The organism is Brevibacillus sp. MS2.2 (assembly GCF_013284345.1).
Taxonomy (GTDB): domain Bacteria; phylum Bacillota; class Bacilli; order Brevibacillales; family Brevibacillaceae; genus Brevibacillus; species Brevibacillus brevis_C.
In genome coordinates this window covers 1-115343 of the sequence record NZ_JABSUZ010000003.1, presented here as the reverse complement: position 1 = coordinate 115343, position 115343 = coordinate 1, and the positions used below count along the sequence as shown (strand labels likewise).

The 115343-nt window shown below is 46.2% G+C and carries 80 protein-coding genes and 1 pseudogene (1 of these 81 running past the window's edge); 73 read left to right on the top strand and 8 right to left on the bottom strand.

The window, feature by feature from the left end:
• On the top strand, positions 1-320 hold the 3' portion of the coding sequence (locus HP568_RS03585; RefSeq protein ID WP_173628357.1) for an aminotransferase-like domain-containing protein. It extends 1171 nt beyond the left edge of the window; 320 of the gene's 1491 nt are visible here — the last part of the coding sequence; its start codon lies off the left edge, out of view; it ends in the stop codon at positions 318-320.
• 43 nt (positions 321-363) lie between these two features.
• The gene (locus HP568_RS03580; RefSeq protein WP_173628356.1) at positions 364-1281 is read left to right on the top strand and encodes a D-alanine--D-alanine ligase; all 918 of its coding nucleotides are present in this window, start codon (positions 364-366) and stop codon (positions 1279-1281) included.
• Positions 1282-1339: 58 nt separating this feature from the next.
• On the opposite strand, the gene HP568_RS03575 is transcribed toward HP568_RS03580, so the two are convergent.
• Positions 1340-1897 (bottom strand): helix-turn-helix domain-containing protein, encoded by a 558-nt coding sequence (locus tag HP568_RS03575; protein ID WP_173628355.1) that lies wholly within the window; start codon positions 1895-1897, stop codon positions 1340-1342.
• 126 nt (positions 1898-2023) lie between these two features.
• On the opposite strand from HP568_RS03575, the gene HP568_RS03570 reads away from it, so the two are divergent.
• The 5 genes from HP568_RS03570 (at position 2024) to HP568_RS03550 (ending at position 8442) form a co-directional block, all read left to right on the top strand.
• Entirely contained in the window at positions 2024-2980 is a 957-nt protein-coding gene (locus tag HP568_RS03570; RefSeq protein ID WP_048033177.1) for a PLP-dependent cysteine synthase family protein, read from the top strand.
• A 198-nt stretch (positions 2981-3178) separates the two neighbouring features.
• Positions 3179-4168, top strand: coding sequence for a MerR family transcriptional regulator (locus HP568_RS03565; RefSeq protein WP_048033176.1), 990 nt, complete (start codon positions 3179-3181; stop codon positions 4166-4168).
• A 96-nt stretch (positions 4169-4264) separates the two neighbouring features.
• Positions 4265-5884 carry an ABC transporter substrate-binding protein gene (locus tag HP568_RS03560; protein WP_173628354.1) on the top strand — a complete coding sequence of 540 codons (1620 nt, stop codon included), beginning with the start codon at positions 4265-4267 and terminating at the stop codon, positions 5882-5884.
• Positions 5885-5911: 27 nt separating this feature from the next.
• Complete coding sequence (locus HP568_RS03555) at positions 5912-7360, top strand: serine hydrolase domain-containing protein (RefSeq protein WP_173628353.1); 1449 nt, start codon at positions 5912-5914, stop codon at positions 7358-7360.
• Complete coding sequence (locus HP568_RS03550) at positions 7357-8442, top strand: serine hydrolase domain-containing protein (protein WP_173628352.1); 1086 nt, start codon at positions 7357-7359, stop codon at positions 8440-8442. The genes HP568_RS03555 and HP568_RS03550 overlap by 4 nt, the downstream gene beginning before the upstream one ends.
• A 46-nt stretch (positions 8443-8488) precedes the next feature.
• Here HP568_RS03550 and HP568_RS03545 read toward each other — a convergent pair whose 3' ends face one another.
• The gene (locus HP568_RS03545) at positions 8489-10546 is read right to left on the bottom strand and encodes a LuxR C-terminal-related transcriptional regulator (RefSeq protein ID WP_173628351.1); all 2058 of its coding nucleotides are present in this window, start codon (positions 10544-10546) and stop codon (positions 8489-8491) included.
• Between the two features lie 188 nt (positions 10547-10734).
• Between HP568_RS03545 and HP568_RS03540 the strand changes: the two genes are divergently transcribed.
• The 17 genes from HP568_RS03540 to pepT all read left to right on the top strand — a co-directional run bounded on the left by HP568_RS03540 (position 10735) and on the right by pepT (position 31469).
• On the top strand, positions 10735-11160 hold the full coding sequence (locus HP568_RS03540; protein WP_048033171.1) for a VOC family protein: 426 nt from the start codon (positions 10735-10737) through the stop codon (positions 11158-11160).
• 59 nt (positions 11161-11219) lie between these two features.
• Positions 11220-13883 carry an IPT/TIG domain-containing protein gene (locus tag HP568_RS03535; protein WP_173628350.1) on the top strand — a complete coding sequence of 888 codons (2664 nt, stop codon included), beginning with the start codon at positions 11220-11222 and terminating at the stop codon, positions 13881-13883.
• Positions 13884-14009: 126 nt separating this feature from the next.
• A complete protein-coding gene (locus HP568_RS03530; protein WP_173628349.1) occupies positions 14010-16265 on the top strand; it encodes an ATP-binding cassette domain-containing protein in 2256 nt (751 codons plus the stop codon).
• Between the two features lie 247 nt (positions 16266-16512).
• Complete coding sequence (locus tag HP568_RS03525) at positions 16513-17175, top strand: TetR/AcrR family transcriptional regulator (protein ID WP_173628348.1); 663 nt, start codon at positions 16513-16515, stop codon at positions 17173-17175.
• Positions 17162-18046: an amidohydrolase family protein gene (locus HP568_RS03520; protein ID WP_173628347.1), complete on the top strand. Its 885-nt coding sequence runs from the start codon at positions 17162-17164 to the stop codon at positions 18044-18046. The genes HP568_RS03525 and HP568_RS03520 overlap by 14 nt, the downstream gene beginning before the upstream one ends.
• Positions 18033-18803 carry an enoyl-CoA hydratase/isomerase family protein gene (locus HP568_RS03515; protein ID WP_048033166.1) on the top strand — a complete coding sequence of 257 codons (771 nt, stop codon included), beginning with the start codon at positions 18033-18035 and terminating at the stop codon, positions 18801-18803. The genes HP568_RS03520 and HP568_RS03515 overlap by 14 nt, the downstream gene beginning before the upstream one ends.
• A 25-nt stretch (positions 18804-18828) precedes the next feature.
• Complete coding sequence (locus HP568_RS03510; RefSeq protein ID WP_254551027.1) at positions 18829-20394, top strand: AMP-binding protein; 1566 nt, start codon at positions 18829-18831, stop codon at positions 20392-20394.
• Positions 20395-20419: 25 nt separating this feature from the next.
• Positions 20420-21499 (top strand): M42 family metallopeptidase, encoded by a 1080-nt coding sequence (locus HP568_RS03505; RefSeq protein WP_173628345.1) that lies wholly within the window; start codon positions 20420-20422, stop codon positions 21497-21499.
• Between the two features lie 42 nt (positions 21500-21541).
• Positions 21542-23185, top strand: a complete 1644-nt coding sequence (locus tag HP568_RS03500; protein ID WP_173628344.1) for an ABC transporter substrate-binding protein — start codon at positions 21542-21544, stop codon at positions 23183-23185.
• Positions 23186-23216: 31 nt separating this feature from the next.
• Positions 23217-24518 carry a serine hydrolase domain-containing protein gene (locus HP568_RS03495; protein WP_173628343.1) on the top strand — a complete coding sequence of 434 codons (1302 nt, stop codon included), beginning with the start codon at positions 23217-23219 and terminating at the stop codon, positions 24516-24518.
• A 46-nt stretch (positions 24519-24564) separates the two neighbouring features.
• Positions 24565-25503, top strand: a complete 939-nt coding sequence (gene nikB, locus HP568_RS03490) for a nickel ABC transporter permease (RefSeq protein ID WP_173628342.1) — start codon at positions 24565-24567, stop codon at positions 25501-25503.
• A 1-nt stretch (position 25504) separates the two neighbouring features.
• Positions 25505-26398 carry an ABC transporter permease gene (locus HP568_RS03485; RefSeq protein ID WP_048033161.1) on the top strand — a complete coding sequence of 298 codons (894 nt, stop codon included), beginning with the start codon at positions 25505-25507 and terminating at the stop codon, positions 26396-26398.
• Between the two features lie 36 nt (positions 26399-26434).
• Positions 26435-27430, top strand: a complete 996-nt coding sequence (locus HP568_RS03480) for an ABC transporter ATP-binding protein (protein ID WP_173628341.1) — start codon at positions 26435-26437, stop codon at positions 27428-27430.
• On the top strand, positions 27427-28410 hold the full coding sequence (locus HP568_RS03475; RefSeq protein ID WP_173628340.1) for an ABC transporter ATP-binding protein: 984 nt from the start codon (positions 27427-27429) through the stop codon (positions 28408-28410). The genes HP568_RS03480 and HP568_RS03475 overlap by 4 nt, the downstream gene beginning before the upstream one ends.
• Positions 28411-28491: 81 nt before the next feature.
• Positions 28492-29373 (top strand): diaminopimelate epimerase, encoded by an 882-nt coding sequence (gene dapF, locus HP568_RS03470; RefSeq protein WP_048033158.1) that lies wholly within the window; start codon positions 28492-28494, stop codon positions 29371-29373.
• Positions 29374-29402: 29 nt separating this feature from the next.
• Complete coding sequence (locus tag HP568_RS03465; protein WP_048033157.1) at positions 29403-29969, top strand: dihydrofolate reductase family protein; 567 nt, start codon at positions 29403-29405, stop codon at positions 29967-29969.
• 264 nt (positions 29970-30233) lie between these two features.
• A complete protein-coding gene (gene pepT, locus HP568_RS03460; RefSeq protein ID WP_173628339.1) occupies positions 30234-31469 on the top strand; it encodes a peptidase T in 1236 nt (411 codons plus the stop codon).
• A gap of 77 nt (positions 31470-31546) precedes the next feature.
• Here the strand turns inward: pepT and HP568_RS03455 are convergent, their stop codons facing one another.
• Positions 31547-32167, bottom strand: coding sequence for a GNAT family N-acetyltransferase (locus HP568_RS03455; RefSeq protein WP_173628338.1), 621 nt, complete (start codon positions 32165-32167; stop codon positions 31547-31549).
• Positions 32164-32955 (bottom strand): MerR family transcriptional regulator, encoded by a 792-nt coding sequence (locus HP568_RS03450; protein ID WP_173628337.1) that lies wholly within the window; start codon positions 32953-32955, stop codon positions 32164-32166. The genes HP568_RS03455 and HP568_RS03450 overlap by 4 nt, the downstream gene beginning before the upstream one ends.
• A gap of 198 nt (positions 32956-33153) precedes the next feature.
• On the opposite strand from HP568_RS03450, the gene HP568_RS03445 reads away from it, so the two are divergent.
• Positions 33154-33750 carry a class I SAM-dependent methyltransferase gene (locus tag HP568_RS03445; protein ID WP_173628433.1) on the top strand — a complete coding sequence of 199 codons (597 nt, stop codon included), beginning with the start codon at positions 33154-33156 and terminating at the stop codon, positions 33748-33750.
• A 97-nt stretch (positions 33751-33847) separates the two neighbouring features.
• Here the strand turns inward: HP568_RS03445 and HP568_RS03440 are convergent, their stop codons facing one another.
• Positions 33848-34351 carry a hypothetical protein gene (locus HP568_RS03440; RefSeq protein WP_173628336.1) on the bottom strand — a complete coding sequence of 168 codons (504 nt, stop codon included), beginning with the start codon at positions 34349-34351 and terminating at the stop codon, positions 33848-33850.
• Between the two features lie 169 nt (positions 34352-34520).
• Here HP568_RS03440 and HP568_RS03435 point away from each other — a divergent pair, with 169 nt between their 5' ends.
• From HP568_RS03435 to HP568_RS03410, 6 genes are all read left to right on the top strand, one after another.
• Complete coding sequence (locus tag HP568_RS03435) at positions 34521-35534, top strand: alpha/beta hydrolase family protein (protein WP_173628335.1); 1014 nt, start codon at positions 34521-34523, stop codon at positions 35532-35534.
• A gap of 44 nt (positions 35535-35578) precedes the next feature.
• A complete protein-coding gene (locus tag HP568_RS03430) occupies positions 35579-36328 on the top strand; it encodes a GNAT family N-acetyltransferase (protein ID WP_048033151.1) in 750 nt (249 codons plus the stop codon).
• A 386-nt stretch (positions 36329-36714) separates the two neighbouring features.
• On the top strand, positions 36715-38904 hold the full coding sequence (gene katG, locus HP568_RS03425) for a catalase/peroxidase HPI (protein WP_173628334.1): 2190 nt from the start codon (positions 36715-36717) through the stop codon (positions 38902-38904).
• A 326-nt stretch (positions 38905-39230) separates the two neighbouring features.
• Positions 39231-40025 carry a hypothetical protein gene (locus HP568_RS03420; protein WP_173628333.1) on the top strand — a complete coding sequence of 265 codons (795 nt, stop codon included), beginning with the start codon at positions 39231-39233 and terminating at the stop codon, positions 40023-40025.
• Positions 40026-40112: 87 nt separating this feature from the next.
• Complete coding sequence (locus HP568_RS03415; RefSeq protein ID WP_048033148.1) at positions 40113-40766, top strand: response regulator transcription factor; 654 nt, start codon at positions 40113-40115, stop codon at positions 40764-40766.
• The gene (locus HP568_RS03410; protein WP_048033147.1) at positions 40767-42203 is read left to right on the top strand and encodes a sensor histidine kinase; all 1437 of its coding nucleotides are present in this window, start codon (positions 40767-40769) and stop codon (positions 42201-42203) included. It abuts the gene before it with no gap.
• Between the two features lie 202 nt (positions 42204-42405).
• On the opposite strand, the gene HP568_RS03405 is transcribed toward HP568_RS03410, so the two are convergent.
• The gene (locus HP568_RS03405) at positions 42406-42969 is read right to left on the bottom strand and encodes a PadR family transcriptional regulator (protein ID WP_173628332.1); all 564 of its coding nucleotides are present in this window, start codon (positions 42967-42969) and stop codon (positions 42406-42408) included.
• A gap of 338 nt (positions 42970-43307) precedes the next feature.
• Here HP568_RS03405 and epsC point away from each other — a divergent pair, with 338 nt between their 5' ends.
• From epsC to HP568_RS03305, 20 genes and pseudogenes are all read left to right on the top strand, one after another.
• Positions 43308-43901, top strand: coding sequence for a serine O-acetyltransferase EpsC (gene epsC, locus HP568_RS03400; protein ID WP_256434902.1), 594 nt, complete (start codon positions 43308-43310; stop codon positions 43899-43901).
• 37 nt (positions 43902-43938) lie between these two features.
• Positions 43939-44952, top strand: a complete 1014-nt coding sequence (locus tag HP568_RS03395; RefSeq protein ID WP_173628330.1) for a SagB/ThcOx family dehydrogenase — start codon at positions 43939-43941, stop codon at positions 44950-44952.
• Between the two features lie 485 nt (positions 44953-45437).
• Positions 45438-48728, top strand: coding sequence for a non-ribosomal peptide synthetase (locus tag HP568_RS03390; RefSeq protein ID WP_173628329.1), 3291 nt, complete (start codon positions 45438-45440; stop codon positions 48726-48728).
• Positions 48729-48744: 16 nt separating this feature from the next.
• Entirely contained in the window at positions 48745-66486 is a 17742-nt protein-coding gene (locus tag HP568_RS03385; RefSeq protein WP_173628328.1) for a non-ribosomal peptide synthetase, read from the top strand.
• A gap of 279 nt (positions 66487-66765) precedes the next feature.
• Positions 66766-66855 (top strand): annotated as a pseudogene (locus HP568_RS03380) (iron chaperone); the annotation flags it as partial.
• A 204-nt stretch (positions 66856-67059) separates the two neighbouring features.
• Entirely contained in the window at positions 67060-67518 is a 459-nt protein-coding gene (locus HP568_RS03375) for a ribosomal maturation YjgA family protein (RefSeq protein WP_173628327.1), read from the top strand.
• Between the two features lie 55 nt (positions 67519-67573).
• On the top strand, positions 67574-68185 hold the full coding sequence (locus HP568_RS03370; RefSeq protein WP_254551017.1) for a DUF4304 domain-containing protein: 612 nt from the start codon (positions 67574-67576) through the stop codon (positions 68183-68185).
• Positions 68186-68293: 108 nt separating this feature from the next.
• The gene (locus tag HP568_RS03365) at positions 68294-68764 is read left to right on the top strand and encodes a hypothetical protein (protein WP_048033143.1); all 471 of its coding nucleotides are present in this window, start codon (positions 68294-68296) and stop codon (positions 68762-68764) included.
• A gap of 353 nt (positions 68765-69117) precedes the next feature.
• Positions 69118-69375 (top strand): autorepressor SdpR family transcription factor, encoded by a 258-nt coding sequence (locus tag HP568_RS03360; protein WP_305852939.1) that lies wholly within the window; start codon positions 69118-69120, stop codon positions 69373-69375.
• An 86-nt stretch (positions 69376-69461) separates the two neighbouring features.
• Entirely contained in the window at positions 69462-69668 is a 207-nt protein-coding gene (locus HP568_RS03355; protein ID WP_254551016.1) for a hypothetical protein, read from the top strand.
• Between the two features lie 15 nt (positions 69669-69683).
• Positions 69684-70445 carry a CPBP family glutamic-type intramembrane protease gene (locus HP568_RS03350; RefSeq protein WP_173628325.1) on the top strand — a complete coding sequence of 254 codons (762 nt, stop codon included), beginning with the start codon at positions 69684-69686 and terminating at the stop codon, positions 70443-70445.
• A 9-nt stretch (positions 70446-70454) separates the two neighbouring features.
• On the top strand, positions 70455-70772 hold the full coding sequence (locus HP568_RS03345; RefSeq protein ID WP_007729137.1) for a heavy metal-binding domain-containing protein: 318 nt from the start codon (positions 70455-70457) through the stop codon (positions 70770-70772).
• A 27-nt stretch (positions 70773-70799) separates the two neighbouring features.
• Positions 70800-71000, top strand: a complete 201-nt coding sequence (locus HP568_RS03340; protein WP_235617483.1) for a hypothetical protein — start codon at positions 70800-70802, stop codon at positions 70998-71000.
• 209 nt (positions 71001-71209) lie between these two features.
• Positions 71210-71884: a response regulator transcription factor gene (locus tag HP568_RS03335; RefSeq protein WP_173628324.1), complete on the top strand. Its 675-nt coding sequence runs from the start codon at positions 71210-71212 to the stop codon at positions 71882-71884.
• On the top strand, positions 71881-73701 hold the full coding sequence (locus tag HP568_RS03330; protein WP_048033138.1) for a sensor histidine kinase: 1821 nt from the start codon (positions 71881-71883) through the stop codon (positions 73699-73701). The genes HP568_RS03335 and HP568_RS03330 overlap by 4 nt, the downstream gene beginning before the upstream one ends.
• Before the next feature lie 113 nt (positions 73702-73814).
• Entirely contained in the window at positions 73815-74501 is a 687-nt protein-coding gene (locus HP568_RS03325; RefSeq protein WP_173628323.1) for a GDSL-type esterase/lipase family protein, read from the top strand.
• Between the two features lie 21 nt (positions 74502-74522).
• Entirely contained in the window at positions 74523-75929 is a 1407-nt protein-coding gene (locus tag HP568_RS03320) for an MBOAT family O-acyltransferase (RefSeq protein ID WP_173628322.1), read from the top strand.
• A gap of 15 nt (positions 75930-75944) precedes the next feature.
• Positions 75945-77084: a DHHW family protein gene (locus HP568_RS03315; protein WP_173628321.1), complete on the top strand. Its 1140-nt coding sequence runs from the start codon at positions 75945-75947 to the stop codon at positions 77082-77084.
• A gap of 5 nt (positions 77085-77089) precedes the next feature.
• Positions 77090-77563 carry a DUF4358 domain-containing protein gene (locus tag HP568_RS03310; protein WP_048033134.1) on the top strand — a complete coding sequence of 158 codons (474 nt, stop codon included), beginning with the start codon at positions 77090-77092 and terminating at the stop codon, positions 77561-77563.
• A 659-nt stretch (positions 77564-78222) separates the two neighbouring features.
• Positions 78223-80178: a GTP-binding protein gene (locus tag HP568_RS03305; protein WP_173628320.1), complete on the top strand. Its 1956-nt coding sequence runs from the start codon at positions 78223-78225 to the stop codon at positions 80176-80178.
• 79 nt (positions 80179-80257) lie between these two features.
• On the opposite strand, the gene HP568_RS03300 is transcribed toward HP568_RS03305, so the two are convergent.
• Complete coding sequence (locus HP568_RS03300; RefSeq protein WP_048033132.1) at positions 80258-80890, bottom strand: Crp/Fnr family transcriptional regulator; 633 nt, start codon at positions 80888-80890, stop codon at positions 80258-80260.
• A 26-nt stretch (positions 80891-80916) separates the two neighbouring features.
• Complete coding sequence (locus HP568_RS03295) at positions 80917-81564, bottom strand: Crp/Fnr family transcriptional regulator (RefSeq protein WP_173628431.1); 648 nt, start codon at positions 81562-81564, stop codon at positions 80917-80919.
• A gap of 264 nt (positions 81565-81828) precedes the next feature.
• Between HP568_RS03295 and HP568_RS03290 the strand changes: the two genes are divergently transcribed.
• The 22 genes from HP568_RS03290 to HP568_RS03185 all read left to right on the top strand — a co-directional run.
• Positions 81829-83316 carry a 4-hydroxyphenylacetate 3-hydroxylase family protein gene (locus HP568_RS03290; RefSeq protein WP_173628319.1) on the top strand — a complete coding sequence of 496 codons (1488 nt, stop codon included), beginning with the start codon at positions 81829-81831 and terminating at the stop codon, positions 83314-83316.
• A 28-nt stretch (positions 83317-83344) separates the two neighbouring features.
• Positions 83345-83881 (top strand): 3-hydroxyanthranilate 3,4-dioxygenase, encoded by a 537-nt coding sequence (locus tag HP568_RS03285; protein ID WP_173628318.1) that lies wholly within the window; start codon positions 83345-83347, stop codon positions 83879-83881.
• Positions 83872-84876, top strand: a complete 1005-nt coding sequence (locus tag HP568_RS03280; RefSeq protein ID WP_173628430.1) for an amidohydrolase family protein — start codon at positions 83872-83874, stop codon at positions 84874-84876. Before HP568_RS03285 ends, HP568_RS03280 begins: the two co-directional genes overlap by 10 nt.
• A complete protein-coding gene (locus HP568_RS03275) occupies positions 84873-85334 on the top strand; it encodes a RidA family protein (RefSeq protein ID WP_048033129.1) in 462 nt (153 codons plus the stop codon). Before HP568_RS03280 ends, HP568_RS03275 begins: the two co-directional genes overlap by 4 nt.
• A 10-nt stretch (positions 85335-85344) precedes the next feature.
• On the top strand, positions 85345-86811 hold the full coding sequence (locus HP568_RS03270; protein WP_173628317.1) for an aldehyde dehydrogenase: 1467 nt from the start codon (positions 85345-85347) through the stop codon (positions 86809-86811).
• Positions 86812-86843: 32 nt separating this feature from the next.
• Positions 86844-87629, top strand: a complete 786-nt coding sequence (locus tag HP568_RS03265; RefSeq protein ID WP_173628316.1) for a 2-keto-4-pentenoate hydratase — start codon at positions 86844-86846, stop codon at positions 87627-87629.
• Positions 87630-87651: 22 nt separating this feature from the next.
• Positions 87652-88539 (top strand): acetaldehyde dehydrogenase (acetylating), encoded by an 888-nt coding sequence (locus HP568_RS03260; protein WP_173628315.1) that lies wholly within the window; start codon positions 87652-87654, stop codon positions 88537-88539.
• Positions 88540-88564: 25 nt separating this feature from the next.
• Positions 88565-89602: a 4-hydroxy-2-oxovalerate aldolase gene (dmpG, locus tag HP568_RS03255; RefSeq protein WP_173628314.1), complete on the top strand. Its 1038-nt coding sequence runs from the start codon at positions 88565-88567 to the stop codon at positions 89600-89602.
• 5 nt (positions 89603-89607) lie between these two features.
• Positions 89608-90396 (top strand): 2-keto-4-pentenoate hydratase, encoded by a 789-nt coding sequence (locus HP568_RS03250; RefSeq protein WP_173628313.1) that lies wholly within the window; start codon positions 89608-89610, stop codon positions 90394-90396.
• A gap of 687 nt (positions 90397-91083) precedes the next feature.
• On the top strand, positions 91084-92115 hold the full coding sequence (locus HP568_RS03245; protein WP_173628312.1) for a Cfr family 23S rRNA (adenine(2503)-C(8))-methyltransferase: 1032 nt from the start codon (positions 91084-91086) through the stop codon (positions 92113-92115).
• Positions 92116-92192: 77 nt separating this feature from the next.
• Positions 92193-92660 carry a DinB family protein gene (locus tag HP568_RS03240; RefSeq protein ID WP_048033122.1) on the top strand — a complete coding sequence of 156 codons (468 nt, stop codon included), beginning with the start codon at positions 92193-92195 and terminating at the stop codon, positions 92658-92660.
• A gap of 172 nt (positions 92661-92832) precedes the next feature.
• Positions 92833-93387: a GNAT family N-acetyltransferase gene (locus HP568_RS03235; protein WP_048033121.1), complete on the top strand. Its 555-nt coding sequence runs from the start codon at positions 92833-92835 to the stop codon at positions 93385-93387.
• 438 nt (positions 93388-93825) lie between these two features.
• The gene (locus HP568_RS03230) at positions 93826-94722 is read left to right on the top strand and encodes a proline dehydrogenase family protein (RefSeq protein WP_173628429.1); all 897 of its coding nucleotides are present in this window, start codon (positions 93826-93828) and stop codon (positions 94720-94722) included.
• 136 nt (positions 94723-94858) lie between these two features.
• A complete protein-coding gene (locus HP568_RS03225) occupies positions 94859-95719 on the top strand; it encodes a helix-turn-helix domain-containing protein (RefSeq protein ID WP_173628311.1) in 861 nt (286 codons plus the stop codon).
• A gap of 664 nt (positions 95720-96383) precedes the next feature.
• Positions 96384-100889: a non-ribosomal peptide synthetase gene (locus HP568_RS03220; RefSeq protein WP_173628310.1), complete on the top strand. Its 4506-nt coding sequence runs from the start codon at positions 96384-96386 to the stop codon at positions 100887-100889.
• A gap of 32 nt (positions 100890-100921) precedes the next feature.
• On the top strand, positions 100922-104008 hold the full coding sequence (locus HP568_RS03215; RefSeq protein WP_173628309.1) for a cyclic peptide export ABC transporter: 3087 nt from the start codon (positions 100922-100924) through the stop codon (positions 104006-104008).
• A 110-nt stretch (positions 104009-104118) separates the two neighbouring features.
• On the top strand, positions 104119-105000 hold the full coding sequence (locus HP568_RS03210; protein WP_056487513.1) for a 3-hydroxyacyl-CoA dehydrogenase family protein: 882 nt from the start codon (positions 104119-104121) through the stop codon (positions 104998-105000).
• Between the two features lie 43 nt (positions 105001-105043).
• Positions 105044-106078 carry an HAD-IIIC family phosphatase gene (locus HP568_RS03205; RefSeq protein ID WP_217366377.1) on the top strand — a complete coding sequence of 345 codons (1035 nt, stop codon included), beginning with the start codon at positions 105044-105046 and terminating at the stop codon, positions 106076-106078.
• A 38-nt stretch (positions 106079-106116) separates the two neighbouring features.
• Positions 106117-106368, top strand: coding sequence for a phosphopantetheine-binding protein (locus HP568_RS03200; RefSeq protein ID WP_047069454.1), 252 nt, complete (start codon positions 106117-106119; stop codon positions 106366-106368).
• 9 nt (positions 106369-106377) lie between these two features.
• Positions 106378-107070 (top strand): SAM-dependent methyltransferase, encoded by a 693-nt coding sequence (locus HP568_RS03195; RefSeq protein WP_048033115.1) that lies wholly within the window; start codon positions 106378-106380, stop codon positions 107068-107070.
• Between the two features lie 79 nt (positions 107071-107149).
• Positions 107150-108310, top strand: a complete 1161-nt coding sequence (locus tag HP568_RS03190) for an acyl-CoA dehydrogenase family protein (RefSeq protein WP_173628308.1) — start codon at positions 107150-107152, stop codon at positions 108308-108310.
• The coding region (locus HP568_RS03185; RefSeq protein WP_173628307.1) for a non-ribosomal peptide synthetase/type I polyketide synthase at positions 108307-115343 on the top strand (7037 nt) is incomplete at its 3' end. The genes HP568_RS03190 and HP568_RS03185, both read left to right, overlap by 4 nt.

The window sequence follows — 115343 nt, the reverse complement described above, 5'->3', positions numbered from 1 at the left end:
TAAAAAAGGCCCGCATGGAATATAAGCGCAAATATGAACTGACGAAGGCTTGCTGTGAAGCACATCTCCCCGAGGTGCAGCTAACTGGCGACGGGGGCTTGCATTTGTTTCTTACCTTTCCGTCAGACGTAAATACACGCCAGCTACTAGAAGCTTGCACAGAACACGGAGTCATTTTTACACCGGGGGACAGATTTTTTATTCAAGAAGGAATGGGGACGAATACCTTGCGACTTGGTTTTTCACGAGTAACGGATGAAAATATCGAGCGGGGTATTCAGATCATCGGCAAACAGGCACGTCGCTTTCTTGAGACATAACGATTCCAAACTGCACAACCATTTGAAAAAATGAGGTGTCATCATGAAGATAGGCGTCATTATGGGTGGAATTTCTTCAGAGCGTGAGGTTTCTCTGAAGACTGGTCAAGAGATGATCAATCATTTGGATCGCAGTCGCTATGAGGCAGTTCCCATTGTCGTTACGCAGCGAGCGGATTTAATCACACAGGTTCAGCAGGCAGACATTGACTTCGCGCTGTTGGCGCTGCATGGCCAATATGGTGAGGATGGCACAGTGCAGGGAGTGCTGGAGACACTTGGTATTCCCTATACAGGAAGCGGTGTCCTGGCAAGCAGCCTATGCATGAATAAGCAATTGTCTAAGATGCTGTTGAAGACGGCGGGCATTCAAATGCCTGCAGGTCTGTACTGGAAGGACGTTTATGATCCTCAAGCGGTAGAGCAATTGGGTTACCCGGTGATCGTGAAGCCAAATTTTGGGGGATCCAGCATCGGTGTCCAGCTCGTGCAAAATGAGAAAGAGCTGCTGACGGCTGTTCAGGAAGCCAGCCATTTGGATCAGGGGATCTTGATTGAGCCCTATTTGAAAGGGACGGAGCTAACCTGCGCGATTCTGGATGGTGAAGTACTACCGATTATCGGCATTCGCTCGGCGCATTCAGAGTGGTTCGACTACCGAGCAAAATATGAAGACGGCGGCGCGGAGGAGAATGTGATCGAGCTTCCACCGGTTATCCGGCAGCGTGTGCGCGAGGCGGCGCTCGCCAGCTACCAACTGCTACAGTGCAAGGTCTATGCAAGGGTCGATATGATTTTGTGTCAGGATATACCTTACGTACTAGAAGTGAACACCTTACCGGGGATGACCGCCAACAGCCTGTTTCCAAAGAGTGCAGCTGCAGCAGGTATGACCTTTACACAACTGCTGGACCGTATTATTGCGAGCTCGCTCCATGAGCGAAAACAGGAATGGGGGTAAATATGCTAGTGATCTAACGGAAGAGAAACCCTACATGTAGTGGGGTTTCTCTTTGTTTTCATTGACTCGAGTAGTGAATGACGACGGAACATTTTACAATACTGTCTCCGTTGTTTCGATAAATGTGAGGCCTGTCTGCTTTAAAAATAAGAGTATCCTCAGGTTCAACGATATAAACTTGTTCATTGACAACAACCTCTAGCGTGCCTTCATTTACGAGAATGAATTCCTCAACCCCTGTTGAATGCGGTTCTGCGATATGCTCGCATCCTGGTTCAAGGGTTACCAAGAAGATCTCAAACTGTTGTTCTGGATTATAGGGAACCAGTGGATATACTCGATACTGTCCGTTATTTTCAATAATCGGATTTACTTCCTTCTTTTTTACGATCGTAACATTCGGCTTGTACTGACTAACGAGTGAGGAAAAGGATAAACGCAACCCGCTCGCTATTTTCCAAAGGGTTGTGATAGTTGGAGCCGACTTACCTCTTTCGATTTGTCCTAACATTGTTTTGCTAACTCCTGTTATTTCAGAAGTTTTATCCAAGCTCAAGTTTCTTTCTTTCCGAATACGTTTTATGTTCTCTCCAATATTTGTGTGCAATTCTTCCATAAAATGCCCTCCATAGAGTTCGTGCGTTATCTTGTACGTGTGTACGTTACACATTACAATCGAGCTATATATAGTTTGAAGCAGACACTATATAGTCCAAAATATACGAAAAGAGGCGCTATGTCTATGGAGAACACGATTTTATCAGGCGTTCATCAAGCGATTGGTAACACTCCTATGGTTCGTCTTTCTAGGCTAACAGAAAATCTCGATGGAAATATTTTTGCCAAACTGGAATATGTAAATCCCGGCTTTAGCAAAAAGGATAGAATCGCCTTGCAGATCATTGAAGAGGCTGAGAAGGCTGGAATACTAAAACCAAATGATACTGTGGTGGAGTTAACGAGTGGCAATACAGGGACAGGGCTTGCGATTGTTTGCGGAGTCAAAGGGTATCAATTCGTTGCTGTCATGTCAAAAGGAAATTCAATGGAAAGAGCGAGGATGATGAAAGCTCTCGGAGCAGAAGTTGTTTTAGTAGACCAAGCGCCTGGTTCTCCTATCGGGCAAGTATCTGGTGAAGACCTTGTGAAAGTGGAAGAAGTTGCGCAGCAAATCACAAAAGAAAGAAATGCGTTCCGTGCAGACCAATTTCATCACATTGGCAATATTCATGCTCATGAATTTCACACGGGGGAAGAAATTTGGAAACAAACGAATGGAAAAGTAGACGTTTTCCTTGATTTTGCCGGTTCTGGTGGCACTTTTACAGGTTGTGCGAAAACGTTAAAAAAGTATAATCCCAACATTCGGTGTTATTTAGTTGAACCTTACACCGCACCGTTCTACTCTGGTAAAGCGGCTACTAACCTCAATCACAAAATCCAAGGTGGGGGATATTCCATGGATTTACCTCTTTTGGATAAGAGCTTCGTTACAGACTACATCCATGTTACAGATGAAGAAGCGACACAAGTTGCTAGAGAACTAGCAAGAAAAGAAGGAATATTCGCAGGGTTTTCTTCAGGAGCAAATGTTGCGGCTGCCTTACAGCTTTTGAAAGGGAAAGAAAAAGGGGCAAATATTGTGTTAACGATTAATGATTCAGGACTTAAATATCTCAGTACTGATCTCTATGAATAACTGCAAACTGTCCGATTATGTAAGCGTTATGAGTTTATGAAGTCAGGTGTCAACAACCACCTGACTTTTTCATGGTCAAATGACACTTCATTTTTTATGACGTTGACCAAAGAGATCCCCATGTAACCCCTTTATTCATAATGCCCCTTGAATCTCAAGTTACTTGAGGTTTTATAATTGATTAGGAGGTGTTGTAACGTGTACGGAAAGGCGAGTAACAGTTTAGACACCACACAAAAGTTCTCCATAGGACAAGTGGCGAAAATAACAGGATCTTCTGTACCCACTGTTCGTTATTATGACGAAATTGGCCTGCTTTCACCTTCTGAGATAACTCCTGGAGGCCATCGTATGTATACGGCAGAGGAAATATGGCGGTTAAAACTGATCCTAACCCTTCGCTATTTAAACTTTGGGATTGATGAGATTAAGAGAATGTTAGCTGGAGATACCCCTGTTGATGTGGCGATAGAATGGCAAATCGAAGCTTTGGACATCCAAATGCGTACGCTTGCCAGTATGAAGTCTATTTTGGAACAAACAAAGCAGAGTAAGGATGGCAATGACTCCCTGAGCTATATGCACGAGCTAATTGAATCCATTTCCGCAGATGCATTGGAACGAGAAAAGTTTATTTTAGAAAAAATGTTTTCGTCCGTTTTTCCTGAACAATTTCCGGTTGAATGGCGAGAGATATTTTTACTAGGGGTTAACGTATCTTCCTTGCTGGAAGGCAAGCTTTCGGCAGCGCAAACGGCTGCATTAGATGAGTTTGAGGAAATGTTTAATGATCCACAGATTGTCCGCGAGATGAAGCAGGATGTTATGACCTTCCTGGAAGTAGTTCACCTGCCTAAGATCAGTGTGGAGATGTGGAGCGCCAGATTGCTTAAAAACCATCAACAGTTGTTGAAAGCTGCGGAGCAACATGCAACTCCAGACAGTCCTGTCGTACAGGCGAATATTCAAGAGTATGTCTTACTGTTTGCCGATGTTGATGAACTCCCTGTCCCGCAGTCATTTTTCCGTCGATTTGCTGAAAGGTTGCTTTCAAACCAATCAGAGAATCTCGAACGTTTCAGAAGAATTTGCTCAATCCTGTATCCTAGTCTGCAACCGTATATGAAAACAAATGAATTATTCTACCAAGGATTACAGTGGAAGCTTCAACAACTGGATGAAGAGTAATGTACTCTTTGTTACTGCTTGCGAAGGAGGTGAAATCATCTGTCATCATCGGAAGCTCTTTCAAAAAGAAAAGGGTAGGAGGTGGCATGCTGACACATGAAGAAAAACAAGCGAAAAACGTACAGTGTCTTTTGGGGGGGATTCGTCACTCTATGTATGTTCTTGGTCGTTGGTTGCAGCACGCAAACAACTGTGCCAGCCGAGCAACAGGAGAGTGCTGAACCCAAAACGGGCGGAACCATAACAGTAGCGTACCCTTATGAACCGGATACGTTAGATGCTCACATGTCTGCTGGATCTGCTGGGGTCTATACCTGGTTGCTCGGTGGATCACTGCTATATAAGGATCCTGCCTCAAACGAATACAAGCCCTCTCTAGCAAGTGACTATAAAATTTCTGAGGATGGCAAAACGTGGACCTTCACCATTCGTTCCGGGATTACCTTTCACGATGGAACACCGCTGACTGCCAAAAGTTTTAAGGAAACCTTCGATCGTGCTCTTAATCCGCAGACAAAAGCAAAAACAGCCGCTGAAGTAATGGCTCCAATAAAAAGTGTGAAAGCGCCAGACGATCAGACCCTCGTTCTGGAACTACACGAACCTAATACTGCCTTCCTCGATTCGCTAGCGAATTATGTAACACAGCCGTTATCATTGAAAACAATTGAAAAGGCTGGGGAGGATTACGGCAGGAGTCCTGTAGGAGTAGGGCCGTGGAAGTTCGAGAGCTGGGATACGGGCGAAGGTGTCACGTATGTTAGAAATGAAGCTTTTCAGTGGGGAGAACCATATTATGAAAATCAAGGTCCTCCAAGAGCTGACAAGCTTGTCATAAAAGCGATTGCTGACAGCCAACTCAGATTGTCAGCGCTAGAGAGTGGTGCTATCGATGTAGCAACGGAAATACCTGTGAAAGACGCGATATATTATCGGAATAATTCGAAATATCAAGTGATAGAACGCTTACGTCCTGGATTGGGCTTATTGATGGAGATGAATTTGAAGAGACCACCGTTTCAAGATATTCAGGTGCGTAAAGCATTTCATATGCTTGTTAATAAAGAAGCTATTGTCCAGGCTGTTACGAAGGGAGAAGGCGAAGTAGCCCATACGCCATTATCTCCATCGACGCTAGGGTATGACAAATCCTTAGAAAAGTACGGGTACGCGTATAATGTGAACGAAGCCAAGAAATTGTTGGACGATGCTGGTTGGAAAGTAAATGGAAGTGGTGTGAGAGAAAAGGACGGAAAAACACTGAGTCTGAATTTACTCAGTACCGCAGATTTTGACAAAGAAGCCCAATTGCTCCAAGCCATGCTGGGAGAGGCAGGTATTAACATAATGATACAGAATCTGGAAATAGCAGGGTACATGCAGGAAGTCGTCAAAGGTAATTTTGATGTAACGTTGATATCGGGCGCCTATGATGATCCTGATATTTTATATTTTTATTTTCATTCCAGCGGTGCCTACAACCTGTCTGGTGTAAAAGATGACAAGCTGGACGCCCTCCTTTTGAAAGGGCGTACAACCATACAGACTAATGCCAGAAAGCAAGTGTATATGGATGTACAAAAGCAACTGATTGAGCATGCGTATGTTGTCCCTCTCTATTATGAAAAGGCGTTTACTGTCATAAATTCTCGAGTAAAAGGAGTAAAGTGGATATCTGTCATGCCGACGTATAATGACAGCTGGATCGAGAACTAACTACATGTCAACAAAGGAGAGAAACGCATGCAAAATAACGGGTGGATTGATTCTTTTGAACAATATGCTCAAAACATGATAACAGAGGGTCAAGTTCCTGGTGTTTGTATGGGATTAGCAAAAGATGGTCAAATCTTCTATAGTAACGGATTTGGCTTCCGTGATGTGGAACGGCAGTTAGGAGTTACAATCGATACGGTATTTGGAATTGGCTCCATAACAAAATCCTTTACCTGTGTGGCGGTCATGCAATTACAAGAAGCGGGTAAGTTATCCGTGCATGACCCTGTTGTCAAATATTTGCCGGAATTTCGTCTGAAAAATCTTGATGTGGGGCAAATCACGATTCATCATTTTATGACGAATACGAGTGGAATTCCTCCCTTGCCAACGTTTTTTGCGAGTGTGATGCGAAGCTTGGAAGAAAATGAGGCAGAAGACCATCCATTACTGCAAAACCAGACAGATGATACGGTGCCAATCGATACGTACGAAGATCTGATGCGTGTTATCGCTTCATTAGATGTAGAGCTTTTAGGGCCACCAGGTACAGAGTTCAGTTATTCTAATGATTGTTTTGCCTTGCTGGGAGCGATCATTGAACGCGTCAGCGGGAAGTCGTATGAGGCTTATATCAAGGAGCATATCATAGACCCAATCGGGATGGAGCACACGAGCTTTTTTCTGGAAGAGCTGAATGGCTATGAGAATATTACAAAGCTGTATATCATGCGAGACAGAGGCGATCACAAGGAAGTGGTCTCATCTCCGAATTGGTGGGATACTCCCGCTTCTCGTGCGGCAGGATTTATAAAATCAACGGTGCGGGATATGTTGCGATATACGGACATGTTCTGCAAAGGTGGCCTTACAGCAGGGGGAAATCGAATCCTGACACCGGAAAGTGTACAACAAATGATAACCCCTTACTTTCCGACTGACATGGTACCTGGTCAATTTTACGGGTACGGATTGGTAATCACTTCTGACTACTTTGGAAAAAAGTTGGTGGAACATAGTGGTGGTATTAAAGGGGTAACGGCTCAAATGTGCTTCTTTCCCGAAACAGGATTGGCCGGAGTGGCACTGTCCAATCTAGAAATGTCACCGGTTTTGGCTGTTATGTTGGGTGCGTTAAATAGTCTGGAAAACCGCCCTCCAAAATCCTCTCATCTGGTTAGCAAGATTGACTTCCTAGCAGAGGAAGCTATGAAACCATTCGTGGGGGATTATCAATCGAGCGAGTTTGGGACATTGCCGATCCGATTGGAAAATGGTCAACTGGTGCTCTCCTTTTTGGGAGAAAACTACGTAATGAGACCATTTGCTGAAGATCTCTTTGTAGTCCGGGCTTTTGGAACAGATTTCTCCGCACGGTTTATCAGATTGGGAAATAATGAAATTGTTCGAATGGCTTTTGCTGGAAGACAATTTACTATTCAAGATAAAAAAACGAGTGGGGGAAACGAAAAATGACCCAGCGAGCCAAGGTAAGTGATGCGAGATGCCGCCAGCTTGATGAGCTTTTTTCTACGATTGCCGAACAAAACAATTGGAGCGGCAACATCTTGATTTTGGAAGATGGAAAACCTTTTTATCAAAATTCCATAGGAATAGCCAATCTGGAGACGGCTGAGAGATTGTCACCGCATTCGGTATTTGAACTCGCATCGGTTTCCAAGGCGTTTACAGCAATGGGCATCATGATCTTGCAAGAGCAAGGCAAGCTCGACTATACAGATAAGATTGACAAGTTCTTTCCAGATTTCCCTTATGCCGATATTACTGTAGAAAATCTACTTGTGCACACATCCGGTTTGCCAGATTACATGGAATTGTTTTCGCAATCTTGGGACAAAAAACAAATAGCTACGAATCAAGACATACTCGAACAGCTAATCAAGCATCGACCCGACGTGTTGTTTCAACCCAATGAAAAGTATGAGTACAGTAATACCGGCTATGCTTTATTGGCTTCTATCGTAGAACACGTAGCTGATACACCATTTGCTGATTTCTTGCAGCAACACATTTTTCAACCACTAGGTATGCAGCACACGAAGGTGTACAACCGAAGATATTCTCCTGAGTTGACTCAGCATTACGCCTATGGATACGTGTATTCTCCTCAATCTGAAGCATTCGTGTTACCGGATGAATCAAGTGAGCATGATTTTGTCATTTATCTGGATGGCATTCAGGGAGACGGCGCGGTCAGTTCAACACTGGATGACTTGCGTATGTGGGACAGAGCTCTTTACACAGAAAAGCTGGTCAAAAAAGAGACACTAGAGAGAGCGTTTTCCCCAGTGCAGCTTACTGACAACAGTCTATCTGATTATGGATATGGCTGGCGGCTGCGTGAAGATCAGGTGACAGGAAAAGTCGTACATCACGGGGGTAGCTGGCCGGGGTATCGAAGCTGGATAAGACGATACATTCATACCGATAAAACGATTATTTATCTCACAAACGTGGATCAGGAACGTGAGTGGACGGAAAAAGTAGTAGAGGCAGTCGAGAATATTTTATTCGAACAGCCGTATGTCATGCCGTAGCCATATAAAAAGAGGAGCCGCCATTGACGGTTCCTCTTTTTTCGTCCTACACAAGCATTTTTTTCACCAACTGTGTCCGGTTGCTGACATCCATTTTTTCAAAAATCGATTTCAAATGCTTTTTTACCGTGACTTCGCTCAAATACAAGCGGGCAGCGATTTCCGCGTTCGTCAATCCCTCCAGAACAAGAGCGGCTACTTCTCGTTCTCGTGCAGTCAGCATGCTCATGTCCAGCGAGGTAACCGTGCCCTGTGAAGCTGGTAGAGCAGCAGTTGGAACCGCTTCTTCTTCCAGTCGTAAATCCGCATCCAATCCAGATCGTTTGAGTAGCTTTTGCAAGTAAGCGGGTAAATGTTCGCCTTGCGTATCACGAAAAAATACGAGCGTGGGTGTTACTCCGTCGTAGTTGGTGTGGGTGGCAAATTCGGCAATATCAAATCCCAAACTTTCATGGGCAGCCTTGAAAAAAGGAAATGGTGCAGGTGAACACAACAAAAATTCTCCGGTGAACATCAAGCCGTGCAGCATATGGCCAATGGCTGTATGTTGGGTAACATCCTCGTAATCGTCTTGATGAATGGTGTGAATGAACCAGCCAGCCCGTGTGTGTTCCGGCACGTTAAACCGTTCTAGCTCTTGTTTGGATAGAGCGGTGAAAAAGGAACGAGAGCCGGAATGCTCCATCAGGTAAGGAAGGGTTTTTTCGTTGATAGGAACAACTGCGGCAAGTGCCGAGATCGCTCCGTTTTCCTTGCGCAGAACGCGTAGCACGTCGTATCCCAGCGAGAATAGACGGTCATGATCAAGCCAATTCAATGGGTACAAGGTTTGCTCTGCTGTCAGGTGAAAATCAAAATGGCGGTTTGTATGCGGATCAAACAGCTTGATCGTTTTAGGGGAGGGGCAGTGCCGCTGATTGCGGATATACTCCAGCAGTTCTTCCCGATGACCAGTGTGGATCGATTCGAATGGTTTAGGTAATGGATCGAACCAATTTAAAAAGGCGCGAATAAGTGCGTCACCTAAAAAGAAAGTAAGCTCCAATGCCTCTGGTGTGCGGACCGAATGAGCTGACTTGGTAAACTTCTCATAATAGTAGTGAACGGCCCGCTTCTGCAAATCTGCAAAATGAAGCGGTGTCCGTCCCCGCATATCCTGGGCAATGGATTCTCTCATCAAGGAATGAATCGTCCAGCCGCTGTCCACCTTCCGTACAAACGAAAATCGAATCAGTTGGAAAAACTCGGACGCCGTGATTTCCCTTTTTAATAAAAAAGACAGATTATCCTGATTGAAGTGACGCAATACGGCAGCAGCTTCCACGAGCGGACGCAAATGGTCGCCGGGAACTTCGCGCAGCCATTGGCTTACGACAAATGGCAGCGTATCCATTTCCTCATGAAAAGCACCGTTTCCTTCTTGATCTTTCGGTTGCAAGGTAAAGGACAGCAATGAAAGGGTAAGGGGATGCCCTTTGGAGCGCCGCCACATTTCTTGGATGATAGGCGGTTCAAAAATGTGACAGTAATGCGCATACCGTTCGACAGCATCGTAAGGAAGATGGGACAAAGGGACCCTACTGATGAAGTGCCGCCAACCTGGAGATAGAAGCCAAGCTTCAGACAGCGGATGCCGCCCTGCGATCACGATCAGGATATTCGCGCTTAATCGCTTGAAAAAATATTCGCGCAGCCAATGGTCCAAGCCGTCCAAGTTCTCGTAAATGTCGAGAAAGAGGACGAGTCTCTGATCAGCCGCTTTTTCATTCAGCTTCGAAACACATTCCTCTAATAATTGGGACGGATGGTACTCTTCTCCCTTGTGATAAACGTGCAATGTCTGCAAAATATGCAGGCAAAAATCAGAAGGAGTGTGCCAAAATTGCTCGCTGTCCAAAGAGAGCGTAGCTGCTTGACGCAGATGAGCTTGCCGCTTAAGCTCGTCGAGCAAATAGCTTTTTCCTACGCCTGCGGTCCCGAAGAGATTCATGATTTTTTTGGAGCGCCGCTCATCCGCAAGCAACTTCAAAAAATGAAGGACTTCCTCGGTTCGTCCCACCAACAGACGACTTTCCAGCTCTTCAAGGCTATCCTGATAATTCATAGCATCACCTGCTCCATCACAAGGTTTTACCTTTTTCTTCCTACGATTTTACTACGCTTCTTTTATACTGGGTACTCCAATTTATCGCACGGGTATCCTTTTGGATGCATCCTTTCGAGTAATATCGAGACCCGTATTCTCGGTGTTAGGATGAAACAGGCGAGTCAATACGAAAGGATGGAGGGAACATGGCAAAGCTAAGCCGCTTGGGTCACATTTCCTTATATGCGCATGATGTTCGCAGATTGGCCTCTTTTTATGAAACCGCACTTGAACTGGCAGTGGTGAACCATAGCGACGAAACGGCATGCTTGGCGATTGATCCGCAATCGGGCCGGCACGATTTGCTCATCCTGAACAATCCGCATCATGTGCATCTGGCATTTTGGGTGGATACGTTGGATCACTTCAAGGAAGTGTGGAGGAGGCTGACGGATCACGGTGTTTTGGCACATGGTCCGTATGTGGAGAGCGAATATGCACGTTTTTCTTTTCTGGATCCGGAAGGCAATCATGTGGAGATCACATGGGCGCATGGAGGGGAGACACTCCCTCCACACAGGAGAAAAATCAGCTTTCGGGAGTTAGAGAAATTCGGCGTCAGTCAAGAATGATCGTCCTTGCAATGAAGACTGACTCGCGCAAACTATTTCATTAAGGAGAGGAAAAAAGAATGTCAACTTCTACAAACACGTTCAATGCAGGGGGAAATACGCTCGGAATTACGACTATGGCTGTGAATCCGGCTTCCTTCCAAGCAGCACCCCAAGTGGTTCAGGATCGAATGACGTATCACAAAGCGGTGCTGGAATCATTCGGGATTACTTCCCTGACCAGTCTGGGGTCGCTCAAGATCCGTGGGACAGTAGTACCTCAATCGGGGCTGACGAAACCAAGTCCCACGCTCGTCAGTGGGAATACCATGATTCAGTCTGCGTATCAAATCGACTCAGCCAAACCAACACCAACCTTGCAAATGTTGAGCGGAAAAGCGGAACTGTTGCAAGCAATCCCTTTTCCTAAAAAAATGACGGCTACATTAGCAGTACCGTCTCCTGCTTCGGCCTTGAATATTTCGGTAGACACTGCCTACTGGGCCGCATCGGAAATTTATATCGAGGATGGAACCAATGTCATTTTGAAATACCCGCAGCGTTACTTGATCATCATCGCCGAAAAGTTGACGGTCGGACAGAATGTTACGTTTACGTGGGAGCGTCCTTACCGCTATGTTCCAGCCAAACGACAAAAACCAATAACACCGCCAGATGCACCAATGTCTTCGACGCTCTCAGGTATTCCGGGGACACCTGGAACATCAGGATTGCCCGGAGACCGTGGATTCGACGGCGCTGCTGCTCCTGAACTCGAATTATGGGTTCTCGATATGGTGGGACGTCCTCATTTTGACTTGAAAGGGCAAGATGGCACACAAGGCGGACCTGGGCAAGACGGAGGAGATGGTGGCCGGGGAGGAAAAGGCAAACCAGCCGAATTGGATTGGGCAGGTTTCTGCAAAGCCGGAGCAGGAGCAGGTGGAAATGGTGGACGTGGCGGTGCTGCAGGCTACGGCGGTCCGGGAGGCAATGGGGGCGCTGGTGGGCGGTTGGCCTTGTACGCGCCACAAACCATCATCGAAAATTATTCAAAAGGTTTTGCGATCACAATTGACGGGGGCAGCCCAGGTGCAGGAGGAATCCCTGGCAATCCTGGAGCGGGCGGACCAGGTGGAGCTGTGGGTGACAGCAAGAATGCAAAATTCGGTACGGCATGCGGTCCCGGTCCGAGAACGGCAGGCCAACCGGGAGCACAGGGTTCATTCGCCGATGCGGGGCGTGTCGGATATGCAGGAGGCAGATTGTCTGATCCTGTCAGCTTTCGAGCCATTGACGCAGATGAATTCAGACGCAAGCTCTTGGAGCCGTCGATCAGCCATGTCTCTCCGCTTTATGCATTCGCTGGTGATACAGTGACGCTGGAAGGAAGTCGTTATACCAAAACCGATGTTGTACTGATCGATGGCACGGAAACGAAAACCCAGGTAGTAAGTGATACCATGCTTCATTTTGTCTTGCCTTTCGTGACAGGAGGCTCCCATACGCTCCAAGTACGGCAATCAGATATGACTCTTTCAAGCAAGGCATCCGTCTTCGTAAATCCACGAGTTATTTCCGCCCAGCAGGAAAATCAAGTGAAAACACGGGTGAGACCCGGACAAAAAGTGATCGTGAACGGAAGCGGCTTTTCCGAAGGGACACTCGTCTTGGTAAACAACCAAGAAATGCCCGAGGTTCGGATGGTAAGCTCGACGCAATTGGAATTTACCTTAATTCGACCAGCCGAGGTGGAGAGCAATCCAGCGGGTGAGCAGGTGACCCTGAAAGTACGGCTTTCCGATGGCACACCTTCCAATGAAATTCCACTGACCCTAGAAACCTTCCATATGCTCGTAATGGGTGATTCCGTGAGCTGGGGGCAAGGCTTGCAAGAGCATGAAAAGTTTTACTCCATCGTGGGTGCTGCCGTTCAGGCCAGAGAAGGAAATATCAAGCAATATACACAAGTACTCGCTCATTCCGGCGCCATCATTGGTGAGGGTAAGCATGACATAGTGGCCCCCGTAGACGGCGAGGTACCTAAATCATTCCCAACGATCCTGCAGCAATGTGCGTTCTTCAAAGGCGAGGCTGAACTGGTGGATCTGATTCTATTAGATGGAGGCATGAACGATGTCGATGTTCGGACAGTTCTGAATCTATTCCATCCAGCCGACTTGGGGAAATTACATTACGACTATTTTTATGTGAGTATGAAGCAATTGCTGGTCGATGTAACGAATAAATTTACACAAGCGAAAGTCATCGTTACCGGTTATTATCCCCCAGTGTCTGAAAAGAGCGATATGACTGCGGTAGAAGCGCTGTTGATCGGCGTAGGGGCCATTGTCGGAGGAGTCGGCGGCGGTGCAGCCGGAGGAATTCTCGGGCTGGCTGAGTTGGAAAAGGTATACAAGCGCTGTGCCCAGCTAGAAGCAGAGTCAAAGCTATACCTGCGAAAAGCCATCGATGAGAGAAATGCGGAGCTCGGTCAACAGCGTATCTTTTTCGCCGATCCGAATTTTGGTCCGGAGCATGCGGCCCTTACAGATGACCCCTATGTATTCGGCATCAATTTAGACCTGACTCCCCAAGACCTGATCGCAGCCGAACGACTCGTCTCCTGCACAGAAGCTGGGTGCACGGGCTTGGATTTCGAGATTTGCAAGCGTGCCTCCATCGGTCATCCTAATCAAAAAGGAGCCCAAGCGTACGCAAACGCAATTTTGCCTCTTCTATAAGCAAGAAAAAAAGCATGGGATGATTGACCCTGAAGGGCTGTTGGAGGAACTGATGTTCCCTAACAGCTTTTTCATGGTACAATGTAAATATAAGTAAAACTGAATGCTATCGGAAGGATGATGGGCATGATCGAATCAAATCAGGAGTATATCGTAATCTCCGGTGCGAGGGAAAACAATCTCAAGAACGTATCTTTGCGCATTCCCAAGCGGAAGATTACGATCTTCACCGGTGTATCTGGATCGGGCAAGTCATCGATCGTCTTCGATACGATCGCAGCAGAATCCACGCGATTGCTGAATGAGAACTTCAGCATGTTCGTGCGCAATTTCCTGCCACGCTATCCGCAGCCGGATACGGACGCGATCGAGAACCTGAGCATGGCGGTTATCGTGGACCAGAAGCGACTGGGCGGTGGTTCCCATTCCACGATGGGCACGATTACTGATATCTCTCCCATACTCCGTCTTCTCTTCTCTCGAGTGGGTCAGCCCTATGTTGGACAAGCGCATATGTTCTCATTTAACGATCCACAAGGCATGTGTCCCGAATGCAACGGGCTCGGTCGCAAATTAGGCGTCGACATCAGCAAGGCTGTTGACATGTCAAAGTCGTTGAATGAAGGGGCAATCATGCTGCCGGACTATAAGGTGGACAGCTGGGACTGGACGATCATCGTGCAGTCGGGTTCCTTCGATCCAGACAAGAAGCTGAACGATTATTCGGAAGAGGAACTGGAGCAGTTGCTCTATGGCAAGGCGAAGAAAGTGAAGATGGATTTTGCAGGGAAGGCAACGAATATTACAGTGGAAGGCGTCATTGAGAAGTTCACTAACAAATACATCAAGCAGGATGTAAAGACGAAGTCTGAACGTACACAAAAAGCTGTAGCGCCGTTCATCTCCGAGGGTACCTGCTCCAGTTGCCATGGGGCAAGACTCAGTCAAGCCGCACTCAACTGCAAGATCAATGGACTCAACATTGCGGAGATGTCCTCCATGGAGGTCGGTCAGCTTATCCGAGTTATTCGGGAGATTGACGATTCGGTCGCCGCTCCGATGATCAAGTCACTTACGGAGCGGTTGCAACATCTGGTGGATATCGGGCTAGACTATTTGACGCTGGACCGTGAGACGGATACATTGTCCGGTGGCGAGTCGCAGCGCGTCAAGATGGTGAAGCACCTGAGCGGCAGTCTGGTGGATGTCACTTACATTTTCGATGAGCCCAGCGTTGGCTTGCACCCCCGTGATGTACATAGACTAAATGAATTGCTTCAGAAGCTGCGCGACAAGGGCAATACCGTCATTGTCGTTGAGCATGATCCCGATGTGATCAAGGTGGCAGATCATATCGTCGACGTCGGACCTCACGCCGGCAGCCACGGCGGTACCATCGTGTATGAAGGCAGCTTTGATGGTCTGCTGGAGTCAGGGACACTGACAGGCACCCACATGAAGCGACCGGTCCAACTGAAGCAAGATTCCAGGAAGCCGTCCGGCAAGCTGTCCATTGAGAATGCCACACTCCACAACCTGCGGAACGTGAGTGTTGATATTCCAACAGGAGTCCTGACAGTAGTTACGGGTGTCGCAGGCTCAGGCAAGAGTACGCTGATTAACGAAGTATTCCTCAGCAAACATCCGGATGCGATTGTCATCGACCAGTCAGCGGTAGGAGTGTCAACACGCTCGAATCCCGCGACCTACACAGGGATCATGGATGATGTGCGCAAGGCGTTTGCTTCGGCGAACAAGGTCAACCAAGGTTTGTTCAGCTTCAACTCCAAGGGGGCTTGCGAGAACTGCCAAGGTCTAGGTGTTGTGTATACAGACCTTGCATTCCTCGAAAGCGTAAAGCTGCCGTGCGAAGTTTGTGGAGGTAGACGGTTCAAGGAAGAGGTGCTCGCGTACAAACTAAACGGCAAATCAATTGCAGAAGTGCTGGAGATGACTGTGGAGCACGCATTAGAATTTTTTGAGCTAAAAGAGGTTGTGCGCAAGCTCCAGGCGATGAGTGATGTGGGTCTGAACTATATTACACTCGGCCAACCGCTCAGCACGCTCTCGGGCGGGGAATGCCAACGCATCAAGCTGGCAAGCGAGCTGCACAAGAAAGGGAGCATCTACGTGATGGACGAGCCGACGACTGGTCTCCATATGTCAGATATCGGTCACCTTCTGGAGATAATGAACCGACTCGTGGATGCAGGTAATACAGTAATTGTCATCGAGCACAACCTCGATGTGATCAGCCAAGCGGATTGGATTATCGATATGGGACCGGACGGAGGCAGCAACGGCGGTCAGGTGGTCTTCGAGGGCACTCCTTCGCAGATCATCCGTGCGGAACAGTCGATCACGGGAAGATACTTGAAGTAAGGCAACATAACGTATTCAGATCTCCTCATGGGAAACCGGAGGAGATTTTTGTTATGTCCAAACAAATGTCAGAAAATAAAAAATAATCTTGACATTAAAACGGGTGATTAGTAAAGTGGTGATTACAAGCAACCTATCGATCGATCGATCGGCAAAATCCAAAAAGCAGATGATGTAACCGCCACAAGTAACTGGACATGATAGACTCTCGTTTCCTGCAATCATCAGTAGAAAGGAGCGCGCTTTTTTGACGAAAGAAAAAATATTTCAAGCAGCATTACGGCTATTCGCAAGAAAAGGTTTTGAAGCAACCAGCATACGTGATATCGCTCTAGAAGCAGAGGTAACCTCCTCCACCCTCTATCATTACATGAAAACCAAAGAGGATCTGCTCGTTGCCATCATGCAAGAAGGGTTACAGACCCTTCTTGGAAATGCAAAGGAAGTACTCGCTGAGCTTGAAGCGCCCGAACAACAATTGGCAGCGTTTGTACAGCTTCATGTTACCAGCCATGCCATTGACAAGCTAACAGCGCTAGTAGTAGATACCGAGTTCCGTGCGCTGACAGGAAATACGCGCGTAGAAATTGCCAGGTTGCGCAGTGAATATGAGTTGCTCTTGCAGCGTATTTTATCGGGTGGATTAGAGGGGGGAGTATTTACGATAGAAAATACCAAGCTTGCCGTCCTGGCTTTGCTTCAAATGTGCACGGGTGTCGCCCATTGGTACTCGCCCGATGGCCCAAATTCTTTGGAAGAAATCAGCTTGAATTTTTCCGATATGGCGCTTGCACTCGTTCAGGCAAAGCGAAACGGTCAGCAACTGACTGTCTCCGATTTGGATCTGCCTAAACCCGCTCGTTTTTTTATGAAACCATGGCTGGGGGCTGCTGCGCATGAACATTCTTGATGCCCGTGTCCGCTTGCCACAGCAGTTCCGTGAGGCACGCATAGGTGAAATGCGAGATGAGTACGTCGCTCAATATGATGCGGTATTACAAGTAAGATCGACTATCGCGAAAACGCTCGACGATTTGATTCAAGAAATGAAAGAATCAGGAGTAGACCACGCCATTATGCATGCAGAATACGAATTCGGCGAGGATGGGGATGCGCTGAATGAAGCATTGGCAAAAGTCATATCCGCTCACCCTGAGCTCTTCTCAGGATTCGGTACGATTTCAATGGAGCATTTCAGACCGATGCGCGCTGTCCAACAAGTGAGCCGCATCAGAGAGCTTGGCTTTCTGGGAGTAAACATCCAGCCTGCATTTTTTGAGATGCCGATTGATGATCGCAAATTATATCCCATATACGCAAAGGCTGCCGAGTTAGGCTTGGCAGTTGCCATTCATACGGGAATTAATTATTCGATGATTCATCCCATCCGAAATGAACACCCACTGTTGCTGGATCAAGTCGCCTGTGATTTCCCAGAATTAACCTTGATCGCGTGTCATGGGGGGTGGCCCTGGGTGCCTGAAATGGTTGCCGTATTGCGCAAGCACCCTAATGTTCTGATGGATTTGGGAGGGCTTTCTCCAAGGTATTTGGGGGTGCAAGGAGCAGGGTGGGAGATGATGTACAGGTTAGCAAACAACCTCTTGCAAGATCAAATCCTCTTTGCAACAGACTGGCCTGTATTTCCTCTGAAACGCGCGATTGCAGAATGGAAGGAATTAAGCATAAAGCCCGAGGTGCTAGAGAAGGTGCTCGGTTCGAATGCAAAAGCATTGTTTTCCAAAATAAAGGCGGAGGTAAAAAAGAATGACAACACGTAAGGCGGTGGTAGAGTGTGAGATCCATCAAGAGATAGGCTGGATTCATCTGAATCGCCCCGAGCGGTTAAATGCAGTGATTCCACAATTGGTAGAGGAGCTGTATGGATCGCTCGATAAGTTGGAACGGGAAGGAGTAAGGGCAGCAATACTGGCTGGCCGCGGGAATGCTTTTTGTGCAGGACATGATTTGCGTCATGAAGAAAAGCCTGCAAATGAGGCTGAGCTCCGTCTTAATATACAGAAAATTCAGGATATAACACGGAAGATCCAGCGTGTTCCTTTTCCGGTGATCGCTGCGGTCCATGGCTATGCACTAGGGGCGGGGTGTGAGTTTGCGCTCGGATGCGATTTGATCATCGCCGCTCAAGATGCCGAATTCGGCTTTCCGGAAGTGAGTGTGGGACTTAGTGTTACCGGAGGAATCTCGCATATCCTTCCCATCGCGATCGGACTGGTCAGGGCGAAAGAATTGCTGTTCTCGGGCGAAAGGTTCGGTGCATCACAAGCACTGCATCTAGGACTCATCAACAAGGTAGTGGATCATAAAGTGTTAGCTGAAGAAGCTGAGAAGTGGGCGAAGCGGTTAGCTGAGCTCCCGCAAGTAGCGCTGGCAAAAGCCAAATTTGCGCTAAATCGCGGGGCACAATGCGATCTGGAGGCAGCTTTTGAATTGGAGATCGAGCATGCGCTGGCAACCGTGCAAACGATCGAATCCAAGCAGGCGGCTGAAGAGTTCCGAAAAAAAGGATCGGTATAGAGAAGGAGGGCTGAACCTTTTGGACATGCAAGAAATCAAGTCTTTGACGGCACGGGCGGCCAAACGATGGGGAGAAAAAATCGGTCTTGTTTTTGATGAATGGAATGAACAACTGTCATTTCAGGAGATAGAAGACCGTTCCAACCAGATTGCCAACATGCTCCAAGTGCTGGGCGTAGGCTATGGGGATCGGGTAGCCGTCATGCTGAGGAACCAGCCGGAATTCCCGCTTACCTGGCTGGCGTTGGCAAAACTGGGCGCGACTATCGTGCCGATAAATGTAAATTACAAAGAGTACGATGCACAGTATATCCTCCACCACTCCGAAGCAATCGTTATCGTAACTTCACAGGAGTTTATATCCCTGCTACAGAAAATCAGACCTTCCTTACAAACCCTCAAAACCATCCTCTCAGTAGACCAATCAGACGATCCCAACATTGTCGATTTCAGAACGATGTGTGAAACAGCGCCCACGACTCCAACAGCGCTTACCGTTTTTCCTGAAACTTTAGTCAACATCCAATATACATCCGGCACGACAGGCTTACCCAAGGGGTGTATGCTTTCCCATGAATATTGGCTCACCATAGCCAAAAAGATGGTCGAGCAGCATCCCCATTTGACCAATTCCGATGTACTGTTAACCGCGCAGCCCTTTTACTATATGGACCCCCAATGGAATTTGCTGGGTGCGATCGCTGTGGGGGCAAAGCTTGTGGTTCTCGATCGATTTCATCCCTCTACATTTTGGCAGAAAGTACGGCAATATGGCGTTACCTTTTTCTACTGCCTGGGGATCATGCCCACGCTAATGGTCAAAGCACCACGCTCGCCATTAGACAGGGAAAATAACGTTCGCACCATCCTTTGCTCGGCCATTCCCCCGCATCTACACCGCGAATTGGAAGAGAGATGGGGAGCGCCATGGTATGAGGTTTTTGGCATGACAGAGACAGGTGGAGATATTTCGGTAAAACCACACGATCATGACCGATTGCTCGGAACAGGCTGCATCGGAAAACCGGATAAAGACCGGACTGTCCGCATTGTTGATATTCACAACCGTCCCGTTTCGAGGGGGGAGGTTGGCGAGCTCCTCCTGCGGGGCTTGGGGATGATGGATGGCTACTATAAAGATCCTGATGCGACTTGCGCTGCCTTTCAGGGCGGCTGGTTCCACACCGGAGATTTGGTGCGAATGGACGAAGACGGATACATCTATTATGTCGGCAGAAAAAAAGAGATGATTCGCCGGAGCGGGGAAAATATTTCGGCTACTGAGGTTGAGGAAGTCATGAAAATGCATCCGGCCGTGCAATATGCTGCCTGCCTTCCGGTGAAGGACGAAATACGCGGGGAAGAAATCAAGGCATACGTGGTAGTGAAAGCGGGCCAAGTGGTGCCTCCTCATGAGTTGATCACTTATTGCACCGAGCGCCTTGCTTACTACAAGGTTCCACGATATTGGGAATACCGCAGTGAATTGCCTCGTACCCCATCTGAGCGTATAGCCAAGCATGTACTGGCGAACGAAAAAGCAGATCTTCGCATCGGTTCCTATGATCGCATTGATGATAGCTGGAGATAACATGCAAATGGAGAGGAAGATATGGATGAATAGTTGGGTAAAAGTACTGAAAGAACTGACAGAGGCTTCCGGAGTTCCCGGACAGGAACAGGAAGTGCGAGAAATAATGCACACGTACTTGGAACCGCTTACAGACGAAGTGTTCACAGATAATCTGGGAAGCATAATCGGGCGGAAAACAGGCCTGGCCAATGGCCCAAAAATCATGATGATGGGCCATATGGATGAAGTGGGGTTCATGGTAACGCGTGTTATGAAGGATGGATTCATCGCCTTCCAGCCGCTTGGTGGCTGGTGGTCGCAGGTGATGTTGGCACAGCGTGTGAACATTAAAACAGGCAAAGGGGACATTGTCGGCGTAATCGGGTCAAAACCGCCACATCTGTTATCTTCGGAAGAACGAAAGAAAGTGGTTGAGATCGAACGGATGTACATCGATATCGGAGCATCCAGTGCAGAACAAGCAAAGGAGCTGGGGATTCGCCCAGGTGATCCGATTGTGCCGATTTGCCCTTTCACGGTGATGGCGAATGACAAGATGTATATGGCAAAAGCGCTCGATAATCGCGGCGGTTGCCTGACAGCCATTGAAGTAATGAAACAGTTGCAAGAAACGGATCACCCCAACATCGTATTCAGCGGCGCTACTGCACAGGAAGAAGTGGGATGCCGCGGCGCATTCACGAGCACGTATATGGTGCAGCCAGATCTATTCATTGCATTGGAGACGGGGATAACGTTTGACACACCGGGAAGCGCCGACGCTCCTAATTTGCCTGATATCAAGTGCGGTGGCGGGCCTACGATTGGTCTATTCGACGGCTCGCTCGTGCCCAATCGGAAATTGCGGGATCTGTTATTTGATACGGCTGAAGAGGAAGGCATCCCGTATCAATATGCTGCTATTGCAGGTGCGGGTACGGACGCCGGAGCTGCTCATATGGTTGGCAAAGGGGCTCCATCCATCGTCATTGCAATCCCTGCGCGTTACATTCACAGTCACGCTTCGATTCTCCATCATGATGATGTGGAAAATACGGTGAAATTGCTGACGGCTCTCGTCAAAAAGCTGGATCAAAAAACGGTTGATTGGCTCAGATCGTAGGTGGCAAGGAAATATCCCATACAAGGGAGAGTGGTGCCATTCATGGGGATAAGAAAGCGGGAACCCGCCACGTTTGTGAGCATTGTCCTTTTTTGTTTCGTACTTTTGGCAAGCGTGGTCGGCTGCGGGACGCATGCCACGAAACCAGATACTGATGACGGAAAAAAAGATGCCAATCTATCTGAGAAAAAGGGCGGAACGATCACTGTTGCGATCGGCAGTGAGCCAGATACACTGGATGTCCACAAATCGACAGCGTTAAGCACGGAGGGGGTCGCACTCAATTTAGGGGGGTCTCTCCTTTACAGAGATCCCCAAACAAATGAGGTCAAGCCCCATCTGGCCGAATCGTACTCCCTTTCGGAAGATGGGAAGACCTGGACATTTCGTATTCGCCAAGGCGTTACCTTTCATGATGGGACTCCGCTTACTGCACAGGCGTACAAGCAAACGTTTGAGCGAGCCATGTCTCCGGAAATCGCTCCGAAAGGCGTAGGGATGGTTCTTGGCATCATCAAATCGATCAAAACACCAGATGATCACACCCTTATTTTGGAATTGAATGAACCGTCTGCCACGCTTCTCACCTATTTCACTTCCGCGAGCTGGATGCAGCCGCTCTCGGTGGACGCGGTGCAAAAGTTTGGGGATCAATACGGAAGGAATCCGGTCGGTGTCGGTCCATGGAAGATGGAGAGCTGGAGATCAGGAGACTCTATCACGCTGATTCAAAATGATGCGTATCGCTGGGCTACGCCCTTCTTTAAAAATCAAGGACCACCGAGGCCGGACAAATTAGTTCTGAAATTGATTCGAAATCCGCAAACGGCTGTCGCTGCTTTGGAAAGCGGAACCATCGACATCGCTGATCTGCCTGCGAAAGACGCGAAGAAATTCAAGAACAACAATCGTTTTACGGTACTTGAGCAGACAAAGCGCGGCTTGGGGCTGTTTGTCGAGCTGAACTTGAAAAACGAGATTTTACAAGATAAAAACGTGCGCAAAGCGTTGCAAATGGCCATAAAGAAAGAGGCTATCGTGCAATCGCATCTGCAAGGCGAAGGAATTGTTGCAGATGGTCCGTTACCAGCAAATTTGTTCGGATACGATCAATCCATCGCCCAATATGCATACAAATACAACCCCGACGAAGCGGTGAAGCTCCTGGAAGAAGCCGGATGGAAACTAAATGCACAAGGGATAAGGGAGAAAGCAGGAAAACCGCTTCATCTCGAATTGTTGAGTATGGAAGTATGGTCTCAACCTGCCCAGTTGATGCAAGGAATGTTCAAAGCGATTGGGGTAGACGTGAAAATCATTACGTTGGAAGGTAGCGCAGTCGACGAATTAACTGCTGCCGGCACATTTGACTTGGCGCTGGATGGATACGTCGCTGATGATCCTGATATCTTGTTTCCGTTCATGCATTCCACTCAGATCGGTGGGATGAATCGTTCAGCCATCCACGATAAAACGATCGATTCCTTGCTGGAAAAGGGACAGGTGACGATGAATAGCGATGGTAGAGCAAAAATCTATGAAGATCTTCAGAAGCGTGCTGTGGAAGAGGCGTTTTGGATTCCTATTTACACGGAAAAACGGTTTGTCGTGGTAAACAACCGTGTTCAGGGGCTGATGCTTGATCCATCCGGACTGAAATTGTATCAGGACGTGTGGGTTAAGTAAGCGTGGAAACAAAAAACAAGGAGAACAGGTCATGAACAATCAGGAATGGATTGTGAGTTATGAGGAGTTTGTCCGCGAAACAATGATGGGAAGCAAGGTGCCTGGAGCTGCAATTGGAGTGGCCAAAGACGGACAGCTCGTTTATGCCAAAGGCTTCGGCTATCGTGATGCCGAGCAAGGTCAGGTAGTGACAGTTGATACTTTGTTCGGAATCGCTTCGATTACGAAATCGTTCACCGCTATTGCGATCATGCAGCTACAGGAAGCGGGAAAACTGACGGTTGCCGATCCTGTTTCCCGCTTTTTGCCAGAGTTTCATGTAAAAACGGGAAGTGGAACGCAAGCAATCACCATTCACAACTTTCTAACCCATTCCTCCGGTTTGCCGCCATTATCTTGCGTCGATGATGCACTCAAGCGTGGGATAAACACCTATGAGGAATTGATGACCGATATGGCACAACTGGAATTTACTTTATTGGGCGCACCAGGTACGGAGTTCAGTTATTCCAATGATTGCTATACGCTACTGGGAGCAATCGTTGAGCGAGCAAGCGGAAAGCCATATTCGACGTATGTGAAGGAGCATATTCTCCAACCAGCGGGAATGCAGCATAGTTGCTTTTCTTTGGTGGAGTTGCACGGGTACGAGGATAGAACACCGCTATTTGAGACACCGCCGTTTCAATCATCCGGCGGATTAAAATCAACGCTCACCGACATGATGAGATACACCGAGCTGTTTCGAACAAAAGGTTTGATTGGCAAGGAACGAATTCTTCGCACGGAAAGTGTGCAGCAGATGACCACCCCTTATTTCCGATGCGAACATAACCAATATTACGGGTATGGTATAGCGATTACACCCAATTTCTACGGTGCTGTGATGCTGGGCCATAGCGGCAGAGAGAAAGGGATCCAAGCCTACATGAGCATCATTCCCGAGAACGGATTGGCTGCTGTGGCACTCACCAATCTCAGCGGCTCGCCGGCTGCCGCATTGGCACATGGCACGTTTCACTGTATCGAGAATCGTCCTGTGAAATCAACGCATGTCACGTATAAGGAATATGACCTCCCGACAGATCGTCTGCTTGAATATGCGGGCGAGTACGGCTCTTTGGAAGGGATTCATCTTCAGGTAAGCGTGGATGCTGGCACGCTGATCGTAACGGTCGATCATTCGGACTCATTCTCTTTAAAAGCGATCGAAGAAGACGTTTTTCTTGCAAACATTGAAGGGTCGGATCAAACTGTACGTTTTATACGAGACGGAAGTCAAACGGTAATTCGCATGATGGGCTCCTATCGCCAAATTCCCAAGCGAGTTTAGCCGTAAGCAATGAAAACGCATTCTGGGAGAGAGGAGGGAGCGAATCATGAAACAGTATTTGTTGAATCGGATGCTATCAGGAGTGATTGTCCTCCTCGGGATTTCCATCTTTTCGTTTGCGCTTGTTCATTTTATTCCTGGAGATCCGGTACGGATCATGTTAGGGGAAAAGGCTACAAGAGCGCAAGTGGAACAGTTACGTGAACAAATGGGGCTAAATCAGCCCCTTCCTCATCAGTACCTGACCTACATGAAAAAAGTCATCCAAGGGGATTTTGGGACTTCCTTACAAACAGAGAGACCTGTCATCGTGGAAATCATGGAACGATTTCCGGCAACGGCCAAGCTAGCCTTTGCTGGGATTGGCATCGCGGTCGTGATTGGTTTAACGATGGGAATAATCGCTGCGAGATACAAAAATACCCTCTTGGACTTTATGCTGATGGCGGCAGCCTCGATCGGATTATCGCTGCCGAGCTTCTGGTTGGGGTTAATCGTCATATTGTTATTTTCCGTTCAATTAGGCTGGTTTCCAATCGCGGGTGGTACAGGATGGAAGGATCTTGTTTTGCCTGCTTGTACCTTGGGCGTTTTGTCTTCCGCGATGATCAGCCGACTGACGCGTTCAGGTATGGTCGAAGTGCTTTCCCATGATTACATTCGAACGGCACGGGCCAAGGGATTGAGGGAGTCGATCATCCTATTCCGACACGCCTTGAGCAATGTCATGATTCCTGTTGTTACGGTGGTAGGCTTGCAAATCGCGACTCTGCTGGGCGGGGCGGTGATCATCGAACAAGTCTTCAACTGGCCTGGGATCGGTACATTGGCTATCCGTGCGATTTCATCCCGTGATTTTCCAATGATTCAGGGCATTGTGCTGCTTATGGGCTTCGTCTATGTCGTGGTAAATATGATGGTCGACCTCCTCTATGGTTTGATTGATCCGCGTGTCGACCTCATTACGGAAAAGGAGGGGCGGTAACTTGAATGAGGGGAGCAAAACCGTCGCAGATGGGGCGATGTATGCCAAATTCCCGATTTTTCCCAAGCTTGCCTTTTGGGGAAAAATCAAGAAACAGCGAGCAGCAAAACTAAGCTTGATGGTGCTTTTACTCATTTCTGTGATCGGAATCGTCGGGCCTTGGATCGCTCCGTATGACCCTACTGAAAGTAACTACGAAGCCTTTTTGCAAGGCCCGTCTGCCAAGCATGTTCTCGGAACGGACGCGATCGGACGCGATTTGTTTTCCCGTATTTTATACGGAACACGCGTTACGCTTGTGGTTGCTGTCATGGCGGTCGGCATCACAGTAGCGGCAGGAACGGTGATTGGTGTTATCAGTGCGTATGTGGGAGGATTCATTGATCACCTGCTCATGCGGATGATGGATATTTTGCTTGCCTTGCCGGGGATCATTTTGGCCTTGGCCATTGTCGCGGCGCTTGGACCGAGTCAAACCAATGCGATGATCGCAATCGGTATTTCTTCGATTCCCAGCTTTGCGCGTCTGATCAGGGCAGCTACGCTCGTCATCATGTCGTCTGGATATGTGGAGGCCAGCAGATCGATCGGGACGCCGAGCTGGTGGATCATTCTCTTCCAGGTTCTCCCCAATATTACGAATGTATTGTTCGTTTACATGACATTGTTCGTCGGGGGAGCGATTCTCGATACGGCTGCATTGGGCTTTATCGGCTTGGGCGCGCAGCCGCCGACTCCCGAATGGGGGACCATGCTGAATGAAGGAAAAGATTATTTGTCCGATGCCTGGTGGCTTGCGACATACCCGGGATTGGCCATCACCATTGTCGTGTTGGCAGTAAACCGGCTGGGAGATGCCTTGCGTGATATTTTTGATCCTCGTACGCAAAAGTAAATGGGCAATAAGAGGATGGAGAGGAGACTTCCATTTATGGAGAATGTATTGGAAGTGACGGGGCTGACAACCCGGTTCTCGAAAGAGTCGGGTACGATTACGGTTGTTGATCAGCTTGATTTACATGTGAAAAAAGGGGAGACACTGGGAATTGTCGGAGAGTCGGGGTGCGGCAAGAGCGTCACTTCGCTCTCGCTCATGCGACTGTTGGACAATAATGCCACTTTGACTGGAAGCATTCGGTTCAACGGGAAAGAAGTACTTGCGCTGAGTGAAGCCGAGATGCGCAGTCTCAGAGGCAAGGAAATGGCGATGATTTTTCAAGAACCGATGCATTCGTTAAATCCGGTGTTGACAATCGGCCGACAAATCAGTGAGGTACTGCACGAGCATGAGGGTGAAAGCAAAGCGGCGGTAAAGCAACGGGTACTGGATTTGCTTACCGTGGTGGGCATCTCCCGGGCGGAAGAGATTTACAGGGATTACCCGCACCGTTTGTCAGGAGGAATGCGGCAGCGTGTGATGATTGCCATGGCGATCGCATGCAATCCGTCATTACTGATCGCTGATGAACCGACGACCGCATTGGATGTGACCATTCAAGCGCAAATCTTGAATCTGATCAAAAAAATCAGAAGGGATATCGGCATGTCAGTGATCATGATTACGCATGATTTAGGGGTGATCGCTGAAGTGTGCGACCGCGTCATGGTGATGTATGCGGGACAAGCGATTGAGACAGCGGACGTACGGTCGTTGCTGCGCAATCCGAAGCACCCGTACACGGTAGGTTTGCTCCAATCGACTCCCAGGCAACGCGCAAAAAGGCTTCACAGCATAAAAGGCAGTGTGCCGACACCGGAAAACAAACCCAAAGGGTGCCGGTTTGCTCCGCGATGCGATAGAGTGATGGCGATATGTTGGGAGCGGAATCCTGTGCTCCGTCCAGTGGATCAGTATTCTTCTTGTCGATGCTGGTTATTTACGCAAGACAAGGATCATGAACAGGAAGGCTCGGTGGTAGGTGGATGACGACTCCAATCCTGGAAGTGAAAGGGCTGCGCAAGCTGTTTCGCATGAAAAAAGGGTGGCTTCAACAACCGCATGATGTTCATGCTCTAAACGGGATTGATGTGAACGTCTATGAAGGTGAAACGCTGGGGATTGTCGGGGAGTCAGGCTGTGGAAAGTCTACATTGGGAAAATGTATTCTGCGTTTGTTGGAACCGGTCCAAGGCGAAATTCGTTTCCAAGGTAACGAAATAGGAAAAATGAACAAAAAAGAAATGCGTGCAGTAAGGCGAAATATGCAAATGGTTTTTCAAAATCCATTTGAAACATTGAACCCGAAACTAACGATCGGGCACATCTTGACGGAGCCGCTAATTTCGCACGGTATTCCCAGAGAGCAGCGACAAGCGCTACTGGAAGAAACGATTGACATTGTCGGCATGAGCAAGCAGCATCTATCTCGCTATCCTCACGAATTTTCCGGAGGGCAAAGACAACGAATTGGCATCGCCCGCGCCCTGATTCTTCGGCCAAAGCTGATTATCGCAGATGAGCCTGTCTCCGCACTGGATGTGTCGATTCAATCGCAAATCCTTAATTTGCTGCAGGATTTGCAAGAACAATTTTCCTTGACCTATGTCTTCATTTCGCATGATTTGAGCGTAGTTGAGCACATTGCCGATAAAGTGGCGGTCATGTATTTAGGTGAAATCATCGAGTATGCTGAGAAAGAGAAGCTGTTTGGACGACCGCTGCATCCCTATACACAAGCGTTGCTTTCAGCCAAGCCCATTACCGATCCTGATGATACGCGAGAGAAAATGGTATTGTCAGGAGATCTCCCGTCTGCGTCTAATCCGCCGAAAGGATGTAAATTCCATCCGCGCTGCCATACCAGCATGGAAATATGCAAAGTCGAGGTGCCAAAGCTCCGTGAAATAGAAGGGCAATCGCTCGCTTGTCATCTCTATCAATCATTTCCCGCAATTGATCCTTCTTAACGCATAGTGACTGCTCCCCAGTCCATCCTGTGGAGCAGTCGCTTGTTTTGCACGGTACATCGGATAAAAAGGGGGAGCGAAATGTTTGATCGTGGGGTTCCGTTTACAAAAATGAATGGCTGTGGCAACGACTTTATTGTAGTAGACAATCGCGATGGCCTGTTGAACGAGGTTGCGCTTTCAGCCTTTGTCCAAAATGTATGCAGGCGAGGCACTTCAATCGGTGCGGATGGGTTCATGCTGCTGGAGAACTCCAACATCGCCGATTTTAAGATGAGGTATTTTAACGCAGATGGCAGTGAAGGAGAAATGTGCGGAAACGGTGCAAGGTGCATGTCGCGCTTTGCTTACCACATCGGAGCAGCCAAGACGAAGATGAGTTTCGAAACGATGGCCGGCATCTATCAGGCAGAGCTCAATCAGAACGGCGTGAAAGTCAAGTTCCCCGACGTTCAATTGCAAGCGCTGAAGCTGAATCAACCATATGAGTGGGACGGACCGAGCGACCTCTACCACTACGGTGTTGTCGGAGTTCCCCACACGGTCTGGTTTGTCAAAAATGTTTTCGCAATAGCGGACGACCAGCTTAGAGAATGGGGACGAATGGTCAGAAATGATCAGCAGCAGTTTCCCAATGGTACGAATGTAAATTTTGTGGAACTGATTGATAGGCAAACGCTTCGCATCAGAACCTATGAGCGCGGAGTAGAGGCAGAGACCTACGCGTGCGGTTCCGGATCGACTGCTGCAGCAATCATTGCAGGTGTTTTAGGACATGTAGACACCTCTGTAAACCTGCTTACTCGAGGGGGACCACTTAAAATTTCTTACCATCTCACAGACGATGCTGCCGAATCCGTTTACTTGGAAGGCAACTCAAAGCTGGTAGCAGAAGGACATTTGTTGCCCGATGCATGGATTACGAATAAGACACAAGTTGACATATTTAAAGGTCTAGAATAGTGGTAAATCAACGAAAGGAGTAACCACTCATGACACGAAGAATCATATTAGATTTAGCTGTTACGTTAGATGGGTTTATTGAAGGGAAAAATGGAGAAGTTGATTGGTGCGTAATGGACGCTGAAATGGGGTTTGTTCCATTCTTACATCAAATCGACACGATTCTTTATGGAAGAAAAAGTTATGACTTATGGGGGCAATATACGCCGGAAATTGAACATTCTGATTCGGAAAAAGAGATTTGGGGATTGGTCCATAGTAAAGAAAAATATGTGTTTTCCAAGACGAAAAAAGGGACTGACAATAAAGCAACATTCATCAACGATCATATTCTTGAAGAAGTCAATCTACTAAAGAATAAGCCTGGTAAAGACATCTGGCTATATGGTGGAGCAAGTCTTATTACGACTTTTATCAATTTAGAGCTGGTAGATGAATTTCGCTTATCTGTTCACCCTGTTATTTTGGGAGAAGGAAAACCGTTGTTTATGGATATAAAACAGAGGTTGAATGTAACATTGGTGAATACAAGAACGTTCTCCTCTGGCGTTGTGCAACTCATTTATCATTTGAATGGCAAATCATATACGGAATAGAACCTTCCATTAAAAACAGCGGTGAGTCTAAGATTGTATTTTCTGATCTTGGGTCGCCGCTGTTTCATTTTTCAGAGTTAGTCCAAAACCAATTTTTATGAGGCTGGGAGCATTCAGATAACTGACTAAAAATGTAGTGGAACGGCATGTGAAAGCATCAGGCTCATTAATTGAAGAATCAGTGGGAACCGTGGTAGAATTTGTCACGAGATCATGTCTTTCTAAAATAAGTTTGACTAATTGTACTGGAGCTGAGATAAGAACATGAAAACGGAAATCATGAATAGATTCATCTCTTACGCGCAAGTTGATACACAATCCGATGAGAACAGCGAAACTTGCCCTTCAACACCAGGACAGCTCGTGCTTGCCCAAATGCTCATAGACGAGCTGAAAGCGATAGGTATGCAGGAAGTTACAATGGATGCAAACGGTTATGTCATGGCAACCTTACCGTCCAATACAGACCAAGAAATTCCAACAATCGGTTTTCTTGCTCATATGGATACGGCCACCGATTTTACCGGCGCTGGCGTGAAGCCGCAAGTCATTGAAAATTATAACGGACAAGACATTGTCTTGAATGAAGCGCTGAATATTGTCCTTTCACCGCGCGAGTTTCCAGAGCTGGCTGGCTATAAAGGCCACACCTTAATCACGACAGACGGTACCACATTACTTGGCGCTGATGATAAAGCCGGTATTGCCGAGATCATGACTGCCATGGATTATCTGATTCGCCATCCAGAACTGAAGCACGGGAAAGTAAGAGTAGCCTTCACCCCGGATGAAGAAATCGGCAGAGGCCCTGATAAATTTGATGTCTCCGCCTTCGATGCAGTATATGCCTATACGATGGATGGCGGGCCTCTTGGCGGGATCGAGTACGAGAGCTTTAATGCTGCATCAGCTATCATTACTTGCAGAGGGAAGAACGTTCACCCTGGCTCGGCCAAAGGTAAAATGGTCAACGCTTCAAAAATTGCCATGGAGCTGCATGGAAGGCTGCCGGTTAATGAAACTCCTGAGGAGACAGAAGGCTACGAAGGCTTTTATCATCTGTCTTCCATTCATGGAGACGTCGAGCAAACGCAGCTTCGTTATTTGATCCGGGATCACGATCGTAATCGGTTTCAGGCGAGAAAGTCAGAATTGGCTCTTATCGTAGAAGAATTACAGAAAAAATACGGAGAACAGCGAATTGAACTCGAAATCAAAGACGAATACTTCAACATGCGGGAAAAAATTGAGCCTGTAATGGAAGTAGTGGACATCGCTACACAAGCACTAGAAAACCTCGGAATCGTACCGATGATTCAACCGATTCGTGGTGGCACGGATGGCTCACAGCTATCATACATGGGGTTGCCAACACCGAATATTTTCACAGGCGGGGAAAACTACCACGGGCGGTTCGAGTATGTCTCCGTTGACAACATGCTGCACGCTGTGAATACCATCATCGAAATCGTTAAGTTGTATGAGCAAAGATCCAGATGACGGGGTATCCTTATTAAAACTTGGTTTACTATCAAAGGGCGGATGTCGAGTAGAGACGATTCGCCCTTTGTCATGAGTTATTTCAATCTCTTCACCATGTAACTCCATTTTTTCTCCTTGAATAAAATATGTGAGAGGAAGCTGCTTTCTCGCAATTGCGTATGGAACGATAATCTCTGATAAAGCTGCTCTGCCCGGGGGTTTTTGCCTGCGACGTACAAGCTTAACTTGTCTAGGCTTGGCTGTGTTTGTGCGAAATTCTGCGCCCACTGCAATAGCAGGTTTCCAATTCCTTTGCCTTGATGATCCGGATGGACAACAACGTCTGTAATATAACATTCTCCAGCCTCTGGTTTATGGTCTAAGAAAGATAATCCGATGAACATTTTCAGGAGATTCCATTTTCCAAAACGATGGAAGTTCTTCCATGCAGGAAATGTTGGCATGCTAGTAGATTCGGTCTTCCACTTGATGGATATCGTCCCGATAACTTCTCCCTCTTGTAGCGCGACCATTCGTTGACTCGCTGGATCTGAAGGGACATGATCAAATAACTTTTCGAAAAAGAGGGCGAGATCGCCATCATTGAGCCTCGTAAGGGTTTGGAATTTCCCACGAAACCCGTGAACAAGAAGTTGACCAATCTGTTGATTATACATAGAATGCATAGGTTCTATCGTAATTGGTGAAACAGTCACGAGCGGCTTCCCCTTTCGGAATGGGTAGTCAGTTCGATCAAAGCTTGTAGTTCATAATGCAGTTGGTTTTGACTAAATAGGGATAAGTAGGATCTTTCAATGAGGATCAAGGGTCCCTGTATAACATGAGACTGGGCTGCGGCATAGGCGTAAAACTGTTCAATCACTTGTTCAAGCTCATCCTCTTCATGGACCAGCCTTTGGGTAGAAAGATAGTTGCCGCTGGGTATTGAAAAATCGCCAGGCGCTTCTGTTTCCGTGTATAACGTAAGGGTACTGGAACCATCCTCGATAAAATGAATGTCCGATTCGAACAAGTTTGGGACAGACTTGGCCTGTTCAGCCAACAGTTTGGCGTTTAGCGTCATTTGGGAACTCATTTCTATCCACCGGGCCAAATAAGTGGTTTCGCGCCACTTTATTTCGTAGGGATTCGTGTGAGATTGAAAATTCTTTTGTTCATGCAAAACCTTTGTTATGAATTGCTGAAGCTCTTGAAGGCGAAGTATCTCTGCATGTATTCCTCTCAAAGAACGATTGAGTAGCTGCCCGTATTGATCAGCAGAATAGGAAGTCATGCATTCTTTAATTGACTGGACTGGCACTCCCAATTTGCGAAGCAACAGAATATGGGCTAGCTGGTAAACTTGATCCATGCTATACATTCGATACTGATTGTTATCTAAGTAAGCAGGTAGAAGAACCCCTTTCTCTTCAAAATAACGAATCTGATGAACAGACACATTCATAAGCGTAGCTAATTCGCTAATGGTGATTTCACTCTTCATAAACGTTACTCCCTTGGGATGAGGTAGAATATCATAACCATACACCTTAGGTCAGACCTAAGGTCAAGAGGTACGTTCAAAGAAAGGCTCTTATGTAGATGCTCTCGATACCATGCGATATTGACATATCATTGTCTTTGGAGATATTGTAGATATAATAAATCTACAATGGTTTTAAATGACAGGAGGATGGAGAATATGGGGAATATTTGGAATGAGCGCTTTCATTCGGAAGAATATTATTATGGGGAAGAACCTAACGTTTTTATTCAACAACAGGCTTTTCGGTTCGAACAAGGTCAAAAAGTGATCGCGTTTGCAGAGGGTGAAGGCCGGAATGCAGTCTTTTTAGCAAAAAGAAATCTTGAAGTGACAGCCATTGACTATGCGGAGAGTGGCTTGCAAAAAACGAAAAAACTGGCTCGAAAGCATTCCGTTGACGTACAAACCCAAAAAATTGACCTTTTGGAAGAGGATGTGCCAAGCGAAGAATATGATGCCGCGATTATGGTATATGGACATTTTCATAAAAATGCTCAGATGATGGTTCTGAATAAAATGAAAAAGGCAATAAAGCCCAAAGGAATTCTCATGCTTGAGGTATTCTCGGAGGAACAATTAACGTATGGTACAGGCGGCCCCCAGGAACTTGACATGCTTTATGATCCAAAAGAAATTCTTGCTTGGTGCAAAGGCCAAGAAGTGATCCATTTCTTCTATGGCGAACAAGAGCGTGTGGCAGGAAAGGCGCACACCGGACTAGCCCATGTCATTCAACTTGTCGTAAGAAAATGATGGGTATCTGCCCCAATTGACAGCCTTCACAATCAGAGGCAGTTCAGGACTTTATTTTCTCGTCCGTACTGCCTCTGCTGAAGTGAAAAATGTACGTTTATTCCTCACCTTCATCCAATAATTCATCCATTAATCTTTCTATTATCTTCGATTCATCCTTATAAATGATAAACATGACATACATCAAGCATGTTAACGAAAACAACAGAAAATGGCGGGAAGCCTCTTCTTCCATAAAAATCGTTGCCTCAAGAGAAAGAGTATTCGGTTTAATCAGCGCAACCTTTCGTCGATCCAGTTTCACTTCAATTTCTTTATCCCAATTTTCTTCGATCCGTAGCTTCTTACCAAGTACCGTACCGTCCACACAAAAATAAAGAAGGCTGTTGATAGGGTTATCCTTAAGAATAAATTCCTTAGTATTCATGTGAAACCTGTAATCCGCGAAGAAGAGACGCCTTTTTTTGATACCGAGAGTAGCGTGTTCTCCGTTTTGCTCTACGGCAAAGATTTTGCCAGCCTCATTTCCAGAGTTGGATGCCCTCATAACTTTCGCGATGATAGTTTGACCATTCAGGCGACAGCAAAGATAAATTATCACCCCCTTTAAAGAGTTGATATACCTAGAATAAACTCTCTTGAAAGTCCATTCAAGGTACCATCTATTTACACGATCTGCCTTTACCATTTCATTACTTGATCTTAGGTCTGACCTAAGGTGTATGGTTGGAGATATTCACTTTGCAATCTTTTCAAGAGGAGAAGGATAGATGAAAAAGAAAATAATGATTTCCATGATGATCATCGTCCTGCTATTTGGCGGTGCAGGACTATACATATTGGAGAAAAACAGCTTTAATATGGTTGAGGAAGCTGTTGAAATCCAGACATCGGAAGGCAAATTGACCGGTACGTTCGTACTGCCTAAAAACTACACGAACAAATTGGGCTTAGTCTTGTTTATACATGGTGATGGACCTATTGATGCCACGCATGATGATGGCTATAAGCCGCTATGGGAGCGGTTAGCCTCACTTGGTTACGCCTCCTTGTCCCTTAATAAGAGAGGAATGAACGGTTCCGAAGGCAATTGGTTACACCAGAGTATAGATGACCGCGTGGAAGAAGCGCGTCAGGCTATTGCTTGGGCAAAAGAGCAGCCGATGATTGACGAGAAACAGATTGGGGTTTGGGGAGCAAGCCAGGCAGGATGGGTCATTCCAAAGCTCGCCAAGAAGGAACCGCTCGCATTCAGCCTACTTCTATCGCCCGCCATTAATTGGGTAAGTCAAGGGCAATATCATACACGCAAAAAAATGGTGATAGACGGGTATTCAGAAGCGGAAATTCAAGACAAAGAGGCGTATGACCAGCAAGTACTCACGTTATTGGAAAAACAAGCTTCCTATGAGGAGTATGTGAAAATTGCTCGCGAAAATAATTTGATGGCAAAAGACAGATGGACATTTGTGAGCAAAAATTTCTTGTCAGATGCCACTAATGACCTTCCGAATTTCAATTCGCCTGTGCTTCTGATACTGGGGGAAGAAGATATACATGTCGATGTGAAGGAAACGGAGAGGGTATATCGTGACATCGTAAAACCTGAGCTGCTGACCGTAGCGGTCTTTCCTGACGCTGATCACTCTATGTTAAGCAAGCAAACGGCAAATTCAAATATGCAGGCAATAATCATCAGTCTTTTCGCTCCGCGACAAATTACGATACCAGGTTATATGGATGCAATCGAGCAATTTCTAAAGAAACTTCCGAAGCATACATAATGGCAGAAGAACTGTTCGACGAGTCTACAAGGGAAGTGAACATAATGACAAATCCAGTAAGAAGTACGCCTGTATTTTCACAAACGATCCCTGACTTTTGGAGGGAGCAATTTTTAAACGGTGAGGTCCTCTATAGCGATGAATCTTTTACTGTTGCCATAAACCCTGCACTTGACGAGGATAGCCGGGTTATGGTGCTGGAAACCTCCGACGGACGCGTGATGGCTGTCTTGACACCTGCGCTGGCCGATAAGGTAGGCCTCTCTCCACAACAATCCTTGTCTGAGTCGATCTTTCGCCAGAAATTGAATGAAGCGGGCGTCACGCTGCATGGCGCAGACTATCTTTTTTATTTTTCAAAAGCCGAGAAGAACGTATTGCTGCAAGAAAACCTCGAAGGTGACTTGCGCCGGTTAACCGTGCAAGATGAGTCGGTTTTCTCCGCGTTTGCTTCCTCCGCATCGGAACAAGACTTGGATGACGCTTATGTGGAATTGGATCATTGGGCAGTGTTCGGCTCTTTTGAGCAAAATCGCCTGGTTAGCGCTGCCAGTATGTATCCATGGAAGGATGCGTATATTGCGGATCTTGGCGTATTGACGCTGACGTCCTTTAGAGGAAAAGGCCACGCCCGCAAAGTAGTGCGTTCCATCTCCCAATATGCCTATGGTCAGGGATACGAACCGCAGTACCGATGCCAACTCGATAACCATACGTCTACAGCCTTGGCGAAAGCAGCAGGATTCACACTGTTTGGAAAATGGGAAGTGATTTCTCCCGACTGCATGGAATGAGAGTCCCGCGGTGTGTCTCATATTGATTGAACCATTCAATCAAGTAAGCCAGTTACGCACAAAAAGCCCACATATTCCGTTACGGGGAGATAGTGGGCTTTTGGTGATGGATCGATGTTCCGAATGGTGACAAGATCATAATCTACAGGGTCCATGCATACGTTAGAATCAGCCATTCGGAAATGAAAGAGTTCATATATTTTATCGCTCTTCTTACGATTCCCTCGTTATTTTGACTGCCTCGCAATACGATGCCAATCGTAACTTTCCATAAATCCTTACGATGAAAAGAGCAAAAAGATGTTGATTTCTATTGTTAACTGCTATATAAATTAATTAGAAGTATTATTATCTAATACTTAATTTAAATGACGGGAGAGGGACAAATGGACTCTATGGCAACTGCTAACACTGGAAAGTGCCCGTTTTCGCACGGTAGCACTACGAATCACAACCCTAGTGCTACATCGAATAAACATTGGTGGCCAAACCAGTTGAACTTGAACATCCTGCATCAGCATGACAGGAAATCTAACCCTATGGGCGAGGACTTCAATTATGCAGAAGAGTTCAAAAAGTTGGACTACCAGGCTCTCAAACAGGATCTTTATGATCTAATGACAAACAGCCAAGATTGGTGGCCTGCCGACTACGGACATTATGGGCCGTTATTTATCCGTATGGCTTGGCATTCCGCTGGTACATATCGTACAGGAGACGGACGTGGCGGTGCTGGAACCGGCACTCAGCGTTTTGCGCCACTTAACAGTTGGCCAGACAATGCCAACCTTGATAAAGCTCGTCGACTGCTATGGCCGATCAAGCAAAAATATGGCAACAAGATCTCTTGGGCGGACTTGTACATCCTAGCAGGTAATGCTGCTATTGAATCCATGGGCGGGAAGACAATTGGTTTTGGAGGCGGACGCGCGGACGTTTGGCATCCAGAAGAAGACATTTACTGGGGTGCTGAAAAAGAATGGCTAGGCGATAAGCGTTACACCGGCGATCGTGAGCTCGAGAATCCGCTTGCTGCTGTTCAAATGGGTCTGATTTATGTGAACCCAGAAGGGCCGAACGGGAATCCAGATCCTCTTGCAAGTGCCCGCGACATCCGCGAAACCTTCAAACGCATGGGAATGAACGATGAAGAAACCGTTGCACTCGTGGCAGGTGGTCATACATTTGGAAAGGCTCACGGCGCAGGAGATGCTGCTCTTGTTGGCCCAGAGCCGGAAGCTGCACCTTTGGAAGCAATGGGCTTAGGATGGCAGAGCACACACGGTTCCGGTATAGGTCGCGACGCCATCACCAGCGGTATTGAAGGTGCCTGGACCGCGAACCCGACACAATGGGATAATGGTTTCTTTGAACTACTGTTCGGATATGAATGGGAGCTGACCAAGAGTCCTGCAGGTGCACACCAATGGGTTGCTGTTAATCCTGCTGATGAGCATCTTGCACCAGATGCAGAAGATGCATCCGTGCGTGTTCCAACGATGATGACCACTGCGGATATGGCCTTGCGGATGGATCCAGTATACGAAAAGATATCTCGTCGTTACTATGAGAATCCAGAGGAGTTTGCAGATGCATTTGCAACTGCATGGTTCAAACTCACACACCGCGACATGGGGCCTCGCTCAAGATATTTAGGTCCAGAAGTTCCAGCAGAAGATTTTATTTGGCAAGATCCTATACCCGCTGCTGATTATGAACTAACAGATGCCGATGTAGCAGAACTGAAAACACGAATCTTAGACTCAGGTCTTACCGTCAGTGAGCTGGTAACAACGGCTTGGGCTTCCGCTTGTACCTTCCGTGGTTCGGATATGCGTGGTGGCGCCAATGGTGCTCGCATCCGACTAGCTCCACAAAAAGAGTGGGAAGTAAATGAGCCCAAAAAACTTGAGAAAGTACTTACGATCCTGGGAGTCATTCAAGAGGACTTTGGTAAAAAAGTCAGCATGGCCGATTTGATTGTACTCGGCGGTAGTGCCGCAGTAGAAAAAGCTGCACAAGACGCTGGCTTTGATGTATCGGTTCCATTTGCTCCTGGACGTGGGGATGCAACACAAGAGCAAACCGATGCAGAAAGCTTTGACGTGCTCGAGCCAATCGCAGATGGTTTCCGGAACTATCAGAAGAAGCAGTATCGTGTAAGTCCTGCAGAGCTCCTGATAGACAAGGCACAGCTATTAAACCTTACTGCTCCAGAAATGACTGCACTCGTTGGCGGGATGCGTGTTATCGGTACAAACCACGGCGGCACACAACACGGCGTATTCACGGATCGTGTAGGCATACTCACGAACGACTTCTTTGTTAACTTGCTAGACATGGGCGTACAGTGGAAGCCTGTAGACGGCGGCGTATTTGAAGGACGTGATCGCAAAACAGGTGAAGTGTTGCGTACAGCAACTGCTGTTGACCTCGTGTTCGGTTCAAACTCTGTTTTGCGTGCCATTGCAGAAGTTTATGCCCAAGACGATAACAAAGAAAAGTTTGTGCGTGACTTCATTGCTGCATGGGTGAAGGTAATGAATGCCGATCGTTTTGATCTTAAAGAAGCATAATTTGGAAATATAAAGCAAAGAACAGTATTTGTTGTTGGATACTGTTCTTTGCTTTTCTTTTCTATAGTAATATTAGTAATTGAATGGGTTACGATGTTCCCATCTCATTCAGTGGTAGGAATGCAAAACCCGCTTTTGAAAAACCACCTGAAGCAAGCCTCCAGGTGGTTTTCAATCTTCTCTATAACAACAAAAGAAATGGTTTTATAGAATTTACAACTTGGAGACAACTGAAAGATACTTTTTACATATTACCGCTATATTCTATACCTGTAACAAGGGTTTCGTGCACAAACCAAAAACAAAAAATTACAGGAGGCATTACTATGAACAAAAAAAATATTCTCGTTTTTTCAATGGCACTAACAATTGTAGGCGGTGCTACAGCAGCTGTATTTGCAAGCGAAAACGCGGTTCATTCTACTAAAAACAAGGTCGTAACAGTGGCAAGCAAAGTAGGAAATGGCACAAATCAAACCACTACAAACCATGTAGTCAAAGTAGCAAATGGAAAGATTAGTGATGAAGAAGCGGTAAAAATGGCAACCAAAGCTCTAAAAGACTATATGGGGCTTGATGCGAAATCTTTTGGTGAGGCGCGAGTTAATCGAACAAACGCGCAAGAAGACTTTAAGTTCTTTATGGATTTATATTCAAAAGAAGATGCAGCAGTACTAAAAGAAAACGCCAAAAAAGATACGGCAAATGTTATCGTTGTACAGTTTGTTCGTGCTGAAGACTTAAACCAGCCAATGCCCGCTTCTAATCGCATTGTCATAAATGAAAAAACAGGTGAAATTGTTTCTTTAACTGCTTTCACGAATGAAGATCGAAGCTCAGAGACAACAATCGATGATGCGAAAGTTAAATCTGCGGTTATCAACTTTTTTGATAAACAACAGAAAAATGTTAAGGAAAATACGATGAAAGTTAGTAAGAGTGCTAGTTCCGGAACCATACGTGTTCTTTGCGAACTGGAGGATGGAAGGGATGTAGATATGACAATTAGTCTGAAGAATTATTCAGTATCTAGCTATGAGATTAATTATGACAGATTAATCACTCTACCTTCCGTAGAAAAAGACTACCGTGAGAATTTCAGAGAACTGAAAGTAAATTAAAAATTGTAGGACCGATTAGATGGAGTAAGTGCCGGAAATGCTACTTACTCCATCAAACCGTTACAAAAGGAATGAGGTAAAAACAGAATGATAAAAATTTTAGTTGTGGAAGATGATATCGCAGTAGCAAATTTAATTAAATTGAATTTAAATACGGCAAATTATGAGAGTTCAATCGTTTTTAACGGAGAGGAAGCCCTAAATGTAATTGAAAAAGATCGTTTTGATCTGATACTACTGGATGTCATGCTTCCAAAAGTTGATGGATTTACTTTATTCGAAAAAATTAAACCCTTAGGGATACCTGTCATTTTTTTAACTGCGAAAAGTTCTGTCACAGATAAGGTGTATGGATTAAAAGCGGGAGTAGATGACTATATGACGAAACCCTTTGAAGGAATTGAATTGCTAGCCAGGATTGAAAATGTATTAAGGCATTACAATAAAAAAAGCAACATCATAAATTTTAAAGACACAGAAGTATACTTGCAAGAAATGAAGGTGAAAAAGAACGGTGAAATAATTGAGCTTACCTTGAAAGAGTTCGAATTATTGGTGTTTCTCGTACAAAATAAAAACATCGTATTAACGAGAGAAAAAATCATAGAAAAAATTTGGGGATATGACTACGTTGGCGAGACTCGGACGATCGACAACCATATCCAAAAGCTAAGAAAAAAGCTGGGATGGAAAGATGAAATTAAAACAGTATTTAAGTTGGGATATAGGCTGGAGGAATAAATGAAATTTTGGCAGAGGATATTTTTATGTACATTAATCATCTTTGAAATCTTTTTTGTACCAGCATCCATTTACCTTATTAATAGCAGCTTTGAACTCAATCTCAATATGGAGGTCCGTTCCGGGATAAGTGAACAGGATCGATTTGCTAACTCTTTAGAATCAAATCTATATCTGCTTAAAGTTCAAAAATCTTCAACCCCGGATGCTGAAGGAGTTGGCAAACCAAACATAGATTCCATGATTCGTACATACTTGGACAACCTCGGGGAACAGGAGGTGTATCTAGATGTAATAGATGAAAACAATAAGGTTATTTTCAGTCATTTTAAAAACAACAAGATAGTTCTTACTCAGCGAGAAGAATTAAACATACCGTCAGATAAAGTAAATTACATCATACGGGATCTAGGGGAAAAGACGTACTTATTTATCGCTAAGAATATTTATCTGGAAAATAATCACTATAAGCTTTCTTACGTGAAAGATATTTCGAGTGTTTATGAAAATAGAAAAGACTTATTAAGCCTTTTAATCAAGTTAAATGCTCTTGTTTCAGCAATTTTGGTTATCGTTACCATCATCATGAGCATGTTTATCGTAAAACCGATTAATAAACTGATCCAGTCAACAAGAATAATTGCAGCCGGGAATTTCAGCGAAAGAGTAAAGGTAAAATCGAATGATGAAATCGGGTTGTTAGCGGAAAATTTCAATTTGATGGCCGTTGATGTAGAAGATAAAGTAAACCAGCTTAAAAGATCTTCAGAAGACAAGCAAAGGTTTATCGATAACCTGGTACATGAACTTCGGACTCCTTTAACTTCGATCATAGGCTATGCGGATTATTTACGAACGAATAAATATGATGAAGAGACTTATATCAACTCATTAAGCTTTATCTATGAAGAAGGAAAGCGGCTAGAGAAACTGACATTTAAGCTTATGGAGCTCATTGTTTTGCGAAAAGAGGATTTTGAGTTAAAAAAGGGAGAACTTGACGAACTTTTTGTAGAAATCAAACATTCCTTTATTCCAAAGCTGAACATAAAGAATATGGATCTGGAAATATCGACAGAGCATCTTAGTGTTTTAATGGATAAGGATTTGATGAAAATTTTACTTGCAAACCTGATAGACAATGCAATTAAAGCATCGAAGAACAACGATAAAATACTTCTACGGTCATACAGAAATACGGAGTCAAAAATTATTCTTGAAGTGAAAGATACAGGGATCGGTATTCCTGATGAAGACATAACAAAAGTCTTTGAGCCCTTCTTTATGTCCGACAAATCGAGATCGAGAGCGAATGGAGGAGGCCTCGGGCTCGGACTATCATTATGTAAGGAGATTGCTAGCATTCATGACGCTGAAATGAGAATAGAAAGTAAGCTCGGTGAAGGTACAATTATACAAGTGGTTTTTCATTGTTAACAACCGGGAGCGAGAGGACAGAAAATGTTAAGTAAAAGCAAAAAGCAGTATGTACAACAAATACTGCTTTTTGTTATGCCATTTTCAATTATAGTGAAAGAAACAAGCTTCTGCGTTAGGGAGCTTGTTTCACCAAAGCCAAGCAGGCAGATTACTTTTTACTAGGAGAGCCAGTTCCATCTTAACTCCTTACTTGGCAATTTCAGACCGAATTTATAGGGGAAGCATTCTGTCTTTGGGCCAGAAAGTCTTCCTTTAATTTACTGATAAAGCTCAACTGAAGCTCACATTGATCATAGATATTTTGGAAAATGTACAGGACATTTTGTGGCATTTCCATAAATTTTGCCTTTTCTTCCTGATCTGCTTTCAAGTCCTCATAGACTTTCTGGATGGCCAGCTGCTGCTTTTCCAAAGCGAGGATAATGTCATCTAGCTCAGCTTCATCCATAAAAGTTAACGCCGTGTATAAATCGGTGGGAAACAAAACAGATGAGTTTTGAAAGGCGTTGACCAGCAACCGTTTTAACTCTTGCTTGCCTTCTGCTGTAATCGAATAGATTGCCTTGGAACGATTCCCGGTCTGCTCCAGCGTTTCCAAAGCTACAAATCCTTCTTGATCCAGCTTCTTTAATGCATGGTAAATCGAAGCAGGCTGGACATAAGCCCACTTGTCTGTTTTGGCCGATATCATTTTCTGCTGTATTTCATAGCCGGACATCGGTCCAGATTTTAACAAAAGTCCTAGCACCATAGCTCTCGTCATGTTTGCACCTCACCATCTTCCTAAACATTTAATATTAAATGTTTAGTATCGTTATTAATTGAATTCTAACATTTTCCATTACGGTATGTAAAGATCATAACTCTAGGTAGAAAATAGAGGATTATATGTAATTTTTTTACTGTTAAATATTTACATGCGAATAATTGCGTAGTAGAATAATCTTTGTGTTCAATACTATACGTTTAGTATTCGTGGTTTTATATTAAAATTTGAATTCTGAAGTATAGAATGAACAAAACGATTGAAAGGAAAGGGGGATCGCCGAGGAGCAAAATTTGCAACAGAAATAGAGATGTTTTAACAATATGGGTAACGCTATGAACAAGAGGAGAGATCCTATGTTTCATAAGTTGAGGAAGGACATTGATTTTATCAAAGCTAAGGACCCTGCAGCCAGAAACACCTTGGAGATTATTCTTTGTTACCCCGGCTTCCACGCCCTTTTGCTTCACCGTATGGCTCATGGCATTTACAAAAAAGGGTTTTTCCTGGCAGGGCGTATGATTTCTGTAGTTAACCGATTTCTAACCGGAGTTGACATTCATCCGCGAGCCAAGATCGGAGAGGCCGTCTTTATTGATCATGGTATGGGCATTGTTATTGGGGAAACGACAGAGATCGGCAATCATGTGACTCTATATCAATGTGTCACCCTTGGGGGAACTGGCAAGGATACAGGAAAACGGCATCCCACGATAGGCAACAACGTCATCATCAGTGCAGGCGCAAAAGTATTGGGACCGATTAGGGTGGGAGATAACTCCAAAATTGGAGCTGGAGCGGTCATCCTGAAGGAAGTTCCTCCTAACTGCACAGTAGTAGGCATACCTGGTGAAGTAGTACGGTACAACGAGCCTTCTGTTTCAAGAGAAAGCGAAGAGCCTACCCCTGTAGCGGCGGGCCTTATGTGAAGATAAATAGATTATGAAAGAAAAGGGGATAAAGGTCATGCAACCGCAAGTAACCAAAAAAATGATGAAACCCTTCCACGAAGATTGTGAATACTTTTGGTCGCCTTCAGTCAGGTGGGAACAGCAGGATGATGAAATTCGCATTGAATTGCTATCTTATTCAGGTACTGTATTGGGATTGTTTCCAACGTTTTATTATTTGACACAAAAAGGAATCAAGATTCCCGATCTCATCTCTCGTTTTCCACAGGCAAATCCTGATCAAGTCGCAGATTTTGTCCGCGACCTGATTGCAAATCGCATTCTGGTTCATACACTTCTAACCCCTCAAGAGATCTATTTCCCCCAAGAACATCTTATCTCTCATTCGTACTCGTCAGAAACATTTCTTGATCCGGCTCAATACGAGGCATTTAGGCAGGAAAAATTGTCCCGATCTTTACCGCAAACAACCCAAACGAACGTCCCCTTGGCAGAGAGTGAGTTTCCCGAGGTCATTACAGCTCGTAGAACCTGGCGTCAATTTGAAGAAAAGAAGAAGGTTCCATTCGATGTCTTTTCCAGTCTGATTTCGGTATTTAAACAATATCGACGCGAGGACGAAATCCGCTACAACTATGCAACGGCTGGCGGCCTTTATCCAATTGATCTGTATGTCTATATCAAAGATCATCGTGTAGAAAACGTGAAAGCGGGACTTTATTACTACAATCCGATTGAAAATGTCCTGCAAATGGTCAGCAATACTTGTGTAATTACTGAGGATGCACATTATTCCATGAATAAGGAAATCTTTCAGTCATCTGCGTTTTCAATCTATCTCATTTATAACGCTGATGTGACAATGCCGAAATACGGTGGTTTGGGGTATTTCTATGCAGGGATTGACAGTGGCATCATGGTGCAATTGTTGACCCATGTAGCTGAAATGCACAAGGCTGGCATCTGCTCCATTGGCGATATGAATTTCAGAAGAATACAGAAATACTTCAAGTTGTCACCCCAGCAAGTACTTATTCACTCCATTGAAGTGGGCTTGCAACCACAATGAGAAAGTCGTGGATGATTTTATTTGAGCAACAAGTGAAAGGGCATTCGGACAAGCTTGCCCCGTATTTTCATGCATTCGAGCAATTCCCTCAGAAATACGCCATTACAGTAACGACACTGCCACCCACGTAAGTGTTTCAATTGGCCCCAGTGACATTGCCTTCTCTGCTTTTGATAATTACGGCGGCTCTACAGCATCACGGGATTTAGTCAATCGATGGATGCAACATGTTGCCTATGTGAATGCATACGGACCCTACATAAGCGAGCATTTGCAGTACTACTGCGAGCACATGCTCTGTCTTTTTGCGCGCCAATTATGCCTATAGAGACTCCAACCCTCATGCACGGATTACATTCTTAACGAGCGATCGGACCCCTAGAGATTTCATACAAAGGGAACTGAAGCAGGATGAAATAGAACGAATCTACGATTTCCTGCTAGAAAGCATACAGTAAGCATTTTGAGTGAGGCGGGGGAAAAACATGACGACTTTTTCCAGAGAACATGTACAAGATATCTATTCACTCTCACCGATGCAGGAAGGGATGCTCTTTCATGCATTGGCTGATCAAGATGATACGTCTTATCAAGTGCAGATCGTGCTGCCTGTTACAGGTGATCTGCATGTGACGGTACTAGCGAAAAGCTTTGAATTACTTGTCCAACGCCACGAAGTACTACGCACTACCTTTTTGCATGAACAGGTAAAACAGCCGATGCAGGTCGTCCTCCGGGAGCGACCGCTAATGATAAAAGTGCAAAAACGCCCTATCGAATCAGTTGAATTTCCCGTGGAGGAATGGGTAGAAAAGCTAATCAGGGAGGACCGGGAGCGAGGATTTGATCTTACAAAAGACTCTTTGATCCGCTTGCAGATCATCGAGAAGGGCGAAAAGGAATGGACCCTCTTGATCAGCTTCCATCACATTCTGATGGACGGGTGGTGCGCAGATATTATTTTGGGAGATCTGGTGCAGATCTATCATTCACTATTGAATAGAACGCTAGACCAATTGCCTCCCACTCAGCCGTACAGCCACTATATGAAATGGCTGTGGAAACAAGATCGGAGCAGTGCTCTCGAATATTGGCAGAATGAATTGCATGGTTATGAGGAAATCGCCCCCTTACCAGTAGGGAGCAAGCTACGTGATGCCTCCTCTGTTGCTGGAGAGTATGATGTGTTCCTCGATTTAGCGGTAACACAGCGGCTTACACATATCGCCCGACAAAATCAGGTGACACTAAGTTCCGTGTTCCAAGCAATCTGGGGGATCGTATTGCAAACCTATAACGACCGCACTGATGTTGTTTTTGGTACGGTGGTAGCTGGACGTCCAGCCGAGCTTTCCGGGGTGGAAAAGATGGTTGGGCTCTTCATAAACACCTTACCTCTGCGGGTAAAAACGGCACAGGAACAGACATTTCAGGAGTTGTTGCAAAGCATTCACGAACAAACCAGGCTCGCCAAGAAGCATGAATATGTGCCTTTGTCCGAGATTCAGCGTGTAACATTAGGGGCTCCCCTTTTTGATCATTTGTTGGTTTTTGACAACAGCCCTGCGAATCAAGCGTGGAGAAGGCAATGGCAAGAAGACGGTGTACATGCTGGCGAGAAGCGTGTCATTGAGCATACCCATTACCCGCTTAGCATTACGGTCATGTCAAAATCCGATCAACTAATGCTGCGCCTGATCTACCGCCAAGAGCATTTTTCGAGCGAGGATATCCAACGCATGGCAGGTCATATCCAAACTGTCATCGAGTCTGTAAGCCTAGATGTCTCGATAGGTCTCGATGAGATCGAAATGCTTACCGCTGAGGAAAAACGCCACTTTCTAGCAGAAAAAAACCAGACGAAAACGAACTACCCCAGACAGAAGACGATCGCTGATCTATTTGAGCAACAGGTGAAAGCAGTGCCGAAACAGACCGCACTTGTATATGGTCAAGAGACGATAACTTATGAGGAGCTTAACCAGCGCGCAAACCGGATTGCTCATCAACTTCAGCAAAAAGGGGTCCAACCTGACGAACTGATCGGGATTTTTACTGAGCGTTCTCCCACTATGATTGCCGGAATTTTCGGTATTCTTAAAGCGGGCGTTGCATACGTTCCACTCGATCCGAGAAATCCTGTTGAACGGCTTGGTATGATCTTGTCTGACGCTAAACCCAAAATGGTCCTGATCCAAAGAGAAATGTGGGAGAAATGGAGAGAGGTCGAAGAAGGGATAAAGCATGGCGAGGCTTTTCAGGTGCTTGTGCTGGAGGATATGCTCGCAGCGACGAATCCTGGGTGGAATCAGGATCCCTTACGCACTTGTCAACCTGAGCATCTCGCCTACGTGATGTACACCTCTGGATCGACTGGAAAGCCCAAGGGTATTTTGACCCAGCACTTCAACGTAACTAGAGTAATAAAGACCACAAATTATCTGGAAATCACGCCGGACGACACAATCTTGCAATTGTCCAACTTCGCTTTTGATGGCTCCACCTTTGATATTTTCGGTGCGTTGCTAAATGGCGCCAAGCTGGTGCTACTTGATCATGAAACACTTCTCAATATGACCGGATTGCTTTCGCAAATAAATGAGCAGCGAGTAACCATTTTTTTCGTAACGACAGCTTTGTTCAACACACTGGTAGATCACAATATTGAAAGCTTTTCCGGCGTGCGCAAAGTGCTTTTCGGCGGGGAACGAGTCTCTCTGCGACATGTCCAAAAAGCCCTCGCTTATATGGGAAAGGGAGCAATCCTGCATGTATATGGTCCAACAGAGAGTACAGTCTATGCTACCTATCATGCGGTGGACGAGGTAGACGAGGAGCTCGGAACTGTCCCGATCGGTGTGCCACTTGCCAATACGCAGGTGTTTATCCTCAACAAGAAAAATCAAATGCAACCTTATGGCGCCATTGGAGAGCTATGTATTTCCGGGGACGGTCTGGCTCGTGGTTATCTGAACAATCCGGAGCTTACCGCCGAGAAATTTGTCCCACATCCGTTTTACCCTGGGGAACGGATGTACAAGACAGGGGATTTAGCTCGCTGGCTGCCTAATGGGACCATCGAATTTATTGGGCGGGTAGATCATCAGGTGAAGCGTAGAGGCTTTCGCATCGAGCTAGGTGAGATTGAGCATAGCCTTCTGGAGCTGGAAGGAGTGAAAGAGGCTGTAGTGATTAATTGGACGTCGACTACAGGATTGGATCAACTATGCGCCTATTTTGTAGCGAATTACGAGGTAGATGTCCAAGAACTACGTGTCCAGCTAGCGAAGTCCCTTCCGTACTATATGCTACCAGCTTCTTTCCACCAAATGGCCTCTCTCCCGTTAAACACAAATGGTAAGGTAGACCGTCGTGCTTTGCCTGAGCCAGACTGGGAGGACTTACAAAGCCAAGCGTACATGGCGCCACGCAATGAAACAGAGCAACAGCTTGTCCAAGTCTGGCAAGAGGTGCTGGGAATCTCACTGGTTGGTATCATGGACAATTATTTTCATTTAGGGGGAGATTCGATCAAAGCAATCCAGATATGTGCACGCCTTCGTGAACAGGAAGTCATGATTCAGGTAAAAGATTTGTTCAATCAGCCTACTATTGCAGGTCTCTCTTCTTTTTTACAAGGAAATCAGGCGCATGCCCCAGAGAGTAGCGCAAATACCGATGGCGTTGATGAGACGCCTGTTCTACTTGATGAACTGGGTCTATCCATAGATGAAATAAAGGAATTAGAAGAGGAATTAAAGGAAACCATTCAATAATCATGGGGGTAAACATATGTCTTCACAACAATTGCTGCAAAAAGTGTATCCATTAACACCGATGCAGGAAGGAATTCTCTACCATTCCTTGCTCGATCCCAATGATCAGTCGTTCTTTGTTCAGCTTTCCTTTGGAATCAAAGGAGATCTTCAGAAATCTTTATTGGAGCAAAGCCTACAGCTTTTGATTATGCGTCATGATGTTTTTCGTACGGTTTTCAATACAGAGAAAGCAAAGCAACCGATCCAAATCGTGCTGGAAAAAAGAAAAAGCAAGATCAGCTATACGGACCTCTCTTTCTATTCAGGACAGGAGCAGGCAGACTTACTTGCCTCTTTGAAAGAGCAGGACCGGGCAAAGGGCTTTGACCTGACACGCGACTTACTTATCCGCCTATCTGTTTTCAAAAAGGGAGAAGCCGATTTTCACCTACTGCTCAGTTTCCACCATATCATTGTGGATGGATGGAGCCTCGGGCCAATTATTGAGGAGCTCTTTGCGATTTATCAGGCCATGGCGGAAAACACCGATCCCCGGTTGCCGGAGCCGAAACCGTTTTCCACCTATTTGCAATGGTTGCATCAGCAGAATCAGCAAAAGGCAGGTGCATACTGGAGCGATTACATTGAGGGAGTAGACGAACCTACCTTGTTGCCATGGGCGAAGAAGGAAAAGTCTTCTGGATATCAACAACAAAAGGTACAGCTCACGATTTCCAAACAGGAAACAGCACGCCTAAAACGGTTGGCGAAAGAGCATCATGTAACGCTCAATACGGTTGTTCAATCCATCTGGAGTATCATCCTGAAGCGCTATAACAACACTGACGATGTATTGTTCGGCGCGGTTGTATCTGGTCGACAAGCTCCGATTTCAGGAATTGAGCAGATGATCGGCCTGTTTATCAATACGAATCCTGTGCGTGTTCAATTTGAAGCCGGGATACGCTTTACAGAGCTAATGAAACGGATGCAGACACAGATGCTGGCATCGGAAGAGCATAGTTATTTTCCACTTTCCAAGATTCAGGCAGCTTCTGAATTGTCACAAGGGCTGATTCATCACATTATCGCTTTTGAAAATGTGCCGCTTGAAGTAGATTTGCTAGGCGGCCATGATTTTCAGGGCCTAAAACTGTATGATTTTGATCTGTTTGAACAGACCAACTATGATTTTAATCTGATTGTGATCCCGACAGAGGAATTAGCCATCACACTGAAATATAACGGCCTTGTCTACGAGCAGGGGCATATGGAAAAAGTAGCTGGCCATATCCGGGAAGTGGTAAAGACAATTCTAAGTGATCCCTCAGTAGAAATAGGCAAACTATGTATACTCACAGATGCAGAGCAAAATGAGCTATCACATCATTACAACCAGACGAAGGTGGCATATCCCAAAGACAAGCTGCTGCATCAGGTGTTTACAGAATCAGCGAGGAGGCATCCAGAAAAAACGGCGCTTCTTTTCCGAGATCGGTCCATGACCTACCGGGAATTGCACGAACGCTCCAATCAGTTGGCTCGGGTATTGCGTCGAGAGGGTATCGTGCCCAATCAAATAGTCGGATTGATGGTAGAACGATCATTTGAGATGATGATTGCCATTCTGGCTATTCATAAGGCCGGTGGCGCGTATGTCCCTATCGATCCAGCCAACCCAGCCGAGCGCATTCGCTTCTTGCTCAAAGACAGCGAAGCCAAATTGCTCCTGACCCAGTCTCAGTTCATACAAGAACTGGATGTGGAGCAAATCGTCATGGATCTGGATGATACAGCCCTTTACCAAGGAGATTCTTCTGATCTGGAATGTATGAATACTTCGGCCGATCTGGCTTATGTCATCTACACCTCTGGCTCGACAGGGATGCCTAAAGGCGTAATGATTGAACACCATGCTGTGATCAACAATATGTGCTGGATGCAACATCAGTATCCGATCACGGAAAATGACGTGATCATGCAGAAGACAGCGTATACCTTTGATGTTTCTGTCTTTGAGCTATGCTGGTGGTTCTTCCAGGGAGCAACGCTTTGCTTTCTCGAACCGGGCGGCGAAAAAGAGCCTGAGATGATTATTCAAACTGTCGAACAACAGGGTGTGACTGTCATTCATTTTGTCCCATCCATGCTTCAAGCTTTTTTGGATTATCTCGAATATGGCGACAATCATGTGAAGCGACTCTCTACCATTCAAAAAGTATTCGCTAGCGGAGAGGCGCTTACCGCTCAGCATGTGAATCGTTTTAATCAGCTATGGAGAGGTAATACTTCGCTCATCCTCTCAAATCTGTATGGACCAACCGAAGCTACTATCCATGTCTCTTATTATGATTGTCCGGATAAGACAGAGGTGTCTACCGTTCTGATCGGGAAGCCAGTGGAGAATATCCAGTTGTATATTGTGGATCGGGATCATCAGCTTCAACCGTTGGGCGTACCGGGGGAACTGTGCATTGCAGGAGCAGGTTTGGCCAGAGGGTATGTGAATCGTCCTGAGCTGACGGAAGAGGTTTTTGTCCGAAATCCGTTTACCCCCGGAGCAAAAATGTACAAAACAGGCGACTTGTGCCGATTGCTGCCTGACGGAAATATCGAATACATGGGTCGGATGGATTTCCAGCTAAAAATTAGAGGGTTTCGTATTGAAATGGGAGAGATCGAAGCGCATTTGTTTAACTATCGCGCCATCAGGCAAGCATTGGTAACGATGAATGAAGATATGCGTGGAGGAAAGTATCTGTGTGCCTATCTGATCATGTCCGAACCCCTTGATGAAGAGGATTTACGCGCGTATTTGCTGGCGCGGTTGCCTAGTTATATGGTTCCGTCCTATTACATGCAACTGGATAGCTACCCGTTAAATCAGAGTGGCAAAATCGACCGTAAATCACTGCCGCTGCCAAACATTCAGGAGCAGGGAAATACTGAATATTTGGCACCGCGTGACGAGGCCGAGATGAACCTGGTTAAGGTGTGGCAAGATGTTCTGGGGGTTACACAGATTGGCATTGACGATCATTTCTTTGCGCTTGGCGGTGACTCGATCAAGGCCATTCAAGTCTCTTCTCGCCTGCAAAAACATGGACTGCAAGTCGGCATCAAAGATCTGTTTGACCATCCAACGGTAGCGCAATTGGCGAAAGTAATGAAGCGTTCTACCAAAAGCTGTGACCAGGGTGTGGTAACAGGGGATGTAGAGCTTACTCCGATTCAGCATTGGTTCTTTGACCAGGAGATTCCACAGCGCGGACATTGGAATCAAGCCTTCATGCTTTACAGAGAATCAGGTTTTGAGAAAGAAGCACTAGAAAAAGCGTTGACCCATTTGTCTATTCATCATGATGCACTACGAATGGTTTACCAGATAAATGAGCCACAGATTATTCAAACCAATAGAGGAGCGAAGGAGCCTCTCTATGAATTGGCGTTGTTCGATCTTCGCGAGCAGACCGAGATCGAGCAAACGATGCTGGAAAAAGCAAACGAAATCCAAAGAAGCATAGATATCACCAAAGGCCCACTCGTCAAGGCAGGACTCTTCCAGACAAATACAGGAGACCACCTCTTAATTGTCATTCACCATCTTGTCATCGACGGAGTGTCTTGGCGCATTTTGCTTGAGGATTTGGCTCAAGTATACAAACAAGCGTTGGAGCAAAAAGAGCTTCAGCTTCCAAAAAAGACGTCTTCTTATCAATCGTGGGCAAAAGGGCTAGCAGCCTATGCAAACCAGCAGCCGCTATTAAAAGAGAAAGATTATTGGCAAAAGCTTGAAGCATACAGAATCTCTCCGTTGCCCAAAGACCACCAAACGAAGAGCAATCTTGTCAAGGATACACACATATTGGAACGGGAACTAAACCAAAAGGAAACCATGCACCTCTTGCGTGTAGCTGGCAAAGCAGTGCGTGTGGAAACAAACGAAATACTCTTGGCGGCTCTTGGTCTGACTCTAAAAAAATGGACAAAAGAAGATCGCTTTTTAATCGGTATGGAAGGGCATGGACGTGAAGAAATTTTATCTGAGATAAGCGTCAGTAGAACTATCGGATGGTTTACGTCGGTGTATCCGCTTGCTCTGGAAATAATCGATACGGATGATTGGGGTGAGCAAATCAGCAAGGTTCACGAAACGCTTCAAAGTGTTCCGAATCGCGGGATCGGCTATGGAATCCTGAAATATTTGACTGCTGATGAAAATAAGCGAGAGCTGACGTTTTCTAAAGCACCGGAAATCTGCTTCAACTATTTAGGGCAATTCGATCAGGAAATGGATGAGGTATATAGCGTATCTCCTGTGGGCACAGGGCAAATGCTCGACCCTTCTTCACAAAGAGCCCACGCCATTGATATCACCTGCATGGTCATGGGGGGCCAGTTCCGCCTTTCTATCCACTATAACCAGCAGGAATATCGGGAAGAGACAATAAGCAGGGTTGCTGATGATTTTATCTTCTATCTGCAGCAGCTCACAAGCTATTGTTCCAAGCTAGAGCCTGCAAGGGAAGCAACATTAAAGGATGACCATACAGTCAAAGCTTCCGAAGAAGTCTCTCCATACCCGGAAGCGAAGGCTGATTTCGAACATCTCTATCAGCCCTTCCCATTAACGGATATACAGATGGCGTACTTTTTAGGCCGAAATGCCGAGTTTGAATTAGGTGGAGTATCTACACATGTCTATACAGAAGTGGAGACCACGATTGATATAGGGCGATTCAATGCCAGCCTTAACCAAGTAATCAGTCGTCATCCCATGTTGCGAGCGATTATTTTGCCGACTGGCGAGCAACAAATTCTGGAGCATGTCCCAGCGTATCAGATTGAGGTTGTGGATTTGCGTGAGCTTGATGAAGCGGCACAGCAGGCTTGCATTCATGCCGAGCGCAATCGTATGTCCCACTACGTGTTTCCCACTGATCAATGGCCGCTGTTTGAATTTAAGGCATATCGACTCTCTGAGAATAAGCATCTTTTATGTATGGGCCGAGACCTGTTGATTGCCGATGCGGCCAGTATGGATATCATCGGTCGGGATTTGATGAGATATTATGAGAATTCCGATGCAGAGTTGCCTGATTCGTCGTTTACCTTCCGCGATTATATGATGGCGTACAAAGCATTGAAGCAATCGGAAGTTTATGAGACTGACAAGCAATTTTGGTTGCAAAAGGTGGAAAGCTTTCCGCAGGCTCCGGCATTGCCACTCAGATGTAACCCGAATGACATTCAACTTCCCACTTTTCAACGTAAAGAACGAATCTATAGCAAGAAGCAATGGGAGAAGCTGAAGCGTATATCACTTGAGCATGGGGTTACACCTTCCGCTTTATTTGCCACGATCTATGCAGAGATTCTGGCACTCTGGAGCAACCAATCAGACATTGCGATCAATCTGACTGTCTTTAACCGCTATCCATTCCATCCTGATGTGGAACAAATAGTTGGTGACTTTACATCCAATTTGCTTTTGGGGATTCATTTTGCATCTCAGCCAACGATTTGGGAGAAAGCACGTTATGTACAGCAGGTGCTAATTGAAGCATTAGAGCATCGACATTTTGAAGGCGTTGAACTGATCCGCGAGTTGGTCAAATATCATGATTGGATGCATGGTAAAGCGGTCATGCCTTACGTATTCACCTCTGTATTGACGGGAGAGCAGCAGGCGGGTCGTCCTGGCTTGGAGCAATTGGGCGATCTCAAGACGGGGATTACTCAGACATCACAAGTCTATATTGATTTCCAGGCTACCTTGCTAGCGGATGAGCTGTGGATATTCTGGGATTATGTGGATGAGTTGTTTGAACCAGAGTTAATGGAGACGATGTTTGGTCATTTTTCTAGCATGGTAGATAGTTTGTTACAAGGGAATACGCCTGAACCACTCCAGATTGGTGAGAAAGATAGGATACAGATTGCTACGTTTAATCATACGCAAGCAGAAATCCCATACACGACCCTGCATGCCTTGTTTGCCGAACAAGCACAGCGGGTACCGGATGCAGCGGCTGTAATCTGCCAAGAGCAGCACCTCACATATCGTGACCTTGACAAACGCTCCAATCAAGTAGCCCGTTATTTGCAGACACAGGGAATAGGGCGAGAGGATCGAGTAGCAGTCCTAGCGAGCCGTCAGGTTGGAACCATTGTGAATCTGTTGGGTGTCCTCAAGGCAGGAGCGGCATATGTTCCCGTCGATCCTGCGTATCCAGAAGAGCGCAGAAGCTATCTCCTGGAAAACAGCGATTGCAAGCTGTTGTTGCAGCCTGACCTGTACGAACAGGAAGGCTTGGCCAGCTATGCACCTGATGAGATGACGGATAACCACAATCCTGACGATGTGGCGTATGTCATCTATACTTCTGGCAGTACGGGCAGACCAAAAGGGGTAGTTATTACCCACGGCGCGTGCGCCAATACCATTCAGGACATCAACCGAAAATACGGGGTGAATGAGACGGATCGGATTATTGGCCTGTCCTCCATGTGCTTCGATTTATCTGTCTATGACATCTTTGGAGCGCTGGGAGCAGGGGCGGCTTTGGTCATGATTCAAGATCAGCGTGACGTGTTGGAGGTGCGTCAGGCGATAGAAGAACATCGGATTACGATCTGGAATTCGGTGCCTGCGATCATGGAGATGCTGCTGGATAATGTCGATTCCTCCTTTGTCCAGGAACAAGTGAAAGTGGTACTGCTCAGCGGAGACTGGATCGCTCTGCATCTTCCGCAGAAGATCAAGCGGCACTTTACTCAAGCGCAGGTCATCAGCTTGGGAGGAGCAACCGAGGCCTCCATCTGGTCGATTTATTACCCGATCCCGGAAACCTTGCCAGCAGGTATGCGCTCCATTCCCTATGGGATGCCGCTCGCCAATCAGCAGTTCTATGTGCTAAATCAGCAATTGCAGCATTGTCCTATCGGCGTGCAAGGGGAACTCTACATCGGGGGTATTGGTCTTGCCAAGGAATATCTGCATGATGAGGAGAAGACAAGCGCAGCCTTCATCCTCCATCCTGAACTGGGCAGACTCTATCGGACTGGCGACTATGGGGTGTTCCATCCCGAAGGCTTCATCGAGTTTTTGGGGCGCAAAGATCATCAGGTCAAAATCCGTGGCTATCGCATCGAGTTGGGAGAGATTGAGGGAAGACTCTTGGCCCATGATTTCGTCCGTCAAGCTGTCGTAGTCGACCAGACAGATCATCGCGGCAAGAAATATTTGTGTGCCTATTACAGCAGGGAAGAGGAAGAAGTGACAGCGGAGGAGCTGCGCATCTATCTCTTGCGCGAACTGCCGGAATACATGGTGCCAACGTACTTCATTGAGCTGGATGTAATCCCACTGACACCCAATGGGAAGGTCGATCGCAAGGCGTTGCCACAACCAGATACAAAGCAAGAGCTGGATGCCAGATATGTGGCTCCTCGTACGAACATCGAGGAAAAGCTTGCGCAAATCTGGTCCGAAGTGTTAGGGCTTGAGCGTGTCGGCGTAGAGGATCATTTCTTTGAGCTGGGTGGCAACTCCGTCCTAATGGTCCAAATCCGGACACGTATCAGCAAAGAGCTGGGGGTCGATGTCAATCTGCGCGACTTCTTGAGTCACCAGACGATTTCCAAACTGGCTCATTTGCTTAATAGTGGAGATGTGACCCGAGCGGTCGTTTATCCAGTTCTCACACCAGATCCCGTTAACATGCATGAGCCATTTCCGCTCACAGATGTGCAAATGGCTTATCTCATGGGAAGGGAAGATCATTTTGAAATGGGCGGAGTCGCAACCCATGGTTATGCGGAGCTGGAAACACAAGCAGATATGTATGCGCTGAATGAAGCATTGAATAAAGTCATTGCTTACCAGCCGATGATGCGTGCGATTATCTTGCCAACGGGCGAACAAAAAATTTTGCAGCATGTACCAGCCTACCAGATAGAGATCCTCGATTTGACACATCTGGATGCTGATGCGCAACAGCAGTGGATTTTGCAAGAACGTGAGCGCATGTCACACTATGTATTTGCGACCGACCAGTGGCCACTCTTTGAATATAAAGCGTTCAAGTTGTCAGCCGATACCCACTATCTGTTTATCAGCTACGATATGCTGATTGCTGATGGTGCGAGTATCCAACTGATGGGCAAGCTGCTGATGAAATTTTATCAACAGCCTGACTGGCAGGCACCAGTGTTGGAGAGCACCTATCGCGACTACATTTTGGCTTTGGAAGCATTTAAAAAGACGAACACGTATGAAAGAGATAAAGCCTATTGGCTGGATCAGCTATCCACGTTCCCTCTGGCACCGATACTGCCGATGAAGCAGGAACCAAGCAGCATTGATTCGCCACACTTCAAGCGATTTGAGCAGGCTTTTGCCAGAGCAGACTGGGAGCAATTGAAACGCAAGGCGAATGAGCATAATGTAACACCGTCTGCCGTACTGTGTGCGGCTTATGCCCAAGTACTTTCTTTCTGGAGTAACCAATCTCATTTTGCGATCAATCTCACCGTCTTTAACCGGTTACCATTTCATGAGGATGTAAATAGCTTGATTGGTGATTTTACCTCCGTGATCCTGTTGGAGATCGACTTGCGAGCACATCTCACTTTCTGGGAGAAGGCGGTCGCGATTCAGGAACGTTTGCTCGAGGCATTGGAGCATCGCCATTACGATGGAATCGAGATGATCCGGGAGTTGTCGAAATATCACCAGTATGGGACACGCTCCGTCATGCCGATCGTCTTTACCAGTATCCTGCTTGGAAACAAGGAATCCGGGGAAGTAAGCTGGTATGAACTAGGGGAAATTCAGATGGGTGCAGGTCAAACCTCGCAGGTTTATCTCGACCATCAAGTGTTTGAAGACAATGGTTCCCTGCGCCTTGTGTGGGATTATGTCGATCAGTTGTTTGAGCCTGCGATCATCTCCACCATGTTTGCGCAATATACAGGCATTTTGGCGGCAGAGATCAAAGGACAGCAAGAATTTATTTTTGAACTGCGTCCATCGGAGCAAGAGAGCATTCACAGCTATAACCAGACAGCAGAAGAAATCCCATACACGACCCTGCATGCCTTGTTTGCCGAACAAGCACAGCGGGTACCGGATGCAGCGGCTGTAATCTGCCAAGAGCAGCACCTCACATATCGTGAGCTTGATAAGCGTTCCAATCAAGTAGCCCGTTATTTGCAGGCACAGGGAGTAGGGCGACAGGATCGAGTAGCGGTCCTAGCGAGCCGTCAGGTTGGAACCATTGTGAATCTGTTGGGTGTCCTCAAGGCAGGAGCGGCATATGTTCCCATCGATCCTGCGTATCCAGAAGAGCGCAGAAGCTATCTCCTGGAAAACAGCGATTGCAAGCTGTTGTTGCAGCCTGACCTGTACGAACGGGAAGGTTTGGCCAGCTATGCAACAGATGAACTGAAGGATAACCACAATCCGGACGATGTGGCGTATGTCATCTATACCTCTGGCAGTACGGGCAGACCAAAAGGAGTGGTTATTACCCATGGAGCCTGCGCCAATACCATTCAGGACATCAACCGAAAATACGAGGTGAATGAGACGGATCGGATTATTGGCCTGTCCTCCATGTGCTTCGATTTATCTGTCTATGACATCTTTGGAGCGCTGGGAGCAGGGGCGGCTCTGGTCATGATTCAAGATCAGCGTGACGTATTGGAGGTGCGTCAGGCGATAGAAGAGCACGGGATTACGATCTGGAACTCCGTACCTGCGATCATGGAGATGCTGCTGGATAATATAGAGTCTTCCTTTTTGCAGGAACAAGTGAAGGTGGTACTGCTCAGCGGAGACTGGATCGCTCTGCATCTTCCGCAGAAGATCAAGCGGCACTTTACTCAAGCGCAGGTAATCAGCTTGGGAGGAGCAACCGAGGCTTCCATCTGGTCGATTTATTACCCGATCCCGGAAACCTTGCCAGCAGGTATGCGCTCTATTCCCTATGGGATACCGCTCGCCAATCAGCAGTTCTATGTGTTAAATCAGCAATTGCAGCATTGTCCTATCGGTGTGCAAGGGGAACTCTACATCGGGGGTATTGGTCTTGCCAAGGAATATCTGCATGATGAAGAGAAGACAGGCGCAGCCTTCATCCTCCATCCTGAACTGGGCAGACTCTATCGGACTGGCGACTATGGGGTGTTCCATCCCGAAGGCTTCATCGAGTTTTTGGGACGAAAAGATCATCAGGTCAAAATCCGTGGCTATCGCATCGAGTTGGGAGAGATTGAGGGAAGACTCTTGGCCCATGATTTCGTCCGTCAAGCTGTCGTAGTCGATCAGACAGATCATCGCGGCAAGAAATATTTGTGTGCCTATTACAGCAGGGAAGAGGAAGAAGTGACAGCGGAGGAGCTGCGCATCTATCTCTTGCGCGAACTGCCAGAATACATGGTGCCAGCGTACTTCATCGAGCTGGATGTAATCCCACTGACACCCAATGGGAAAGTCGATCGCAAGGCGTTGCCACAGCCAGATACGAAACAAGAGATAGAATCAAGGTATGTCGCACCAAGCAACGCTTATGAAGAAAAACTCTCCCAGATTTGGGCCGAAGTATTAGGGCTTGAGCGTGTTGGCGTAGAGGATCACTTCTTTGAGCTGGGTGGTAACTCCGTCCTTATGGTCCAAATCCGCACGCGTATCAGCAAAGAGCTGGGGATCGATGTCAATCTGCGCGACTTCTTGAGTCACCAGACGATTTCCAAACTGGCTCATTTGCTTAATAGTGGAGATGTGACCCGAGCGGTCGTTTATCCGGTTCTCACACCAGATCCCGCCAACATACATGAGCCATTTCCGCTCACAGATGTTCAAATGGCTTATCTCATGGGAAGGGAAGATCATTTTGAAATGGGCGGAGTCGCAACCCATGGTTATGCGGAGCTGGAAACACAAGCAGATATGCATGCGCTAAATGAAGCATTGAATAAAGTCATTGCTTACCAGCCGATGATGCGTGCGATTATCTTGCCAACGGGCGAACAAAAAATTCTACAGCAAGTACCAGCCTACCAGATAGAGATCCTCGATTTGACGCATCTGGATGCTGATGCACAACAGCAGTGGATTTTGCAAGAACGCGAGCGTATGTCACACTATGTATTTGTAACCGACCAGTGGCCACTCTTTGAATATAAAGCGTTCAAGTTGTCAGCCGATACCCACTATCTGTTTATCAGCTACGATATGCTGATCGCTGATGGTGCGAGTTCCCAACTAATGGGCAAGCTGCTGATGAAATTTTATCAACAGCCTGACTGGCAGGCGCCGATATTGGATAGCACCTATCGCGACTACATTTTGGCTGTGGAAGCATTTAAAAAGACGAACACGTATGAAAGAGATAAAGCCTATTGGCTGGATCAGCTATCCACGTTCCCTCTGGCACCGATACTGCCGATGAAGCAGGAACCAAGCAGCATTGATTCGCCACACTTCAAGCGATTTGAGCAGGCTTTTGCCAGAGCAGACTGGGAGCAATTGAAACGCAAGGCGAATGAGCATAATGTAACACCGTCTGCCGTACTGTGTGCGGCTTATGCCCAAGTACTTTCTTTCTGGAGTAACCAATCTCATTTTGCGATCAATCTCACCGTCTTTAACCGGTTACCATTTCATGAGGATGTAAATAGCTTGATTGGTGATTTTACCTCCGTGATCCTGTTGGAGATCGACTTGCGAGCACATCTCACTTTCTGGGAGAAGGCGGTCGCGATTCAGGAACGTTTGCTCGAGGCATTGGAGCATCGCCATTACGATGGAATCGAGATGATCCGGGAGTTGTCGAAATATCACCAGTATGGGACACGCTCCGTCATGCCGATCGTCTTTACCAGTATCCTGCTTGGAAACAAGGAATCCGGGGAAGTAAGCTGGTATGAACTAGGGGAAATTCAGATGGGTGCAGGTCAAACCTCGCAGGTTTATCTCGACCATCAAGTGTTTGAAGACAATGGTTCCCTGCGCCTTGTGTGGGATTATGTCGATCAGTTGTTTGAGCCTGCGATCATCTCCACCATGTTTGCGCAATATACAGGCATTTTGGCGGCAGAGATCAAAGGACAGCAAGAATTTATTTTTGAACTGCGTCCATCGGAGCAAGAGAGCATTCACAGCTATAACCAGACAGCAGAAGAAATCCCATACACGACCCTGCATGCCTTGTTTGCCGAACAAGCACAGCGGGTACCGGATGCAGCGGCTGTAATCTGCCAAGAGCAGCACCTCACATATCGTGAGCTTGATAAGCGTTCCAATCAAGTAGCCCGTTATTTGCAGGCACAGGGAGTAGGGCGACAGGATCGAGTAGCGGTCCTAGCGAGCCGTCAGGTTGGAACCATTGTGAATCTGTTGGGTGTCCTCAAGGCAGGAGCGGCATATGTTCCCATCGATCCTGCGTATCCAGAAGAGCGCAGAAGCTATCTCCTGGAAAACAGCGATTGCAAGCTGTTGTTGCAGCCTGACCTGTACGAACGGGAAGGTTTGGCCAGCTATGCAACAGATGAACTGAAGGATAACCACAATCCGGACGATGTGGCGTATGTCATCTATACCTCTGGCAGTACGGGCAGACCAAAAGGAGTGGTTATTACCCATGGAGCCTGCGCCAATACCATTCAGGACATCAACCGAAAATACGAGGTGAATGAGACGGATCGGATTATTGGCCTGTCCTCCATGTGCTTCGATTTATCTGTCTATGACATCTTTGGAGCGCTGGGAGCAGGGGCGGCTCTGGTCATGATCCAAGATCAGCGTGACGTATTGGAGGTGCGTCAGGCGATAGAAGAACATCGGATTACGATCTGGAACTCTGTACCTGCGATCATGGAGATGCTGCTGGATAATATAGAGTCTTCCTTTTTGCAGGAACAAGTGAAGGTGGTACTGCTCAGCGGAGACTGGATCGCTCTGCATCTTCCGCAGAAAATCAAGCGGCACTTTACTCAAGCGCAGGTCATCAGCTTGGGAGGAGCAACTGAGGCCTCCATCTGGTCGATTTATTACCCGATCCCGGAAGCCCTGCCAGCAGGTATGCGCTCCATTCCCTATGGGATACCGCTCGCCAATCAGCAGTTCTATGTGCTAAATCAGCAATTGCAGCATTGTCCTATCGGCGTGCAAGGGGAACTCTACATCGGGGGTATTGGTCTTGCCAAGGAATATCTGCATGATGAAGAGAAGACAAGCGCAGCCTTCATCTTCCATCCTGAATTGGGCAGACTCTATCGGACTGGCGACTATGGAGCGTTCCATCCCGAGGGCTTCATCGAGTTTTTGGGACGAAAAGATCATCAGGTCAAAATCCGCGGCTATCGCATCGAGTTGGGAGAGATCGAGGGAAGGCTCTTGGCTCATGATTTCGTCCGTCAAGCTGTCGTAGTCGATCAGACAGACCATCGTGGCAAGAAATACTTGTGTGCCTATTACAGCGGTGAAGAGGAAGAAGTGACAGCAGAGGAGTTGCGCATCTATCTCTTGCGCGAACTGCCAGAATACATGGTGCCAGCGTACTTCATTGAGCTGGATGTAATCCCACTGACACCCAATGGGAAAGTGGATCGCAAGGCGTTGCCACAGCCAGATACGAAACAAGAGATAGAATCAAGGTATGTCGCACCAAGCAACGCTTATGAAGAAAAACTCTCCCAGATTTGGGCCGAGGTATTAGGGCTTGAGCGTGTCGGCGTAGAGGATCACTTCTTTGAGTTGGGTGGCAACTCCATCCTTATGGTCCAAATCCGGACACGAATCAGTAAAGAGATGGGGTTAGAGATCAATCTGCGCGACTTCTTGAGTCACCAGACGATTTCCAAGTTGACTCAGCTACTGACGGAGTCCGCTTCGACGAGCACCATTAATTATCCCGAGATTACGGCCGATACTGCAGGCTTGTATGAACCATTCCCGCTCACAGATGTACAGATGGCCTATCTCATGGGGAGACACGATCATTTTGAAATGGGCGGAGTCTCGACCCACGTCTATCTGGAGTTGGAAACCAAATTGGATATGCAGAGATTCACACAAGCTTTACAGAAAGTCATTGCTCGCCATCCAATGCTGCGTGCCGTTATTTTACCGAGTGGCGAACAACAGATCCTGCGTGATGTGCCAGCATATCAGATCTCAATTACGGATTTGACACATCTGGACAAGGACGCACAGCAACACTGGATTGAGACGGAGCGGGAACGAATGTCTCATTATATCTTCCCGACTGACCAGTGGCCGCTTTTTGAATATAAGGCATATAAGCTCTCGGCCGATACCCATTATCTGTTTATCGGGTATGACATGCTAATCACCGATGGAGCTAGCTTCCAATTCATTCATAGAGAATTGCTTGAACTGTACCACCATCCAGAACGACAACTACCGGACATCGGGATTACATTCCGAGATTATATGCTCGCCTATCAGGCGTTCAAAGAGTCTCCTACCTATCAGGACGATAAGCAGTATTGGCTTAACAAACTAGAAGATTTTCCAAGCGCTCCGGCCCTTCCGATGAGAACAAGTCCTGAGCTGATCATAAGCCCACGTTTCAAACGGGTAACGATGCAAGTGCAAAAAGAAAAATACGAACAATTGAAGCGCAAAGCGCGAGAGCATTCGATCACACCAACTACAGTACTGTGCACAGCATTCGCCAAGGTGTTGGCATTTTGGAGCAACCAGTCCCACCTTGCTTTGAACTGCACCATTTTCAATCGATATCCGTTCCATGAAGATGTGATGCACTTAATTGGAGATTTTACCTCTGTCATGCTGCTGGATTTGTCGCTTTCTCGGGGAGCCTCCTTCTGGGAGCAGGCCAAGGCTGTGCAGGATGTGTTGATGGAAGCGCTGGAGAGAAGACACTACGATGGTATCCAATTCATTCGCGATCTCGCCAGGTATCATGGACTGGAAGGGAACCGGGCTGTCATGCCGATCGTCTTTACCAGCATGCTGCTTGATACAGGTTATTCCGGACAACCCGAACAAGAGCAGATGGGAGAGCTAAAAATGGCCGTATCCCAAACCTCTCAGGTCTTCATTGATTATCAGGTGCTAGAGGCAGATGGGGGCCTAACCATTGCGTGGGATTACGTGGAGGAGCTTTTTGAGGACAGCATGATCTCCGCCATGTTTGCAGAGTACTTTGTCCTGCTTGATCGGGTCTTGGAAGGGGAAGACTTCTATGCGCTTAGTGGAAAGGCGGAAGATCAGCGATTCATTGCTGCCTATAATGACACGGATGAAGCGATTCCCTACACGACGCTCCACGCTCTGTTTGTTGAGCAAGCGATGCGCGTACCCGAAGCAATAGCCGTTATTTTCCAAGATCAAGCCATCAGCTACAGGGAACTGAATGAGCGTTCCAATCAGGTAGCCCATTATTTACATGAGCAAGGGATTTCGCGAAATGATCGGGTTGCTTTACTGGCTAACCGCAAAATCGAGACAATTGTTAATCTGCTGGGGATTGTAAAAGCAGGGGCCGCCTATGTGCCAATTGATCCGGAGTATCCGGAAGAGAGGGTAAACTATATTCTCGATCACAGCCAATGCAGGGGGATGCTTCTCCCAGAGTTGTACGAGAAAGAAGGAATAGCAGCGTATTGCACAAAAGAACTAGAAGAAAATCACAGTCCGGATGATGTGGCCTATGTGATCTATACCTCGGGAAGTACGGGCAGGCCAAAAGGGGTGGTCATTACCCATGGTGCCGCAGCCAATACGATCCAAGACATCAATCGCAAGTTTACCGTCAATGAGAATGATCGAATCATCGGACTCTCCTCCATGTGCTTCGACCTGTCCGTCTACGATATTTTTGGAGCCCTAGCAGCGGGAGCGACGCTAGTCATGGTAGCAGATCAACGCGATTTGGCTGAGGTACGCCATACGGTAGAGGAGAAGAGTATTACCATCTGGAACTCGGTACCTGCGATCATGGATTTGTTGATGGAAGAGATTCTTGGCAGTAATGATGAGGAACAGGAGTTGAAAAAACAGCACACCAGCTCGACTCCGCACAGAAAAAACAGTTCGTTGCGGCTCGCCCTGTTAAGCGGTGACTGGATTTCTGTGAAACTGCCAGAAAAAATCAACAAGCATTTCCTCGATGCGGATGTAATCAGTCTGGGTGGAGCTACAGAAGCGTCAATCTGGTCCATCTATTATCCAGTAGACGCACTGGCGAAAACCAACACCTCTATCCCTTATGGCATGCCGCTTGCAAACCAAAAGTTTTACGTACTGAACGAGCAGCTCGGCTATTGTCCGCTCGGGGTACAGGGCGAACTTTATATTGGGGGCATTGGTCTGGCGAAGGAATACTTGCAGGATAAGGTGAAGACTGAGGAAGCTTTTATACTGCATCCGCAATTGGGCAGACTCTATCGGACAGGGGATTATGGGATTTTGCATGCAGAAGGTTTCATTGAGTTTCTAGGAAGAAAAGATGCACAGGTGAAGATTCGCGGCTATCGGGTAGAGCTTGGGGAAATTGAGAACCAGCTATTGCAGCTTCCTCCGGTAAAGGAAGCCGTTGTACTGGACCAAGTAGACAGCAAAGGGAAGAAATACCTTTGCGGCTACATCGTTTCCGAGCAATCAATCGATGTCGTGCAGATCAAGACAAAGCTTGGTGAGGTTCTACCCAGCTACATGGTGCCGCTGCATTTTATGCAATTAGATGTAATGCCGCTTTCACCAAATGGAAAGATAAACCGCAAAGCAATGCCAAGACCAGACGTAGAATCCTGGATTACAACTGTCTACATCGAACCAGAGAGTGAGCTGGAAAAACAGCTTGCCACGATCTGGAGCGATTTACTGGGACTCGAACAAATTGGCGTAAACGACCACCTCTTTACGCTAGGAGCCGATTCTATGAGTATTATTAAATTTGCTGCCCGACTATCGCGAGAGCTTTTCTTCCAGATGCCGATTCATCAAGTCTTCCAAACTCCTACCATCCGTGAGATTGCTCATTTCATTGCCAATCAGAATACATCCGAGCCAGATTATTCCTCAGAACGGATGCTGCTTTCTACCTCAGCTCACGGGGAGAAGATCATCTTCTGCTTCCCGCCTGTGGTGGCACTGGGCGTAGTCTATCATCGACTGGCGGAAATATTGGATAACTATTCGTTCTATAGTTTTAATTTCATCGAATCAGAGAATCGGATGGAAGCCTATCTTAGTCTGATCAAACAAATACAACCTCAAGGACCGTATACATTCCTTGGTATTTCAGCGGGGGGCAATCTGGCTTTTGAAATCACAAAGCTTCTGGAGAAACAAGGAGAACGCGTGGCGGATTTGATATTGCTAGACTCGTTCTATATTCAGGAGATAAATGATGAGCGACTCACGCCAGAAGAAAGCCACAAATATGCACAGGAAACGGTTGAATACATGCTCCAAGCCTACCCGCAGTTGCAAGGGGAAGGTGAGTACTTCAAGGAACAGGTTGGGAAGAAAATCGAAAGCTACTACTCGTATCTCGACAATCTTAAAAATGAGGGACAGGTGGCTGCCAATCTGTATATGATCAAGTCACCGTCCACTCAAAGCACGCATGAGTATGTGCGGGGCGATATCAATCTGTGGGGTTCATCCACAACAGGCACATATGCAGCGTTTGACGGATATGGTGATCATGAAAAAATGCTCGATACAGGTTTTGTTGAGCAAAACGCTACGCTGATCAACAATATTTTGAAGTAAGGGAATCCAAATGGGGTAGCGCGCGTGTAGGCTTGCGCTACCCCGATATCCATACGGGAACAACGCCAGAAGAATGGGATTATGAAACAGTCGGGAGGCATTGCCTCATGACAAAGGGTGTTGATATGAACAGTTCTTTGATACTGAAGGAATAAATTATGATGCCGGTAAATGCTTACGGACTCGACTGAATGACATAATTATCTTAGAAGGGAGCAAAAAGGAATCTTTTGAAGAATATTGAGCGAGTATTGATAACTGGCAACCTCGTGCTATTTGGATAGTCCGGTTGATTTCTCATTACTTGAGAAAATGATCGAATTTCATATTTTGGAGAAGCCAGGCTGTTCAACTTTTTGGCGGAAATAGCTCAACATCATAAAACAGATCACTTGATAGGCATCGATACTATTCAGTGATCTGTTTTTATATGTTTCTCTATTCCTAGCTTTACAACGCAAAGTGTCTCAATCTAGTTGTTCACTGAAAATAATGTTTTAGACTCAAAAATAAAGTGATAGACTGTGAAAAATAGATTAGATTTAGACTATACACAGGGAAGATTGATGGTGTATGCACAAAGCCGAATGGAAGGACTACCGGACGATACCTATGCGCATACGCAACGAGCGCTCGGCGTGTCGATGGAGAGACAGGGTCGCCTATTTCGTAGCCGTTTTTGTTGTCATGGCTTTGGGCTTAGGGTCCAGAGCATACGCCGATGTGTTGCCTGTCTTTGTAGCGGAGCATTTTGGCGATGCATTATGGGCGTGCATGATCTACTATGGTTTTCGCACTTGTTATGCTCATAAAAAGATTTCTTTTTCTTTCTGGTGCAGCTTCGCGTTCTGCTTTGCGATCGAGGTTAGCCAATTGTATCAGGCCGATTGGATCAATCACCTACGGGAGACAACTCTTGGGGCGTTGGTATTAGGAAAAGGCTTTTTGACGGCGGACCTTGTACGGTACACGGCGGGAGCTGTCGTTGTTGCCCTGCTCGACCTCGATTGGTCTTGGCGTAAGCGCTCGTGATTTTTGACACATATTTGAAATAAAAATCTAACGTAAACGACTAGGAGGGATCAGGTTGCAGCAGCTCTTTACCAATATGATTAAACAGGACGTAAAGCCGTTCCTTTCCAATCACGGCTTCGCAAAGAAGAATTTGAATTTCACTAAGAGAACAGAAAACAGCCTCATCTACATGTTCAACTTTCAAAAATCTGCTGGCAATGCAGCGGATCATGTAATGTTTTATGTGAATTGCGGAATTTATGCAGCGGAGTTGGCACAAATACAATCGAGAGAGATTCTAACAGCACCTCAAGAAGCGGAGTGTCACTTCAGAGCAAGAATTGGGGAAATCGTTGAGTCTGTTCCAGATCGATTTTCAATCACTCGTGATACGAATATGGAAGATGTAAGTAAAACGCTGCTAAGTGGTTTAGAAGAGGTTATTCATTTCTATGATACGATGACCAGCGCCAGATCTATTGTTGATTATTACACCACTGGTCCATTTTTACATCTGAGCGAAGAGAGCTTTCATTTGCTCTTACAGTCCAATGATGTAGTAGCGGCTAAACATTATTGGAAGGCTTTGCAGGAAAAGTACGGAACAGAAAAGCGATGGACCATATTCGAGAATAAATACACGGCCATCTTCAATAAATACGGAGTGGAATTTGATAAGCGATAAATCAGCACAAAAAGGTCTAGTCGAAACCAATTTTTGGTAAAATAGGCGAACGAATAGGCGGAAAATTCATAACGTAAAGTGTAGCAAAGCCAATGGAGGAGGGAATTTATGTACGGGTGGTATCCACATGAGGGTTATTATCCAATTTCGGCGGGAGAAGGCAGACCATACAACGATTATGAATTACTGCGACACATTGCCAGATTAGAGCGACGTCTGGCGGAAGTACAAGAAGCCTTGTCAGCCTGTATGAAAAAGAATGACGCATTAAAAAAGGATTTAGAAGTTGTTAGACAGCAAAGCCCAATGCAAACGCAAAACGATCAAACCTATCAACAGGCAGCAGTAGATAAAGTAAATGTCAAATGTATTGCAGCGACAGGGACATCAGTAACCTTTGAAATATCAGGAAGAAGATTAACGTTTGATAGCGATTATTATGGGAAATATGTAGGCGAGTATACTCCTGGAAAAGTATACGTAGCCATGGCGGATTATGGAGCGGGGCAAATCTATCTAACCATTAAGGATGATAATGAAATTTGGCATACATTTAGATATTCACGTATCCAATCGTAATTGATAAGTTGTGCTCATATGTCGAGTGATACAAACAAGGATACTGACTGCGCGTTGTAAGAAAATATTTATGTCACTCGACATTATACATACTTCGGAAAGTACCTGTAAGCAAATATTCAGCCCAAATCAAGTCATTTAGAATAGGCGACGGCTGCATATGTTCGATTTCATTGACGAATTACGTTCTTTGTGTAAATTATTGGAGGAATTTTTCATTTATGGTAGAATCAATATATAGATGGACGATCCAGTGGTGTCTTACGAGCCTGGCACAAGGTATTTCTCAACCTAAGATTTAGATAAATTCCTAAATATCTAAAAGTGCTGAATGAAAGTAGGATCGATTGATTATGTCAATGAATTACGCATTTAAGGCACTCTCTGATCCCACCAGAAGAAAGATTCTTGAGCTGTTGAGGGAGAAAGATATGACGGCTGGAGAAATAGCCGACCATTTTCAAATGACAAAGCCCAGCATCTCCCATCACCTCAGTTTGTTGAAACAGGCACAAATGGTTTACGACGAACGAAAAGGGCAAAACATCTACTACTCACTTAATACGACCGTTTTTCAAGACTTATTAAAATGGGTTCTCCAATTCCATTAGAAAGTGAGGTAAGTACTCGTAACGGCGATTAGCAAATTTAGCTCTCTCGGCACATTGCCGGTGGAGCCTCGCTGGTATTCAATATCGTGATCTTCACGATTCCACAATTTCTCGGAAAATTTTTGGATATGGTATCTCCAGGTGGTTTGTCAAATGCGGCGATGATGATTCAAGAAAACGCAACTCTGTCGCAAGCAGTCATCACAGGTTTACCGGGCCTCGCAGGTGTCTTTACACTCAACATCGTGTTGTGCTTTAAGGGCTGGTACTTTTTTGAACGATCAGAAATCTAAAGAGGAGGCGTAGAAATGGAACATTTTTGGCTGATCTGGTTGGTTAGTGTACTCTGCGCTTTATGCACTATACCTATTCAATCCAACATGATTCGCCAACATGTACAGTTGCAAGCCGCCATCTACCCTAATAAAAAAGTCCCGCCTATTTCCGTCATGGTTGCGATTATGATCATTCAGAGTTGTGTATTTCTGACTGTGGCGATTGCTATAGGCTTATGGCTCATGCCTTCTACTGGTCTTCGACTCTGGATTCTCGATCACTGGGTGTCCGGAGCAGGGCTGCCGTTTTCCATCAGGTCGTTCTGGGCGGTTTCTATTGGTTCAGGTATCGCCGTTGGTCTCTTGGTAAAATGGGTGGATCGTTCTTTCTTTCAACAACACATGACCACCATAATGGGTAAAGAACCGATTTCATCACGATTTTTCGGCTTTCTCTCGTCTTTTTACGGAGGAGTTTGCGAAGAAGTACTCATGCGTCTAGGGGTTATGACTGTTGTCGTATTTTTGGCACAGAAGATTGGATGGATGGGAATTTCCTATTGGCTGGGTATCTGTATCGCTGCTATTGTTTTCGCTGCATCCCATCTCCCAACCAATTACATGACGTACGGAAAAGGCAATGTGGTCACTGTATGGACGTTGTTGCTAAACGGTATCTTGGGCATCTTGTTTGGCTCCCTATATTGGGGATACGGTTTAGAAGCTGCGATTATTAGTCATTTTAGCGCTGACATCGTGCTACATGTGATCTTCAAAAATAAAAGCAGAAAGTAGGAGAAGCAAATGATCGTCGTAACAACAGAAAACATTCCAGGATATCGTGTCGTTGAAGTAAAAGGAACGACTTTCGGCTTGATCGTTCGAGCACGCGGAATTGGGGGAGACATCATGGCAGGTCTTCGTTCAGTAGTTGGCGGAGAAATCAAGGAATACACAGTGCTCTTGGAGGACGCGCGCAAACAGGCGCTTGACCGCATGATTAAAAACGCAACTGCCATGGGAGCTAACGCTGTAGTAATGTGTCGTTATGACTCTGGAAATATGGGAAATATGGGGGAAGTTGTCGCATACGGTACAGCAGTTGTCGTTGAAAAGGTGTAATGAATGATTTATGTCCTTTATTACATTGTGTTTCAGATCTTACTTTTCATCACTTTGCTAATCATTTCCAAAATCAAGGACAAGCGACTGCACGCAGACCACGGAGAAATCGTTCCGCCCGGATTTGTGTCGACGAATGAAGTGATGATCGACCCGGTAACTCAGGAAAAGCGTCGTGTATACTTCAATCCGAAGACCGGGGATCGCTATTACAAAATTGAAAAATAAGATGGATAGTAAAAACGAGCCAAATCTTGCTAGATGACAAGATTTGGCTTTTGTTGTGCGTCCGGCATGGGCGATAGCTCGCACGGTCTGGAAACTTGCCTGATTAGAAAATGGGGTCCTCTACGACCTGCCATATTGTGACGACTCCAAAGTCATGATAACATTCTAAAAAATATCTTCAGAGAGATAGAGGACGAGAGGTCATTAGCATGACGAAAACGATACTGATTGTGGAAGACCAGCAGGTTTTGCGAGAGATTATGAAAGAATACTTGATGGACGAAGGATACGAAGTACTGGAAGCGGGGGACGGAACTCAGGCGCTGACGTTATTTCAGGAGCATGAAGTGCATTTGATCATTCTGGACGTTATGCTGCCGGAATTGGACGGGTGGTCAGTATGCAGACGTATTCGCAAAGTTTCCAACGTCCCGATTCTGATGTTAACAGCTCGTTCGGATGAGGATGATACGTTGCTTGGGTTCGAGCTCGGGGCGGACGATTATGTAGTGAAACCGTGCAGTCCTCCCATCCTGCTGGCACGCTCCAAACGCTTGCTGGAAAATCGGCAAATGCACGAACCCGCGGATATGTTGTCTGGCGGCGGGATCACGATTCACCTGCCGTCCCGAACCGTTTCGATTGAGGGAAAAAACTATAGCTTGACGCACACGGAATTCGAAATTTTGGCCTACTTGATGAAAAACAAAGGCATCATCCTCACCAGAGAACAGCTCATTACAAAAATCTGGGGTTACGACTTTGTCGGCGAGGATCGTACGCTCAGCAGCCATATTCGCAATTTGCGTTCCAAGCTGGGAGAGTATGCGAAGCATGTCGTCACTGTTGTTCGTTCCGGTTATAAATTCGAGGACCGGCCATGAGAAAAAGCATTGTACGCAAGCTGTTTCTGCTCACGACGAGTTTATGCCTGTTTGTGATCGGGAGCATTTTTATCGGACAAACCGTATTTTTCGAGCAGTTTTATGTGCATCAAAAGGTAGAGAAGGTGAAGGAAGCCCTTCAATTCTATCGGCAAAACGAGTTGATTCATGCCGGGGCTTCCCAGGATGAAGTCAGGAAGGAACAGGAGTTTTATCAAAAGACGAGTGCCTGGTTTGCTCGATTGGATGAAAGAGGCCATCTGAAATACACGGACGATTTCCAGATGGAGGTCCGTCTGGATAACTCAGACGAAAACACAGCTCTTTCTGGCAAGTCAATTGTCGTTCCATTGTACACGGTCATGGATGTGGAGGATGTAAGCACCGATACCCCCTTCTTGGATACCTTTGTGAAAGTGGGGAAACAGATTGCCATGGAAGGGATCATGATCGATAATCAATTTTATCCGCAACGGATCGGGAGGAGTGTCTCCAATCTCAGAGAGGAAGATCAACTAGAGAATCAGCAACTCGTCAAAAAAGAGTATGAGGTCGTCCCGCGATTCAAGAATCCCACCGAATACCATGAGCGTTATCCCAGCGTTTTGGTGCGCGGAACCATCACACAGGTCCAGACACCGCAAGGCGCGGATGTATCCCGCTATACGAACCGGTTATTTCTTGAACGAGTGAAAGCTTTTCAAGCGGATCTTCTATATGGAGATGAAGTGGTGCAAACAAGCACCATAACGGAATACAAAGTGAACGATATGGAATACAAAATATTCGTAGAGCGCGTGACCGATCAAACAGGGAATCCCGTCTATCTGTTCGCCATGACATCGCTACAGCCCGTAAACGAAGCAACGGGGGTTATGCGAAGTTATTATGGCTACATCATTGCGGGTACCTTGCTGCTCGTTCTGCTCGCCTCCTTCTATTACTCCCGTAGAATAGCAGCTCCTTTGCTCCGCATGGACGACATGACGCAAAAAATGGCCAAGCTGGACTTCTCTGAAAAAATTCCGATCAAGACAGAGGATGAGATCGGCAGCCTGTCACGGAATATTAATCGGCTTTCGGATATGCTGCATGCCCATATTGTCCGTCTGGAGCAGGATATTGAGAAAGAAAAGCGACTAGAGCAAACGCGCAAGGAATTTATTGCTGGCGTGTCCCATGAGCTGAAAACTCCGCTCAGCATCATGGAAAGCTGCCTATACATTTTGAAGGATAAGGCGGACAGCCCGAAGCGAGACTACTATTTTGCTGCGATGGAAGATGAAGTGAAGAAGATGAACCTGCTGGTTGCGGATATGCTGGAATTGGCAAAATATGAATCTGGTACGTATAGAATGCAGATGGATTCGTTCCGGATTGATGTGCTACTGGAGCAAATCTGCGTAAAGTTGGCACCTGACATTGCCAGCAAGCAGTTGCAGTTGCACCACTGTTTAGCCCCAGTCGAGGTCATCGCCAATCAGCATCGAATCGAGCAGGTGATCGTGAATTTCCTGACAAATGCCATACGGTATACGCCTGACCACGAGGATATTGTCATCTCGACGATTGAAGAAGGGGATACCGTCAAGATTTGCATCGAAAACAAAGGCGTCCATATTCCGGCCGAGCAGTTGGAGAAGATATGGGATCGTTTCTACCGCGGCGAGCATTCCCGCAACCGTTCGACCGGAGGAACCGGATTGGGTCTGGCAATCTCCAAGCAGATACTAGAACTGCATGGAACGTTTTATGGGGCAATGAATACGGACGAAGGCGTCTTGTTCTATTTTGAATTGAAGAAAAAGAAAGTGTAGAACCTCGGTTCTGCACTTTTTTTATTGCATTTCTATCCAATCTGCACACGATCTGCATCTGATCTTGATCTTTGACGATTACTCTTTACCTTGTTCAAGAAGAAAGGGGAAAGATGAACGTGCAAAGGAAAATGATGAGTATAACACTGTTCGCAATGGTCGCCTTATCCGTTGCGGCATGCGGCACCAATGGACAACCACCCGCTTCCGAGATTACCAGGCAAGCCGGGGAGATCTCCAATCCGGAGCAAACCTCATATGCATCACAGTATCAAACAAGCGTTTTTCTCGGAGATTCGATTACGGAGGGATTGTCTTACCATGATGTGCTGAAAGAGGAGAGCGTGCTCGCAGGTGCAGGGAAAACGGCTGAATTCGCACTGGAAGATGTGGACGAATTAGTCAAGCGAAAACCCGAGCATATTTTTATCCAGTTGGGTTCCGACGATATTTTATGGCCGACCGACCATCCCAAGGAATATTCGTTATCACATTACACCCAATTGATCGATCGCATCAAAGAAAGGCTTCCAGAGGCGTCGATCACGATATTATCCGTTACCCCGGTTACGGCAGAGGCAGAAAAAGCGGAGCCCCGCTATCAAAATATCGGCGACTACAATAAGGGACTGAAGGAGCTGGCAAGTAAGGTACAAGTCGGATACATCGATGTGTCGTCAATTGTGGCCGATCATCCTGAAATGTACGATGCGGACGGCATTCATTTCCAAGCCAAGTTTTATCCGATTCTGCTCGATTACGTAAAAGATGAGCTGGATCGCAAGAAGAGCGCAAAATAACGCCGCGGGAGGAAACGAACGTTGGTATTCAGCAGTCTGATTTTCCTGTTTCAATTTTTGCCCGCCGTACTGCTCATTTATTATGTGTCGCCAAATAAGCTGAGAAATGCTGTTCTGTTCGCAGCGAGCCTCGTCTTTTATGCATGGGGCGAACCGGTATATATCATCATCATGATTTTTACAACGGTATTTGATTATATCAACGGGCTCGTGATCGCCAAGTACAGTCACCGCAAGCCGATTGCCAGAGCAGTGTTGTTCGGCTCCATCTGTGGCAGTCTGGCGATTCTCGGTTTCTTCAAATATGCCGGGTTTGTTGTTTCGAATGTAAATGATCTATTCGGTCTGCATATACAGGTGGCTGATCTGCCACTACCCGTCGGTATTTCCTTTTATACGTTCCAAACGATGTCCTATGTAGTGGATGTATACCTAGGAAAAGTGCCGGCACAACGAAATATTGTCGCTTTCGGTACTTACGTCACGATGTTCCCCCAACTGGTCGCAGGTCCGATCGTCAAATATGGAGATATCGCGGAGCAACTGGTCTCTCGTAAAGTAACGCTGGAGCGGTTCGGGGAAGGAGTGGAATGGTTCATCCGGGGATTGGCCAAAAAAGTGCTACTAGCCAACAATATCGGACTGCTATGGACCAACGTGAAGTCGACGCCGATGGAGGACTTGACTGTCCTTTCCGCATGGCTCGGCATCCTGGCGTTTACGTTTCAAATCTATTTCGATTTCAGCGGGTATTCGGATATGGCACGTGGACTCGGAAAAATGTTCGGTTTCGAATTCCCAGAAAACTTCAAGTATCCGTATATTTCACGAAGCGTTACGGAATTTTGGCGCAGATGGCATATTTCCCTCGGTTCCTGGTTTCGGGAGTATGTCTATATTCCGCTCGGCGGCAACCGAATGGGCTTGGGCAAGCAGTTCCGTAACCTCTTGATCGTATGGTTCTTAACCGGTCTGTGGCATGGGGCGAGCTGGAACTTTATCGTATGGGGCTTATATTTCGGCTGTTTCGTTGTGTTGGAGAAGCTGTTTTTGCTGAAATGGCTGAAGCATTGGCCGAGCTGGGCAGGACATCTCTACACGCTGCTGATTGTCGTTGTCGGGTGGGTCTTTTTTGAATTCGAACATTTGCCTTCCGCGTGGATGTTCATCGGTGCGATGTTTGGTTTCGGGGCGCACGAATGGGTGGATCGCCAGGCGCTCTATGACCTGACGACGTATGGGGGATTGCTCGTTCTGTTGGCCTTGTGCGCGACACCGCTGCCAGGGAAAGTATTGGAGCAAATGAAAGCGCGATGGAATTCGGTAGGCATGATAGCTGCTCTGGCATTTTCTATCATTAGCTTGGTTTTGTCGTCAGCTTATTTGGTCTTTGAGGATTACAATCCATTCTTATATTTTCGGTTTTGAGGGGAGGTAGCTGTCTTGACTAGATGTGACAAATGGACGCGAGCCGTGACGGGCTTGTTATTCTTGCTGTTTATCCTCATGATGGCCGTTTCGAACATACTGACCCCTGATCAGGCATTCTCGGAATCAGAAAACAGGGTGCTCGAGAGGAGGCCGCCTTTTTCACTACGATCACTGCTGGCGGGGAAGTTCACTTCTGATTACGAGACCTATATCACCGATCAATTTGCTTTCCGGGACGTGTGGATCGGACTAAAAACGGATGTGGATCGAGTTATGGGCAAAAAGGACAGCAACGGTGTTTATCTGGGAAAGGATGGGTACCTGATTCAACATTTCTCATCGCCGCTGGACACCGAGGTGAATGACAGAGTTGAGGCCATCCATTCGATTCACCAGACAACGCCTGACCTTCGCAAGTATATCATGCTGGTGCCGACCCCCGGCGCGTTGCTTCGGGATAAACTGCCCGCCTACGCACCAATGGGGGACGAGTATGCTGCGCTCAATCGAGTTCGGCAATTGCTTCAACCTGCTATTCGCTTCGTTGATGTCTATCCCGCGCTGTATGCCGCACGCGAAGAAGCCATTTTTTATAAAACGGATCATCATTGGACGAGCAAAGGCGCTTATTATGCTTACCGGGCGTTGTGCAAGCAGATGGGGATTGTTCCAAAAGACGAAGCAGCGTTCAACATCCGGCAGGTAACGGATGCATTCTATGGATCGCTCTATTCGAAGAGCGGCTTCCGTCATCTGCAGCCTGATCGTATCGATCTTTATTTGCCGAAAGAGGAAAGGAAAAAGAAGGTGGAGTATGTGGACGAAGGTCGTACCGCAGATTCCATGTACCAGATGGACAATTTGGACAAAAAGGATAAGTATGCAGTATTCCTGAACGGCAACCATGCACGGGTCCGAATCACAACCGACCATTCGGAAGGGAAGAAGCTGCTGATCGTGAAAGATTCGTACGCCAATAGCCTGATTCCCTTTTTGGCCGAACACTTCGCAGAGATTGATGTCGTTGACCTTCGATATTATGAGGGGTCCGTAACAAAGCTCATACAAGATCGGCAGTTTCATGAGATGTTATTCCTTTACAACGTCAAAACGTTTTTTGAAGACACCTCTATTCTAAACATCATGGAGTGAATGCAATGAAGCGATTTTTGTCAGTGCTGCTTATGTTTGCTATCGGAATGGGAATGTTGGCCGGATGCTCCAGTGAAGGCGGAACTTCCGAAGAACTTTCGGCTGCAAAAGTGGGAGAAAGAATTCAACAAACGGTAAGTTTTCAGGATATGAAACAAAGGGATCTGGAGAAACTGCAAAAGTTGTATCAGATCGAGGCAGAAAAGGTGGAGAATTTCATCCTGTATACGGCTTCATCCAATGTGAAAGCGGATGAACTGGCTGTTATCAAAGTCAAAGATGCGAGCGACACCGATAATGTAAAAGAGAAAATACAACAACGGATCGAGGCACAAACAATCAAATTTAAAGACTATCGCCCAGAGGAGTATTTTCTCATCGAAAAGCATGTTTTGAAGACGAAAGGCCAGTTTGTTTTATTCGCGGTGTCAAAAGAGGTGGATCAAATAGAATCTGTGTTTGACGAAGCTCTGAAGTAAAAACACGAAGAGATTGTATTCAAAAAGGAAAAGCAACTCTTAACGATAAAAGGACCTATCTTGATTCTTACAAGGTGGGTCCTTCTTCTGCGGATTGGAAGCCCTTGATAATCCAGTAGCAGCTTTTTTTAGCAGTGATGTGACACAAATAAAAAGACACTCCTTGTATAATTAAGAGTGTCCATGAATTCCAATGATCGCTCTATTTAGAGGATGGTCACATTACTGGCGGGTGGCTAGGGCAACAATAACCGCAGCCATCTTCCCAGCAACACGGGAAACAACGTCTAGCACGTGATTGATATTGCCCAGATGATTCATATGGTTGATAGTGCACCAATTGACCTTTTACTTTCTTGAATTTCTTAGAAGCAGATTTCTTCTTTTTCATCAGATACTTCCTCCTTTATAACGATCTAAAATAACTTATTAACAAAATTTACCTTTTGACTGGACGAGAGCTTGCAAGTGTCAAAAATGGACGCAGTTCAGTGATTTTGTAATCGGGTATCGATGTACTAGCGCGAAGAATGTTGACATTCAATCCAACAGAGGTGAATGCACCCAGGGTTCAACCTGGCAAGCCTATTCTTCTTCTGCATTTTTATGTTTTAATGAGAAAAGAAATGGCAGTCGAGTAGCTCTGGAAGAGGGATAACATGAAGCGTCTAACGATCGGCTTGTTTGCCCATGTGGATGCGGGCAAAACTACTTTCGCCGAACAGTTGCTATACCATACGAACAGTATCCGGTCGCGGGGCCGGGTGGATCATCAAGATGCCTTTTTGGACAGCCACGATATCGAGAGGAAAAGAGGCATTACCGTGTTCGCCGATCAGGCGGTTATGAACGATAAGGGCGACGTTTATTATTTGATCGATACGCCTGGACACGTCGATTTTTCTTCCGAGATGGAGCGGGCGATCGGTGTAATGGATTACGCTATCGTGATTGTCAGTGCGGTAGAAGGTGTTCAGGGTCATACCGAGAGAGTCTGGCAGTTGTTGAGCAAACATCGGATACCGACATTTTTCTTCATCAATAAAACAGATCGGATAGGCGCGGATGTCAACAGGACGGAAGAGGAGATACGCAGTCAGTTGACAAGGGATGTCTGTTCCGTCAAGGACAACTTCGCCAATGGTATCGTCGGTGAGGAGCTGCGGGAGATGATGACGGAGCGGAACGAGTCACTGCTTGAAGCGTTCATAGAGGAAAGAGTCGATCAAGCTTTTTGGCTGGGTGCCTTGCAGGAGATGATACGAGATGGGAGTCTTTTCCCCTGTGCCAGCGGCTCGGCATTGCAGGATGATGGCGTGGTAGAGTTCCTGAATCAACTGTCCTTGTTGACGACTGCGACTTATGACGAGACGGCTCCGTTCGGGGGGCGCATTTATAAAATTCGACACGCAGCAAACGGGTTGAGGCTAACGTTCGTCAAAGCGCTGAGCGGCAAGCTGAAGGTACGGGAGCTGCTTAGCTATGAGAGCGGTGGACTTCGATACGAAGAGAAGATTACACAAATCTTAATGGTTAATGGTAGGAAATCACACTCCGTTGAACAAGTAGCTGCCGGCGATTTGTTCGCGGTCGTCGGCTTGTCCGAGGCCGAAGCTGGACAAGGAGTGGGGCTCTACTCAGACAAGTTTGCTTATGAGACTGAGCCGACACTACAGTCGAAAGTACAGTTTGACAGTTCGCTTCACGTGCAGAAAGTGCTCGGTGCGTTTCGCATTTTGAATGCGGAGGACCCGTCTCTGAATGTGGTTTGGGAAGAGAGTTTGCAAGAGATTCACATTCGCGTCATGGGTCTGATCCAGTTAGAAGTGCTGGAGCAGGTTGTGAAGGAACGCTTTGGTTTCGTTGTCTCTTTCGGCCAACCGGAAATCTTGTATAAAGAAACGATACAGTCTGCTGTGACAGGATATGGACACTTCGAGCCGCTCAGGCATTACGCGGAAGTGCACCTCCTGCTTGAACCGGGAGAGCGAGGCAGCGGAATCCACTTCACTAACCTATGTCATCCAGATGAACTGAGTTTTAACTACCAGAATCTGGTTCGTTCTCATCTCTACGAACGGGAGCATCATGGGCTATTGACAGGCATGCCGGTCACCGACATGAAAATTACGCTCTTAAGAGGCCGTGCGCATAACGAACATACGCATGGGGGCGACTTTCGTGAGGCCACCTTCCGCGCGCTGCGGCAGGGGCTGGAGAAAGCGGAGAACATGCTGTTAGAACCCTATTATGACTTCAAAATAAAGGTGGGAATGAACGAGATGGGGAGGGTTCTTTCGGATATTCAACGCGCCTCAGGTTCGTTCGAGCCACCGCAGATGTCTGATACGCATACGGTCATTACGGGAAGAGTACCCGTAGCAACATTCATGAATTACAGCACCGAATTCGCTTCTTTCACGCATGGTCGAGGCAGCATTCGCTGTGTATTTGGCGGATACGACCGCTGCCATAACGCGGAGGAAGTGATTGAAAGGAAAAGCTATGAAAAGGATGCAGATCCGGTTTATACATCCTCCTCGATCTTTTGCGCCAAGGGTGCTGGCTACTCGGTGACGTGGGACGAGGCAGAAGCCAAGATGCATCTACTCTGAGCAGAACCGAACAGTGCTGTATCAAGATTTAGCAAAGGTTATTTTCAATGTAGAGGGGCGAGCCGGATTAGGCTTCGCCCTATTTACAGTGGATGCGAGAATAGATCCCACGTAATCCCTCTATATCCACAACTCGAATGGCACTACGCTCAGATAAGTCAATCAAGCCTTGCTGTCGCCATTTCTGCAAAGTCTTGTTCACCGTAATGCGCGACGTATCAATATAGCGTGCAAAAGACTTCTGGTCGATAGGGATATGATCATTTCCGTACACAGCTATCAGTTTGAGCAAATAATTAGCCATCGCAGGCTCAATCGGACTGTCAGTGAACGCGATGATTTCAGCAAGGAGACGGAGCTTATAGATTTGTGAATTGGTGAAGATCACTGCTGACTGTGGATGGTCTTGGCATACGCGCGATAAGTCCTCGTCGGAGAAAAAGTAAATGACGGAAGGAGAAGTCGTTATGGCTGATGTCAGGTATGAGCCGTTATAGGCGCCGTGCTCCCCGAACAACCCACCCGTGGGGATGTAATCGATAGACCGCTCATGCCCGTTTTCAGATAAGAGAGTGATCTTTACGCTCCCTTTATCTAGATAATAAAATCCATTTCCCACATCGCCTTGATGGTAGATCGGTGTATGTTTTCCCATTTCGATCTTCTTGCCATACATGAGATACGGGGTCCACTGATAGCGGAGACAGGCCATTGTGACCACCTTTCACATTGATAGGCTTATACTGAGCGAGCAGTGTGTGCCGTAAGCTGTGGAGGCTTCAGCATATCCGGACGTTTGACGACAAAGGATCGGTTTTTAATTTCAATGATGCCATGTTCCTTCCATACCTTCAGGATCTTGTAGACAGTGATACGGGTGAGACCAGCACATTCAGCAAGCTCCTGTTGAGTAAGGGGGACCTCGTGGTTTTTAAAGTCTTCGCAGATGTTCAGCAGGAGACGAGCGATTTGCTCTTCTGAAGTCAGTGCCTTCATGTTGATGGCGGTTAGAAGAATCCGCATTTTTTGATTGATTGTTTGGGTGAAAAGAGACAAGAGTTCAGGGCGTGCCTTCAGCATTTCGAGGAATGACAGACAGGAGAAATGGTAGACGACTGCATTCTTTACAGCAATAGCCGTGGTGAAATGAGGTTGTTGATCCATCGCTTGAAGTCCCATGATTTGACCAGGGACTACGATGTTCACCAGGCGATCTTTCCCCTTGAAGGTAGAGGTCACAATCTTGACCAAACCCTTATGAAGATAATAAAAACCTTCTCCCATCATCCCTTGCTTATAGATAGCTGTTTTTCCTTTCACAAATTGACGGGTGCCGTATTCTAAAAGGGTTTCCCATTTCAAATCAGTTTCAAAAGGGGATACCATCATCACCGCTCCTTTCCTCATCCATGAACTTGCCTCTTCCAATCCTCCACCCAAGATTGAGTCTTAATTTTCTGAACTTATCACTCTTGATTATATGAAATGAAAAAGCTCCTTACCCATATTTCTATGTGAAAATGACGTGCATTCGAAAGAAAAACAGAATGGATGTTAAGTGGGCTACATTTTTCGGAAAAGACTGACATTATAATGCGGTTTAAGAACATAAACGGCTCAACCACCAAAAATCTACAGGGAGGAATTGTAGTGGGAATCCGTACAGGTGACCAATACATTCAGGGCTTGAGATCACGGCAACCGGAGATTTGGCTGCAAGGCAGAAAGGTGACAAACGTATGCGAGGAAGCTGTTTTTCGACAGCCGATTCATGAAATAGCCAAACTGTATGACATGCAGCATGACGAGAAGTATCAGGAGAAGATTACCCATATTTGTCAGGAGACCGGCGAGCGTGTGAGCAACGCCTTTCTCGTTGCAAAGACCCCTGAGGAATTGCAGGCGAAACGAGACTTGTACGAAGCTTATGCGGAAGCCACTTTTGGCTTGATGGGAAGAACGCCGGATTTTCTCAATGTCGTCTTGACGTCGCTATACAGCAATGCATCTTTCTTGGAAAGATACAATCCGCAATGGGCGGAAAACGCGAAAAATTATTACAAGTATGTTCGCGATCAAGACCTGTTTTTAACGCATGCGATTATCAATCCGCAAAATGACCGCAGTAAGTCCTCGCACGAACAAAACGATGTGTACACCCATTTGGGGGCAGTAAAGGAGACGCCGGAAGGGCTGATTGTCAAAGGAGCGAAAATGCTCGCAACACTGGCGCCGATCACGGATGAAGTCATCATTTATTCGTTTCCTGGGTTCAAGCCAGGAGATGAGCGTTACGCCTTGGCATTTGCCATTCCGATAAACACGCCGGGCTTACGCATCATTTGCAGAGAGCCCATGCAGGATGGAATTCGTTCCGTTTATGACCATCCTTTGGCATCGCGCTTTGAAGAAATGGATGCTCTTCTTGTCTTTCATGACGTACTCGTGCCATGGGAGCGTTTATTCCTGTTCAACAATGTAGAAGCAGCCAACCTGCTTTATCCAAAGACAGGCATCGGACAGCAGCCGGCACACCAGTCAGGGGTGAGAGGACTGTTGAAGCTCCAATTTGCCACGGAGGTTGCCATGCGGCTGGCAGACTCCATCGGGGTAGACGTCTATCCGAATGTCCAAAACATTCTCGGGGAGCTAGCGCAATCGCTGGAATCGATCAGAGCGCTCTTGAGGACCGCTGAGCTGGAATACGAGACCTTGCCGTCGGGCGAGCTCATGCCGGGTTACGTCCAGCTCGAAACCATTCGCGGACTACTTCCGAAGCTGTACCCGCGGGCGATCGAAGTCATTCAAATTATTGGAGCAGGCGGATTGCTCATGTCCCCGACTGACAGTGATATGGAGCATTCCGAGTTGGCGGGGGATATGGAAAAGTTTTATGCCGGACGGGAGGGTATCTCCGGTACAGAGCGGGTACGTCTGTTTAAGCTCGCTTGGGACCTGTGTGGGGAAGCCTTCGGACAGCGTTTACTGCAATACGAACGGTACTATACTGGTGATCCGGTACGTAAATTAGCGATTTTTTACAACAATTATAAAAAGTCTCATGCATGCACGATGGTGGATGACGCGCTCAGCGTTTTTGCTGCCAAATCGTCATCGCAGACGGAGCAGATTCTTTAAGCAAGTAAAAACAGGGAGGGAATCGAGCATGCGTACATTGGCACCTATCCATTTGTGGAAGTTTATCGAGGATCACATCGATCAGCTCAAGCCACCGGTGAATAACAAGGTGATTTGGAAAGATGCAGAACTAATGGTCATGGTAGTGGGAGGACCGAATAAGCGACGGGATTTTCATATTGATCCATCCGAGGAAGTCTTTTACCAGCTCAAGGGTGATTGCTTCGTAGAAATCATGAATCAGGATGGGAAGCGTGAGTTCATAACAGTCAGAGAAGGTGAAATGTTCCTGCTTCCAGCGAATGTCCCGCATTCCCCACACCGGATCGCGGATACGATCGGCCTCGTGATTGAGCGCAACAGAAATGAGGGAGAACTGGAGGACTTTGCTTGGTTCTGCGAAAACTGCGACCACGAAATGCATCGCGTACGGATTCAACTGACCAACATAGAGGTGCAGGTAAAAGAGGCGATCGAAGGATTCAACAGCAATCTGGAGCTGCGGACATGCCAAAAATGCGGTCACATCATGCCTCCGGAAGCGAGTGAGTGGAAATGCGAGTAGACTTCCATACCCACATTATTCCAGAGGATCTTCCCAATCTGGCTGAACGATTTCAAGGCGAGCGCTGGCCAGTTCTGCACCGCACTTGCACATGCGGGGCAACTATCATGGTCGGTGGCAAAGTTTTTCGCGAAGTGACCGATCAGGTGTGGGAACCCCAAAAACGGATTCATGACATGCAGCAAGAAGGGGTGGATATGCAGGTGTTGTCGCCCATTCCGGTCACGTTTTCCTACTGGGCCCCGGCAGCCGAAGCGGAAGTGATGGCCCGGATTCAAAACGATTTTATCGCAGAGACGGTCAACCAGCATCCGAATCATTTCATCGGATTGGGTACAGTTCCATTGCAAGACACCGAGACAGCCATTCGGGAAATGGATCGCTGCATGCACGACCTCGGCCTGAGAGGAATCGAAATCGGTACCAATGTAAATGGCAACAATCTGGACGACCCGGAACTGATTCCTTTTTTTGATAGGTGTCAGGCATGGGATGTGCCACTCTTCGTCCATCCATGGGAGACGCTGGGCAGAGAACGGATGCGGCGGCACAACCTGATGTACACCGTCGGAATGCCAAGCGAGACAGCGCTTGCCGCAGCAAGTCTTATCTTGGGCGGCGTGATCGAGAAGTTTCCGCGCCTGAAAATCTGCTTTGCCCATGGCGGCGGCTCTTTTCCTTATATTTTACCCAGGCTAGACCAAGGCTGGAGGGTATGGCCGCATCTGCGTCTGACCGATCAACCGCCTAGTGTGTACGCGAAACAATTCTATTTTGATTCTTTGACGTACGACCCACTGAACATCCGATACATGATGAAGCGCTTTGGCGAAGATAAAATCATGATGGGATCAGATTATCCCTTCCTGCTTCGTGAAACACCTCCCGGAGAAGTCATCGATCATACCTTGGAGCTGACTGACGGACAGAAGCGGGCGTTGCTGGGTGAAAACGCGCTTCGCTTCCTGAACATAAAGGAGATGAACAGACCGTGAAGCATCAGACTGAAACGCCGGAACAACGTCTACAGGCTATGGGTCTATCCCTGCCCGAACCGAGACAGGCGGCTGGTAATTATGTCGGTTGTGTCCAAACGGGCAATCTTCTCTTTCTGGCAGGCCAAGGGACAAACGAATATCGAGGGAAGCTGGGACAGGATGTCACGATAGAGGAAGGCTACCTAGCTGCCAGGCAGTGTATGCTCAATCTTCTGTCTGTTGCCAAACAAGAGCTAGGGGAACTGGGTAGAGTCAAACGAGTGGTCAAAATACTTGGATTCGTTAACAGCGATCCAGCCTTTATAGATCAGCCTAAAGTCATGAATGGGGCATCCGATTTGTTGGTGGAGCTATTCGGCGAGAAAGGCAGGCATGGGCGGTCTGCTGTAGGAATGGCCCAGCTCCCGCTAAATAACGCCGTAGAAGTAGAGATGATCTTGGAAATCGAGAGTTAGGAGGATTCCCATGAGTCAGACTGCCAAGGAAAATCAGGAACGAAAAGCCGCCAAGCTTTTCATAGACGGAGATTACGTGGACGCTGTTTCCGGTGAAACCTTCGATACGATCAACCCAGCGACAAATCTCAAGCTGGCTTCTGTTGCCAATGCAAGTGGGTCGGATGTAAAAAGAGCGATCGACGTAGCGCAGCGTACGTTTGAGTCAGGCGTTTGGAGTGAGATGTCTGTAGATGAGCGCGCCAAGATTCTCTGCAAAATGGCTGACCTGGTGATGGAGCGTGTGGACGAACTCGCTTTGGTGGAAACGCTCGATGTCGGCAAGCCGATCAAAGAAAGCCGGGGCTTCGATATTCCGAGGGCGGCGGCAAATTTGCGCTTTTTTGCCGAAATGGCCAAATACTTGGTCCATGAGCATTATGAAATGCGCCATTTTATGTCCTACGCCAAATATGCTCCGGCAGGTGTGACCAGTCTGATCATTCCATGGAATTTGCCCTTCATGCAGATGACCTGGAAAGCATCAGCGGCTTTAGCGGCGGGAAATACCGTCGTTGTAAAGCCAGCCTCGTACACCCCTCTCTCGGCGGTGATGCTCGGAGAGATTGCCAATGAAGCAGGTCTGCCTCCTGGCGTGCTCAACATCATCACGGGTCCAGGTGGGACTGTCGGGACGGCGATGACGACGCATCCCCATGTACGCCGGATATCTTTTGTGGGAGAATCTAACACCGGCAAGACCGTCATGCAGAATGCCGCTTCGCATCTGATTCCGGTATCGCTTGAATTGGGAGGCAAATCAGCCAATATCGTATTTGAAGATGCCGATCTTGATGAAGCGGTAAAAGGGTCGGTCGAGGCGATATTCCGCAATCAGGGCGAGATTTGTCTGGCAGGATCGCGTTTATTGGTGCAAGAAAGCGTATATGATCCGTTTCTGGATAAATTTGTGGCGGCTGTCCAAAGGATCAAGGTGGGAAATCCGCTGGAACCAGAGACCGATATGGGCGCGGTGGTGTCCCGCAGTCACTTGGAGACGGTGGTGGACTACATCCAGATCGGACTGGAAGAAGGAGCCAAGCTCGGTTACGGCGGAAAACGGATCAGCGGGCTGGGTGACGGCAATTTCCTGGAGCCAACTGTTCTCTATGATGTAGACAACAAAATGAGGGTAGCCCAGGAGGAGATTTTCGGTCCAGTCGTCGTAATCATCCCTTTTCGTTCAGAAGAGGACGCTATTCGGATCGCCAATGATTCGGCTTACGGCTTGGCAGGAGTGGTTTGGACCAACGACCTTCGGCGCGCGCATCGCGTGGCTGATCGAGTGAAATCAGGTCTATTATGGATCAATTGCTGGTATGTGCGTGACTTGCGAACTCCGTTTGGCGGTGCCAAGGATAGCGGGATTGGCCGCGAAGGAGGGCGTCACAGCTTCGAATTCTACTCCGAGATCAAGACAGTCACCATGAAATTATAGCGTAAAGGACTGCAAATCAGGGAGGGAGCCTTGTGGACATGGAAAAGATCACGCGATTTGCCGATCATTTAGCGGCGGCGAGTCGTGAAGGGGTGGGAGTAGCGCCACTCACTTTACTGGAACCGCAAATCAGCGAAATAGAGGCATACCACGTTCAATTGAAGACGATTGAGCGAAAAGTGAAAGAAGGCGCGAGGATTACAGGGAAAAAAATCGGCCTGACCTCTCGTGCCATGCAGACACTGCTTGGCGTGGAACAGCCAGACTATGGACATCTTTTGGACGACATGGTGGTTGAAAACAACGGAGAACTGCCTTTCGAGCATGTCCTTCAGCCAAAAGTTGAAGCAGAAATTGCCTTTCTGCTGAAGAGCGATCTGGAAGGGCCACAAGTAACCATCTTTGACGTCTTGATGGCAACGGAATATGTAGTGCCTGCTTTGGAAATCGTGGACAGCCGTATAGCCAACTGGCAAATCAAACTAGAAGACACAATTGCGGACAATGCATCCTCGGGCTTCTATGTGCTGGGTGGACATCCTGTGAAACCGCAAGATCTGGATCTTCCTCTGGTAGGAATGGCGTTTTATAAAAATCAGGAGCTGGTCAATACCGGTGTTGGTGCAGCCGCATTGGGCAACCCCGCATTTTGTGTGGCGTGGTTAGCAAACAAGCTGTACGAGTTAGGAATGACACTCAAAGCAGGAGAAATCATCTTGTCCGGTGCGTTATCGGCAGCAGTTGAAGCTAAGCCTGGCGATGTATTTCACACACGGATTGCTGGACTTGGTTCAGTAGGAGTCAGGTTTGGCAAGTAAAAAATAGGAAAGGAGTGCATGTATGAAGAAAGTAAAAGTAGCAATACTGGGCTCGGGTAACATCGGGACAGACCTGATGACCAAGCTTGGAAGGTCGCCAGTTCTTGAACTGACGTCCATGATTGGAATCGATCCTGAATCGGATGGCCTGCGTAGAGCAAAGGCAGCTGGATACTACGTATTTGACGGCGGATTAGAACACTTTTTGGAAAGCGCTACGGAACTTGCGGATATCGTCTTTGACGCTACTTCAGCTCGTGCACATATTCGGCATGCCAAGGCGCTCAGGGAGGCAGGAAAGCTCGCCATCGATCTGACGCCTGCTGCTGTGGGTCCCTATGTTGTACCATCTGTGAATCTCGGTGCGCATTTGAATGAAAAGAACATCAATCTGATCACATGCGGCGGCCAGGCTACGATTCCGATTGTTCATGCGATAGGGAGTGTGAGTCCGGTCAGCTACGCAGAGATCGTGGCCACTATTTCCAGTAAAAGTGCGGGTCCCGGTACACGTTCCAACATCGACGAATTTACGGAGACGACCGCACATGGAATCGAAGCGATTGGCGGAGCGAAGAAAGGCAAGGCGATCATCATCCTGAATCCGGCGGAGCCACCGATCCTGATGAGAGATACGGTCTATGCAGTAGTGGAGGAGGGTGCAGACCGACAGGTGATCGTGAAGGCTATCCACCAGACTATTGCCTATATTCAAGCATACGTTCCTGGTTACCGACTGCGCTCAGAACCAATCTTTGATGAAAACAAAATCACCATTTTTTTGGAGGTAGAAGGCGCGGGCGACTACCTCCCTACTTATTCTGGCAATCTGGATATCATGACGGCGACAGCGGTGAAGGTAGCAGAGGAATATGCCAAGTATACTGTCGGCATTGCCACGGGTATATAGCCACGAATGAAAGGAGGAACCGCATATGAGTCGTGATATTGTGATCACCGAGGTAGCGCTTCGAGATGGGAGCCATGCGATCAATCACCAGTTTACTGTAGAGCAAGTAGTCGAAGTGGCACGCGCATTGGATGAAGCAAACGTGCCGTATATTGAGGTCTCCCATGGAGATGGATTGGCCGGATCGTCCCTGCAGTATGGGCTATCCAGGACTCCCGAACTGGAGCTGATCGAGGCTGCCGTTTCCGTTTGTAAACAAGCGAAAGTGGGCGTGCTCTTGCTGCCGGGAATCGGCACGATCAAAGATTTGAAGACGGCTGCAGGGCTTGGGGTAGGGATGGCACGAATCGCCACACATGCGACCGAAGCGGATGTTTCCGCTCAGCATATGTATCAGGCTAAAGAGCTTGGCTTGAAAACAGTTGGCTTTTTGATGATGTCGCATATGGCTCCTCCGGGAAAACTGGCAGAGCAAGCTGGACTCATGCAAAGCTATGGAGCCGATGTTGTGTATATCGTCGATTCTGCTGGTGCTCTGCTACCTGATCAAGCAGGGGAACGAGTCCGGGCATTGAAGCAATGTCTGCATATTCCCGTTGGCTTCCATGCACACAATAATTTGTCTTTAGCTATGGCCAATACGCTCGTCGCCATTCAAGAGGGTGCCACCTGGATTGACGGCAGCGTGCGGTGCTTGGGTGCAGGTGCGGGCAATACACAAACCGAGGTTCTCCTTGCTGTACTGGATCGAATGGGCATTCAGACGGGCGTCGATCTGTACAAAATGATGGACCTGGCAGAGGAAATCGTGTCGCCGATTCTTCAAGTCCCACAGGAAATTACCAGAGACGCTCTGGTTCTCGGATACGCGGGGGTCTATTCCAGCTTCCGGCTTCATGCCGAGCGTGCAGCAAGGAAATTCGGCATCGACTCCCGGGATATTTTGATCGAGTTGGGAAGGCGAAAGGCCGTGGGGGGACAAGAAGACATGATCGTGGATGTCGCAGCAGAAATCGCCCAACTGACCAGATCTACCAATCTACCAATATCAGATAGGGGGTGATCAGCGTGCAATCGGAACTATGGTACAAAAGGCTGGCTCAGAAGCTGGTGGATGCGGAATTGAATAGGGAGGAGATCGTAAAACTGACGGCTGAATACCCCGAGCTTACAGTGGAGGATGGATATCGTATTCAAAATGAGCTGGTCTCCCTCAAGCTTGAGCAGGGACATCGCATCTTTGCCTCTAAAATGGGTTTGACCAGTCAGGCAAAGATGAAACAGATGAATGTGCACGAACCGATTCGGGGCTACATTTTTGACTATATGAATATCGAGGATGGTATTTTGCCGATCAATGAATTGATTCATCCCAAGGTGGAAGCGGAAATCGCCTTTGTATTGAGTGAGGATTTGGAAGGACCCGGCATCACTGAGGCTCATGTCCTGGCATCCACTGACTATGTGGTTCCTGCACTGGAGATTATCGATAGCAGGTATGCGCAGTTCCAGTTTGCCTTGCCGGATGTTATTGCCGACAATACTTCGTCTTCCCGTGTGTTTATCGGATCGACGTGGAGAAAGCCTGATGAACTTGAACTCGATTTGGTAGGTGTGACTCTTTCGATCAATGGCGAGCTCAAAGACATGGGGGCTGGTGCAGCAGTTCTCGGTCATCCAGCCCACTCCGTCGCAATGCTGGCGAACATGCTTGCTCGCGAAGGACGCAAGCTGTACAAGGGAGATTTGATTTTGTCCGGGGGCATGACCAGTTCCCATCATCTACGCGAGGGGGATGTCGTATGCGCTAAATGGGGAAGCCTCGGAAGCATTGAGTTTGTGGTGAAAACGGGATAGGCAGTACGGCGAAAAGCCAAGAAGATTGCAGGGAGTTATCCCGTATTCGCTCGGCTTCTTTTTTCGTCTGGATGGCTATATGATTTGGATACAACCGAGTGCTTCACAAAGAGAAGGTATCAAGACCGCAATTGATACCGGAACTTATGCGATGTGTACACGATAGCTTTCAGCAGGTAGTTTCTAAGCTACTAGATGACCTGTTGTCATGTAGAAACAGGTATGTTAAAATCGTGCTGACACGTAACGATTGGAGTTGAAGAGGATAATGTAAGCATTCTTGCCACTTTTTTAATGAATAAAGCAGAATTTGTTTTATTCTTTATTGGCAAGATCGTTACCTTATTCTTTTCACTCAGAAAATATATCCTTTTTATACCCTTCATGGGTTGGATGTGCCGTATTTTTTGAGCTACAGGAAAGGTAACTTTCTTGTAGCTCTTTTTTATTCTGACAAAAGAATTTGGAGGATGAAAGCGATGGAGATTGAGGTTGTAGATGATTATGTGAACTGGTTCCAATTGTGTGAAGCGGTTCACAAAAAAACAAGTCGGTTGCCGGAGATTTACCAATTTATCGACAGATGCACGTAGTAATCTGTCTGCAAACGTATGAGTTGAGTAATCACGTGTCATAGCGCCAATTGACGGTTGCTTTTTACGGTTTCTCCGGCAGTAAGGAGAAGACATGAAACTAACCTCGAAATATGAAACGATTCGGCGAATTTTGTCCGAATTCAAGCAGCCCGAGTATCGCTATGCTCAGATTATGGACGCAATTTTCAAGCAAAACATCGGCGAATACGGACGGATGACCATGCTACCAAAATTTTTGCGCGACGAGTTGAACCGGATACTTGGCCCGAACGTTTGCAGTATCGTTCCGGTAAAGGAAATCACGTCGAAACAGGTCAGCAAGGTGCTGTTTGCTATTCCGGGCGACGAACGCGTGGAGGCTGTACGACTTACTTATGAGCGGGGGTGGAAATCGTATTGTATTTCCACACAGTGCGGCTGCGGATTCGGGTGCAAATTTTGTGCTACCGGTACCATTGGTCTGAAACGAAATCTGACCGCCGACGAAATCACCGACCAATTGCTGTACTTTCGCTTGAATGGCCACACTTTGGACAGCATCTCATTCATGGGCATGGGGGAGGCGCTTGCCAACCCGCATATTTTTGATGCAATGACGATATTGACTGATCCGTATCTCTTTGGTTTAGGACATCGACGAATTACGATTTCCACTATCGGCCTGTTGCCGGGAATCGACAAGCTGACTCGGGAGTTTCCCCAGGTCAATTTAACCTTCTCGCTGCATTCGCCGTTCGACGATCAGCGAAGCGAGCTGATGCCGATCAACGACCGATTCCCAGTCGGCGACGTACTGATGGCATTGGATCGTCACATCCGGCAAACAGGAAGAAAGGTATATATTGCGTATATTCTACTTCGTGGAGTAAACGACTCGACGGCGCATGCCGAAGCAGTTGCCGAGTTGCTAAGGGGAAGGGGATCTTGGGAACATCTCTACCATGTTAACCTGATTCCATTCAATTCGACCGAAGTTACGCCAGACAGTTATCGACAATCTGATCCTACTCGGATTAGAGCGTTTGCTCGGATTTTGAAGTCCAAGGGTATAAGCATCACGGTCCGAACTCAATTCGGATCGGACATTAACGCGGCATGCGGCCAGCTATACCGTTCTGAATAAAGGGACTTGTTTTATTTCAAAGAATACTATGATCAATGGCTACCAGCCACACGAATTATGATTAAGGAGAGGATCGGATGGAAAAGTTGATCGAGGAGTACAGCCGAGACTATGAGCTGTTGCGAGAAGCCATTGAAGGATTGTCTGAGGAAGAGCTGCGTTTCCAACCTGCACCGACCAAATGGAGCATCCACCAGATTCTTATTCATGTAACAGATTCCGAGATCTTGGCGACACATCGTCTGAGAAAAGTCTTGGCGGAGGAAGAACCGCTTCTGCTATCTTTTGATCAGGAAGCCTGGTCGGATAACCTGGGATACGAACGCTTGGACCGCGAGCGGCATATGCTCCTGTTCCAAATGCTGCGGGTCAGCATGCTGCCGCTTCTGGAAAATCTGTCTCCCGAGCAGCTTGAGCGGATCGGGCAATATCCCGACGGAGTAAGGTACACGTTCAAAGAACTACTGGGATTACGCGTCCAGCATGTCCGTGCCCACCTCGCCCAGATTGAGCGGGTAAAGCAGGCATTATCGAAGGATAGTTAACGATTAAAAAGCTGTCGCACCTGTTAAATAATGATTGTACAATATCTAGAGAATCTTACATGCTAATAATACTTGGAGGTTATGAAAATGACGGAGCAATATGTATTCCGTTAAGTCCGCGGTCCCCCTTTCTATCTCTATTCTCATCTTATAATAATATAGGAGGATGAATATGGATATTTTCATTAGAGAACTGAGGGCTGGGGACGATGATTGTGGTACAAGCATAGATGGGAGCTTTATCGTAGACTCTACCCTTGTCTTGCAACTAATGGGACAGCGAATCGGCTATACGGTGAAGGAGATACCTCTTAGGAATAAAAGCTACGATGATGAACCGCTTGAAGAAGATACTGTTGAAGATTATTCGAACTATATCGGCAATCCCCATCAAATCATTTATTTAGCGCTCGTAAATAATCAAGTTGTGGGTCAGATTGTTTTGAAAAGAAATTGGAACAAATATGCCTGTGTGGAAGATATCAAAGTTGATAAGCGATATAGAGGATACGGTGTCGGTAAAAAACTAATCGAACAGGCTAAACGCTGGACGAAGGAGGCCGGTATGACGGGAGTCATGCTGGAGACACAAAGTAATAATGTCCGCGCATGTAAATTCTACGAAAGTTGTGGCTTTGTCATCGGAGGTTTCGATTCCTACGTCTACAAAGGTCTAGTTAAAGATAGTGAAGAGATAGCGATTTATTGGTATCTCATGCTTGATTAATAAAGTGTTTAACGGCAGAGTTACTTTGAGGTAACACAACACCGGTTTTACTTGCTGGCAAAGCATTGTCTTAGATTCTGTTCAAAATTTAATCAAATGGATTTCTGGGAGCTTGTCGTGCCGCGACAGCTCCTTTTGCATTTTTCGCCGATTGCCCCCGTTCAGCTAACATACATGACACTAAACAACTAGAAGTATTAACTTATCTGCAAATTAGTAGTAAGGCTTGTAGCAAATTGAGAGAGTCGGTCCCTGGCGAGTTTCCATAAAGGTATGAGTCATGCGAAAGTTAAGCCTATTTGAGCAACATCATACAAGAGACTCCCTAATTTTTTTCCTATAATAAATGCAACTTGAACGAAATGAGGGATAGTAGTGACCCTATCAATCGAAAAGCAATTTTCCGATTCCTTGAAATCGATTGCCCGAAATTTAAAGATGAAAGAGTACATTCAACAATCTTCGGAGCTGAATCCGATATTTCAAAGTGCAGCAAAGCGATTTGTAACAGGTGATTTAAGAGAAGATGGGGTATCAGTTGGTAATCAACTAATACAGAAGGGATACCGTATTTCTCTGGAATTCATCGGAGAAAACACAATAAACAAAGAGGAATGCTTACAGGCCAAAGATGAATTTATAGCATTGATGAAAGAATGTGGAGATCGTAGACTAAGTGCTCGGATTTCTTTTGATTTATCTCATATTGGTTTATCGATTGAGCCTGGGCTTGCCTATCAAAACTTGATGGAAATGGCGAAAGAAGCGCAATCCCGTGGCCTTTCTCTAATGATTAGTATGGAGGAATCAGCTAAAACAGATCAGATCCTTACCATATATAAAAAAGTCGCTGTGGATTATTCCAACGTAGGGATTACGCTGCAAGCACAATTGCATCGAACATTTGAAGATATTAATGAATTAATTCATTATCCTGGGGCAATTAGGATTGTGAAAGGAGCATATCAAGAGCCGTCAAATATTTGTACTCCTCGTTCTGAAAAGCTGGATCAACGTTATCTTGAATTGGTGGAGATATGTGTGAAAGCCGGTCACCAAGTATCCATTGCTTCTCATGATAATGCTATATATGAACAAGTCATCGAGCGTGGTTTTTTGCGAAATCCGTATGCGGAAGCGGAAATGCTTTATGGCATTCGCCCCGAATTTTGCAAAAAACTTAAAGATGAAGGACTGCCTGTTCGGGTTTATCTTACCTATGGTGTAGAGTGGTACTTATACCTTTGTCATAGAATAGCTGAGTACCCGCCAAACATCTATACTGCCATTACGGATATGATTTATGGAAAGGGAGACTTTTCCCAACTTTATTGAAACGATACTTTTCTGTAAACAATCTCACCCACACTTTGCAAATATGGGTGGAGAATTTCAAGTTTGTCTCCCCTTTGAATGAAGAGAACGAGTAGAAATGTTTTATGAAATGGAAGAAGATAAGGAGGGGGACCGAATGGCTAAAGAGGTTCGAACGGTCTGTTTTGATAAAAAATTAAAAATGGAGGCATACTGCTTTAAAGGAGTTATGCAGAAATTCCCAAATCATTTTCATGATTATTACGTTTTGGGCTTTATCGAAAAGGGGAAGCGTTTTCTATTATGCAAAAATCAGGAATATATCATAAACGCCGGCGATGTGATCATTTTTAACCCACGTGATGCTCATACTTGTGAACAAGTAGACGGGAAAACGCTGGACTATCGAAGTCTTAACATTCCTGAAAGTATTATGCGACAAGCCGTTCGGGAAATCACAGGAAGGGAATATCTACCCCGCTTCACACAAACAGTTCTTTATCGCAGCGAACTCGCAACATCCCTGCGGGAGCTTCATCTGATGATTTCCGAGGGAGACATTGACTTTAAGAAGGAAGAGCTGTTTCTGTTTCTCATCGAGCAGCTCATACAAGAATATTCCGATGATGTACCCGAACAGTGCATACAAGAGCCTGCCTCTGAAATGAGAATGATCTGTGATTACTTGGAATCCAATTACGCAAATACAATTACGCTTGACCAGTTGAGTGATTTAACGAAAGTAAGCAAATATCATCTGCTGCGTTCTTTTACCAAACAAAAAGGTATCTCCCCATATAGTTATCTGGAAACAATTCGGATCGGAAATGCCAAAAAATTGTTAGAACAAGGGATTCCGCCGATGGAGGTCGCTTTTCAAACTGGTTTTAGCGACCAAAGTCACTTTTCTCATTTTTTCAAAAAACTGATCGGTTTAACACCTAAGCAATACATGAAGATATTTGAACCCATAACAGAATCGCATTTGCAGGATGGCGGGAAGAGTAATAATGGATAATGGAGACTCTGGCTAATCTGAAAAGGCTATCAAGTCTTCCTTGACATACATCGTATTAATAGGAAAACCTACTACATTAAGAAACTTATTTAGCTCGATAAGGTTTATTATCGGGTTCTTTTTATTTTTCTTTGGTTCCGTCATTCTATAAAAAAGGGTGGGGAAGTGGATAATGAGCTGAGTTAGAATCGGCATTGTGCCAGTCCTTGCAAAGTGATAAAGCCAACTTTTTATAGGATATCAACTGCATGGCAAACAATCGACTCAACAGGAATACCTAGATAAAGAGTAACCAATCATAAGAGATCGATTCTCAAAGAATGGATTCATGTAGAAACTGCCAGCAGCATTGGAATTTATATAGAAATGTGGAAAAAGCTTGAAAAAAGTTGCCTGACCCATTAAAATGTCGTTAAAAGAAACACGGACACTTACTCGCAAAATGACAACATAGGATGAGATGAGAGATTTATTCGTGCAGATAAGCCCTATTTCAATCTAAAAATCATAGCAACCTGAGTGAATCTATTGAAGCTTAGGCACATTAGAGGAATGAAGGGGTCATACGGGAAAGTGAGCGCGAGTGTATTATCTGGATAATACACGAAGTGGCGAAGCTTTGCCGTTTTTTTGCTGAATCGAAAACCAAAAAGGTTTTCACGAGATGGAGGAATTGCTATACATGGATTCATTATGTTTTTACCAGTTAACCCATCCCCAGAAGAGAATTTGGTTGATCGAGCAGATTTACCCCCAAACACCCTTGCATAATATTGGTGGAACCGTAAAAATAAAAGGGCCTGTTCAATTTTCACTACTTGAAAAGGCTATACACCTCTTCATTCGAAGGCATGAAGGATTGCGTTTAAGATTTGTTAACCAAATGGGGGAGATCCAGCAATTCGTGAGTCATATTGAGGATAACCCATTAGATTTTAAAGATTTCACTGTGTACAATGAGCCGCATAAGGAATTTGAGAATTGGGTGAAAACAGAAGCGAGAAAGCCATTCGTCATCGAAAACGAAAGGCTTTTTTATTTTGCCATGTTTCGAATTTCAGACAGTGAGAATGGATATTTGGCCAAGTTTCACCATATAATCGCAGATGGATGGTCGATCAATATTATGACCGATCATATACGAGAAATCTATAGCAAACTTTTGCGCGAAGAGGAAGTAGGAGAGCATCAAGCTCCTACTTACTTGACGTACATCAACCACGAGCGAGATTATCTTTCGTCGGATCGGTACCGGAAAAACAAAGTATTTTGGAATGAGAAGTTTCGAGTCCTACCTGATTCGTTTTTGGAAAAAAGCTCTGACGACTTAGCGGGAAACCGCATCACATATGAATGGAACGCTAATCTTTCTGCTCAAATCAAAGCGTGGGCCAAAGCCAATAAGTGGTCATTGAATACAGTTTTGGTAGGCTTGTATTTACTGTATGTTCATAAGATGACTGGTCAAGACGATCTCGTGATAGGCACACCTGTACTCAATCGATCTGGTAAACAGCAAAAGAGCATGTTTGGCATGTTTACCAGTACGATGCCTTTTCGTTTTACGATTGAGCCTGGCTGGTCAGTTACGGAAATGATGGATGAGGTTAGCAGCGACCTGCAGGATTGTTTTTTTCATCAACGCTATCCGTATGACCTGTTGATCCAGGACATGGAGCTGAAGAAGAAGGGTTACAACCAATTGTTTGATGTATGTGTCAATTATTACAACACGACACTCGATACCGAATGGGAAGGCCATCCTGTCGAGAATGTTGAGTTCTACAGCGGGTCCCAGATTTATTCCATGCAGATGGTGATAAAGGAATGGTCGGATTCAGGCAGCATCAGCATTAGCTTTGACTACAAAATGAACGATTACACCGAAGAGCAAATCCATGTTCTGTTCGTTCGTCTGACTTCGCTGATCAAAAAAATGGTGTCCAATCCCAATGAAGAAATCAGGCAGCTTACGGTTTTCTACGAGGATGAGTATAAAAAACTAGTAGAAGACTATAACGATACCGCTGCACCTTATCCGAGGGACAAAACAATTTACCAGCTGTTTGAAGAACAAGTGGAAAAATCACCAGACAAGATCGCGATTCAATATGGCAAAGAGTGGCTGACTTATCGGCAACTGAACGAGAAGGCCAATCAGCTAGCCAGATATTTGAGGGAACAAGGGGGCGGTCCAGAAACAATTGTGGGCATGCTGACCACACATTCTATGGAAACCATGATTGGGATTATCGGCATTGGAAAAGCCGGCGGAGCCTTCATGCCAATTGATCCAGATAATCCAACTGAGCGGATACGGTATATTTTGCAAAACTCCGGCACAAAAATCTTGCTGACGAATATGGCTGTCATGGACGAGTTTGGTTTCGACGGACAGATTATCAGCCTAACGGACGTCAACTACGATCATTATCCATCATCCAATATGCTAGTAGAGAGTAAGCCTACAGAGTTGGCATACATGATCTATACATCTGGTTCTACCGGAAGGCCGAAGGGAACAATGGTCGAGCACCGCGGGCTTGTCAACTATATATACTGGGCGAAGAAAATGTACGTTAAACACGCGGACGAGATGTTCGCGCTCTACTCCTCTTTGGCATTCGACCTGACAATTACCTCTGTTTTTACTCCGTTGATCTGTGGAGGAACAGTTCTGGTTTATCGCCAAACAGAAGACGAGTATGTGCTGTTCCGCATTTTAAAAGAAAACAAAGCGTCGATCATCAAGCTCACGCCTTCTCATTTATCCTTGGTGCTGGATCGGGACAACAGGAATAGCTCCGTGAAAAGATTTATTGTTGGCGGCGAAAATCTAAAGGTTAGCCTTGCCAAAAGCGTATATGACAGCTTTGGAGGCAATATAGAGATCTTGAATGAATATGGGCCAACCGAGACGGTGGTTGGGTGTATGATTCACTCTTATGATGTTGAGAGAGACACGAGAGTATCGGTACCAATTGGCAAACCTGCCGATAATGTCCGCATTTACGTATTGGACAAAAACATGGACCCTGTTCCGACATACGCTGTGGGTGAAATCTATATTTCAGGAGATGGAGTGGCTAGAGGGTACCATCACAATCCTGAACTTACCAAGGAGAAATTCTTGGACGATCCATTCGTAATCGGCAAGCGGATGTATAAGACCGGAGACCTCGGAAGATTCTTACCGAATGGAAAGCTGGAGTACTTGGGGAGGGACGACCAGCAAATCAAGATCAGGGGACATCGGGTTGAGCTAGGAGAAATAGAAAACCAGTTGATCCAGCACCCGCAGGTAAAAGACGCTGTTGTCTTGGATCGGGAGGACAAGAAGAAGAATGTTATCCTATGTGCCTATTACGTTGCCAAAGGTAATATCTCCCCTGATGACTTGAAGCAGCATCTTGGACAACAATTGCCAAATTACCTTATTCCACAGCATGTAATAGAAGTAGAAGAAATCCCGCTAACAGCAAATGGAAAGGTCGACACGCGTTTTTTGGCAGAAATGGAACTGCCATTGACGGAAAATACGGAATATACGACTTATTCAACCGAAAAAGAAAGGCAGTTCATCCAGACAGTAGAAGAAGTTCTAGGAGTTGAAAAGATAGGAAGGAAGCACAACTTCTATCATTTGGGCGGGGACTCTATCAAGGCCATTCAGATAGCGTCGAAACTGAATGCCAAAGGCTACCGGATAAAAGTAAAAGAGATGCTGTCAACCCCCATTCTGGAAGAGATGGCGTTGCTCGTGGATGAGGTTCCGCTGGTTGTTATTGATCAGGGATTAGCCGAGGGAAGTATATTACCTGCGCCAATCGTATCGTGGTTTTTTTCCCAGAAACTCCCCAAGCCGCATCATTATCATCAGTGTGTCTTGGTGGAAATCAGTCAGGGTATTACGGTTGAGATCCTAGAAAGAGCACTCTTCAAGCTAATCGAACATCATGACGGCTTGCGAATAAACGCCAAGGCTAACCATGGCGAGTTGTTTTACAATAATAACCACCTCCTTAGTCTGCCGACGATTAAAGAGCTCGATTTCACAGGCTTATCTCATTCCGAGCAGTCAGACAAGCTGATGGAAGTAGCCTACGAACTCGCTGATAGCGCGGATATCTTCCAGGATCTTTTGTTAAAAGCATGTGTAATCGATGTTGGAAGCTCGCGGAATATGCTGCTTGTGGCCCATCACTTGGTGGTAGACGGGGTATCCTGGCGAATCATTGTAGAAGATTTGAACACGTTACTAAAACAAATCAGTCTTGGTCAAGATCCGTTGCTCCCTCCAAAGACGCATTCCTATCAAAAATGGACGGAGTTCCTTGAGAGCTATTGGAGAGAAGAGGGAGAAAAGGAATCTGGGTATTGGCAAGCTATACTGCAAAAGTTCACTCCTTTTCCTGTTGACCATGATCTGGGTGTAGATAGTATAGCGAGCAGTTGTACGCTCTCAGCCGAGATCGGTAAGCAGGAAACGCTTTCCCTCTTGTCGGAAGCCAATGTTACCTACAATACAGAGCCTATCGATTTGTTGCTTACGTCTTTGCTGGTGACCATCAAAGAATGTACGGGAAGTACGGATATCCTGATTGAGACGGAAGGGCATGGGCGAGAGCAGATAGAGGACAAGTTGGACGTTACCAGGACGGTCGGATGGTTTACCAGTCTCTATCCATTGGGCATCTCCTTAACCGATGGTAGTCTGTCCCAACAAATCAAGCATGTCAAAGAGGAACGGAGAAAGGTACCAAATAACGGAATCGGTTACGGAATATCGCGCTACCTTGCGAAGTCTATCCCTTATCATGCACCCAAGACGATTAGGTTTAATTATCTGGGGGAGTTTACGCAAGAGTTTGAGGGTGGATATGTAAAATTGTTGGGGGGTTCTGTCCAGCAAAGCACAAGTCAAGACAATCCGCTGACTTGTTTAATCGATGTGAATTGCTTTATTTTGGATAGCCGTTTGCAAATACGGCTGACCTTTAGCCGGAATAAATATAAGGATAGCAGCATGCAACAATTTTTGGCTCATTTTAAAAAGCAGCTTGGCGAGATCATCCTGTACTGCAGCCAGAAAGAGTCGAAAGGGTTTACTCCTTCCGATTTTGAAACGGTAGAAATTTCCCAGGAAGAGTTAGACAATCTCTTCATTTGAGGGTGGAAAATTTGTGATGAGAGGTTAATTTTATGAGAAAAGGGATCTCGGCATGGCTTATTTTGCTTCTGCTCACCATGATTTTCCCCCTGCAGCTACAGGCAGAAACGGCAGTAGAAGGTAGTTTGAGTAAAGAAGAAATCGCATCAATCGAATCGTGGATTGACCAAAAAATGCAGGATGGCAAGATCCCGGGAGCCTCCGTTGTCATTGTAAAAGGGGAACAAACCGTCTACAACCGAGGGTTTGGTTATGCGGATATGGCAGCAAAGAGCCCGGTGACCACACAAACTTTATTCGAGCTTGGGTCCACCACCAAGGCGTTTACGGGTCTGGCGATATTGTCGCTGGAGGAACAAGGATTACTCAATCTGAAAGATCCTGTGCAAAAGTACCTCCCTTGGTTTCAGGTGAAGGATGCAGAAGGACATACGCCAGAAATCACATTGGAGCAACTGCTCCATCATACAAGCGGAATTCCTTTTCATACGATTGGTGAAATTCCAGTCGGCGAAGAGTCTGACGCGCTGGAGCGAACCGTCCGCAAAGTGGTAGGGCAGACATTGGACTTTTCCCCCGGAGAAAGATTTCTTTATGCTTCCATGAACTACGATGTACTAGGTTTGGTCATTGAAAAGGTAACGGGTGAGCCTTTTGAACAGTATGTGAAAGACAACGTGTTGACGCCGATTGGACTTACTCATTCGTATTTGTTCCGAAATGAAGCCGAACGGCATGAGATGGCAAAAGGGTATAAAATCGGTTTTTTGGGGGCGAGAGAATACCAGGCTCCTGTGTATCGCGGCAATACGCCAGCCGGATATATCATTTCCAATAGCGAGGACATGGCAATCTGGCTCAAAAGTCAGCTAGGCTCGATTACAAATAATAATGTGAGCAGCGGGTTGATTAATCGGTCCCATCAGCCGGATCGATCCGTTTTGCCGAATATAGATAGTTCCTCGTATGCGGCGGGTTGGTTCGTCTACCAAAAAGGCAGTGGCGAACTCTCTCATGGCGGAAGCAATCCGAATTACTCTTCCTCAGTAGTAATACGTCCTGGAGAGAAACTCGGAGTAGCGGTATTAACGAATATCAACTCTGCCCATACGCAGGCAATGGGCCAAGGAATCATGGAAATCCTGCGACAAAAGAAACCACCGGAAAATGTTTCCGATCTCTACAGCAGTGTGGATAATGTGTCGGTTGCCATCCTGTGCATAGCGATACCGTTGATCCTGCTTACTGCATGGTTTGCCATTGTTGCGCTTGGCGAAATCGCCCGAAAAAAGAGGATGCGATCCGGGGGATTCGGGAAAAATGCGTATCGATTTGTGCTGTTGCTTCTGTGTCTGGGGCTGTCCGGGTATTGCTTTTATCAAATTCCTTCGGTTTTATTTGACGGGGTCTCATGGGACTTCGTCGATGTTTGGGCACCTTCAAGTTTTGTCATCGCCATTCAAAGCTTATTTGTCGGGATTGTTTTGTTTGCGTTCTATTACTTCATAACGGTGGTCTTTCCAAAATCGCATGATCGTACCTTTTTTCCCATTATCGTCCTTAGTACGGTGAGTGGATTGGGCAATGCCTTGATAATTTTTATCATTAACGAGGCGCTTAACCATACTGACCGGTTTCAGGGGGGATTGCTATCCTTTTTTGTGATGGGAATCGTCATCTATGTTTTTGGACAAAGATTGGTACGGGCTAAACTGATTACGATTACAAATGAGATGGTTTTCCAAAAGAGAACGGAGTTGATTGATAAAATACTGAAATCTCCGTATCAAAATATTGAAACCATTGAAAAAGAACGAATTTATTCCGTGTTGAACAACGATACAGAAACGATCAGCGGTGTGTCCAACATCCTGATTTTCGGGGTCACCAGTTTGGTTACGTTGCTGTGCTGTTTCATCTATTTAGGGATGGTCAATATTTACGGCTTGCTGATTTCCATTTTCGTTATTATGGTTGCTGCCGGCCTTTATTTTATGGCAGGAAGGTACGCCAATCGTGTCTGGGAAGAAACCAGGGATATTCAAAACACGTTTTTCAAGTTCATTAATCACATGATTGGCGGTTTCAAGGAGCTTAGCATCCACAAAGGTAAAAAAGGACAATTTCAGGAGGAGCTGCAGGAAAGCTGTGACACGTACCGGACTAAACGGATTCAGGGAGATTTGAGCTTTGCCAATGTATTTGTTATGGGCGAACTTCTGTTTACCTTTGTGATCGGGGTCGTTGCGTTTGTTTTTCCTGTCGTCTTTGATGACATTGCAAACAGTTCCTTAAGAGCGTATATCTTTGTGTTTTTGTATATGACAAGTCCTGTTCACGGCGTTTTGGACGCGATCCCTAATTTTATTCGGGTCAGGATTAGCTGGAACCGATTAAACGAATTGTCGAGGCAGTTGGAAACTGGTGAGACAAAACAATCAGAGCGAGTCAAAGAGGCATCGCCTGCAAGCGAGATCATTCACTTAGAGGTCAAAGATGTTGAATATCATTATAAAAACCAAGAGGGAGAACAGTTTACAGTCGGGCCCGTTAATCTGAGCTTCCATTCCGGGCAAGTCACCTTCATTACAGGAGGAAACGGGAGCGGAAAATCGACTCTGGGTAAACTGTTAGTAGGGTTGTACAAACCTGACCAAGGCGAAATTTTACTGAATGGTCAGCAGCTTGAAGAGTTAAGTCAAAATTTTGCGGCCATCTTCAGCGATTTTCACCTCTTTGAAAAGATGTATGGCATCGACGTGAAAATGAAAGAACAAGAAATTCAAGAATATTTGCTGAAATTAGGCATGGACCATAAGTTGCAAATCCAACATGGGGGATTCAGTACCGTCAATCTGTCCACGGGACAAAGAAAAAGATTGGCCTTGCTTATCAGTTGTATGGAGGATCGACCTATCTATTTCTTTGACGAATGGGCTGCCGATCAGGACCCTGAGTTCAGAGAATATTTCTACTATAACCTCATCCCTGAGATGAAACAAAAAGGAAAATGCGTCATTGCCATTACGCATGACGACAGGTATTTCCATGTAGCCGATCAACTTTTAAAAATGGAAGTTGGTCAAGTTACCCACGAACAGTTGAAACAACATGCGTAACAGAACAGAGGATCTCCTAATCTGAAAAGGGAGAGGAGAGATAGAAAAAAGCCATAGAATAGAACGATTTCGTTAAGCCCTCCACTACAAGAAAAGGATGATTGTTGAAGATGAAAACATTCGAATCGATTGGGATTATCGGAGCAGGAATTATGGGATCGGATTTGACCTTGGACCTGGCGAGTCATGGATACCGTGTCATTTTGAAGGACCTGCATCCCGACATTTTGGAAAAAGCAAAACAGAAGATGAGAGAAGATTTTAAGCTTGTAAAGCTGATGAAAAAAGAGATTCCAGTAAAAGACATTGAGCAAGTGCTTTCCAATGTTGTGTTTACTACATCTTACGACGATTTTTATACCGTTCCCTTCGTGATTGAAAACATCACGGAAAATTGGGAGGCAAAAAAACAAGTCTACCTAGAATTGAAAGAACATTGCCCTCAAGACACGATATATGGAGTCAACACAAGCTGCATCTCCATCACCAAGGTTGGCTCACTACTTCCCAAGCCGGAAAATGTTATCGGGATGCACTTCATGAATCCTGTGCCACTTAAGCAGATGGTAGAGATCATCAAAGGCTACTATACCTCCGAACAAACCATCCAAACAATCAAAAACTTTCTGGAGTCGATCGACAAAAAGCCTGTGCTGGTCAATGATTCGCCGGGTTTTGTGACGAACCGCGTGCTGATGCTGATGATCAATGAATGTATTTGGGCGATTCACGATCAAGTGGCGACGCCTCAGGACCTCGACAAAATATTCCGATTAGGATTTAGCCATAAAATGGGACCGTTAGCGACTGCTGATTTGATCGGATTGGACACTATTTTACACTCGATTGAAGTTTTGTATGAGAGCTTTAACGATCCTAAATATCGTCCATGCCCGCTGTTAGTCAAAATGGTAGATGCTGGATTACTCGGAAAGAAAAGCGGAAAAGGGTTCTTTGATTACACGGCTGCATTGGCACAAACTACCAGGTAGTTTTAAGCGGATCAAATCAAAATTCGAGTAAAGGAACATGCAGATGGATATTAAAAACGGGGTTAAATGTGTAGTCTGGGATTTAGACAATACGATTTGGAATGGCGTTTTATCGGAAGGGGACGATGTAGCCTTAAACCCTCGGATCAAAGAAATATTGGAACAACTTGATCAGAGGGGCATTTTGCAATCGATTGCGAGTAAAAACAATTACGATGACGCGATGCGCAAGCTGAAAGAGTTTGAGATTGACCGCTATTTTCTTTACCCGCAAATTCATTGGGAGCCCAAGTCAAAATCCGTAGGGATTATCCAGCAGTCGATTAATATTGGGATGGATACCCTTTTGTTTATCGATGATCAGCCCTTTGAACTGGATGAAGTGAAAAGCGTACATGAATCTATCAATTGTGTCCACGTCGACCGATATACAGAGTTGTTGTCCCACCCTTCGCTGACTCCAGCTTTCATTACAGAAGATTCGAAAAAAAGGCGGGAAATGTATCTACAAGACATTCAGCGCAAGCAGGAGGAGGAATCCTTCACAGGGACAAATGAAGAATTTTTAAAAACGTTAGACATGAAGTTTATCATCAGCGAGGCGCATGAAGATTGCTTGAAACGCGCAGAAGAGCTAACGGTTCGAACCAATCAATTGAACTCGACGGGACGGATTTACAGCTACGATGAACTCAATTATTTCCGAAATTCACCCGACCACAAATTATATGTCTGTGAGCTCACAGATAAATACGGGTCATACGGGAAAATAGGAATCGCATTGGTTGAAATAACCGAAACTCATTGGCATATCAAATTGCTTATTATGTCGTGCAGAGTGATTTCCAGAGGTGTTGGAACCGTATTGCTAACCCATATCATGCAGCAGGCACAGCTAGCCAACAAGAGACTGCTAGCTGACTTTAAAAATACGGAGAGAAACAAGATGATGTATGTATCCTATCGTTTTTCCAATTTCAAGGAAGTCTCCAAAGAAGAAGACGGCTTTGTCATTTTGGAAAACGATTTGACCCAGATACAAAAATTTCCCCCTTACATCAATGTTCTCGTTCAGTAATCACAATGAAAACCCCAAAAAAAGGAGCGTTTACACTTATGCAACTTCATGAACAAATTCGTGAGTTTATTCTGGCTAATCTGGTTGTATTCGATGATGATGTTGATTTCACGAATGACGACAATATTTTTGAGCTAGGCTTCGTCAATTCATTGTTTGCCATGAAACTCGTCACTTTCATTGAGAGCGAGTTTCGCTTGACCATCGAAAGCGACGAAATGGAAATTTCGAATTTCAATACCATTAACAATATCGTGAACTTTATCCAGTCAAAATCGGTTTATAAATGAGTGAAGAAAATGATTTATACGACGAAAAATACAAGTGCAGATTTTGATTGGACCGAGTATTTTACCAGGTTACACAACGGGGAGATCCCAAGTCTCGATACGCATATCTATTTTCAAAACATCCGTCATTTGTTAAGTGAAAATGCTCACTTATTAGGATTGGTGCTCGGTGACGTGCTGCGAAAGCTTTTAAGAGGCGTTCAGATCAAGACTGAGCCAAGAATGCTTGAGCTTGGTGCGGGTACCGGATTTTTGACGCGTCTTTTGCTTACCATGTACCAAGGGAGCGGAGTTTTGGTAGATAATTGCCAAACCTCCTTCAACGCCTATAACAAGATAGCGGATAAACATGCCGATCATATTACTTATATACTCCAAGATCTGTTTACGTTAGAGCTGGAAGAAACGTTTGATGTTGTTTGCAGTTTTGGCTTGATTGAACATTTTAAAGAGAAGAACGAAATCTTGTCCGTACATAAACAATTTTGTAAAGAAGATGGACATATGATTTTGGTCGTTCCCATGGATAGCTTTTTGACTCGGGCCTATTACGAGGTTCACCCTGAAATCAACTTGGGATACAGAGAGCTATTGACCAAGAAGACTGCACTGGAGCAGCTCAGAGCCAGCGGTTTGGAGCCGATTCGCGCAGAAGTCAGTCAGGGCTATGTCTACGATTTTTTGGCGATTTTATGTAAATGATAGAAGGTTTTCTTTTTCGAAAGGATGCGGAATTAGACTCAGTCATAATCACATTTTATATGATGGGGATTGAATGAAAATGAAGATAACAAGCCCGCATAGCATTCTTGAAGAAGTAAGACAATTTACAGACGAAGAAATTAGGCCATATGCTACTGATTTTGAAAAGCAACAAGCACTCCCAAGGGAACTAATCAAAAAAATGGGGAACAAACGATATTTGGCTGCAAGCTTTTCTGAGCAATATGGGGGCTTGCAGCTGCACCCGCTTGAATATGGGAGCATGGTTGAAGAGATTGGCAAAGGGGCTTTGTCTGCTGCGATGCTCCTGACGGTTACAACCGGATTGGTAGGCGAAACACTCATCCGCTGGGGGACCGAGTACCAAAAAGAACAGTACGTTCTTCCCATCGCGAGCGGGGAGAAGATCGGTGCTTTTGCGTTGACTGAGCCGGGCGTGGGAAGCGGTGCGAAGGATGTGCAAACCTCTTACGAAAAAGTAGGCGACAAATATCGGATAACGGGGCGCAAGAAATGGATATCGTTCGGAGAGATCGCCGACTTTTTTATTGTTATAGCGTCGGACTCATCGGGGAATGGCATTAGTGCCTTTATCGTCGACCGTGAACAAGAGGGAGTTCGCGTTCAAAAGATACAGGGGCTGCTCTCTTGTGCAGCTTCACAGCTTGCGGATATTGAATTGACGAACGTAGAAGTGGGCAGCGAGAGGCTGATCGGCAAGGAAGGAATGGGCTTCACGGGTGTTGCCAACTTTGCTCTGGATCAGGGAAGATTTAATGTCGCCTGGATGGGCGTCGGGTTGGCACAGGAGGCGTTGGAAGTAATGGTTACGTACGCGAGAAAAAGAACCCAATCCGGAGAGAAAATCTTTAACTTTCAACTTATCAAAGGCATCATTGGCGACGCCACTACGAATGTTCATGCTGCCCGTTCGCTATGCAAGGAGGCTGCTCGGATGCGTGCGGATAATCACCCGGATGCGATCGTACAAACGACAATGGCAAAATACTTTTCGTCAGTGGTGGCTAACAAGGTTGCCTCCGATGCAGTTCAAGTCCTCGGCGCTAACGGTTGCAGCAACCTCTATCCGGTAGAACGGCTTTTTCGAGAGGCGAAAGTACTGGAGATCATTGAAGGGTCTTCTCAAATTCAGCAGCAAATCATTGCGATGCATGCCGCAAATAGACATTATCAGCCTAAGAGGGTAACGGAACTATGAAAAAATTAGATGCCAATCAAGTCAGCGACATCATTTCTCTTAGTCCAATGCAAGAAGGAATGCTGTTTCATTACTTAAAAGAACCAGACAGCTCGCTATATTTTGAACAAATCAGCTTGCATATTTCCTCGGCTGTAAATATTTCTGCTTTTCAACAGGCTTGGCGGCACGTCGTCTCAGTAAATGAGATGCTACGTGCCGTTTTTCGATGGGAAGGGGTAAAAGAGCCTCTTCTCATCATCGTAAAAGAGGTGCAAGACTTTCTGCGAGTCATTGATGTATCGGAACAGACGCGAGAGGACCGTAACGCATTTGTGGCAAAAATACTGGACGATGATCGAGAAAACAAGTTTGATCTGAGGGAAGGCGCGTTTCGAATCAGCCTGTACAAATTGGGTGACGAAGACTTTCAACTGATCATGAGTCATCACCATATTCTGTTTGACGGATGGAGTACGGGCATCCTTTTGTCTGAATTTATAGAGGCGTACCAACAACTGCTGGATCAGCGTCAGCTGTCCGTTCCCTCGAAAAGGAAAGGTAAAGACTATATCAAATGGATTCAGAAAAAAGACAAAGCTGAGCAAGAAAGCTTCTGGACCACATATCTGCAAGACGTAAATCCGGTCTGGCTTCAGGAGATCATTCCAGCGAATCGCGTTAGCAGACAGGATGATGAGGGGAAAAAACAGGTCCGTCTGGAACTACCTCAGTCCCTACACGATGAAATCAAGCGCCAAGGAAAGCACTCAATCAGTTGTTATCTGTATGGGGCTTGGGCGTTGCTGCACTATTTTTATACAGACAGCAAAGACGTAGTTTTTGGAACGACCATCTCAGGGAGGGAAGAGTCTCTCGAAGGAATCGGGGAGATGGTGGGTTTATTTATCAATACGTTGCCACTTAGAATGGCGATCGATCCAGATGAATCTCTCCAGGCATTTTTGGAAAAGGTGTTTGCCTCCATGAATGCTCGAAAACACTTTGGTTCTACCCCATTGCGGGATATAAAAAAATACAGTGCGTTGCCTTTTGAAAAAGAGTTATTTGATGCAATTCTTGTCGTTGAAAATTATCCGCTTCAACATCATTCGAATAATCGGAATATTGTTATTGATTCCTTTTCATATAGAGAAGAAACCAACTATCCGCTCACGATCTTTATCACGCTGTGGAATTCGATTCAATTTGTTGTCGACTATGACAATCGCATCTATAGCGAGACATTCGTAGAGGAACTATGTGCGCGCTATCAGACGATACTTTCTTGGCTTGTAGAACAGCCGCTTGCAAGCATTCGCACTGTTGACTTTCTCTTTCCCGAAGAAAAACAGAAGCTGCTGTATGAGTGGAATGATACAAAAGTGTGGGTGCCATCCGAGAAAAGCATCCCACAGTTATTTGAAGAGCAGGTATGTAAAACACCGGATCGTATTGCACTTATATACCAAGACCAATGCTTCACGTATCGGCAAATCAATGAGCAAGCGAATCAGTTGGCAATTTTATTACGGGATGTGGACATTCACTCCAACCAGTGCGTGGGTCTGTTCATGGACAGGCGGCCGGAACTGTTAATCGCCATGCTCGGAATATTAAAAGCCGGGGGCGCCTATGTGCCAATTGATCCGATGCTGCCACTCGAACGTTGCTCGACGATGCTTGACGACGGGCATGTAAAAGTAGTGATTTCCGAGCAGAAATACGGCGATATATTAGCTGCTCTTCAAGCGAAGTGTCCGGCTTTCCAAACCGTTGTGTGCATGGATCATACAGAGAGCGAAGGGTATTATGGCTTGCAAGACATGCAGCAACGCGCGCGGGAAGCGACAATTGCTCCGCCTTCGTCGGATGATCTGGCTTATGTGATTTATACATCCGGATCGACAGGGGTACCCAAGGGTGTGATGATCACACACGAAAACGTCGTGAATTTTATCTACGGAATGGAAAAAGAGATCGGTTTTGAGCCTGATCATGCCATACTCGCTCTCACTACTTATTCTTTTGATATTTTTGTCCTGGAATCATTGGCGCCGCTATGTCTTGGAATGAAAATCGTATTGGCGAACGATATGGCGCTAAAAGACCCGGATGAAATACTGCGATTGATCGAAGCCAATTCGGTTACGATTCTCCAAGCGACTCCATCTCGGATGAAAATGCTTGTGAATTCATCACGTGCTAACAGCTTGCAGCAATTGAAAAAGATATTGATCGGCGGAGAAGGACTGCCGGAACATTTATATCAATCTTTGCGCGAAATAACTAAGCAGCCGATTTACAATGTCTATGGCCCGACTGAAACGACTGTATGGTCTACTGTCCACCTGCTTGATGAATCGATTGCCATCGGGAAACCTATTGCCAATACGGGAATCTATCTCTTGTCGAAAGAGAGGACATTGCGCCCGCTCGGGTACCCGGGTGAACTGTGCATCTCAGGAAAAGGAGTGGCGAAGGGATACTTAAACCAGCCTCTACTCACTGAGGAAAAATTTATACCTCATCCATTTCAACCAGGTGAAAAATTATACTGTACGGGTGATTATGCCTATTGGCTGCCAGATGGAACGTTGCAGTTTGTTGGACGAAAAGACGATCAGGTCAAAATCAGGGGACATCGCATAGAAATCGCCGAGGTTGAAAGCGCCCTGAAAAAATTTCCGTCAGTAAAAGATGCCGTTGTCATAGAGATAAAAGAAAAGAATGGTTCGGCTCTGGCTGCGTATATGGTCATCGATGGCAATTTCAACTGGGCAGATTGTAAAGATTTTCTAAAGGACAAACTGTCTTATTACGCCATTCCGTCTTTTTACTACCGTATACAAGCAATTCCGTACACCAGCAATTTGAAAGTGGATCGAAAAGCTTTGGTACAGATCCAAAAAAATCCATTGAATGTTTCGGAAAAAACAGTTGAGCCAAGGAGCGAGCTGGAAACAAAGATTGCACAGATATGGAAAAAAGTACTGAAAATCGAGCGAGTGGGCATACACGACCGATTCTTTGATGTCGGAGGCGACTCGATCAAAGTCATTTATTTGTGTAATGAATTGAAAGCCGAATTCAATACGGAAGTTTCGATACAGACTATTTTCACCTATCCGACGATTTATGATTTTGCAAAATACTTCCATGCGAAAACCAAGGTTCACAGCATGACTACCCATACAAAAGATAAAAAGCCTAAAATCGTCCCGCTTCAAGCCATAGACATTCAAGACACGGATGTCGCCATCATTGGGATGGCTGGCCGATTTCCAGGAGCGGCTGACAAAGAGCAGTTTTGGAGCAACTTGGTGAACGGAACGGAAACAATCAAGTTTTATACGGATGAAGAAATGCAGGCATTCGGCATCGATCACGAGTTGTTGAACAACCCCCATTTTGTTAAAGCAAAGGGGAAGCTGGAGGATATCGATTGTTTTGATGCAGATTTCTTTGGATATACGGTTACAGAGGCCAAGCAGATGGACCCACAAATTCGCTTGCTTCATGAATGTGCTTGGCATGCCTTGGAAGATGCAGGATATGAACCTGAAGCCTACCCAGGCTCCATCGGTTTGTATGTCGGCTCCTCCTACAATATATACTGGGTACCCGAAAAGTTTTCACCGTCTCTTTATGCCTCTGATCAATATCAAATTTATCATGTTAACAGCAATTCATTTGCAACACTGATTGCGTATCGCATGAATTTGAGGGGTCCAGCTATCACGGTCCAAGCAGCTTGCTCCACTTCGCTGATTGCCGTCGATCGTGCCTACAAAGATTTGCTTTTTGGAGAGTGTGACATAGCAATAGCAGGAGCGGCTACAGTTTCTTTGCTGGACGAGATGGGGTATATCCACCAAGAGGGAATGATTTTATCAAGGGATGGACATTGCAGAGCCTTTGATAAAAAAGCATCAGGCACGGTGACCGGAAATGGCGTGGGGCTTGTCGTATTAAAACGATTGAAGGATGCCCTTGCAGATGGGGATCATATCTATTCGGTTGTGAAGTCTTCTGCGGTAAATAATGATGGAAACCGTAAAGTGGGGTACTCCGCCCCGAGTGTTGAAGGACAAGCAGCTGTCATCCAGAAAGCAATCCAACGCTCCGGACTCGGATCTACACAGCTCCATTATATTGAAGCTCATGGGACTGGAACGATTTTGGGTGATCCCGTTGAAATCGAAGGACTCAAAATGGCCTTTGATACGGATAAGAAAAACTATTGCGGAATTGGCTCAGTCAAGACGAATATCGGACATTTGGAAGCAGCGGCAGGGATTGCGGGTTTAATGAAAACATCCTTGTCGCTGAAGAATCGGATGATTCCGCCTACAATCAATTTTGATGAGGTCAATCCGCAAATCGATTTTCAGAATTCTCCTTTTTACCCGCACACGCAACTTCGTGACTTGCGAACAGAAGATTTGTTCCCTCTTCGGGCTGGTGTGAGTTCCTTTGGACAGGGGGGGAGCAACGCCCATGTGATTCTGGAAGAAGCTCCGCCCGTTATAAAGACGCCGACCAAAAGACGATTCCAAATCATAACGTTATCCGCGGAAAACGATACGGCGTTGAAGAAGATAAAAGGGCAGATTCGAGAGAATTTCCAGCGCAACCACAACATTCATTTAGCCGATGCAGCTTACACGTTGAAGGTAGGACGGAAGCGTTTTTCGCACCGCTCTGTATTCCTTTGTTCGGAAGTGAGACAGGCTATTGAAATATTAACGGAGAAGGACACACGAAAATCATTGGATTTCGTGGCTTCCGAACAAACGCCTTCCATTGTATTTATGTTTACGGGTCAAGGCGCGGAATACGTGAATATGGCCCTGGATCTTTACCGACACGAGGCGATTTTTCGAGAGAAGCTGGATGAATGCTTCACGATTTTGCAAAAAATCTCGGGTGTCCGGTATCAAGACTATCTGTATCCAGAAAAGACTGACACCCAAACGGGAACGGAAATTCATAGACAGAGCATTTCCCAGCCTCTTCACTTTGCCGTTGAGTATTCTATGGCTTTGATGCTGATGGAGTGGCATATTACTCCTCTGAGCATGATCGGATACAGCATAGGGGAGTATGTGGCAGCGTGCATAGCTGGAGTTTTCTCGCTGGAAGACGCCCTGTTTTTAACCTATCACAGAGGACGGCTGATGGAGGGACTTCCTGAAGGGACTATGCTAACGGTGCCGTTGCCGGAATTGGAATTGCTGGGCATGCTTCCAAATGAACTGTCGATCGCAGCAGTGAACGATGAGTCTTGTGTTGTCTCCGGGAGCAAGGAGGATGTTGCCAAATTCGAATCTTCGCTGAAGCAAAACAAGATCATAAGCATGCGGCTTGCTATTTCCCATGCCGGCCATTCCAAGATGCTGGATTCCATGATGGCAGACCTAAGTGAATACGTTCGCAGCATTTCGTACCATCCACCTGTTATTCCGTTTTTCTCCAGTTTAACAGGTAATGCAATCACACCTGAGGAAGCTGTCGACCCCGAATATTGGCTTCGTCATTTGTGCGAACCTGTTCGTTTTGTGGAAGGGATTAAGAAGCTGGCGATGCATGAGCATACCTTATTTATCGAGATAGGGCCGGGACGAAATCTGTGCACGCTTGCGAAGAGGTTTTTGTATCCTGAACGCAATCAACAGATTCTCGATACGATTCGAGTTGAGCAAATGAAAGTAGCGGATGATGAATTCTTTTTAAAGACAGTTGCGCAATTATGGTTATATGGAATCGACATTGACTGGAAACGGTTTTACGGAGCAGAAAAGCGAAGGAGAGTTTCTCTGCCAGGATACCCGTTTGAAAAAAAGCGTTACTGGATAAACAATTTCCGTTTCGACACAAGCAGCCACGGCAAGCGGGTGAGTGCCAACGAGAAACCGTTGCTTGGACAAGACCCCGTTTCGATTCAAGCCGTGCACAAGTTTACAACGAAAGAAGGAGCCATGCTTTCACAGGTAGTATCCGAAATCATCGGAGGACCTCATGTTGGGGAAGACGATGATCTGTTTGAATCAGGATTTGATTCGCTTAAAGTCATTTCACTTGTCTCCAAAATGACAGATACGTTTCAAGTGCATTTGACGATGCAAGAGGTGTTCGAGCATCCTACGATCCGGGAACTGGTGCCGCTTATCTTGCAAAAAACGCCGCAGACGGCAGTCGTGATCCCCAAAGCAAAGGAAGCGCCGCACTACCCGGTATCATCCCAGCAAAAGAGGCTATTTGCTCTACAGCAATTTGATGAGAGCAGTACGGCATACAACATCCCCGGTGTGTTCCTCCTGCACGGAATGGTGGATCGGGAACGATTGCAGGCTGCATGTGATGGATTGCTGCAACGGCATGAAGCTCTGCGGACGTGTTTTGAGCTGATCGGACAAGATCTTGTACAAAAAATCGTTCCAGAAGCCTCGTTTGCGATTGAATATGTGGAGATGCCGGGGGCAAGTGTAGAGGAGACATTGGAGGGCTTCAGTCGCCCGTTCGCATTGGACCAAGCACCGTTGCTGCGAATTCGCTTGGTCTGCTTGGAAAAACAGCGCCATGTCATGCTGATTGATATGCATCACATAATTTCCGACGGACTGTCGAGTGAACGGCTAGTGAGTGATTTTCTGGCCTATTACGATGGGCAGACCTTGGGGGACCCAAAGATTCAATACAAAGACTTCGCTGTATGGCAGCAAAGCAGGGACACAGCATTTTGGCAAAAGGAAGCAGATTTTTGGTTACAGCAATATAAGGATGGCTACGAAACACTTGATTTGCCGACTGATTACCGCCGTCCTTCGATCAAAAATTTTGCCGGGTCGATTAGTCGGTTTGTTTTGGCGGATGAGAAGGCTGCTGCACTCCGGGAGTTTTGCCGCACGCAACAACTGACACCGTACATGCTGCTGTTTGGTTGCTTCTCTATCCTGCTGGCCAAATACAGTGGTCAAAATGAAATCCTGATCGGAACCCCAGTTGCCGGTCGTTTCGGCGTGGAGACGGAGGAGACTGTCGGGGCTTTTGT

Coding starts and splice junctions, on each gene's coding strand:
- HP568_RS03430 (WP_048033151.1), top strand. CDS start 35,579: ATGACAAATCCAGTAAGAAGTACGCCTGTATTTTCACAAACGATCCCT.
- HP568_RS03345 (WP_007729137.1), top strand. CDS start 70,455: ATGATCGTCGTAACAACAGAAAACATTCCAGGATATCGTGTCGTTGAA.
- HP568_RS03555 (WP_173628353.1), top strand. CDS start 5,912: ATGCAAAATAACGGGTGGATTGATTCTTTTGAACAATATGCTCAAAAC.
- HP568_RS03515 (WP_048033166.1), top strand. CDS start 18,033: ATGACAACACGTAAGGCGGTGGTAGAGTGTGAGATCCATCAAGAGATA.
- HP568_RS03450 (WP_173628337.1), bottom strand. CDS start 32,955: ATGAAGAGTGAAATCACCATTAGCGAATTAGCTACGCTTATGAATGTG.
- HP568_RS03505 (WP_173628345.1), top strand. CDS start 20,420: ATGAATAGTTGGGTAAAAGTACTGAAAGAACTGACAGAGGCTTCCGGA.
- katG (WP_173628334.1), top strand. CDS start 36,715: ATGGACTCTATGGCAACTGCTAACACTGGAAAGTGCCCGTTTTCGCAC.
- HP568_RS03495 (WP_173628343.1), top strand. CDS start 23,217: ATGAACAATCAGGAATGGATTGTGAGTTATGAGGAGTTTGTCCGCGAA.
- HP568_RS03335 (WP_173628324.1), top strand. CDS start 71,210: ATGACGAAAACGATACTGATTGTGGAAGACCAGCAGGTTTTGCGAGAG.
- HP568_RS03215 (WP_173628309.1), top strand. CDS start 100,922: ATGAGAAAAGGGATCTCGGCATGGCTTATTTTGCTTCTGCTCACCATG.
- HP568_RS03310 (WP_048033134.1), top strand. CDS start 77,090: ATGAAGCGATTTTTGTCAGTGCTGCTTATGTTTGCTATCGGAATGGGA.
- HP568_RS03230 (WP_173628429.1), top strand. CDS start 93,826: ATGAAAGAGTACATTCAACAATCTTCGGAGCTGAATCCGATATTTCAA.
- HP568_RS03190 (WP_173628308.1), top strand. CDS start 107,150: ATGAAGATAACAAGCCCGCATAGCATTCTTGAAGAAGTAAGACAATTT.
- HP568_RS03435 (WP_173628335.1), top strand. CDS start 34,521: ATGAAAAAGAAAATAATGATTTCCATGATGATCATCGTCCTGCTATTT.
- HP568_RS03195 (WP_048033115.1), top strand. CDS start 106,378: ATGATTTATACGACGAAAAATACAAGTGCAGATTTTGATTGGACCGAG.
- HP568_RS03520 (WP_173628347.1), top strand. CDS start 17,162: ATGAACATTCTTGATGCCCGTGTCCGCTTGCCACAGCAGTTCCGTGAG.
- HP568_RS03445 (WP_173628433.1), top strand. CDS start 33,154: ATGGGGAATATTTGGAATGAGCGCTTTCATTCGGAAGAATATTATTAT.
- HP568_RS03385 (WP_173628328.1), top strand. CDS start 48,745: ATGTCTTCACAACAATTGCTGCAAAAAGTGTATCCATTAACACCGATG.
- HP568_RS03365 (WP_048033143.1), top strand. CDS start 68,294: ATGTACGGGTGGTATCCACATGAGGGTTATTATCCAATTTCGGCGGGA.
- HP568_RS03300 (WP_048033132.1), bottom strand. CDS start 80,890: ATGGCCTGTCTCCGCTATCAGTGGACCCCGTATCTCATGTATGGCAAG.
- HP568_RS03360 (WP_305852939.1), top strand. CDS start 69,118: ATGTCAATGAATTACGCATTTAAGGCACTCTCTGATCCCACCAGAAGA.
- HP568_RS03295 (WP_173628431.1), bottom strand. CDS start 81,564: ATGGTATCCCCTTTTGAAACTGATTTGAAATGGGAAACCCTTTTAGAA.
- HP568_RS03475 (WP_173628340.1), top strand. CDS start 27,427: ATGACGACTCCAATCCTGGAAGTGAAAGGGCTGCGCAAGCTGTTTCGC.
- HP568_RS03540 (WP_048033171.1), top strand. CDS start 10,735: ATGGCAAAGCTAAGCCGCTTGGGTCACATTTCCTTATATGCGCATGAT.
- HP568_RS03580 (WP_173628356.1), top strand. CDS start 364: ATGAAGATAGGCGTCATTATGGGTGGAATTTCTTCAGAGCGTGAGGTT.
- HP568_RS03350 (WP_173628325.1), top strand. CDS start 69,684: ATGGAACATTTTTGGCTGATCTGGTTGGTTAGTGTACTCTGCGCTTTA.
- HP568_RS03270 (WP_173628317.1), top strand. CDS start 85,345: ATGAGTCAGACTGCCAAGGAAAATCAGGAACGAAAAGCCGCCAAGCTT.
- HP568_RS03420 (WP_173628333.1), top strand. CDS start 39,231: ATGAACAAAAAAAATATTCTCGTTTTTTCAATGGCACTAACAATTGTA.
- HP568_RS03235 (WP_048033121.1), top strand. CDS start 92,833: ATGGATATTTTCATTAGAGAACTGAGGGCTGGGGACGATGATTGTGGT.
- HP568_RS03205 (WP_217366377.1), top strand. CDS start 105,044: ATGGATATTAAAAACGGGGTTAAATGTGTAGTCTGGGATTTAGACAAT.
- HP568_RS03200 (WP_047069454.1), top strand. CDS start 106,117: ATGCAACTTCATGAACAAATTCGTGAGTTTATTCTGGCTAATCTGGTT.
- HP568_RS03415 (WP_048033148.1), top strand. CDS start 40,113: ATGATAAAAATTTTAGTTGTGGAAGATGATATCGCAGTAGCAAATTTA.
- epsC (WP_256434902.1), top strand. CDS start 43,308: ATGAACAAGAGGAGAGATCCTATGTTTCATAAGTTGAGGAAGGACATT.
- HP568_RS03285 (WP_173628318.1), top strand. CDS start 83,345: ATGCGTACATTGGCACCTATCCATTTGTGGAAGTTTATCGAGGATCAC.
- HP568_RS03330 (WP_048033138.1), top strand. CDS start 71,881: ATGAGAAAAAGCATTGTACGCAAGCTGTTTCTGCTCACGACGAGTTTA.
- HP568_RS03395 (WP_173628330.1), top strand. CDS start 43,939: ATGCAACCGCAAGTAACCAAAAAAATGATGAAACCCTTCCACGAAGAT.
- HP568_RS03220 (WP_173628310.1), top strand. CDS start 96,384: ATGGAGGAATTGCTATACATGGATTCATTATGTTTTTACCAGTTAACC.
- HP568_RS03405 (WP_173628332.1), bottom strand. CDS start 42,969: ATGACGAGAGCTATGGTGCTAGGACTTTTGTTAAAATCTGGACCGATG.
- HP568_RS03510 (WP_254551027.1), top strand. CDS start 18,829: ATGCAAGAAATCAAGTCTTTGACGGCACGGGCGGCCAAACGATGGGGA.
- HP568_RS03570 (WP_048033177.1), top strand. CDS start 2,024: ATGGAGAACACGATTTTATCAGGCGTTCATCAAGCGATTGGTAACACT.
- HP568_RS03375 (WP_173628327.1), top strand. CDS start 67,060: ATGCACAAAGCCGAATGGAAGGACTACCGGACGATACCTATGCGCATA.
- HP568_RS03410 (WP_048033147.1), top strand. CDS start 40,767: ATGAAATTTTGGCAGAGGATATTTTTATGTACATTAATCATCTTTGAA.
- HP568_RS03260 (WP_173628315.1), top strand. CDS start 87,652: ATGAAGAAAGTAAAAGTAGCAATACTGGGCTCGGGTAACATCGGGACA.
- HP568_RS03390 (WP_173628329.1), top strand. CDS start 45,438: ATGACGACTTTTTCCAGAGAACATGTACAAGATATCTATTCACTCTCA.
- HP568_RS03245 (WP_173628312.1), top strand. CDS start 91,084: ATGAAACTAACCTCGAAATATGAAACGATTCGGCGAATTTTGTCCGAA.
- HP568_RS03530 (WP_173628349.1), top strand. CDS start 14,010: ATGATCGAATCAAATCAGGAGTATATCGTAATCTCCGGTGCGAGGGAA.
- HP568_RS03305 (WP_173628320.1), top strand. CDS start 78,223: ATGAAGCGTCTAACGATCGGCTTGTTTGCCCATGTGGATGCGGGCAAA.
- HP568_RS03465 (WP_048033157.1), top strand. CDS start 29,403: ATGACACGAAGAATCATATTAGATTTAGCTGTTACGTTAGATGGGTTT.
- HP568_RS03325 (WP_173628323.1), top strand. CDS start 73,815: ATGAACGTGCAAAGGAAAATGATGAGTATAACACTGTTCGCAATGGTC.
- pepT (WP_173628339.1), top strand. CDS start 30,234: ATGAAAACGGAAATCATGAATAGATTCATCTCTTACGCGCAAGTTGAT.
- HP568_RS03550 (WP_173628352.1), top strand. CDS start 7,357: ATGACCCAGCGAGCCAAGGTAAGTGATGCGAGATGCCGCCAGCTTGAT.
- HP568_RS03225 (WP_173628311.1), top strand. CDS start 94,859: ATGGCTAAAGAGGTTCGAACGGTCTGTTTTGATAAAAAATTAAAAATG.
- HP568_RS03545 (WP_173628351.1), bottom strand. CDS start 10,546: ATGAATTATCAGGATAGCCTTGAAGAGCTGGAAAGTCGTCTGTTGGTG.
- HP568_RS03535 (WP_173628350.1), top strand. CDS start 11,220: ATGTCAACTTCTACAAACACGTTCAATGCAGGGGGAAATACGCTCGGA.
- HP568_RS03480 (WP_173628341.1), top strand. CDS start 26,435: ATGGAGAATGTATTGGAAGTGACGGGGCTGACAACCCGGTTCTCGAAA.
- dapF (WP_048033158.1), top strand. CDS start 28,492: ATGTTTGATCGTGGGGTTCCGTTTACAAAAATGAATGGCTGTGGCAAC.
- HP568_RS03500 (WP_173628344.1), top strand. CDS start 21,542: ATGGGGATAAGAAAGCGGGAACCCGCCACGTTTGTGAGCATTGTCCTT.
- dmpG (WP_173628314.1), top strand. CDS start 88,565: ATGAGTCGTGATATTGTGATCACCGAGGTAGCGCTTCGAGATGGGAGC.
- HP568_RS03280 (WP_173628430.1), top strand. CDS start 83,872: ATGCGAGTAGACTTCCATACCCACATTATTCCAGAGGATCTTCCCAAT.
- HP568_RS03560 (WP_173628354.1), top strand. CDS start 4,265: ATGAAGAAAAACAAGCGAAAAACGTACAGTGTCTTTTGGGGGGGATTC.
- nikB (WP_173628342.1), top strand. CDS start 24,565: ATGAAACAGTATTTGTTGAATCGGATGCTATCAGGAGTGATTGTCCTC.
- HP568_RS03240 (WP_048033122.1), top strand. CDS start 92,193: ATGGAAAAGTTGATCGAGGAGTACAGCCGAGACTATGAGCTGTTGCGA.
- HP568_RS03210 (WP_056487513.1), top strand. CDS start 104,119: ATGAAAACATTCGAATCGATTGGGATTATCGGAGCAGGAATTATGGGA.
- HP568_RS03575 (WP_173628355.1), bottom strand. CDS start 1,897: ATGGAAGAATTGCACACAAATATTGGAGAGAACATAAAACGTATTCGG.